The organism is Nitrosomonas aestuarii (genome assembly GCF_003046585.1).
Classification (GTDB): Bacteria; Pseudomonadota; Gammaproteobacteria; order Burkholderiales; family Nitrosomonadaceae; genus Nitrosomonas; species Nitrosomonas aestuarii.
The window spans coordinates 1-115,343 of record NZ_QAAE01000010.1 but is presented as its reverse complement, the minus strand read 5'-3'; the positions used below and the strand labels follow the sequence as shown (position 1 = coordinate 115,343).

Sequence of the window (115,343 nt, the reverse complement as noted above, 5' to 3'; positions counted from 1 at the left end):
TATCTGGGTATTGCATTCAGTTTTGGGATTCCAATGGCATTCGCTGCACAGACTGATTCATTACCATCGATTGTCTGGATACTGATGCTGGCCAATCTGTTCTGGGTTATTGCATATGACACAGCGTATGCCATCGTCGACAAACCGGATGATCTGAAAATCGGTATCAAGACATCCGCTATTACATTCGGACGCTTTGATGTGACGGGCGTCATGGTATGCCATGTGCTTTTCATCGCATTTATGCTTTATATCGGACAGCTGCAGGCGATGGGCATGGTTTACTATGTTGGACTGATAGCGGCTGTCGGTCTTATGGGGTATCAATATATCTTGATCCGGAACCGTGACCGGACGCTTTGTTTCAAGGCATTTTTGCATAACAATTGGGTAGGCTTGGTGGTGTTTGCCGGTATTGCGCTCGATTTCCTGTTGCAACAGAACTAGGAAACAGATTGATGAAATATAAGGATCTGCGGGATTTTATTGCACAGTTGGAAACGTTGGGAGAACTCAAACGTATCCAAACGGAAATTGATCCGGCGCTGGAAATGACTGAAATATGTGATCGTATCCTGAAGGCCGAAGGTCCGGCAGTTCTGTTTGAAAATCCGAAAGGCCACAACATACCGGTGCTCGGTAATTTGTTCGGCACGCCCAAACGTGTCGCTATGGGCATGGGGCAGGAGTCGGTGGAAGCGTTGCGCGAAGTCGGCAAACTGCTGGCCTATCTGAAAGAACCCGATCCGCCGAAAGGCCTGAAAGACGCCTGGGATAAACTGCCGGTATTGAAACAGGTTTTGAATATGGCGCCGAAGGTATTGAGCAGCGCGCCATGCCAGGAAATCGTCTGGGAAGGTGATGATATCGATCTGGGAAAAATACCGATTCAAACCTGTTGGCCCGGTGATGTTGCGCCATTGATAACCTGGGGTTTGACTGTTACCCGTGGCCCCAATAAAACACGTCAAAACCTGGGTATTTACCGTCAGCAGGTGATAGCGTCTAACAAAGTCATCATGCGCTGGCTCGCACATCGTGGCGGGGCGCTGGATTTCCGGGAATTTTGCCTGGCCAATCCCGGCAAGCCCTACCCGATAGCCGTTGCCCTTGGTGCAGATCCCGCCACGATTCTGGGTGCAGTGACGCCGGTACCGGATACCTTGAGCGAATATCAGTTTGCCGGGTTATTGCGCGGCTCCAAAACGGAAGTTGTCAAATGCATCGGCAACGATCTGCAGGTTCCCGCGAGTGCTGAAATGGTGCTGGAGGGCGCGATTTATCCCGATGAAACCGCACTTGAAGGTCCCTACGGCGATCATACTGGCTACTACAACGAACAGGAGACTTTCCCGGTCTTTACCATCGAGCGCATCACCATGCGCCGTAATCCCATTTATCATTCCACGTATACTGGCAAGCCGCCTGATGAGCCGGCCATTCTGGGCGTGGCATTAAATGAAGTATTCGTGCCACTGCTGCAAAAACAATTTCCGGAAATCACCGATTTTTATCTGCCACCAGAAGGCTGTTCCTACCGTATGGCGGTTGTGAGCATGAAGAAACAATATGCCGGGCACAGCAAACGCGTCATGTTCGGCATCTGGAGCTTTCTGCGCCAGTTTATGTACACCAAATTCATCATCGTTACCGACGATGACGTCAATATCCGCGATTGGAAAGAAGTCATCTGGGCCATCACTACCCGCGTCGACCCCGCGCGCGATACGCTCATTGTTGAAAATACGCCAATCGACTACCTCGACTTCGCCAGTCCGGTATCCGGCCTCGGCGGCAAAATGGGACTTGATGCAACCAATAAATGGCCGGGAGAAACGAACCGGGAGTGGGGAACACCGATTGCGATGGATGAAGTTATTAAGCAGAAGGTTGATGCGATTTGGGACGAGCTGGGGCTGCTATAAAACTATCAAGTGACACTTGTTCTGTTTAGGTCAATTCTCAAAATAAACGGCTTCGAAAAATGATAGAATGTCGGCCACTGATCGTCAGGCTGGTTTGCTTGTTGCATAACTTGATTTGTATGGTTCACGCGCATTTGACATTTTTGTGCCTGAAACACGATTAAGTCGCATAGTCGATTTTTCGATTCAGAACAGGCGGCATGATGCTGCATTCATTTTTAAACAGAGATAATCCTGTATTATGGTTGTGCGTTTTTGGCACAACCGCTGAATGCAGGTCTTTGCCGATTTTTGTGGTTTTTATGATCGCAATGATAACCAGGTATTTCTTCCGACGATCCCGTCAGCGACAAGATTGTTTTTTTTCTGAAACATCAATACGGCAAGCTCTGTGGCTGGACCAAAATCATTATCGATTGAAATGTCGAAGCCTTCAGCTATCAGTAGTTCCTGTAATTCTCTGACTGCATCACCAAAAGACCCGCGGCGAAGTACTATGGAATTGCCGCCTTCATTGAGCGCTACTCTGATGCCTTCAATGTTAGCAAGCGCAGTTTTAGCCTTTTGAAGATACTGGCGTCGGTCATCTAAGCCGTTGAGGCCTCCATTGACAAGTTTGGTAGCCTTTATCAAATCATCCCGATCAGCTGCGGCGTTTATTTTTCGAGTATTCCAATATTCACACGCGATCTTCAGAGAAGTAACAGGTTCTGCCGCAAGCACCGGGTCATCTTCTAGAGGCAAATCAAGTATTTCACCAATTTTTCGATAATTGGTGCGTCCGGTGAGCTGGATCAGACCGCGGCCTTTATAACGTTTGCCATCTCCAGCGTGAATATTGCCAAGATCTTCGCGTCCTTCATAAGCTGCCCCGGAAGCAAACTCTTCGGTAGTGCGGAAACCGGCACATTCATGCGTGACCTGAGCCATAAAGTGAGCAATGCGCTTTTTTGTATTGATATCGTAGCTATCAAGTGTAGGAGAAAAAACAGCAGATATCTCACCCACAATGCGTGATTGTGCTTCAGCTTTAGCGCCTGAAAAACGCGGGGCAACAGCCAAAATAAAATCACTGTTTACAGGTATCATTTTTCACTCTCCTTTTCGAGAAACACTGGCATCAAAAACAATCGGAATATGCTGCGGCTAACGTTTCAAATCTCCGGCAATGTTTACGCTATCCGCGTGATTTTACTTGTTAGCTGCTTCAAATGGTGTACATGAATAAGACCCTTATCAATTTCACCGCACTCACATTCAAAATCCATACGACAAAATGAGCATTCAAAATCATGTACTTTCAGGCAGTCTTTACGTGCTTGTTGGATTGCGCCCATAGATATTAACTGAGATCGTGCCTGGTAGCCACCTTCGATGTATTGTTTGGGTTCGGCAACTTCTTCTGGAAACACTTCATGCCGCGAGTCTGCTTCTTCATAATGGTATAACCAGTATTCCAGCTACCCTTTTGCTATTCCCGTGGAACGTTGCATATACGATTAATATCGTTCTTCGTCTACGCATTCCCAACTGTAAAATTATAAATTCGCACCTGGTCTCCTGATGCAGCTTACGCCTTGCCTAACGGTGCTTGCTGGCTGAAAGGGTTGGCGGCAGCAAAGCAAAGCAGCTTGCAAGCGTGCGTTGTTGCAAAGTGTTATGTATTTACTTTAGAGCCCCATCCAGGCTGCAATCGACACTGCAATGCTGATAAATACTCCGGAAAAGGCCAAAATCAATTCACCATAGGGCTTCGTCGGATGAGCGCCTGAGATAAGCACGGAGGCGGCGTGGTTCTTGGGGTTATAGAATACCCTCACACTTGAACTCTGAGGATGAGCCTTCGCGAAGTCGACCGTTTCGGGATAATGTAAGTGATAAAACGCAACTTCGCTCCCTGAATATCGGATGCCTTCGATATCGTATTCATAGGCCACTCTCAGATTCTCAGCATCAATCATCTCGCCATCAATGTTACGCGTTCCCCATAAATGAACATCGACCAGCACACCTTCAGTTGTGGGCCAGTGGTTACTCGCATCGGCGCTTCGATAACTTACCAAGGCGTGTCTTGCCATATAGGCACAAAACAAAGCAAACGCGAAAGTCAGCAAAAAAAGGGGAGTGATCATCTTCGATTACACTGATGCACAGCGCCTTGCTCAGCAGCGTGCAAGCCGGAGCGGACTTTTGTGAAATAATGAAGCGCAGCGGAATGACACAAAAGGCCGTGGAGGTTTGCACGTCTGCTGGAGCAACTTGTTATAGCTTAAACTGCACATGTAAACGAAAACACCAATTTGCAGCCTAGAGCAATTATTGCCTTATTAATAAACTCAGGGATATCAACTATTCGGCTATCATACTCAGACAGAACAGAGATAAATATATCTGTTTCACTTTGCCGTACTGAATTGAGTTTCACAAACTCTACCAAAGCTGGAATGACTGCTTCTGAAAGTTCAATACTGGCCGTGACTTTCTGAGTTTTAAAGTGACGACAAAAATCTACTTCTTTGCAAACCGACTTCAATTGCTCAGCCTGCGACTCAGACAAAGACAGGAATCTAAAGTGGCAGCTTAATTCTACATCACTTTCCAATCGGCTCAGTCCTCCTTTAAGCTATAACGCCGCAAGAAGGGGCAATGTGAAGCGCAGCGTAACAATTGTCCCGCTTGCTTGCTTTGTTAGGAGCTTGATGCACTACGGCGTGCTGTACGACGGGCACTGGCTATTTCAACTCGTTTAGGTTCTGTATATATTCGTTCAAGCAGAATATAGGTAAAATCCAATATGTCTGCTGAGTCTTCTTCGCTGAGTGACCCCTCGTGAGCACCATCATTTCCATCGTCTTTTATGCAAGTAGATAATTCTCTAAGTGCCTCAGGAAGGATTTTTTGATCAAACAACCAAGGTAACCTTAGCCCAAGATTCCTTCGGATATGGCGGTTTAAACCGTCTACCTCACCCTCCGGCAACATAGAACGTGTAGCTAGATCAATACACAATCTAAACATAGTTGCAGCTGCATTATGACAACCTATAGCCATACAAGCAGCTCCTTCCGTGAAAGCGGATTTTATATTTTCTGGTAAGTGATCTGGGGGCTGCTCACCCGCACTATCTTTTAAACTGATATGCCCTTTAACTTTAAATACTTGGTTAACAGCTACGTTCAGATCAGTTAATTTATGATTTCTTAGCCAGTCTTCATATTCAATTTCGTCCTGTGCAAGAACGAATATTGTTGAATGAAGACATTGCCTACAAATACAAAAAGCCTCATACCATCGCTGCCACCTATGTTCATTGTGAGTATGAAGCTCAGCAATAAGATCAAAAGTCATTTTACTTGCTCTACATCGCGGGCAATCCGCAACGAGTTCAGCCATATTTTTTCTCCATACTTTATACTCCTAACGCCCCTGATCTGGCGCGAAAGTATGTTGGCGTGGCTTTTGCAATATTTGCAAAAGGCATGACGACATACTTTTGTCGCTCAGGATCGGTTTGTTAGAAGTCGCTCTGCGCATTACTGCCGCTCCATGTTTACAGCGCCATTTTTCGCTGGATCAAATGCATCTGGCCAAATGGTTGAATTATCAAATGTAGCGCGTATGTCAGCATCATCTAGTACCGCATTAGTCAGAATGGCACCCTCTAAGCGAGCTTTGTGAAAATCCGCACCCTTTAAGTTAGCGCCGGAGAAGTCTACGCCCCTAAGGTCTGATTCTAAGAAAACTGAATTTTCCAAATTTGAATTACTAAAGATAGTAGCCCGCATATCACATCCTTGGAATCTAGCTTTTATCAAGGTTCCATTTGAAAAGTCACAGCCCCGCATCTGTTTGTAGCCGAAAGTAGCGCCAGTTAAGTCTTCTCCTGGCATAGAAAGCCCGTTCAATTCCTTTGCGTCTACCATTCCCGCTTTCAGAGCTGCGGCAGTAACTGGAGGTGACGCTGGCGGCTCTAGTAGAGATTTTTGTCGTCTTACTGCGTCAGCTAGCTTTCTCTCTGCGTTAGCGATCTCTGCAGCATTTCGTGCATTCTGTATTTCGGCTTCAGCATCTGCGACAGCCCTATTTGTCTCATCGACTATACCTCCAACTCTATCCAGCTCGCCCTCAGCCCATTTCTGCAATCTAGAGCCGGCTTTGTCTGGTGTTGAAAGGAATCTGAGAAGTTGATGGCGAATCGCCAAAGGTACACTTGGATCAAGCGCTCGGTCCAAATAATGGCTGGTAATTTCATGACTCTGCTTTATCTGTGATGAACTTATAGTGTGTCTTTGCTTCAACCACTCAAGGATGATCTTTGCCAAATTCGTAATGGCCACGGTTCCCGGAACAGCCAACGCAATATATGCGGCGATAATTTGAATTGTTTCAGGTTGCATATAGATCTCGATAAGTGGCTTCTAACACAATGTATACGACATTTTGTCCAATAATCTACTTTCAGATGTCGCATAATCATGGGAATTGTGAATTAATAATCTGCATTTCCACAATAATTAAAAATAAATAAGACATTCTGAACAAGTAAATACGACAGCACCGTTCACTAAAAAATGCTTGATCAAGTTCGAGAGAAAATAAAATTCAGGTACTACAGTTTGAGCATGGGAAAAACTTATCTTACATGAATTAAACACTATATTATTTTGCATGGCAAGCGCCCTCCGGCTGAAATGGGACGCGACTGAGTGAAAAGTTTTTTATCTTATTTGGCTAATGACCGGCATGTGGCAAATAAGCGCCAATCACCATTAAAGCTTTTTCACTATCATGTGTAATACACCGCGTCATGACTGCCGACATTAACCAGAATGACTGCCTTGTCGGATAGAATCATTTCGAAGGTAATGCGATAATTGAGATTGATTGATATTGAGTGCAAATTGGCCAATTTGTTTTTTTGCCGGTGTATTCTCAATGATGGATGGTATGGATTGTAAGCCAGTATTTGCAGTGCTTTTCGATAAGGCTCTTTGAGTTCGGAGTGAGATTTTGCAAACTTCCTGGCGCGCTTTTATAGCTATCGGTGAAGATAAGTGTGTACTCACTTTGAAAACATTTCATCAACATGCTGATCAACATTGTCCTTGCTGAATCGGTCTGATGCCATATCCTGCCGTGCTTCGTACAACGCTGTCTCAAGTTCCAGTTCACGCAAATAATGATAATGTTCAATCTTCATCTCCACGAAACGTTCTTTGCCACTTACTTTAATGATGTCTTCAGTTATATCCGCAGATTTTCTTCAAGACATGCAATGCCTTTAGTTTTTAGATCATTAGCTGTTATCATGATTAATAGCACGATTAAGAATATTGTTAACTATGCGGGGTAATGATTTTCTCTGTCAATAACTATACATGCATTCCCCAGACGAAGGCTGCCATACTGGTTCAAATCCTGAAGATACATTACTTGATTTGCCTCAATTACCAGCCTCCCTTCACAAATAGGGGTAGATCCGCTTGCATTATTGTACGTATTGTTTGACGCCATCTACCCAGCTATAAGCAAAGCAAATATTAAACCCTGTTCGTATTTGTTCTTTGGCTACGATATCTGCTTTAAGAACACGATTTCATGATCGTCGCCCTCGTTTTTGGCCAGTTCAATTCTATTGATAATTTCGACAATCCTGCTGTCCGGCGCCAAGCCATCGGCCATGTCGTCTTCATTGTTTTCAACACTAACTTCCTTGTTCATCACAAAACCCTCCGCAATGATTACCCGACGTAGCGATTGTCATGTCCTGAGAAATCACCGCAAGATCAAACCGCTGGTCAGGAAAATATTATTGGAAATATCAATCCCGAGTAACGCAACTGCAAAAGCGCGGTTACTGCAGTACAAGCGTCACAAACAATGTTTCCGATGCGTCGTTGTGTGTGATTCAAGAATCGAGAATGCACGCGCCTGACATACCTGTTGCTAAAAATACGCTCCCGAACTGCAAAACCGGGATTGGGACAAGTTTTGTGCTGATTTTCCAGTCTTGCCCACAGTTAAATTATTCTTAAGTATCGGTGAATCGCATCGCTGATTATCGGATGTTGTCTGTATACTGTTAATCAAGCAATTTTTATTCCAGGTATAACTTACTTTTATATATCAGTAAATTAATAAATTCGGACAATAGAGCATGCATCGAATTGTAATCTTTACCGACAGCTTGCGGCCAACCTGGCAGTTTTGGAAAATGAATGAAAGTGAAGAATCGCGTTAATTTAGAAATTGATTCGGCTGGATTCAAAAGTTTCAGGGTGGATTACGCGTCTTAGGTGACAACGCACAGACAAGTTCTCATCATCATGCAACTGACACAGTTATTACTTTTTTAGTCAATGCCGGAAATTGGCAATATTTTTTGAATGATGCTTATAGATACAATGCGGGCCTTGTCCTGTGCGTATCCTGGGGTCGCACAGGGAATTTAATCGCTGTCGCAGTTGGCCATCTCTTGAAATAGATCCGACTATCCGGTGCGGCAGGGTAAGTGTAACTATAAATTTATCAATTCTGGAGATGCATTACACAATCATGTACTAATACACTTGATTACGAGGGGTGACGGTAACGATGCAGAATTGTCCGTTACCAGCATTTCAGCTACAACAACTTTACTTCAAACGTCCAGCAATTATTTTGAATGTCCATTCAAGTTCGCAGTACAATGCAGTCGGGGTTTTTAATGTCAAACTGATGCAATGCAGCAATCAATCCGCTGCAGCTAATTCCTGCCGAATGCTTTGAAGTTTTGGATCATTCGGCAAGACCGATTCAGCCCTTTGTAAATAGAGCCGGGTTGTGTCGAGATTGCCTCTACTTTTTGTGCTCTCAATAAACTGGATGTACCGGTCAACTATTCTTTGAAGACCGGCAAGTGCTTGCGTATTGTCCGGTTCGATAGCGAGTACTATTTGATAGTGTTTGTACGCGTTGTCGCTCGACGGGGTGGTAAGCCGTTCATGTTTGATGGCATTTTCAGCAGCGTTTAAATGTTTGTTGATCAGATTCTTATCGACTGCTGCTTCTGGAATATTCGATTCTTCGGGTTGGGAAAATGATTTGTCAACCACTGACAGCTGTTGGCTGGTCTCGGATTTTGGTGCGATTGTAATTGTGTCCACAATCTCAGGTTGGGCAACCGACAGGCTTGCAGCAGCAGTCGGGCTTTCTGTTATCAGATCATTTTCCAGTTGCTCGAGTTGTTCTTCATTACCGGATATCTCAACGGGATCAACTTCCTGATCTGGTTGCGCAACGGTTAAAGCACTGGATTGATCTGTTGTTGTTTCAGATGCACTGACAGGCTCGTTATCAAATAAATCTGAAGTACTTTCACTCAGCCATAATCCAACAGCTATCAATGCGACTAGTCCAGTAATGGTACCTGCCCATATGTATTTTTGGGTACCCGGATGGTCACTGGCGGTATCTTGAGGTTTCGGTGCGGAAGCGGTTGGGGTGACTCGATCATCGGTCTGTTCTGATTTCAGCAAGGCAAGAATCTCAGCTGTCGATTGCGGTCGGTCAGCGTATTGCAGCTGCAGCATCCATTCCAGAGTTTGTGCCAATTCCGAACTGAATGAAGCGCCTGGAAGCTCGGAGATCGGAACGAGCGGATCAGGTTCGCCCTTGCTGAGAGCCATTTTTCGGGTTTGCGCAGCTGCCGGTTTGTGATGTGTCATGCAATAATACATCGTTGCACCCAATGCGTAGAAATCTGTTGCAGGTCCTGGTGTATCAGCATGCTCATATTGTTCCGCAGGCGCATAGCCGATAGCCAATTCATCTGCAACTCTGGCGGTGCGTGCAGCAATAGTCAATCGTGCGCCGGCAAAATCGACCAGTATAGGTTCGCCTTCTTTGCTCAACCAGATCGTTTCCGGCTGGATGCCACAATGCACAATTTGATGATCATGTATTAACTGCAGGGCATTTAGAATCGATGTCAGAATGAACTTTATTTCTGTTTCGGAAAATGAAGTCGATGATTGTACAAGCCTGGAGAGTGGTACGCCTTCACGGCAAGGCTTAATCAGATAAGCAGTTCCATTAAACTGCAGGATGTTTTCAGCAGTAACGGCATTGGGATGTTCGATTTGGACGAGCGCCTCGGCCTGATTCAAAAACACCTCCAGTCCATGTTTAAAACTTTCTTTTTCGACCACAGATTTTTCTGTGACACCAAGTCCATCGTCTGTCCGAACGGCTAACTCGTGAGGAAAATATTCCTGGATTTCAACATGTTCCTTGAGATGGTGATTCCAGGCGCGATAGGTGATATCAAATGTACCGATTTTCGTGGCATTTTTGATCTCGTAAACGCCGATTTGAGTATCTTGCGGCAGAATTTGATTATGTATGTGTGTCATTGGTGCATATCTCTTTTTCTAATCGCGATTAACCCACGGATATCTATTATGTATAACTTTTATATTTTACGCCGAACGCCAGAAACAGGCGCGATACTGATTTGACCAGAATTTTCCGAGGGTATGATTTTCTGAGTCGTCATCGACATCAGTAATAATAACTCAATCTTCGGTATAATGAATACCGGTAATAATATAATGTATTGGTCCGGCCGGACGCTGCACACTCACTTCGTCATCGAGACTTTTCTTCATCAGAGCCCGTGCCACTGGTGAATCCATGCTGATCCAGTTTTTTTCGACATTGAATTCATCTGGGCCGACAATGCGATAAGCCACGCTATTACCTTCTTCATCTTCCAGTTCGACCCAGGCGCCAAAAAATACCTGTTGCTGATTTGTTGGCGGCTTATCGACTATGATTAACACATCAAGACGTTTCTGGAGGTAACGAATGCGCCGGTCTATTTCACGTAACTGTTTCTTTCGGTAGATGTATTCTGCGTTTTCAGAACGATCGCCCTCTGCTGCAGCTGCCGACAATGCTGCAGTCACTTCACGACGGGTTGTCCACAAACCTTTAAGCTCATCGTTCAGTGCCTTATAACCCGGCTTGCTTATATATGGTGAGCTTTTCGGTTGTGGGGGGCGATAGCGCGTCATGCTGATTATTGTTTTCAGTGAATAAAAGGGAATTTGATGTTGATGGATAGTTTGTGAGCCATTGATCCCCGGTAATATGGGTGATTCAGGTAATGCTACTCAATGGACACCTGATTGTTTTAAATTGAGTTGTTATTTTTTAGTGCCGCTACCACCCAAAAGAAAAATGAAGAACCTGATGACCTTATATAATTGTTATCAATTTTCAATTGAAATCATACCTCATCTGGCTGGTAGTTGAAAAACTATCTGCATTGCCGCCGTGGCGTTAACATAGACTCATAATGTGCCTTGATTATGCATAGCTTTGTTTTCGTCTGTTTTTGCCTGGCATTGTTTGCCTCAGAAACAATTTTTAACGACCTACTGGTACAGCTTTCATACTGATTGAATGATTTTCGGCGTGTCGACAATCATGGTGGGCTTGTACGCCAGAGAACTCGACTATGCGTCGACCATGATTAATATCTGAGATTAGAAGTCGTCAGTTTTGGAAAAAGATTGCGCCAGTCTAATCATGAAGAACATAAGGTTGTGTATCTATGATGGTTAACCTGGCAATGTTCTTTTGTCTTTGAGTATGGTGCGGCTGACAACAAAGCCAGCGCAGTTTAGAAAGATGCTGTTTAGATTATGACATATCGGTATCCGCAATCTGTAATGCGCCGGATGGACAGCTGGCCACCGTTTGACGAATTTCAGCTTCACTGGCTCCTTTTGGATCAATAACGAGCTGTTCATTGACGATTTTGAACACAGCAGGGAGGTTGTTAACGCAGTTTCCTGCGTGAATGCATACTTTGGCGTCGTAGGCTATTTTCATGATGACTTTATTTCTCCAGGAATTTGATGTTTGAATTGAATGATCCATATAACAATGGCCTATTCGTCTATGCTGATGCCGGAGCCGCCCATTTCCCTGGGCACATCCTTCATTTTCGGTAATCCGTCATTAATGCGAAGCACTGTCTCTTGATAGTGTACATGTACGCCAGGATGATAGGGAAATTCGGGTATTGTCGCTGCATAAACATCGGTAAGCCCCATGCCTGGATGTTCGGTGAAGATATGACCACCGCAGGTTTTGCACCATTTTCGGTAGCTATTGGTTGTTTTGTTGTAAGTACCTATATTATTCGTGCCTTGTGTAACTTTTACTGCTTCTGGTTTCCACAAGGTGAAAGCATTGACAGGACCGGCTGACCAGCGTCGACATGATTCGCAATGACAATAACCCATCCCGGCAGGTTCACCTTTGACAGTGAACTGGACCTCGCCACAAAAACAACTGCCAGTGTAAGTTTCTTCGTTAGCCATAATGCAGCTCCTTCTATAAATTGAATGACATTGCACTTCGTATATTTAGTAAACATTATAATATGACCAGTCGTATTATAATGTCAAGAAAATTGAATTGAAAATAGAGTGATAACTGGATCAGGATGGTGTTTTTAGCAGGCCGTTGAGAAGGATTTCTGAGGTATGCGGTACAAGGAAAAACAAGCGAGAAAACGGATTTATTTGTAATAAATGAGTGTTCTGGACTTTTTTTACGCTGAAACGGGAACAGGATACTTTTTTAACAGCCTGCTAGACGATGATTGACACGGAAGAACGCAAGTAAAAAAGAGTGCTGCATGTCTCAAAGAAGATTAAGGCGATAATAGGAGATAAATCAAATCGTTTCGGATTTGATGAAACCGGAACGGGTCAAAGTATTGATCCAATCCAACGTTTGGAACCATGCTGAATAAAAAATTTTTATAATTAATGGCACAACTCCGGTTCAGATTCATCTCTGAGATGCAGCTGTTATGACATTGTTCGGCAGGTGATCTGATGATCCCTTCAATTGCACAGCATTTTTATATGCTGCGTAACACAACGTCCCAATGCTTTAAGCGCATAACCGCCTTCGAGGACAGAAACGATCCGTCCTTGTGCGTATTTTTCTGCCAGTAATTTGATTTGTTGTGTGATCCAGACATAATCCGCATCATCAAGTATCAGCTGTGCCATTTCATCCTCCCGATGGGCATCAAAACCGGCCGAGATAAAAATGATTTCGGGTCTAAATGCGCCGACTGCGGGCAGCCATCGGTCGAGTACAGTCTGTCGAAAAATATTGCCGCCGGAACCGGCTGCAAGCGGTACATTGATGCAATTGCGATGATGGCTTTCTACACCGCAATTGGGATAAAACGGATGCTGAAAGGTTGAGCACAGCAATACATGTTCATCACTTCCAAAGATTTCCTCGGTACCGTTTCCGTGGTGCACATCAAAATCCAGGATGGCCGCTCGTTGCAGACCATACTGTTCGAGTGCATGGGCGACGCCAACTGCGATATTGTTAAAGATGCAAAATCCCATGGCTCGTGCGGATTCCGCATGATGACCAGGTGGACGCACGGCGCAGAAAGCATTGGCAGCCTGTTGTGTCATTACCAGATCGACAGCCAGTACAACCGCGCCCGCCGCTCTTAGTGCGGCGCTCAGGGTATACGGATTCATAGTGGTGTCCGGGTCGAGATAATGCAAGCCTGATTGTGGGGAGGCATTTTGTATTTCGGTGATATAACCGGGTGCATGCACGCGTGCCAGTTGTTCAGCGGTGGCCAGCGGCGCATCGTGATATTGCAGTTGCGCAAGCAAGCCTGTTGCTTCCAGTTGTTCTGCGATTATCGACAGCCGTTGTGGAGATTCAGGATGATAAGAACCCATGTCATGTTTAAGACAATCAACATGCGTAATATAGGCCGTGGCATCTGCAATGGCTGTTGCCGTTTTAGTAGTCATGAGTTATTGAGTCGATTATCATCCTGGATATCATACTTGTTTTTGTGAATGCTTCAAATGATTACAAAACTTTAGGTAACCTGATAAATTAATTTGTACCTGAAGCCTGTTTCAGATAGAATCAGCGATCTTCAGGTGAATCAATTCTCTTTAGGCGCGTAGCTCAGTTGGTTAGAGCACCACCTTGACATGGTGGGGGTCGTTGGTTCGAATCCAGTCGCGCCTACCATTTCCTTTCTTTTCTTCTGAAAAAAAGTTCCGTTCATTTTCGACAATTATTTTGTTACCCATATGTTTTGACCTTTGCTAATATTTGCGCTTTTGTAAACGATATTCTGCCAATGATGTATTTCGCAGGGTGTCAGGTGGAATGTGCGCATATCGAATGATTCCCGGAGATGACGGCATGACAAAACCAAGTAATCCTTACCATATTCTCGATACCGGTTTTAATTTCTGGTCATCAAAAATTCTTTTGACTGCAGTTGAGCTTGGGGTTTTTACAAAGCTGGGTGATAAAGTTTTAACAGGCGTGACGCTTGGCCGGGAACTGGGGCTTCATCCGCGCGGTATCTGGGATTTCCTGGATTCTTTGGTTGCACTCGGTTTTCTGAATCGAACGGGTAATGGCGTATCTGCACTTTATTCAAATACAGAAGAAACGCGTGTCTATCTGGATAAAAATAAGAGTACTTATATTGGCGGTATTCTTGAAATGACCAATGATCGTTTATATCGATTCTGGAATGATCTTGGCGAAGCGCTGAAAACAGGTAAGCCTCAAAGTGAAATTAAGCACAGCCAAAAGCCCATGCTTGAGGTGCTTTATGAAGATATGCCGCGTTTGGAACAGTTTATGGGCGCCATGCGTGGTATTTCATTGGGGAATTTCAAGGTATTTGTGCAGAAATTCGATTTCAGCGGTTACAATACACTTTGCGATGTCGGCGGTGCAACGGGCCTTTTATCGAGCCTCGTAGTCAAGCATCATACGCATATGAAATGTACAACATTTGATTTGCCGGCCATTGAGCCCATCGCCAAAATGTGGCTGGAAGAGGAGAGATTGTCTGATTGTGTACAGGTAGTTTCAGGTGATTTTTTAGTTGACCCACTCCCTAAGGCGGACATCATTACCATGGGGATGATTCTGCAAGACTGGAATCTGGAAAAGAAGAAACATCTGATACGACTGGCTTATGAAGCGCTGCCGAAAAATGGTGTTTTTGTCGCGATTGAAAATCTGATTGATGATGAGCGGCGTACAAATGCCTTTGGTTTGATGATGTCGTTACAAATGCTTATTGAATTTGGCGATGCTTTTGATTTTACGGGTGCTGATTTCTGGAAATGGTGCCAGGAGGCCGGTTTTAGGCGCTATGAGGTTATGCATCTGACAGGTCCGTGCAGTGCTGCGATTGCATACAAATAAGGGAATTCTTAGTTGATTTAAAGTCATGTTGAAACATCTGCCCAACTTGCTGACACTTTTGCGTCTGATTCTGGCTTTTGTTTTTCCTTTTGCTTCTGAACAATATCGACTGGTCATATTAATGGTGGCTTTGGCGACCGAATACCTCGATGGTGCATTCAGCCGCTGGTTTAATCTGCATACATCACTCGGAGCGTTGTTGGACCCTGTCGCCGATAAATGCTTTGTGCTTTCGGTAGCTGTGGTGATGTTTCTGGAAACTGATATCAGCTGGTGGCAGTTTTTATTATTTGGTGCGCGCGATATTGCAGTATTCTGTGGCGCATTGTTTGTGGCCTGGGAAAAAAACTGGCGGGCTTTCTTTAATGTAGTTCCCAGAATACTTGGCAAGGTTGCAACGGCATTTCAGTTTCTGTTGTTTTTGAGTTTTGTAGGTTTGAATATGATACCGCAATGGCTGTTGGTATCGGCTATTCTGATCAGTATTTTGTCCGCAGTTGATTACACTTATCTTTTTTTTAAAAATAATTTTTACCGCGAAATGAAAGATGCCTGAACTGTAACAGGCCAGTGTATTGTAATGACCTGTACTTTGAGTTTTGTCTTGTAAGTACCCTATTTTTCAGTTGGTTATAATTGAATCAATTTTTTAAACCCGTTAACAGAATTGTATTGCTGGGAGCAAGCAATCTGACGATGTCGCTACGTCTCATTATTCAACTATTGCAGCGGCATTGCGGCAGCCCCAGCGAGGTGTTGGTCGCGGCAGGGCATGGGCGTTCATATGGACAGAATAGCCAAGTGCTGGTGCGAGAATTACCCGGAATTGTACGCAGCGGTTTGTGGCGGCAGTTTTATTCAGAAGAGTCACAACGGCTATTACAACCAAATTATGCTTTTTTGACTGATATCGGTAATGATATTCTTTATGGGTTTTCATCTGCGCAAATCCTGCACTGGGTGGCATGGTGTATCCATCGGTTGCATGGCCGGTCTGCGCGAATTGTTATGACGAATCTGCCGATGGCCTCGATTGCATCGTTGTCCGAGCGGCGTTTTAAGTTGCTTCGAAATTTGTTTTATCCCAGTTGCCGGCTTTCCAGAAATGAAGTGGTGGATCGAGCGTGGGCGGTACATCAGGGCTTGAATGAACTGACGAAACGTTATCCATTGACAGTGCATGAACCGGATCCTCAGTGGATGAGCATGGATAGTATTCATGTTTCGTTCTGGAAGCGTTATGCTTATTATGAACAATTGTTCACGTGCTTTGCAAACACCGATAGTTTTAGCAGGAATCATGTTGTACCGGTTTCCAAAGACGACGATTTAAAACCATTATTGCTGCCCTGGCGGCGACGTCCTCAGTTTGCAGTACGCAAGGTGCTCGGAAAAATAAAACATGTTTCGCAGCCAAGCGGGTATTTTGACGACCAAACTTCTGTCTCTTTATATTGAACAAAGATGGTTGTTACTCATTAATGGCAATGCAATTTCTACCGGCGTTTTTTGCCTTGTATAATGCCTTATCGGCTGCTGCAATCAGTGTGTTACCAATCTCATTAAGTGTTCTGTTTTCATCTGCAAATTTCTGAGAATCCGCAATACCAATGGAGACGGTTACCTGCAGCATATGTTTGTCAAATTTGTAACGGTGTTTTTGGATACTTACACGAATACGTTCTGCAATTTCGACTGCTGTCCGGTGGTCGGTGTCAGGCAGTAGAATCGCAAATTCTTCGCCGCCATAACGTCCTACGATATCACTTAAACGCAGTTCATTGCGGATGATGCCGGCAACCTGTTTCAAGACCATGTCACCGCTGGCGTGTCCGTAGGTATCGTTAAAGTGCTTGAAATTATCCACATCGATAAACAGACAACTGATGGGTATCTGTAAACGTTTGCATCGTGAAATTTCTTCGGACAAGCGTTGATCAAAGAATCGTCGGTTATTAATGCCCGTCAGTGCATCATTCAAGCTATTGTGTTTTAATCTGTCCCGTGAAATGGTCATGTTGATAGAAATAGAAATAACCGCACTTAAATGTTGTAAGAAGTCAGTTGCAGACTGCTCTGAAAAGCGTTCTGGTGTTGAATCTCCCAAAATAAGCGTACCCAGGATTTGGTTGTCGTGGGTGAGCGGTAACAATGCGATACTGTAGACTGTGGAAGCGGGTTGTTTGAACAGGTCAGCATGTAGTGCCGCATTGTATGGGCCGAGTTGCGGTGACAGATCGTTCTGGAATAATTGTAAAAGTTTCTGATTATTTGTGTGAAAAAATAAATTTGAAAAATTATTCTGGTAATTGAATTTGTAATTGTGCAGTTGCTGTTGGATTTCATGATGCGGATCCAGCAGAATAAGTGCGACTTGCTCCAGTTCGAACTGGGTTTTACATTCGTTAAGCAGTACTTTTAGAAGTTCCGCAAAAGATTCGCACCGCATTAAACACAGTTCTATTTGCTGGAAGCGAGACAGGATATTTTCGTTTTGCCAAGCATGCTGCATCAACCTGTTGTAATGGTTATTCAGATTTCTATGCTTTTGTTGTGCTTTTGATTTTTTTCTTTTCATTAAATTTGATTGCAGATTAATCAAAAGTCAGTGACCGGTAGTGGACGGTTTATGAGTTTTACGTGGTAACCAATTATGATGTTAAATTTATTTTACCATTGCTAACAATAGTATAGTGCGTTGAATGTTAAATTCTAAAACACGCCTGTACTTTATGTTTCATATTTATATGGTTATATGCAGATTTTGATGAAAAAAACAACACTTAGATTCAGAATCAGATAATTATTGATGGCAGATTGCCTGAGAGTATGTAAGATATACACTAATTAGAATTGAAAGTTGATAGAGGCAATTCGTACGTGCGATTGAAATTACAGTTGTAATTTACTCGATAACCGAATTATGCAGGAGGCGAGATTGGATAACGCTCAATTTATTGTGCGGAAGGTGGCAGTACTAGGTGCGGGTGTAATGGGTGCTCAGATTGCAGCTCATTTGGTGAATGCTAACATTGAAACCTTGTTGTTTGAGTTGCCGGCAGAGGCCGGAGACACAAATGCCAATGTCGCCAAGGCGATAGAAAAACTGAAAAAACTCGAACCGGCGCCCATGTCGGTAAAGGACAAGGCTGCTTTCATTCAACCAGCCAATTATGATCAACACCTCGAGAAGCTTAGGGAGTGTGATGTAGTCATTGAGGCAATTGCCGAACGTATGGACTGGAAGCAAGCATTATATGAAAAAGTGGCGCCCCATCTTGGTGAGCAGACAATTTTTGCGAGCAATACTTCCGGGCTTTCCATTAATACACTGGCACAGGCTTTTCCTGAAGCATTACGCCATCGTTTTTGTGGCGTTCATTTTTTCAATCCGCCGCGTTACATGCATTTAGTTGAATTGATACCCTGTAAACAAAGCGATGCGATAATGCTGGATCATCTGGAAACCTTTCTGGTGACTTATCTCGGGAAAGGAGTGATTCGGGCAAAAGATACGCCGAATTTTATAGCCAATCGTATAGGCGTTTTTTCACTATTGGCGACCATGCATCACGGCAGGTCTTTTGGTCTTGGGTTTGATGAAGTGGACGCATTGACAGGCACCTTGATCGGTCGACCCAAAAGTGCGACTTTCAGAACTGCCGATATTGTCGGTCTGGATACGCTGGCGCATGTTATCAACACCATGCGAGATACCTTATCTGACGATGCCTGGCATCCATATTTTCAGGTGCCTGACTGGTTGCAGGGTTTGATTGATGACGGTGCGCTTGGACAGAAAACAAAACGCGGCGTCTATCAAAAGACTGGCAAGGAGATTCAAGTATTGGATCTTGTCACGAGTACGTATTGTGCTTCAAAAGGCGAGGTGAATGAAGATCTCAAGCATCAGCTTAAATATAGTAGTCCGAGAGATAAGATTGCAGCCCTGCGTAACAATCAGCACCCACAGGCACAATTCTTATGGTCTATCCACCGTGATTTGTTTCACTATTGTGCCGTTCAACTCGAAGCCGTCGCTGACAACGCGCGTGATGTCGACTTGGCGATAAGATGGGGTTTCGGTTGGAAACAGGGACCCTTCGAAATTTGGCAGAATGCAGACTGGAAACAGATTGCATCCTGGATTAACGAAGATATCGCATCAGATAAATGCATGAGTGATACGCCTTTGCCGTCTTGGGTCATGGAAATTGGCGAACGGGAAGCTGCGGCAGTGCATACACCGCATGGTTCCTATGCACCAGCAGCTAAAAAATTTCATCAGCGCTCTGCTTTGCCTGTTTACCAACGACAGTTGTATCCTGATCACCTGGTTGGCGAGAAAGCAAGTTATGGGGAAACCATATTTGAAACCGATGCTGTGAGAATGTGGCACACCGGAGATAAGATTGCAATTCTCAGTTTTAAAACCAAAATGCATACCATAGGTAAAGATGTGCTGAACGGGGTTCAGGAAGCACTTCAAGAGGCTGAGAAAAACTGGCAAGCAATGGTTATTTGGCAGACCGAGCCACCGTTTTCAGCAGGTGCAAATTTAAAACAGGCAACAGAGCGGCCCAAGCTGTCGCAAACAGCAACCAGCCCACCCCCCTCGCCATCAGCTTTTGAAAAGTTTTTTAAACAGTTCAAAAAATCTGCACAGGCGACAGTGCTTAAAGCTGCCAGAGAACTGGATATGGCTGATGCGCTGATGGCTAAAAAGCTGGCTGAGGTGGAGAAAATGATTTGCCAATTCCAGCAAACTTCTCAGGCGTTACGTTACTCCATGATTCCAACTGTAGCGGCTGTAGATAATTTGGCATTAGGTGGTGGTTGTGAGTTTGTCATGCACTGCGACCGCGCAGTTGCAACCATGGAAACCTATATCGGCCTGGTTGAAGCCGGAGTCGGCCTGCTGCCGGCAGGAGGTGGCTGTAAAGAGTTTGCACTCAGAGCTGCACAGAATGCAGTGGAAGGAGATCCATTTCCACAATTGAAAAAATATTACCAGACGGTGGCCATGGCGGAGCTGGCGAAAAGCGCGGACCAGGCTAAAACGCTGGGTTTCCTGCGTCCGGCTGATACAGTTGTTATGAATCGTTTTGAGCTGTTGCATATCGCCAAATTGCAAGCGTTGGCGCTTGCTGAAGGTGGTTATCGTCCGCCCTTGCGGTCACATGCGATTCCAGTAGCTGGCAATACCGGAATTGCAACGATTCAAAGCCAGCTGGTTAACATGCGTGAGGGCGCGTTTATTTCCGAACATGATAATCTGATTGGTGAAAAAATTGCATATGTCATGTGTGGCGGAGATCTTACGCCAGGCAGCTTGGTTGACGAAGAATGGTTTCTCGAACTCGAACGTGCTGCATTTATGGCGTTGCTGGCGACTGAAAAGACGCAGGCGCGTATTGAGCATACATTGAAAACGGGAAAGCCGCTCAGAAATTAATCGGTGTTATCTGACGCAGATATCAAGCAGGGCACTGCAGTGCTCATTACCAAGGAGAGAGATTGATGGCCAAGCAAATACAAGACGCCTATATAGTTGCAGCTGCGCGTACACCGGTCGGCAAAGCGCCGCGAGGCATGTTCAAACATGTTCGTCCTGACGACATGTTGGTGCATGTGATCAAGACAGTCATGAAACAATGTGTGGACTTGGATCCGGTTGCAATTGACGACGTGATTGTCGGCTGTGCCATGCCCGAAGCTGAACAGGGGATTAACGTTGCGCGAGTGTCCTTGTTACTCGCAGGTCTGCCGAATAGTGTGCCGGGAATGACGATTAATCGTTTTTGCGCATCGGGCTTGCAGTCAGTGGCGGTTGCGGCTGACCGTATTCGTTTGGGTGAAGCGGATGTGATGATAGCAGGTGGAACTGAAAGTATGAGTATGGTGCCTATGATGGGTAATAAGGTGGCGATGAATCCAGTTATGTTCCAACATGATGAAAATGTTGCCATTGCTTATGGGATGGGGATGACTGCCGAGAAAGTGGCTGAACAGTGGAAAGTGACGCGTGAAGCGCAAGATGAATTTGCCTTAACGAGCCATCGGCGTGCTTTAAAAGCTATCGAGAATGCTGAATTTACGCAGGAAATTACACCCTATACCGTGAATGAAAAGTATCCGGACCTGATGACACACCAAGTACGCGAAGAAATTTTGGTAAAAGATACCGATGAGGGGCCGCGTGCAAACAGCAGTCTGGATGCGCTGGCGAAATTGCGACCTGTTTTTGCTGCGCATGGTTCGGTAACAGCGGGTAACAGCTCACAAATGTCCGATGGTGCCGGTGCCGTGGTTTTGATGAGTGAGTCTGCTATGAAGCGCTTTAATCTTTCACCACTGGGTCGTTTTATCGGCTTTTCTGTTGTCGGTGTACCGCCCGAAATCATGGGTGTTGGACCAGTCAAGGCGATTCCTAAAGTGCTGGCGCAAACGGGTATCAAACAGGATGATCTTGACTGGATTGAGTTAAATGAAGCATTTGCAGCACAGAGTCTCGCCGTAATAAATGAATTGAATCTCGACCGGGAGATCGTTAATCCACTTGGCGGCGCAATTGCGCTGGGCCATCCATTGGGTGCGACAGGCTCTATACGTGTGGCAACATTGATACATGGTTTACGTCGTCATAAAAAGAAATACGGCATGGTGACCATGTGTATAGGTAGTGGTATGGGTGCCGCGGGTGTATTTGAAGCACTATAGTACATGTAAAAGTTTGGGGTATTTGAAAATAGCTTGTCAACTTTGACAGTCAAGAAGTGTTTTTGGTATCAGAAACTGTCGTTCAGGATGTCCCGGTGATATTTCAGGTGATCATCTATAAACGTGCTGATAAAATAATAGCTGTGATCATAGCCTGGGTGATAGCGTAGCGTCAGCTTTTGTCCGGCTTTATGACAGGCATTTTCTAATTGATCGGGGCGTAACTGTTCAGACAGGAATGGGTCATTAAGGCCTTGATCGATCAACATATCTGAGATGTGATGGCCGTCTTTGATCAAGGCGGTCGCGTCATGATTGCGCCAATAATCCTGGTTTTTACCCAAAAAATGCGTAAATGCTTTTTGTCCCCACGGGCACTGAATAGGAGCGGAAACAGGTGCAAAAGCAGAAACGGAGCGAAACTTCTCGGTATGGCGTAATCCCAGTGTCAGTGCACCATGACCTCCCATCGAATGTCCTGATATGCCAATTCGATGTTTATCCGCAGGAAATTGGTTGACAATGATTTCATATAGTTCTTGCGTGATATAGCTTTCCATCAAATAATGATTTGACCAGGGGGGGGCTGTTGCGTCGAGATAGAAACCGGCGCCTGAACCAAAATCCCAGTTGTCTGATTCGCCTGGAATGCCGGTTTCGCGAGGGCTGGTATCCATGGTAACCAGCATCAATCCATAATCAGCAGCATAACGTTGTGCGCCGGCTTTGATCATAAATGTTTCTTCAGTGCAGGTTAAGCCGGCCAGAAAGAAAAGTACAGGTACTGAGTGTTGTTGTGCTTGGGGTGGTTGGTATACGGAAAACCGCATGGGCAGCCCAATAACCGATGAGTCGTGCTGATAAAAACCTTGTATGCCGCTGAAACAGCTATGTTGGTTACGTATTTCCAGGAGTTCTGTCATCAGTAAACAACCACCGAACGGATGGATTCGCCTGCTTTCATCAACTGGAAGCCTGTATTGATATCTTCAAGCTTAAGGGTATGCGTAATTAATGAATCAATGTTGATTTTACCTTCCATATACCAGTCGACAATTTTAGGAACATCGGTACGGCCACGTGCGCCGCCAAAAGCGGAGCCTTCCCATTTGCGACCGGTAACCAGTTGAAACGGACGCGTGCTGATTTCCGCGCCGGCTTCAGCAACACCAATAATGATGCTGCGTCCCCACCCTTTATGGGTGCATTCCAATGCTTGTCGCATGATTTGCGTTTTGCCGATACATTCAAAACTATAGTCGGCGCCGCCATCGGTGAGTTGAATGATTGCATCTACAATGTCAGGAACGTCGTTAGAGTTCAGAAAGTGCGTCATGCCAAATTCGCGTGCCAGGGCTTCACGCTTCGGATTGATGTCAATGCCGATAATTTTGTCAGCACCAACCATTCTGGCGCCTTGTATCACATTCAGGCCAATACCACCTAAACCAAAAACAGCAACATTGCTGCCAGCTTGAACTTTCGCGGAGAATAATACGGCTCCAATACCTGTTGTAACGCCACAACCGATGTAGCAAACTTTGTCAAAAGGAGCGTCCGGTCTTATTTTGGCTAATGCAATTTCAGGGACTACTGTAAAATTTGAAAAAGTTGATGTGCCCATATAATGAAACAATGGTTTGCCATCTATAGTGAATCGTGAGGTTGAGTCGGGCATCAGGCCGCGGCCTTGCGTGCTGCGAATTGCCTGGCAAAGATTGGTTTTTTGCGACAAGCAATATTTGCATTCCCGGCATTCCGGTGTGTAAAGCGGAATCACATGATCACCTGCTTGCAGAGACTTAACGTTCTTGCCGGCTTCAACCACGATACCGGCACCTTCATGTCCCAGAATAGCAGGAAACAGGCCTTCTGGGTCGGCCCCGGAAAGTGTGTAGTAATCGGTATGACAAATGCCCGTCGCTTTGATTTCGACGAGCACTTCACCAGCTTTGGGGCCATCCAAATCTACATTTTCTATTGTAAGAGGTTGTCCAGCCTGCCAGGCAATTGCTGCGCGCGTTTTCATCTGATTTTTCCTTCTTTTTTAGGATACTTGATTGTATTTTGCTGTGTAAAATTTTACCGATTTTGCCGAATGACGGTTAAAACTCACAGACTATTTGTTGTGCTTAGGTTTACGATTGATTACATAAGCTATCGGTTCTCAAAATTCAGTATATTTGAAATGGGATCATATAAAACACGTGAATACGTACTCAGTTGAAAAAATTATATGGCAGTATTTAACGTTATTAATGCATTACCGGTGAAGAACAAACTGTTTTTCGTTAGTACCGTAGTCCAATTGTTACAATAGTTTATACTGTTATTATAATTTATGTTATTCACTGCGTTGATAAAAATCATTTAATACACAATTTTGTTCGGTAGATTTTTTTGAATTGCTGAAGGTTATTTTTATGGCAGATAGTTTTTGTTGGTTTTAAATTTAATAATAAGTGTAATTACCGGTTTTTTCATGCTTATAAAGCTTAGTTCCTGTATTACTATCTGATATTATTTCATAATAAAGCAGTAATAGATTGATTTGACTTTATCTGGCAAATGTATATGAGGAAACTTCTGTGAAAACATTTTTTTTGAGCATAGATGGTATGAAACAACTAATTATTTTATGTTCAGTTCTTTTGCTCCTAAGTGGCTGTAAGACATACCCTCTACTGAGCGATACTGAGGATGGTGTTGTCTCCCGTGATTATTTAATTGGGCCCGGCGATAATATCGATATTATCGTTTGGCGTAATCCAGAAATATCTATGGCTGTGCCTGTAAGACCGGATGGGAAGATTACTACACCGTTAGTAGAAGACTTGCCCGCAAGTGGAAAAACTTCCACACAACTTGCGCGTGATATCGAAGAAACTCTATCTAAGTACATTCAGGAACCGGTGGTCACGGTTGTGGTAACTCAATTTGTAGGGCCTTACAGCGAACAGATTCGGGTAATAGGAGAAGCGGCAGAACCACAGGCGCTAGCTTATCGGGAAAATATGACGTTGATGGATGTGATGATTGCCGTAGGGGGTATTACTGATTTTGCGGCAGGTAACCGGGCAAGAATCATTCGTGCCGTTGATGGTGAACAGAAACAATTCAGTGTGCGTTTAAATGATTTGATCAGAGACGGTGATATTTCAGCAAATGTTCCCATGCTCCAAGGAGATGTATTAGTAATACCTGAAAGTTTTTTTTAATTTTGATCACTTTGAGAAAATTCCAGAGGACTTTAATAAGATATAGATGTGGTGTTGAAAGAACGGTGTTTGCACAGAAGCTTATATTTTAAGTATCAAACAAGACATGGCACGTACTTTGATCAAAGTGTTTTAAAAGTGCCAGGGTATATAAATGTTTGTCAGAAAGTGATTAAAATTAATAGAGAGTATTCTGAATGGATGAGCTAATTACTCAATTATATGTTTATGTTAAAGGTATCTGGAAGTATCGCTTGATAGCTGTGATTGTCGCTTGGGTGGTGGCAATCGCAGGTTGGGTAGTGGTGCTCAAGTTACCTGATGACTACGAAGCCTCGGCAAGAATCTATGTGGATACTCAGAGCATCATAAGACCACTTATGGAAGGAATGACGGTTTCTCCCAATGTGCAACAAAAGATATCCATTATGGGTCGCACGATCATCAGTCGCCCAAACGTTGAAAGAATCGTACGAATGGTTGATCTGGATTTGCAGATTGCGAATGAAACAGAAAAAGAGCGCCTGGTAACCAAACTTATGAAGGAAATCAAACTGGGTGCTACGGCAACTGGAGATAATATTTTTACGATTACTTATAGTAATGATAACCCAGTTTTGGCCAGAGATGTTGTGCAGTCATTATTAACAATTTTTGTTGAAGAAGGACTTGATGGAAAAAAAGATGATTCTTCATCAGCATTGCGGTTCATTGATCAGCAGATTGCTGCTTATGAAGAAAAATTAATAGCGGCAGAAAATGCTTTGACGGAATACAAGCAAAGAAATATTGGGCTTTTGCCAGGACAGCGGGGTGATTATTATACGCAATTGTTAAAAGCAGACGAGGATATGAAACAGGCCCAACTAGCGCTTAGAGAAGCTGAAAAAGGTCGTGATGCAATTAGAAGGCAAATTAGTGGTGACGAACCTGTCTTCGTGTTAGAACCATTTGCTTTAGATGAAGAATCAATAGTAAATCCGGAGATTGATGCACGAATTGGTAATCTGAATGAAAAATTGGATAACTTGCGATTAAATTATACTGAATTGCATCCAGATATTGTGTCTACCAAAAGACTCATAGCACAACTCGAAGAACAAAAAAAAGAAGAAGCAAAGCGAAACTATTCTGGCAATAAAGATATCGGTAGAAACTATAGCCCTATGCTGCAGCAGTTGAATGTTGCATTGGCAGATGCAGAGGCTTTGGTAGCTTCCATGGCGGCGCGCGTCGAAGAATATACTGCCCGCTATGAGAGATTAAAATCAATGAGCACCGCAATACCACAAGTTGAAGCAGAATTTACCCAGCTTAATCGTGACTACGATGTTAATAAGGCAAACTATGAAAGACTACTGGAACGTCGTGTTTCGGCAAGAATGTCTGGTGAATTGACGTCGGCGTCGGGTTTGTTGTCATTCAGGATTATTGATCCGCCACAGGTTCCCGAGATTCCTGCTGGGCCCAATCATCGCATGTTCTTTTCATTTGTATTTTTGGCCGCTTTACTGGCAGGTATCGCGGTAGCTTTTGTGATCAGCCAAATCAGACCTGCGTTCTATAGCCAGAATAACTTACGTGAAGTTACTGGAATTCCTGTGTTAGGTTCAGTGCCAATGATATGGACAGACCAGCAGAAAGCTAAACGAAAGCAAAGATTGTTTATATTCAGTTTTTCTATTTTGCTTTTGGGACTAATGTACACGATGTTACTTTTGTATTTCAGAAAAATTGACAGAATAGTTGATATGCTGCCTTTTTATAATCTGGGTTAGCTTAATAGATTATGTGCGAAACTTTCCTGACTGAATCACAAGGATCAACATGAGTATTATTGAAAAAGCAATTGGTAAACTTGAGAAAGGCGTTAGTAACAAGTTCGAAAAGGCTGCTGAACAAGTTGAACAAAAGGATGATGTGAAATCAAAGTCGGTTTCGATGCCAGTAAATGAAGCTCTGCGTGATAGCGAGACTGATTTAATTGATCGCCATGTACAAGAAACTGCTAAAACAAATTTTATCAATATAGATCTTGACAGACTGCACCGCTTGGGAATCGTCACCCCAGATAAGGGTAAAACACAAATTGCAGAACAATTCAGAATTATTAAAAGGCCTCTGTTAACAAAAGCCTTTACAAAAAAAAATAATAATCTGATTATGATTTCCAGTGCACTTGCAGGTGAAGGAAAAAGTTTTTGCTCGGTTAATTTGGCGATGAGTATTGCATCCGAGATGGATCATCGGGTTTTGCTGATTGATGCTGATGTTGCGAGGCCTTCCATGCCAAATTTATTAGGCTTTACAAATAAAAAAGGTTTGATGGAGTTACTGCTAGGTGAATCAAATGACGTTGCCGATGTAATGATAAAAACTAACGTGGAAAAACTGAGCTTGATTACAGTTGGGACATCACATTCGCACGCAACCGAATTGTTGGCTAGTCAGACTATGGCCATGCTCCTTGAAGAACTTGCACAGCGTTATAACGATAGAATCGTGATTTTTGATGCGCCGCCTATTTTGTTGACGAGTGAGGCACGCGTTCTGGCTGAACGTGTGGGACAAATTGTGCTGGTTGTTGAAGCAGAACGGACAACACAGCAAGCCGTTAATCATGTCCTTGACCAATTTAACTCCAAGTCTAATATTAACCTAATCTACAATAAAGTCAGAAGTTTCTCAAGCAGCGAGTATTATGGGTATTATTACTCATGAGTTTTTGTACTAAGCAATCTATCTATTATCTTTTTTTTTATTTTAGCGTTGTATTTTCTTATTTCCTGGCGCATTCAGCATACGTTGATGCATCTGAACTAAATTTCAGGCCAACGCTAACTGTCAGCGAGACTTATACAGATAATGTTAGATTGGGTGGCGGGATAATTGGCGGAGGAGGTGGAGTTGGTTTTGGTGGTTCCGGGGTTAGCGGGAGTGACTTGATTACCCAAATCAATCCAGGCTTACAGCTAACTGGCACGGGCCGTCGTTATGAAGTAAATGCAAATTACATCATGAACAATTTGATTTTTGCCCGGAATACTGAGTTGACGCGCATTAGGCATAGGCTCAATGCCACGGGAACTGCAGAAGTACTGAGAGATTTGTTTTTTGTAGATGGAAATGCAAGTATTTTGCAACAGAATATCAGTCCACTGGGGCCGCAGACAACAGACAATGTCTTTGTGACGGGTAATCGCGCAAATATTCAAGTTTATAGTGTAAGCCCTTATATTCGATATCGATTTCAGGATATAGCAACAACAGAACTGCGATATACCAAAGGTATCTTAAAATCCGGCGCAAATGGGTTTTTTAATAGCAACAGAGACAGTTTTATGGCCAGTTTGAATAGCGGGAGTTCGTTTGCAAAACTTGGATGGGGTTTGAATTACAGTAATCAAATTGTTCATATAGAGCGACGACTCAATACAACAATGAGTCGAGTCAACAGAACGATTGAGATGGAGCGGTATATTGCAAACGTTATTTACAGAGTAACGCCGCGTTTTGGATTGACTGCAACCGGGGGTTATGAAAGAAACAGTTTTGTTTCGATCAGGGGTAAGCCAAGTAGTCCGACATGGACGGTTGGCTTTGTTTGGGCGCCCAATCAGCGGACGGATTTAAATTTCAGTGCCGGGCAACGGTTTTTTGGTGATACATATTCGGCTAACGCTAACTATAGAACACGTTTGACAACATGGCAATTGCTATATGTTGAGGATATTACAACATTGAATCAACAGGCTGGTCAATTTGGTGCAGTGGGTGCGTTCGATTTTAATGCGTTTGGGTCACAAAATTTATTGGGACTAAACAATTTTTTAACAAATCGCGTTTTTTTGCAAAGACGCTTTAATGCATCTGTGGGCTTAAATGGTTCAAAAAATGATTTGACGCTCAATTTATTTCGATTGTCACGAAAACCTTATTCTGCTGAAGAACTGGATACTGATTTGCTGGGTTTTCCGTTGTTTTTTAATGATACGAAACAAACAGGCGGTAATGTTGCGTGGCGTTATAGATTCTCGCCGAGAACAAATGTTAATTTGAATTTTAGTTTTGTAAGGTTCGATTTTTCGTCCGTCAATAGAACGAATGACAATTTAGTTTTTGCTGCGAATGTTACAAAAAATTTTACATCTGATTTAATAGGCATGTTGCAATATCAACGTATCGATCGTATCTCTAATATACAGTTTGGAAATCAGAATGTTGATCTCTCTGCCAATGCTGTTACAGTTTCCTTAACCAAGAATTTTTAATGGAATTGAACGAATGTATGAATCGTTTTACGGTTTTAATGCCAAACCGTTTCAAATAAAACCGGACCCGAGTTTCTTTTATGGAAGTAAGGGCCATAAGAGGGCTATGGCCTATCTGGAGTATGGACTTTCACAAGGAGAAGGATTCATAGTTCTGACAGGAGAAGTTGGTGCAGGTAAAACAACGTTGATGCGTAATCTTTTTCGTAGACTGGAGTCAGAAAAGATAATAGCAATTCAGATTGTTAGCACACATATAGATTCAAAAGATATCTTGAAACTGGTGGCTGCTGCATTTGGTCTGAAATATGCTGATGTAAGCAAAGCTGTTTTGCTGCTCAATCTTGAACAGTTTCTTCGTCAATGCGATCAACAGGGAAAGCGTGTATTGCTGGTTGTCGATGAGGCGCAAAATCTGTCTTCTGAAACGCTTGAAGAATTACGAATGCTATCTAACTTTCAAACTGACGAAGCATCGTTATTACAAACATTTTTACTCGGTCAACCAGAATTCAAACGAACATTGTTGCATCAAAATATGCAACAGTTAAGACAAAGAGTAATTGCAACTTATCATCTGGGGCCTCTGGATGAACAGGAAACAAAAGCCTATATTGAACATCGATTAACAACAGCTGGATGGAAAAATGATCCTGTAATTGATGAGGATGCCTATCGTTTGATATATAAGTATACAGGTGGAATTCCGCGAAAAATCAATTTGTTGTGTGACAGGATGTTGATGATGGGGTGTCTGGAAGAGTTACATCACTTTGGCAAAAAAGACGTCAATGAAGTTATTGATGATTTTGAACAGGAATTTGATGCTAATCAACTCGTCTCAGATTACAAATCGGAACATTCCTCTGTCGACTCGTTGCAAGTAAGTTCTGAAAAAATTGATTTGGAGAAAATGGAAAGTCGGTTAATCAGAATGGAAAAATCCGTGCTTTTTGTTTTGGATCTGCTAAAGCAGAATATATCCTTTGGTAGTGTTAAAGATCATCATCTTAAAAGAGATAAATCATGAATCAAGTAAGTAATGCTATGACGATTGATGTAGAGGATTATTTTCAGGTTTCGGCTTTCGAAAAGCATATTCCTCGGGAATCGTGGGACCGCATTCCATGCAGAATAGAAAGCAGCATGGACAGAATACTGAACTTACTGGATGAGAAACAAATTAAAGCGACGTTTTTTACCTTAGGATGGATTGCAGAGCGCTACCCGAAAATGATCAGGCGCATGGTTGACAATGGCCATGAATTGGCAAGCCATGGTTGGGGGCATGCGCGTGTTACAGACCTTACTCAGTCGGAATTTAAGGAGGATATTAGTCGCTGTAAAATGCTTTTAGAAGATATCAGCGGTCAGGTTGTACAAGGCTATCGCGCACCGAGTTTTTCAATCAACAACAATAATTTATGGGCTTTGGATCGCTTGGCTGAAGCTGGGTATCTATATAGTTCAAGCATTTATCCAGTACAACATGATCATTATGGCATGCCCGATGCACCAAGGTTCGCAAATTATCCAAGAGGTGAAGATGGAATACTAGAATTGCCCGTAACGACAGTGCGTTTATGGGGACGGAATTTGCCCGCGGGTGGGGGCGGCTATTTTCGTTTTTGGCCATATTCGGTTTCTAAATGGTTTATCAATAGATTAAATACTGTTGAATCTCGTGCTGCAATTTTTTATTTTCACCCTTGGGAAATTGATGATAAACAACCACGTCAAATTGGCATTGGTTATAAAACCCGTTTCCGGCATTATCTTAATTTGCATCGTATGGAAGAAAGACTCAGAACGCTTACACATGACTTTAAATGGGATAGGATGGACAAAATTTTTCTTGTAGATAAGGGTCGTCGTTGAAAATGAATGCGTTAAATAAAATATCTCATTCTGATGATCCTGCGATGCAAGTGTCCATCCATGAAATGCAAGCGAAAGACAAGGTGCGCTGGGATCGGTTTGTCGAGATATGTCCTGAAGCAACATTTTTCCATCGAGCTGGGTGGAAAAATGTTATTGAGCAGGCATTTAATCATCAAACCCGGTTTTTGTATGCAGAAAGCAATGGAGAAATTCAAGGCGTTTTGCCTTTAGCAGAGATCAACAGTTTTCTTTTCGGGCATTCTCTCAGTTCTTTGCCATTTTGTGTTTATGGTGGTATAGCAGCAAATAGCGATATTGTACGAAAAGAGCTTGAATGGGCAGCGAAGGAGCTGGCACTTCAGAAAAAGGTTGATTATCTGGAGTATCGTAATATCCGTCCTGTGCATCCTGATTGGCCGCGCAAAGATCTCCATGTTACCTTTCGCAAGGCAATCGACCCAGATGTCGAGAAGAATTTGTTGGCAATACCGCGTAAACAACGTGCAATGGTGCGCAAAGGCCTTAAATACGAGCTTGGAGCTGTGGTTGACGAAGATGTTGAGCGTTTCTTTTACGCTTATTCGCGTAGTGTACATCGACTAGGTACCCCTGTTTTTGCAAAAAAATATTTTCAGTTGCTTAAGGAAATATTTGCTGAGGACTGTGAACTTCTGACAATTACTAAAGATGGTAAAACAATCAGCAGTGTGATGAGTTTTTATTTTCGGGATGAGGTATTGCCTTATTATGGGGGGGGGACAGATGATGCGAGAAAACTGGCTGCTAACGATTTTATGTACTGGGAACTTATGAGGCGTAGCTGTGAAAGGGGTTATAAGACGTTTGACTTTGGTCGTAGTAAGCGTGACTCTGGATCATATAGCTTCAAAAAAAACTGGGGATTTGAAGCACAGCCGCTACATTATGAATATCAATTTATTAAATCTTCGCAAGTGCCAAGCCATAATCCCTCTAATCCTAAATATAAGATTTTTATTCAGGCTTGGCAGAAATTGCCGTTATCAATGGCTAATCTGATTGGCCCATATATTGTTAAAAACCTGGGTTAAGTTTTATTTTTTGTTAAATGTATTTTTAAAAAAAATAGCAGTTTTCTAAACTGTTGAAACTGAAATTGGGAGAACCAAAATCCGTTAGACAAACTGTTTATTTTTTAGAAGGCAAAAACCCCGCATGAATACTTTGAGTTCTACTGAAAATTTAAATCGGAACCCCATCAGTCTGGCTGCTCTAATGACGATTTTGGCTGTTGCCGGAATTATGATATTTTATCATATGACGGCTTGGTCTATGGTTGCAACTTGGTATCGGTCGGAGACTTATGCGCATGGTTTTCTTATACTGCCGTTTGTTATTTATCTGATCTGGACCAAAAGAAAGAGTATTGTTGCGCTCGATCAACAACCAAGTCCAACAGCGCTTATTGGTTTGTGTGTATTGGGTTTCCTCTGGTTGATATCAGAGCTGGCTAGTGTTCAGGTGTTGGCCCAATATGCTCTTGTTGCTATGTTGCCGGCTGTTGTGGCGGTTATTATGGGCTACAGGGTCATGTTTGCTATGGCTTTTCCTTTGGTTTATCTTTTTTTTGCGGTTCCGTTTGGTGATGTTCTAATACCGCCGCTGATTAATTTCACAGCTGATTTTACGGTTAACGCACTACAATTGAGTGGTATACCTGTTTATAGGGAGGGCACATTTTTTTCACTTCCAACTGGAAACTGGTCTGTAGTAGAAGCCTGCAGCGGATTACGTTATTTAATTGCATCAGTTACCCTAGGGACACTGTATGCGTATTTGACATATCGGAGTTTAAGCAGGCGACTGATATTTATTGCTTTTTCAATTGTTGTGCCCATTTTGGCCAATGGTGTTCGTGCCTATTTAATCGTAATGACCGGGCATTTAAGCGATATGCAGTTAGCTGTCGGTGTAGACCATCTCATTTATGGATGGGTTTTTTTTGGTTTTGTTATGCTGCTGTTATTCTGGGTAGGATCATTATGGCGCGAGGACAGCAGTGAAATAATCAATAATGATTACTCTGAAAAACAATTGACAAAAACCCGAAACAACTCTGTTTCCAATAAGAAAACGATTTTAATTACTTGTGCGACATTAATTATTACATCAATTTGGCCCATTTATGCGACCTATCTGGAAGAGGATGAGGATTATGTGCAACAAGAATTCAGTTTTTACCTTCCAGATAATAAATGGCATATTGCCAGTAATTCGGTATCAGACTGGAAGCCAATTTATATTGGTGAACCAGGGAGATTTGAACAGCACTATGTCAATAATGAAAACGAGATGATTAGCTTGTATGTAACCTACTACTATAATCAACGACAAGGTAATGAGCTAATTAGTTCTGGCAATGTACTGGTACTGGAAATGGACTCTCCTTGGAGAAAAATATCCGAGGCTAAACGATCAGTTATGATTAATTCTCGTGATGTAACAATTCGTCAGACTCAACTACGTTCTCACTCTCACAACTTGTTGGTCTGGAACTGGTATGTTTTGGGTGGCGATGAGACTATCAATCCGTATATGGCTAAAGCCCTGTTGGCTAGAAATAGATTATTGTCCAGTAATGATATGGGGACAGAGATTATAATTGCCGCACCCTATGAAGTGCAACCGGATGAGGCAATCCCTGTACTTCAACAGTTTCTTACCGATATGTTGCCTGCGATTTTAAATGGCTTGGAAGATATCAGCGAACAGTAACGCTGTTTTATACTGAAATTTTGTGTAATTCCATTGATTGCGGGAAACATTTAACTACAACACTAAGTTAGCTTCTGACTTGTAATGATTCAGCTATGAAAAACCCGCCATTAATAGCGCATATTATTCATCGTCTTGATGTCGGTGGACTAGAAAATGGATTAGTAAATCTGATTAACAAGATTCCGCGGGAGCGTTATCGCCACGTTATTATCTGCCTTGAAAATTATACAGATTATAGATATCGAATAATCAGAGAAGATGTCGAAATAATTGCTTTAAATAAACGTGCGGGATATGACATAAAGTTATATTACAAACTTTTTAAAGTGCTTCGTGAACTGAAGCCCGATATAGTGCATACACGAAATCTTGCAGCTTTAGAAGCGCAGTTAATAGCTGTTGCAGCACGAATTAAAGTACGTATACACAGTGAACATGGTCGTGATATTTCAGACCTAAAAGGCGAAAATTATAAATATAATTTGCTACGTAAAATAATTTACCCATTTGTAGACCATTTCATTACTGTTAGTAGAGATTTGGAAGCCTGGTTGGTCAATTTGCTTGGTGTGTCGTCGAATCGTATTAGCCAAATTTATAATGGTGTTGACAACCATCGGTTTTCTCCTGGGGTACCAAAGAATTGTGAACTGAGTCCGAAAGATTTTTTTACAGAAAATACATTTGTAATCGGAAGTGTAGGGAGATTAGAAGCAGTAAAGGATTACCCGAATCTGGTGCGTTCTTTTTTACTTATTCTCGAAAAAATGCCGGATGCTCGTAAATATTTACGACTGATAATTGTTGGTAACGGGAGTGCCCGTGACGAATGTGTAAGTTTAGTGCAGAAAGCTTATGCAGAAGATATTGTCTGGTTCCCGGGTGAGCGTTCTGACATTCCGGAGTTTATGCGTATGATGAATGTGTTTGTGTTGCCTTCTCTGGGCGAAGGTATCTCAAATACTATTCTCGAGGCCATGTCCAGTGGGCTACCTGTTGTAGCAACACGTGTTGGTGGAAATGTTGAGCTAGTCGAAGAGGCACGAACCGGTATGTTAATCGCACCCAACAATACAACAGACCTGATGGAAGCTATTCTGACATATTATAATAATCCTCAATTGTTGGAGGCGCATGGTAAGTCGGCACGACAAAAAATTAACGCTGAATTTAGCATGGTAACTATGATCAATAATTATCTTGGTGTTTATGATCGCGTTATGCGTTTGGTAAAAGTGAAATGAACTGTTAAGAACAATTTTGCTTGGGAGTTGAAGCTCGAATTCGAGGACTTAAATGAGGCTGCCGGTGCGTCTGTAATGTTACTTATACTGCATGCAGATGCGTTCTATAAATTAGATTGACTCTGTCTGCCCTTACTGAACCTGACTGCTTGAAGGTGTAAGTTCATTAGTTCATTTTAGTCTGACTTGACCTCAACGGATGAACTTGTTGTACCATCAGGCCATTTTCTAAACGGAAAGGGACGCTGTTCATTATTAAACGATAGGAATTGAACAATCTGGTATATATAAACACTCAAACTTTGCGAAAATTTGAGTATTTGTTCGTTTGGTTTTTCAGTGAGTAAGATAGCAGCGAGCTGGAAGAACATAATGCCAATGATGAGAAATTTTGAAATGCTGTAGATCACAAGAAAAAATAGCATAAAAAGTCCACGAATCAAAATTTCATTTCTTTGTAAAGATTGCTTAAGTTCTTTTCTCATCAGATTCCTTCAAAAAACCATATTCAAATTTGTGTTCTTCTCTTTCTGTCCTAACGTAATCGACAAAATCTGTAACGAGCAATAATGACAGATTATCGCCTAAACATAAGTGCCACCACCTTAATAGAGTGTTAACAAAGCTCGGATAAATAGTATTCCTGTTGTATTGATGTGTGCTTGTTTATATTAGAATCGGGATTAATCCTGGTTTCATTGGATTTAGTGTGGTTTTGGACGCAAAAATGCAAAGCTATTTAATGAAGCCAAGAAAACGTCTATCAATATCATGAATAAAGGCGTCGAAAAATGTAAAAAACTCGGTTTTACCGAAAAAGAAGGAATGTATGTCAGGATGACTCACATTGTCGTGATGAAAATTCTAAAAAGCAAGACCGGGGAGATAAAAAACACTAATCTGTGCATTAAATAAGTACAAAATCATACTCTTACAGATTTCCAGTATTTGGCCTTCCAGTATACGTTATCCAGATGCGATATTGTAACGCCTTTTTTTTGAGAAACATGTAGAAATTTGTTTTTTTCTATATAAATCCCAACATGTTTTGATGTTGGACCGGTCCGAAAAAAAACAAGGTCACCTGCCTTTAATTCATGTCTGTGAATTTCTTTCCCTAATCTTGATTGTTGACGTGTTGTTCTTGGCAGTTGCATGCCAAGTTTAGATTTGTAGGTTAAATGAACAAATCCCGAGCAATCAATGCCTGATTTACTCAGGCCACCCAATTGATAACGCACACCTTCCCATTTTTTATGTTGATAATACAATTTGTGGATGATAGCTTTATTGGCGGGATATTTTTCTAGCTGTTTAGATTGAGCTTGATAATTACTCGCTTTTTTATCGGGTAGAGAACCACATCCGACGATTAGTATCGAACACAGGATACATATCAAAAAAACATATATTTTTTTTGCATACTGCATAATCTATGTTAAATCTATTGATAATTAGCTGAATCATACCAAATCAATCGAGAAAATCAACCAATTGATATTCTTAATAGATTTAAGGGTGCTTCGATATTAATGGTAATCCCCCCGATAAATAACCGAAGTCAAAAGTAGAATTTTCTTGTAATTTATAGACAGGAAAATTATCCGCATAATTAAATTCCACCATTCATGCTGTCATTTCGTGTTTTTTTATGACAGGAAATTGTTTTTTAAAGCTATTATTTAACCGTAAACGCCAGTACTACTTTCTGTTTGTCGTCAAATGGGTTTAATCTATCTGAAACACATGCTGCTGCAAATATTTTAAACACGAACAGCCTGTACGCCTATGCTGGTAGCTTTTGATAACACTTTTCTTGCCATATCCTGCAGTGGAATAATTTCATCCACACCACCCGCCATCACGGCTTCCTTCGGCATGCCATAAACAACACAAGTGGCTTCATCCTGTGCAAAATTATAAGCGCCGGCCTTGTGCATTTCTAACATCCCTTGAGCGCCATCTTTACCCATGCCAGTCATAATCACGCCTATGGAATTTTTTCCGGCAATTTTTGCTGCTGAACGAAAAAGAACATCGACCGATGGCCTGTGTCGATTCACAGGTTCTCCTCGACTTAACTCAGTCATATAATTGGCACCGCTTCTCTTAAGAAGAAGATGAGAATGTCCGGGTGCGATAAAAGCATGCCCAGGCAATACACGTTCATCGCCTTGTGCTTCGGCAACACTGATTCTACATAACTTGTCAAGCCGATCTGCAAATGATTTGGTAAATGTTTCAGGCATATGTTGGGCGATAAGAATACCCGGGCAATCGGGTGGCAATTGTATGAGAAAATCTTTTAATGCTTCAGTACCACCTGTCGATGCACCAACAATGATCAATTTTTCGGTTGAGCTAATTCGCTTAGGCAGTATTGGGGATGCTTCATTTCTTGTTACGGTATTTGGCTGCGTGACGAAACTATGGCGTGTGATTCGAGCCTGTTTAGCTATTCGAAGCTTATTTGCTATTTGATCGGTGTATGCCTGCAGACCGGATACAATATCAATTTTAGGTTTTGCTACAAAGTCAACTGCGCCTAATTCAAGCGCACGAAAGGTTACATCGGAGCTTCTCTCGGTTAAAGTGGAAATCATTAATACAGGCATTGGCCTTAAACGCATTAACTTTTCCAGAAAATCAAGGCCATCCATTTTTGGCATTTCAACATCCAGCGTTAATACGTCAGGATTCAGTTCGCGTATCATTTCTCTGGCGATCAGGGGATCCGGTGCTGCGCCAATGACTTCCATATCCGCTTGACTGTTGATAATCTCTGTTAACATTTTGCGTACAAGCGCTGAATCATCTACTACCAAAACTCGAATTTTGTGCATATCTAGCTCCGCACCATAGAAGGTTGAATACAAAGTTAAGAAAAAAGCTCCACTTCACCCCCTTTACTAGTGGAATTGTTCAGCTGTTTGCTATAGTCTTTTTCGCGCTCTGTAATTGTATTATTACGAACGCTCTTCAATTTCTTGACTAAAACCTTATTTGATTTTGGGAAGAAATAAACTTTTCGGGGATAGATATCTACCAGATCTTGTGCAGTTACGGGAATTTTCTCGGTTTCTAGGAAATTTAGAACAAAATCAGCATTGCGTTGGCCTACATTTGCCATGGTAAGCCCGCTTATGACATTACCGCCACCAAAGACTTTGGCTTCCAGATTTGTGCGTAGTGCGCCGAGCCTTAATAACCGATTGATCAGAATCTCCATTGCATAGGTTCCATATCGCGCAGAAGGATTTAGAGGCAGATCTGAACTTGAACCATTTTCAGGTAACATGAAATGATTCATGCCACCCAGGCCGCTCTGCCTGTCACGGATACATGCAGCAACACACGAACCAAGTACCGTGACCAAAAGTATGTCTTTTTTTGTTACATAATATTCGCCAGGTAAGAGTTTAACCGCTTGAGTATTAAAATATTTATCAAAATATAAGTTGGTTGCCGTATGATCATCAAAGATTTCAGCCATGCATACTCCGGATTCCGTTATTTTTTAACCAGTTCGTAAACTGTTTTTTCACGTAGTTTAATTAAATCAGCTGCATGCTGGAAACTTTCAGAGTGCCCTGCAAATAACAATCCATCTTGGGAAAGTAACGGCACAAACTTTTTCAAAATTTTGTACTGTGTATTTTTGTCAAAATAAATCATTACGTTGCGACAAAAAATCGCATCAAACGGCCCTCGAATTGGCCATGTATCATCTAATAAATTCAATTGCCGGAAAGTAATCAAATCACGTAACTCCGGCCTAACTTTTGCAGTGCCTGTATTTGTACCTTTGCCTTTTAGAAAAAATTTTTTAAGCTTATCTTTGGGCAACTTTTCTAATCGTTCTAGCGGGTAGATGCCTGACTCAGCTTTTGATAACACATTGGTATCTAGGTCTGTTGCAAGTATGTGCACGGGTGGTGAAAACGTTTTGAAAACTTGTACCATGGTCATAGCCATTGAATAAGGCTCTTCACCTGTTGATGAGGCGCTGCACCAGAGGTGAATTTTATTTTGATTTTTGCGATTTTTTACATGCTGCTCAAGAATAGGAAAGTGATGCTGTTCCCGAAAAAATGAAGTCAGGTTGGTTGTTAATGCATTGGTAAATCCTTCCCATTCTGAGGAATTTACACGTTCCAGAAAATTCAGATATTCTTTGAAAGTATTGCATCCATTGATACGAAGGCGCCGGCAAAGCCGACTGTACACCATATTATATTTACTGGATGACAGTGTTATACCCGCCCGCTTATATATCAGATTCTTTATGCGTTCAAAATCAAGCAATGTGAATTCGTATTCATGCTCAGCATTCCTTTGATCTTTTGCACTGCCAACCAGTATCTTGTTCATAAAACACTCAATTTATTGATACATGCTGTCATTGATATAAGTCAGAATTCAATTCTTCATCTAGGTTGATGGTGATAAAAAGACACGTTGTGTTTGTAAATTGCTTCATGTTTTTCTTTAATTCAGTATTAAGATCATAATGAGAAATTAAAGATTCGTTATTTAAATCGATAATTATTATAATAATAACAATTTGTTATGTGATTCATGTGGCATGAGTACTTATTGCGAAAAACTGTTATCCGGTTTATGTAGCAACGAAATTATGAGTGAAATCAACCAATCACTTGCGCGAGCATAATATTTAAGTGACATTATTTAGTATTTTATTGTTGTTAAGATATTCTATGCTTGTATGTTGTAACCAATTCTACGGTATTGTATTCAGCAGAAAGCAAAGCGAAAGGGCTTCTGTCGAATTCTCAGGAGTTCATCCACTGTTTACAATCTTTTTATTCTCCGAATTCTGTTGGTCCAATATGACAAAAATTGATGCAGAATTTTTCTTTTTGGAGGGTGCTGGCTGAGCTATTGCCGTATTGAGATTGTGAGCAGTTTTTCCAACTTTGAAAATTGAAATTGCGCTGGTTACTTCATGAGCCTGATCTTCCACAAATTCGGCAGAGGCAACAGTCTTTTCAACAACCGTTACATTTCGTTGCATCTCTCCATCCATTTGTGTGACTGCCTGATTGATTAGTTTGATACCTAAGCACTGTTGTCGCGAAGTAGCAGTGATATCAGACATAATCTCAGTAACGTTATTAATCGAAGGCACTATTACTTTTAGATGTTTCCTCAAGTGATGACGCTTGATCTTCTGTGCGTTGAGATAAATTTTGATTGCCTGAAGCAACTTTGCTGGCCGTTTGACGCACCGTTTCATCACAGTTTCACACTTCCAGAATAGTGGCATTCAAATTGATGCTCATTTTGTTGTATGCTTGGAATAGTCCACTAAGTTCATCACTATACATTGTAGAGAGTTGGGCATTTAAATCGCCTGAAGCTAGAAAATTCGTCAGATTAATGGCTTCCTGCAAAGGTTTCAGTACATGCTTGAGTGATGCTATAGATCCTGAAGCTTATTACTAACCCCGCGCCAATGGTTGCTACCGATATGAAATTATTTAGCCACGGAGCAACTATAGACGGAATACAGTTCCACCAACCAGCAAGAGCAACGCTGAATAACAGGAGCATCGGTAAAAAGAGTGCTTTTGCAATATGTTTGCCGATAGTCATCCGAAGCAGCGTTTGAATCTTCCTCATAAAATCCGTGAGAACGATGTCGCCATTATTGCGTCGATTTTTAATTAAATCAGTCCAGGACTTTCTGTCCTTAAGTGTTTTCCATAAATATGTGAAAGTTTCGGGTCGCCTTTCAGGACGATGCTCAATATTGTGTGCTTTACCCAATAATTCATCATTGGTGACTCCACTCACCTCAATAGATTGTTGATTGACATAAGTGATAGCCTTCTTAGCATCAGTCGTAGACAATATTAATTTGTCGTTGATAAGACTATATTCAATATTGCTGACAGGTGGCTTGGCTTTCATAACCTTTATTTTTACAAATTTTCTGAAAATTATGGAAAGTAAAATTTAAACAGGACGATTTCAGATTAATGCAGAATGAATGGAAGTTCTCACCCGTAGCTCTGAGGAATATATGCGCATTTTTTATATCATCCTCAAAGCTACGGGTAATTACTTGTTAGTTCCTATTGTCTTCTTAGAACTCTTCCCAAGAATCTTCGCCGCCCCCCGATGCTGCTCTGCGAGGCCTGGGCGAACCTGAGATAAGTTGAGTATCTTTGTCTTTGCTAATTACAATGTTAGTTGGTTTTCCACGATTTGGTAATTTGGTTACAGTTGCCTGGCGGTTATTTCTTCTGACAGGTGCAGACTCCATACCACCGCTCAGTTTAAATAAAGATACGGCCTGGAGCAGGTTCTGTGCCTGTTCCTGCATGGATTCTGCCGCGGCAGCCGCTTCTTCAACCAATGCGGCATTTTGTTGCGTTACTTCATCCATTTGCGTCACAGCCTGATTTACCTCTTCAATACCTGAACTTTGCTCTTGTGATGCTGCAGAAATTTCAGCCATGATATCTGTCACGCGCTTGACCGCATTAACAATTTCATTCATTGTGGCACCTGCCTCATCGACAAGCTTGGTACCATCTTCAACTTTGCTGACAGAGTCGCTGATTAATTCTTTGATTTCCTTGGCAGCTGCAGCAGAGCGTTGTGCCAATGTACGTACTTCGGTAGCCACAACAGCAAAGCCCCGACCTTGTTCGCCTGCACGAGCTGCTTCAACAGCTGCGTTTAATGCCAGAATATTTGTCTGAAATGCAATGCCGTCAATAACACTGATGATATCAACGATTTTCTTGGAGCTGTCATTGATTGCACTCATGGTTTGTACAACTTGTCCAACCACAGCACCACCTTTTACCGCAACTTCGGATGCGCCCGAAGCCAGTTGATTGGCCTGGCGTGCATTGTCAGCATTCTGCCTGACAGTAGAAGTCAATTCTTCCATGGAAGAGGCCGTTTCCTCCAAGCTAGATGCCTGTTCTTCAGTACGCTGACTCAGATCCGAATTGCCAGATGCAATTTCACTTGATGCAGTGAAGATAGAATCTGTGCCTGTACGTACTTTTCCTACCAGCTCTACTAAATTATCGTTCATTTGTTTCAGTGCATGCATTAAACGGCCTGTCTCATTGTTTGAGCTCACTTCAATGCGACTGGTCAAATCACCCGATGCAACTGCATTGGCAACTGAAACTGCTTCATTGATTGATCCGACAATTGTGCGGATCAGCATTATGCCGATCACAACTGCCAGAATGACGCCCATTACAATCGACACGCTGGATATCATGAAAATGTTGTTAAAGTTATCTTGCGCCTGTGCATATTCCTGTGCAGCTACGCGTCCTTGTAACGTTATCAAATCGAATATGGTTTCATGCACAGCGTCAAACTTCGGTGCGGCATCTCCGTTGGCGTTTTCGATGGCTGCATCAAAATTACCCGCCATTGCATGCATCATAGTCCGGTCGCGTGATTCTTTATACACTTCCCATTGTCGAGTAAAAGTATTGGCAAATTTTTCCTCTTCAGCAGTCAATGTTGTAACAATGTATTTTTTCCATACATTGTCGATTTCCGCATCACGTTCCATTGTCATTTGAGTGCGTTCTTTGGCCGCAGCGTCACTTCTCAAATTAGCGGCCACCACTGCATTGAGACGGGTTCGCTGCATTCGATCGAGTACGGTGGCCAAATCCACCGCTGGAACTGTCCGATCCTCATAGACTGTCTTTAGTCCTTGATTTGACTGATCTATACCATACAGACCTATGCCGCCAATACTGACCAGCAGTAATGACAGTGTGCCTATCATCATTATCAAGCGTGACTTTATTGTCATATTGTCAAACATCCAACTTCTCCTTTAATCTATCTAATCAATGATAATAAGAAATGCTAATTCAACGTTTGATCAACCAATCCCATGTCTTCACTTGTCATCAACTTTTCGATATCGACCAGAATTAGCATGCGTTCATCCGCTGTGCCCAGACCCATGATGTATTTAGTATCTATGACTGAACCAAAATCAGGTGTGGCTCGCACCTGATCTATGTCAAGATTGATTACATCTGAAACACCGTCAACTACAATTCCCATAACGCGTCCAGAAACATTCAGAATAATCACAACTGTAAATTGATCGTATTCAGCCACTCCAAGTTTGAATTTAATGCGCATATCAATAATCGGAACAATAATACCCCGAAGATTTACGACACCTTTGATGAATTCGGGCGAGTTAGCAATTTGTGTAATTGCATCATAGCCCCGAATTTCCTGAACTTTAAGTATGTCAATTCCATATTCTTCATTTCCCAAGCGAAAAGTCAGGAATTCATTCAGTACTTGGTTTGCAGCTGAGCTTACTGAATCGATTGATGTTACAGTTTGTTGTAGCGACATGCTGTATCTTCCTCCTTTAATTTTTTCCATAGTAAATTTGATCTTAATATTTCGAATTATAATGAGTCTTTATGTGATGCCATTACCAAGCCGGTAGTATCGAGAATGAGCGCTACTTTTCCATCTCCCATAATTGTGGCTCCCGAAACGCCCATTACTCTTCGGTAGTTGTTTTCTAAGCTCTTGATCACTACCTGATGCTGTCCAATCAGTGCATCAACAAACATTGCGGCCTTGTGTCCTTCTGCGTCCAGAATGATAAGAATGCCGTCTTCGATTCTTGTGGCATTGGGCTTGATATTAAAGATTTCGTGTAAGGCAATAACCGGCAAATAGTCTCCACGTACGTGTACTACGCGGCCGACACCGTTCACTGTTTTGATGTCTGTATTCTTGATTTGCAGTGATTCGGTGATATAGGTTAGCGGCACAATAAACATCTGATCACCGACAGCGACAGATAATCCGTCTAGAATTGCGAGTGTGAGCGGCAAGCGGATTGTAATACGGGTTCCAACACCTTGTACCGAGTCAATTTCAATACGCCCACCCATATCCTTAATGTTACGTTTCACAACATCCATGCCGACTCCACGCCCTGAAACATCTGTCACTTTTTCGGCTGTTGAGAAACCGGGTTCAAAGATGAGCATCCAGACTTCTTGATCAGACATTCCCTCGTGAATCGATATGCCTCGCTCTGTTGCTTTTGCCATAATTTTTTCACGGTTTAAGCCAGCACCATCATCTCCGACTTCAATCACGATACTGCCGCCTTGATGAAATGCCCGTAATGTGATGGTTCCTTTTGCCACCTTACCAGTTGCGATTCTTTTTTCAGGTAGCTCAATACCGTGATCAAGGCTGTTTCTAACCAGGTGTGTCAATGGATCTGCTATTTTTTCAATTAGACCTTTGTCCAGTTCAGTGCCTTCGCCGACTGTTTTTAACTCAACTTTTTTATCGAGTTTGGATGCCAAATCGTGCACTACTCTTGGGTAACGGCTAAAGACAAAGCTGATTGGCAACATACGTATCGACATTACCGCTTCTTGCAGGTTACGTGTATTACGTTCTAACTGATTCATTCCATTATTAAGTTTTTCATAAATTACCGGATCAACTTCAGAAGCGGTCTGTGCAAGCATCGCCTGGGTAATAACCAGTTCCCCTACAAGATTGATCATTTGATCCACTTTCTCAATACTGACTCGAATGGAAGTTGTTTCAGTTGTCGGCGCATTTGGTTTTGATTGCTTTTGGATCGGTAAAGAATTAATTGTGTCCGTAGGAAAGCTCTTTTCTTCCAAAATGTTTTGTTCAACTGAAGGATCTGAATGTGATTCGGTTTTTACTTTTTTTTCAGTTTCGATGGGTGCGGCAGGCGCGCCAGAGAAAAAACCATAAGGCTCGCAAGCACTGTTTTCTGTTTCCACCGCCGTCTTACTTGGTTTGTCTGAAGTTATTTCGTCTATTTGGATTGAGCTGGAAACGTCAAGTTTTGTGGATGTGTGGGCCTCGGTTTGGGACGCTTTTTCTATCTTTAGTTGAGAGGGGTTTACAACAAAAGCCAATGCTTCCCAAATATTTTCTTCACAGGTATAGGTTGTGAGTCTTAATTTGCAATTCTGCTCTTTATCCGAGACCAGAAGCTTCTCGAACTTTCCAAGGTCACTCAAGTTGGAAAACAGGTTTTCTAGTGATTTCGAATTAATGCCACTACTTGAAAACTCAATATTAAAACTCACTTGTTCAGTTTTTGAGGTAGCAGGCAGGGATTCTACAACAACATTTTTCGCTTCATTAGGCTTGTGATCTGGTTGTTCTGTAGTCGATGACGTTGACTCTTTATCGATATTAAGCGCTTCAGTAGTTTCTTCGGAAAATTGCTTCAATTCATTACTGACCTCTGCCGCCGCAGCTTCATCGGCTGCACCGTCGCCTCTGTGCGCAGCTAACTGTCCTTTGATAATATCGCCTGCCCTAAGAAAGGTGTCGATCATCTCGCTGCGAATTTCAATTTCACCTTTACGTAACTTGTCAAGCAATGACTCCAGCATATGCGTCATCTCCGTCATGTCTGTAAAACCAAATGTGCCTGCACCACCCTTGATAGAATGTGCGGCACGGAAGATAGCATTTAAATCCTCTGGGTCTGGGGAACTAAGATCCAGTCCAAGCAAGCACGCTTCCATTTCTGCAAGTAATTCTGAGGATTCTTCAAAAAATACCTCATAAAATTGCTCAAGCTCTGTACTCATTTTTAAATTTATTTTGTAACCTGGCTAATGATTTCCAGTAGACTTTTGGGATTGAACGGCTTAACCAACCACCCGGTTGCTCCGGCATCTCTGCCTCTGGCTTTCATCTCACTGCAAGACTCAGTTGTTAACATTAGGATTGGTATGGTTTTGTAAGGCGTTAAGCCTCTCAGTTTCTCAAGCAATTTCAGTCCGTCCATGCGAGGCATGTTGATATCGGTTAATACAAGATTAAAAGTTTCACGTTGGGCTTTATCCAGCGCGTCTTGACCGTCAACTGCTTCTGTTACTTCATAGCCTGCACCTTTTAAAGTGAATGAAATCATTTGGCGAATTGAAACCGAATCATCCACAGTCAGAATTGTCTTGCCCATATTTATCTACTTGCTCCTTGTGCTAATTAAATGAATATAGCTTGAAATCTAAAAATTAAAATCTCAATGTAAACGATTAAAATAGCTCTATTTCGCCTTTTTGTACTTCATGCTGCACGACTGGCTTATTTGTTTTTTTTGTTACAGCCAGTTGCACTGCCATAGAAATTTCATTGTTGTTTCCCTGTTTATATTTCTCGCTATCACTTGTGTTTCTAATATAATCAATATGTTGCAAAGTATTTTTTAATGTGTCAATTTGCTTTGTCGTGTGCGCAAGTAGTTGAGAAACTAAATCGCCAAACTGCAAAGCGGTCAGTACAGATTGAAGTTCTTGCTCATTTTTATCGGTAATCACTATTTGCTTATTAAGTAACTCCAGAACCGATTTGTTATTCCTGGATGCCGATAGTTTTTTAATGTCCAGAATTGCTTCATGTTGAGATTTTGATAGTTCATTGATATATTCAAAATTGATCATTAGATGCGTGACTGCGTCGTTTACTAGTCGATCAATCTGATTCAATTCACTTTTGATATTTAAAAAGTATTCATCTACCGCTACGTTATAGATTCTGTTGTTAACGTCAGTCTCAAGCTCGGTACCTGAATGCAAACTCAACTCATCATTTTCGGGCGCTTTGTCTGTCATGTTTTACCAGTAGGTTTTTATCAATCTTCATTGCTTCTGCTAATTAGTTGCCTCGCCAATCCTGTTCACCCAGCCTAATGCTTCAAGTTCCAGGTTGGTTAATTCACCCAGATCTAAGAATCCCAATTCTTTCAATAGCGATCGAATAATGGTTACTTCGCCAGTTTCATTGGCCTCAATCAATTTTAGTTCCTGACCCAGACGACCTTCCCGGCTCAGTAATGCTTGGCTCATATCTTCCGGTATGCCTAATTTATTGATAATTTGTTGCATGTCTATTCCGAGAACTGTATCTAATAAAGACAAAATACCGACCATGAAAGCTCTTTCCTGATGATTTTTGTCGTGCGGGCGTTCAACCGTTGCAATAAGTTCCATCAGCTTTCCACGTGCTGCGGCGGTTTGCAGCAGTGCATTTGCCATACTGTCACTGTTGCTGGAACTTTCGGTTGTATAAAGTAGAAGCTGAATCCAGCGCTGCAATTGTTTGCGTCCCAGCAACATGATTGACTGCTTAATGGAATTGACTTTTTGCGGCAATCCGCAGGCAACAGAATTCACCATGCGCATCAGGTTGTAGCTTAGTCCAGGTTGACGTTTGAACTCTTTATCAATTTCCTCTATATCACTGTCACTCATTACAAGTGTTAACAATTTCAAAAGTGATAACTTGGCGGGATCAGCACGCTTTCCTGAAATTTTTTCAGGTTTTGCGTAGAAATAACCTTGAAACATCTCAAAGCCGAGCTCCATGCATTGATTAGCCAACTCATGAGTTTCCACTTTTTCTGCAAGCAGCAGGACAGGCCAACGTTTAAAATGATTAACAAGGTTAACCAGTTCTTTTTCTGCTAAATTCGAAACATCAATTTTTATAATATTGATAACTGGCAGAATACGTTGAAGGTCTTCATTCAGTGAAACCACACCATCAAGTGCGAATTGATGGCCAGCTTTTTTTAATTCGGTACATTGTGCTATGAGTTCATTATCTAATTGTTTTGAGCTATCTATCTCTAAAACAACATGCTTATTGGGTAACAAGCCTATAACATCACTCATTATGAATTCTTTATTTACATTGATGAATCCGCGTTGTTGACCTAGGACATTTTGTATGCCCAAATTACCATAAGCATTCACAATGACATTTGCTGTGGCAGACAAATCATCCTCAAAATCAGCAGTTTCTGCCGTTTCATTTGTTCTGAAAAGTAATTCAAATGCAACTAGATTTTTATTCCTGTCAAGTATGGGTTGTTTACCAAGAAAAATTTTCTCCATTCAGATCTCCGTCATAGGTCATCGGTTTTTTATGCAAGCAAACATATGCTATTGATTATCGGCCAGGAAATGTGTTTCTTAAGCTGCTCGCTTTGATGCCAATTGAAAAAACAGAACAATAATTTCTGACTGCCAAACTAAAGGAGAGCGCGTGTATTAGCAATTGATAGAATGTGTAATGATTTGTGAAATATGTACTGCCGAAATGAGGATGCATAATTACAAACACTGACTTCCAATGAAAAATATTTTATATGGACAATCATGAAGCCATACTGGCAACACAGGCGATATTAATGGGAATATCATGGGCCAGTGGCATTAATTCATATGCTGTTTTATTGCTGTTGGGTCTAGGAGGAGTGGCGGGTTATTTTAATTTGCCTCCAGAATTTCGGCACTTGAAAGTCCACTGGTGACTGGTGCGGCGGGATAATATATTTCGTTGAATTCTTCGTCGACAAAATACCTGGTGTCGATTCTTTTTGGTATGCTGTTCGCACTTTCATCCGTATACTTGTTCATGTCATGTTGGCTGCAGGTACAATAGGGGTAGTGTTACGCCAGTATTGGTAGTTGCAGCAAGGGTTTCGTGAGGAACTATTGCCGTGACAAGTCACTAGTTATTCCAGCGCAAGATTACTTGCTAACGCTTCATCAAAGCCTGTAACGAATTGGTATGCGTCCATATCTGAGGATATTCTGGTAACAGGTGGCTTATGGTAAGTCCTGAATTATTCATTGCAATCATATTGTTGTGTCGGTATAAGCAAGGCGCTTTTATTCGGAATGGCAATTCGCTAAAATCCGAGGAAACGATTGAAGAGAGTAGTCACTTGGCAGTACCTCAACGATTGCTGCGGTTACAGCAATTTCGGTAAAACAGGATACTCATGGAAACAGAACTTCTTAAACGGAAGAACAAGCTGTTTAAGAGGTGACTAAATATAAATTTGTAAAAAATTAAATTTAATAAAGATTGCCGGTAAATACTTGTGCACCGTCATTTCTCAGTTGACTGAGTATTAAGCTGGCAAGACTGGCTCTCTGATATCTATCTGTGTTTTCTATAATTTGTTTTTGGTATAGATTAAAAAGATGTTTACTAAGAGAACTTTTTTTACTTTTTTCAGCACATTTGTAAGAACTGAAAATTATTCATACAGGTCATTGCAACAAAATTTAAGAAGTATTGATTTTAAGATGATACTTATTTGTGTGATTACCGTTTTCGTGCTTACTTTTGCATACTATTTCGGGGATTACAAATTTGTTGTTTCAATTCTCCGTGATCTGGGTTTTATTGATCAGGCTCAGCAGTTTCAGAGAATCATGACAACCCATTCAGATGCCGGGTTTTATCGACCACTTTACTGGGCGTCTGTGGTGATTTTTTTCTATCTTATTTTGCCGGCAATTTGTATCAAGTGGATATTTAGAGAAAGTTTCTCAGACTACGGCATGTGTTTTAAAGATGCATTTAAGTACTATCGGCTGTATGTTTTGATGCTGGTTGTCATGTTGCCATTAGTTATTTATTTTTCTGCGACAGAAAGTTTCCTGAAAATGTATCCATTTTATAAAGTTGCGCCGGGTGACAGTTTATTTCCAAAATTCTTTATCTGGGAGTTTTTTTATTTTCTGCAGTTTATTGCCTTGGAGTTCCTTTTTCGAGGATTTATTTTGCATGGTACCAAGCATAGATTCGGTTTTTACGCCATTTTCTTCATGATGGTACCCTACTGTATGATTCATTTTGGTAAACCAATGCCGGAAACCGTCGCGGCCATTATTGCAGGTTTGGTTTTGGGTTATATGAGTCTGAAAAGTCGCAATATATGGATGGGCGTATTTGTTCATTGCAGCGTTGCGTTTATGATGGACATTTCCGCCTTATATCGTAAAGGCGCTTTGGGCGGGCACAATGATATGTTGTGATGAATTCTGGACAACGCATAATAAGTTGTTTATTTGAAAAGTATATATGCTTACAGGCTGAATTCAATTCCGTTTTGCATTAAGCCAATGAGATCAATATTATCTGCATTGAAAGAAGTATTTGCTGCAAATAGAGTCAATTCGACAGCTGAAAAGTTGTTACTGTTGAGGAGATTAACATAAGGTTGTTTTTCTTCAGTTGTCGGGTCATTGCCGAATAAATTGCGCCATAGCAGTGTTACAGTCGAATCATGGCTATGCACGCCAGCAGCATCAAGCGCGGCAGAGGTGAGTTGCTCACTGCTTATGCCGTTATCAATGAGAGATAGGCCAATTTTTACAAAATGCTTATCGTTCACTGATGAAGCGCCAAAAACAACACCCAAGAGCTTGGCAATTTGTCCTGAAGAACCATCTAGATCAAGTGCAAGGCCCATGTCATCGAAAGATAAACGTTCAATACTGATCAGCTTATCAAGACCATTATTTCCCGTCAGATGTTGAATGGAGAATTCTTCATCATTCTTTTTTATTGTATAGTCGCTGAGCTTTCCATCAAATAAAGCTTCGTCAATTCCAGCACCCCCCATTATGATATCGTTACCTTCCAGGCCCATAAAAGTATCATTGCCATCATTACCTGATAGAGAGTTGTCATATTGATTGCCAAAAAGAACATCATTATTTTGGCCACCGCTGGCATTCTCAATCACTGTGTCATAAGCAATCCAGATATTGGGGACGATAGCACTGTCTAATCTGCTGGTGGCATGAATAGAATGGCCAATGTATGATCCTTGACTTTCTTCTAATTGGATGAATGCTGCTTGGTTACCCGTGTAACTGATTGAGTCTGTTCCGGCGCTGTCCCATATTGTCTGGTGGTATGTGCTGTCATCCGTATAGTGGTAGATGTCGTTGCCGATATGAAAGGCCTGGTTTGCTCCGTATAGATGTTGGATGGCCTTTATATCCAGCGGCATAGGTGTGGTAGGATAAAAATCAAAAATAGAATTTTGATTTCCCGGTAAGGCAGAATAACTCATGATAGTGGCAGACATAGTATCTTCTGCGATTGAAAAACTTGAGTCTTCAAATGGGTGCTGAAGACCGAGTGCGTGTCCAATTTCATGTAATACGGTCAAAAAAGAAAAATCACCTCTGGTCCATTCATTGACGGCGCTGTTACCTGATTTGTTGATCCAGATGTCGCCACTCCAAACACCGTTAGCAGGCAAATAGGCCCAAGCTTCAGCATTATCAAGTTCTCTGACTTCAGTATAGGCTATTCGAATATCGCCAACAGAATTATCAGACTCATCGATAAAATTGAAATCAATATTTGCGACATTTTCCCATTGCTGCAGTGCGATGAGGAAGTCGGATTGATTGGAAAATGAAAGTGGTGTATAGGAAGCGCTCCACGGTTCCTCTCCAGGGCCGTAGCCTGTAAATGGATCAGCAGACCATCTGGCATCGTTATCAGGAAAACTAAAAGAAATTACTGGATTCTTCCAACGAAACCCCAATATAAGTGAATTGACAGAATTTGAGTCCGACAGGCTGGCAAGGGAAATTTCACTGAAACTGAAGGGCGTGGGCATGATCACAAACCAGAAGGACAAGCTGATGTTTCAATTGCATTTTATTTTTCCATTTTCCCGGGAATTATTCAAATTAACTTGATCTGTCTAATTCTAGACATGTGCTTTTTATTGAAGGTTCATCAGTGTTTTGTGGCGTGCTGTAGCGTCCCGACTCATATGCCCAGTCCAGATTGCCTCTCATCCATGATCGCAGTACCGCAACATATTTGTTTATATCGCGACTGGATGATTCAGGAAATTCGGGTAACTGCTTTTCATGTGCTTGAAATTGTTGAATCTGTGCATCAATCAGTTTTTTGACTAGATTCAGCGATTCTTGCAAGCTAATATTCAACTCATGTTGCATAACCATCACCATATTATGCATGTCGCCATGTGCTTTTTCTTTAGCTAACGAAATAATATCGTTGGACCAGCAAACCACATTGTTGGTAAGATTTGCGAGTTCTGTCAGGCGTGGATGCGCGCGTGCGATACAGGGTATATTAATCTCTTCGGCAATTTCTATTAATTCAATATCAGTATAAAGACCACCGCTAAAAGGGCGCATCAGGATATAAGAGTCTGTATCTGGCCAACGATTATGGAAGCGATTCTGTGATTCCCAGAAAGTCGCTTCAAAATATTCAGACGCACTTTTGGCAAACCGTATCATCCAGGCTTGCGATGAAACCGGGTTAAGTCGATTGTAAATATCATGAAGTGCATGGATTAACGGGATATCTTCAAATTTGAGTTGATGACCGGAAAGAATTTCGAGGCATCGGTTGTGTAACGCTGAAAGCTGATCAGGAAGTTTTCCGAGTCCACTTTCATCACATTGATCATCAATAACAAATAACCAGGTATTCCAGTCAGAAATGATTTCTAGCCGATCCAGAGCTGCATCAGGGTAGGCCCGTGCGGCCAATCGACCAAATTTGGATAATCGCAGCCGCTCATAGGCCCTTTCTTCTGTTACAAGCTTATAATCTTTGACCCATTCAAGTGTATGTTCATGAACTTGATCGGCATAAGGACTTATTTTCTCTGGAAATGGACAGGTAAGGTGTGGGAGGGTTATTTTTTCATTTGTCATAATTAGAACCTCATGTTTTATCGTGATATTAGGTGATGAACAGATGTGTCAACACAGTGTATCAGCCAATAGTATATTGAAATTATTGAAAAAACACAGAATAGGCTTTTTGTTTATGTTATAGAGGTTTCAACGCAGACTCAGGAAAAAACGTTGCGGCAGGTTATTTTCAACTTCCGCACTTTTTTATAACAGGTTATTTATGTCAAAAACGATAAGAAAACATGACGGTAATTAAGTCCCAATTGGCGTCCCCCTCTGAGCCCTGAAATAGTTGAGGGTTGTCTGTTGGCGACAACCAGCCGGTTCCGTGTATTCTGTGATAGTCGGCGGCAACCAGGAAATTACGGGCGAATTCCCACCGTAGACCAAAAGTAATATCTTTTGCAAAAAAATTGTGCTTTGGAAGACCTGTTAGTTGAGCTGATTTTTTTCCGCTTCGATCATGTATATTAGCAAAAAAAGCATCAAATCTTAGCAGTGCAGTCCAGGCAGGCGCGAAACGATATTCTGATTGCACATAAAAACTTTCAGAAGTATTTTTAAAGGCAGCACCATCAGGAGTTAGTGATTCGCTACGTTCCAAGATGACTTGTCCGTATTCTGCGGTGAAGCTCCATTTTTCCAGGTTAAGCTGTGCTGAAGCGAGTGGGTAGAGTGTTTTGATGCTTCCAGAGGAAACTGCGGGCGAGGATGATTTGAAATCACGATCAAGATCAACGATGCTGAAAAGTAAGCGAAAGCGGCCTTCTTTCCATTGATAACCAGCGCGGCCAACAAAAAGAGGCCGACCAGTCATTTTTCCAGGAGCGTTTGCATGGCCTGTTAAAAATTCGGATGCTCCGCCGGTATTATCAAGAGGATTGGCAGTAACGAATTCTGCGTTGAAAGCATGTTCGCCAATAGCATGGCGGCCATAAATCAATCCTCCATCAGATGATATCATGGCTTGACGTAATGCCAGCGCGTCGAAATAGACCGATTGAGGTAATGTGACACCGGGACGAGTCCAGATAACATCACGTGTGTCATTATATAAACCAAAAGGATTTTTTATTCTTCCTAGACGAATGCCGACGGTACTCTTATTGTTCAGTGGTAACTGGTAGTCAAGATTAGCAAAATCCAAGCGGAAATTATCTGTGTCAGAACCGCCTGCATTGCGATAGAGCCCCTGAGCGGCAATGAGTAAATTTGGATATACATGCCCCATGACATTAATACCGATTTCTCTGAAATCAAAGCTGCCGTCTTTTTGGCTGTTGCCGAAAAAATTGTTTCCTGTCGTGTAAGTGTAACCTTGACTTGCAAAACCGTGTGCCCGCCAGTCGCCTACACCAAGATCGAGTGAATAAGCGTCTCGACCAAATAGCAGGCATAAACCCGCTATTATGAATGTCGATAAGCAATTTAATATTGTTATTTTTTGCATTTTTTCACTCCGCGAAATAACCTATGGCACCTGGTGTAAATTGAATTTTGTCGCGCATGTCTTCAATATTATTTACTGTGATAGGTGGCGAGCCAGTACCTGAATACATCATTCGATCCCAGGCAGACCTGAGTTGATAGGGATAAACGCCAAGAATTTCTTTTGAAAACCGTATGTGAAGCGGGTGTTTATCTGGCAGGACAAAAGCGCGAATTGGAGTTCCATCAGACCAATGCGTTTGTCTTGTGAAAAAAATCCTGCGTAATTGCTCTTGGTTTAGTTGTGTATTCTGTGAATAATCACTATTTGTATGGTTATTGACTTTAATTACTATTTCAGATGCAATGGCCGCGTTAGTCAGTAACAGGAATAGTGTGATTTTAATAAAAAAATTTTTTTCAATTGATCTCATACTACATGAATCCGGGTGCCAGAATATGATCGTAATTTTCTCATAGATAAAGTGTTTTTATTTTCATTTTATTTGTCGTCTAATCAAAGAGATATGACCCGCAAGTATCCAGAGTAAAGATTTCAGAAAAGTGTATTCGGCATTTTATTTTAAGTATGTAGCTATTTAGCCATATTAGAATGCAGAATTGTAAAAAATCCATGCGCTGCAGAACTGAGACAAAACATTGTAAATCCGCAGTATGATTCGTTATGTAGCTTCAACACAAGGAAAAGTAAGTAGCAACTCACCAATTGGAACTGGAAATTGTTTGACTGATTGGTCGAGCGTAAGCGTACTCTAAACTACAATAATATGAGTTAGTTCCTTATTTTAGGAGAGATATGGGGTATTTATATCTTGCTATGGCAATAATTGCAGAAGTCATAGCTACAAGTGCACTGAAATCGTCTGAAGAATTCACAAGACTGATTCCAAGTATTGTTGTGGTGTTAGGTTACGGCACTGCGTTTTATTTATTATCACTAGTATTAAAAACAATTCCTGTAGGTATCGCCTATGCAATATGGGCGGGGATGGGAATCGTGTTGGTTGCAATAGTTGCAGCGATAATGTTTAAACAAGTGCCTGATTTGCCGGCAATTGTTGGGATGATGCTAATTGTGTTGGGTGTGATAGTGATCCATGTTTTTTCTAACACCGCCAGTCATTAATTTCGCAAGGTAGGGCGTTATCTTGATTACGTTAATTAATCTAATGGTGTGGCGCTTCATTAATAAGTGGTGGCTTGCAAGTTATCTGATTTGTTGTATTTAGATTTTGTACGGAAAACGTTATCATCCTGGAGCATGAACGTAAAGAATCAAAACATCGCACAAAAATCACCAGAAAGAAATATGCAAGATCAATGCCGCCACCCGGCTAAAAGCAGTATTCAGCTTCTATTGTTAAGGCGTTTTCTGTGGATTTCAACTGTTGCGCTGCTGGCAATCATGAGTGTGCCTTTTTTGAAGTCGGTCTATCAAACAATTACCGGTCATGAATCAACAGCAGGCAGGATTTCCATGCACCCCGATGAGATGTTACTGCCTGAACTTGTATTGATTCCGGCTGGATCTTTTTATATGGGTGAACAAAACGAATCATTTATAAAGAATTTAAGCGCGGACGAAAAAAAATACTTCGGTGTTCCAGGAAAGCATGTTGAGATTGACAGGCCTTTTTACATCAGTAAGTATGAGATCACCAACGCACAATATGATAGCTATGTTAAGGCACAACAATTCAATATTCCGATGGAAAAGAACTCAATCATACTGCCAGACGTTAAACAAGATAAATATGACAACTATCCGGTCGCGGAAGTCAGTTGGCGCAGGGCGATGGCCTACGCAGTCTGGTTGGGTGAGCAGAAGCAGTTCAGCTGCCGTTTGCCAACTGAGGCGGAATGGGAATACGCCGCCCGGGCCGGTCTTAATAACGCCTACCCGTGGGGTGATGAGATTGGCGTCAATAATGCCCATTGTCGTGAATGCGGTAGTCAGTGGGATAAACAGCAAGCGGCACCGGTTGGACAGTTCAAAGCGAATCTTTATGGTTTATATGATACGTCTGGCAATGTTTGGGAATGGACCTGCTCGGCGTGGCGAGATCAATACGAAGGGCAGGAACAACAGTGCGCCCGTATGGAAGAATTCGGTACGCGCGCGGTGCGTGGTGGCTCCTGGGCCTATGATACAAAATACATAAGATCATCCGTGCGCGGTGAATTTGATGCAAGCATCCGGTACAGCGGATTTGGTTTCCGAGTCATGTGTCTGTTTTCTGTCGAGTAGTGCTGTATTTTACAAGACAGATATCAGGGTGCTTAAACTTCGGTAACCGGTAAACAGTCAGAACGGTTTATTCACATCGGACATTGTTGATGAAGCGGATAGGGTGATGGTGTATAGTTGAGTAGTGGCGCTTAAACAAATTTTTTCGATACGAAAGGAGAAAAGACAATGGCAACCATAACTTTCGAGGTCAAAACATACGAAGTAAAAATTGCACGCGAATTAAATGCCTCGGCAGACGGATTGAGTCTTAAATTTCCCGCTTATATCTTGTGTCGGGGCGATAAGTATCATGTCGTGGTTTATATTCTTGATGATGCGAGTCCAGTGCCTGCCAACACATTTATACCGACACGCAACCGGGGGACTATTTTTGTTCCACGATGGCAATTTGAGTGGTTCGTTGATCTGTTACGCAATGAAAAACCAGTTTTTTGCTATTTGAACAGTGACTCACCGAACTGGAATGCGCTATACACCGGACAAGAGCCTGTAGGAGAACATGAGCTGTAATTTCTTATACCTAAAAAAGCATCATTTGTGCACATGAATGCGCTGTGCTTCTGATCCAGGGCATTGAGCTTACAGTTCCGTTTAATATGCAAGGTGCATTATGATCCATGTGCGTATTCAAATTTATGAATCTAACAGGTGTGATTGCGATGACACGATTAGCTGCCTTGTGTAACTGGCAGCATTTATTACGTTTTGCATGGTGTACTTTCCTTACAAATCACAATTTCTATATAAAAAATTAAAAGATGACAACGATATTTATGGTATTGGGATTGGAAATGAGCTTGTTTGACGCTGCAACGGCAACGCATGTGGTTTTTCGACAGCATGTATGATATTCCCCGACTAAAATTTTTGTCCTATAACCACGGTGGATAATTGTTAAAGGAAGAGACTGATGAAAGTAGAAGTAACAGTTGAGTTAGATATTAATTTATCCAAAGCCAGCATTGCGGATATCAAAAAATTGTTGGAAGAAATGATGAATCCTAAAAAATTCGACGCTTTAGAAGCGATTAGCATCAAAGATATCAGCATAGGGAAATAGCATCTGTAATGTAACTGGATGAAAAATATTGGTAGTCTGCATTTTGTAGACGCACTTGTTATCATATTCATAATAGAAAAACATTACAGTTAAGAATATTATCGGCAGTAGTATAGAAGTTTTCTCCTGCGAATCGGTCGCTGGAGAATATATTCAAACTGGGGGATGTAGGGTAATAATAGTTGAGAAGCGGTTTATATCGAATAAATGGTGCTTTTGAGTCTGATTCTAACGCCATCGTGACACATTGTAGATGGTTTTTAACATCGCGCCAGGAGATAATACGTTGATTGAAGTGGCAGGAATTGATCATATTGTGTTGAGAACAACAAGATTACAGGACATGTTGAATTTTTATTGCATGGTGCTGGGTTGTGTGATTGAAAGAGAAACTGCCGTTGAAACAGGATTAACTCAATTGCGTGCGGGAGACGCCTTGATTGATCTGGTCACCGTAGATAGTCGTCTGGGCAGATTAGGTGGCGGGGCGCCGAAAAGAACCGGAAACAATGTCGATCATTTTTGCCTGCAACTCAAGCCCGTTTCGGAAACGGAAATAAAAAAACACTTGAAGATGCATGGTGTCGAGGTAGGAGAGTTTGGTGAACGGTATGGCGCGCAAGGTGTCGGTAGTTCAATCTACATTCTTGACCCAGAAGGCAATACGGTCGAGTTGCGCTCGCAAATATAACTTTTATCACAATTTTTTAAGTGAAAATTTTCTAGAGAGATCCTCGCTGTAAGATAATGCTCGCAACACGCTGCGGAGCGATTTGGAAAGTGGGCGCGAGCACGGAACAGGTTGTGGCTTTTGTTTGAAATCGAAAATACATTGAAAGGTAAACCACGAATTAATTTATTCGCTCAATATGCAGGTGGTGTTTCTTCTAAAACACAGAATTATCAAAATCATATCTGAGCACGTCAATTCGATAATCGCAAACAATAGGTGGAATACGAACCGTCTGCAAGAGTTATTAGTCCGGCATTAACTTTGTTCATCTATACCATTTCAGAAAACGCGGCTTGAATGAGAATAGCAATGACTTTGTGTGACGTGTTCTTCCACAGAAGAAAGCATTAACAGAGTTGATTGAGGGCCCAGTGCTACAGACGAATGAAAACGTCAATTGTCAATCGAGAAAAGTGCTTGGCTAGCGTGCCACAGACGATGTATTCTTTGGCGTACAAAATATTTACATTAAACCTTCCGGTGGTGATGTTGCACTCCGAGGTTGAATCCACGAGAGATATAAAGAAAGGAATACAATCGTTCCCATGATTAACACTTCGGAACTTCCTAATTACAGGATACATTTATCCCAGCTTCTGCACCAAGCTTTCGATAAAGTTATGGCTGCCGAGACCACCGACATTGATTTGCGTATTGAAATGACACGCACTAAACAGGCAAACCATGGCGATTATTCCTGTAATCTTGCCATGCAGTTGGCTAAGCCGCTACGTAAAAATCCACGCGAGATTGCGAATATGTTGATTGAAGCGATTGCATTATCGCCTTATCTGGATAAGATTGAGATCGCCGGAGCGGGATTTATCAATTTTTTTATTAAAAATACAGCTAAACAGGCATATCTTTTTCATGTTCTGCAAAAAGGTGATTCGTTTGGCGCCAGCGATTTCGGCAAAAATGAGAAAATTCAAGTGGAATTCGTGTCAGCCAATCCAACAGGTCCGCTGCATGTCGGACACGGCCGCGGTGCGGCGTTTGGCGCAAGTCTTGCCAATGTGCTTTCTGCGGCAGGTTTTTCTGTAACGCGTGAATTTTATGTCAATGATGCAGGCCGACAGATGGATATTCTGGCGCTGTCGACCTGGCTACGGTATTTGGCGTTAAACGATATACACGTTCCTTTTCCAGAAAATGCCTACCAAGGTGAATATGTAAAGATTATGGCGCAGCTGATCTGTCAGGCACATGCTGATCGCTATGTGCGCCAGCCTGAGAAGCTTCTGGACGGATTACATGAAACAGCGCATGATAAAGCGGTAAATACTGATGAAGATTTGGATCAACTCATCGCTAACGCGAAAAGAATATTAGATCAAGACTATGCTTATATCCATAACTTTGTATTGACTGAGCAGCTCGGTGATTGCCGTAATGATTTGATGGAGTTTGGCGTTGAATTTGATACCTGGTTCTCGGAACAATCACTTTTTGATAATGGACGGGTCGCGCATGCTGTTCAGTTACTCGATGAAAAAAAACATCTCTATCGTCAGGATGGTGCGGTCTGGTTCCGTTCAACCGATTTTGGCGACGAAAAAGATCGGGTGGTGCAAAGAGAAAATGGTCAGTTTACCTACTTTGCTTCGGATATTGCTTATCATCTAAATAAGTTTGAACGTGGTTTTGAAAAGATTATTAATATCTGGGGGGCGGATCATCATGGGTATATTCCGCGTGTAAAAGGTGCATTGCAGGCATTGCAACTGGATCCGGATAAACTAAAAATTGCATTGGTGCAGTTTGCGGTTTTATACCGGAACGGGAAGAAGGCGTCCATGTCAACCCGCTCGGGGGAATTCGTAACGTTACGCGAATTGCGTCATGAAGTTGGCAAAGATGCGGCACGTTTCTTTTATGTGATGCGCAAAAGTGACCAGCACCTCGATTTTGATCTTGATCTCGCAAAGTCTCAAAGTAATGAAAATCCGGTCTATTATATCCAGTATGCGCATGCACGGATTTGTAGTGTATTGGCGCAATGGGATGGGGATATTGCAACATTGGCTGAGGTTGATGCGAGTGTGCTGACAAGCGCATCTGAGTTGGCGTTGTTACAGCGGTTAATTGATTTTCCGGACATGGTCGAAGCGGCCGCGCTAGAGTTTTCTCCGCATTTGATCGCTTTTTACTTGCGAGAACTGGCCAGTGAGTTCCATAGTTACTATAATTCAAGTCATATTCTGGTGCCAGAAATTCCACTTATGCAAGCACGGCTAACGCTGATTGCAGCGATTCGGCATGTACTGAAAAATGGATTGGAATTATTGGGCGTCAGTGCGCCAGAAAAAATGTAGGTCGCTATTTTAGAGGATATGGAATTTTCATGAGCCGCGATTATAAATCCCGTAAGCCCGCAGCATCGAGGGGCGGTAAAGGTGTTTTGATGTTGGGCGTTTTTATTGGTTATACATTAGGTATTGTGAGTGCTATCGGAATATGGTTTTATCTGGAGCAAGCACCAAGCCCTTTTCTATCGGAAGAACAGATTTCCGGATACGATCAGTTGGTTAAGCGTTCTGATAATAACAAGCAGACCGAGGGAGCTGATGCTGCTGCGGAACATGGAAATGTGGCTAAAGTGGAGGAGAAAGCACAGTTTGATTTTTATAAAATTTTATCCAATGCAGATGAGCCGACCATAGATTATGAAACTTCGCAGCATGTTGAAGAATCCGTCAACGTGGAGAAGCCGCGCACAGTTGAAAAGCCCAAACCGAATCCACCGCCGGCTTTATCTTCAATTCAGAGAACAAAGCAGACTGAGCCAGTTCATATAGCAACAGAGACATATTATCTTCAAGTCGGATCGTTTCGCAACAACGCTGATGCGGATAACCTTAAAGCAAAGCTTGCGTTGCTAGGCGTGATTGCTTCAGTGCAATCGGCCGATTTGTCTGAAAAGGGCATCTGGTATCGTGTCAGAGTCGGCCCATTTACGCAAAAGCCCCGGGTGGATCAAGTACATCATACATTGCGGGAAAACGGTATAGAGGCTCAATTTATCAAGACGCGATAAATCTGTCATAGAGAGTTTAAATTTTCTGGATGATTTAATTCAAAATTACTTTATATAAGGCGAGCGCACATATGAGCAAATTAATTGCAATTGTAATCGTTGTTATAGGAACAGGATTGTTTGGTATGACAAGTGCTCATGCTGAAATTGTTGAAGGGAGGGATTATAAAGTACTGGAGAATCAACAACCTGTGCGGAGCGATGATCGTATCGAAGTGATTGAGTTTTTCTGGTATGGCTGCCAATACTGCAACAGCTTGCACCCACATATTAAGGAATGGCTGAAGAATAAGCCGAGTGATGTTGATTTTCGATATGTGCCGGCAATTTTCAGAGATAACTGGATACCGGGCGCTAAAGCGTTTTATACGATAGAAACCCTGGATATCATGGAAACAATACATGACAAAATCTATGATGCAATTCATCAAGACAAAATCAACTTGACGGACGAGTCGGTTTTGTTTGGGTGGGTTGAGAAGCAGGGTGTTGATAAAGAAAAGTTTGTCAATATATACAACTCATTTACAATTCAAAATCAAGTTGCCAGATCGAACCAAATGACACGTCAGTATCAGTTAACAGGAGTGCCTGCGCTTGTGATAGAAGGCAAATATGTCACCAGTGGTCGGCAGGGCGGGACGCCTCAGCTTACAATACGCATACTTGATGAAATTATAGATATGGTTCGAAAATCTAAAGAATGAGGCACTGTCAATTTTTTAATGTATTTAGAAGTGATTGTCATAAGAATCTGATTAAATATAAATTTATTTATGTCAATAGAAAAAATTATTTTTGGTGCCGGTTGTTTTTGGGGTGTAGAATCAACATTCTGTAGAATTGACGGCGTAAGGAATACAACTTGTGGTTATTCAGGAGGTGATGTGGCACACCCTACCTATGAAATGGTGTGTAAAGGTAAAACTGGGCATGCTGAAGTTGTATTGGTTGAATATGACACTTCAGCAGTTTCACTCGATGAATTACTTGATGTGTTCTGGCAGTGCCACGATCCCACAACTAAAGACCGGCAGGGTGTGGATATTGGTACGCAGTATCGTTCTACTATTTATTTTTTTACTCCGGAACAGGAAGCGGCTGCCAAGTTGTCGTGCAGTAGAATACAGCAAAGCGGTCGCTGGCAATCGCCTGTTGTAACTGAAATTCTACCTGTCAATACATTTTATCCTGCAGAAAAATACCATCAGCGCTATTTCGAAAAACGTGGCATTCTTTGATTTATTGTCATTTAAAATGCCGATGTTTCAATCTATCCGTTGTGATTAAAAAAAATTGGCGTATTATTTTATACGCAGATTGAGAATGGGGGCACCTGAAGGTGTGTCATCTGAAGAAATGCGTTTTATCAGAATCTTCAAACTCAAGTATTACTTGAGTCCGAGAATTGTTTAATCTGTATAACACAAAAAAATGGCTATAAAGACCGGTTGCTTGTTTATTATCAGTGCGCCTTCAGGTGCAGGGAAAACCAGTCTGGTTAAAGCGTTACTTAAAAAAGATTCACGTATCAGTTTGTCAATTTCATACACTTCACGTCCGCAGCGTACCGGTGAAACGAACGGATGTGACTATCATTTTGTCGATGAGGAAGCTTTCAGGCGAATGCAGGTTCGCGGGGAATTTATGGAAAGTGCCGAAGTCTATGGTAACTTGTATGGAACCTCGCAAAAATGGATAAATGATACGATTGCATCAGGGCAGGATATCTTGCTTGAAATTGATTGCCAAGGCGCCAAACAGGTGCGCCGTTTTTTTGCACATGCAATCGGTATTTTTATATTGCCACCATCCAATATTGTATTGGAAGAACGTTTGATAGCACGGGATCAGGATACTGCTGAGGTCATCCGAAAAAGGCTTGCCGCTGCACGTGAAGAAGTGAGTCATGTAAATGAGTTTGACTATGTTATTATTAACGATGAGTTAGAAAATGCAGTAAATGATATAGTTAGTATAGTCAATGCAGAACGTTTGAAAAGAGAAAAGCAAATAATAAAATATCAGGCATTGATTGCTCAGCTTACTCGAAATTGTAATTCCAGCAACCCCAACTCGTAACTTCTTTTAATTAATAAATTGAAATAAATAAAATGGCACGCATTACTGTAGATGACTGTTTAGCGAGAATACCGAACCGTTTTGATATGACACTGGTTGCGACCACCCGTGCGAGGCAACTAGCTATGGGCGCTTCGCCGATGATTGAATCAGCGCGGGACAAGCCGACGGTAATTGCATTGCGTGAGCTTTCGCAAGGAAAAGTCGATATGGATATCTTAAATCCTAAGAATTTGTAGTGTAGGAAACAATCGTATGCAAGAATAATCTGCGCATTTGTTGTTTACTGTTTCTCAATAGAGCGTTTATCTCTGGATAATGTCTTTGTAACTTAACGCCATTTATTTGAGTATTTACGTCAATGCCTGAAGCTGAATTTCTGTTTTCTGAAGTTGCTCAATACCTGAGATCGGAAGATGTCACTCAGCTTAAAAATGCGTATTCTTTCGGTCAGGGTGCACATTCCGGTCAGTATCGAAAGTCAGGCGAGCCTTATATATCCCATCCGCTGGCTGTTGCCAGAATTTTGGGTAAACTCCATATGGATGCACCGACGCTGACAGCCGCATTGTTGCATGATGTCGTTGAAGATACGCATATTTCCAAGGAAGAGATCAGCGAAAGATTCGGTGAATCGGTGGCCGAGCTGGTTGACGGTGTTTCAAAGCTTGAGAAAATTAAATTCCAAACGCAGGCAGAGGCGCAAGCTGAGAATTTCCGTAAAATGTTGCTGGCCATGGCGCGTGATGTACGTGTCATTCTGATAAAATTAGCCGACAGACTGCATAATATGCAGACGCTTGATGTCATGCGACCTGAAAAACAACGCAGTATCGCACGCGAAACATTGGAGATTTATGCGCCCATTGCACATCGTCTGGGGCTCAACAATATTTATCAGGAATTACAGGAATTGGGTTTTTGTTATTCCTATCCATTACGCTACCGTGTTCTGGTAAAGGCAACAAAAGCGGCGCGAGGTAATCGGCGTGAAATTGTTGGAAAAATTCAGGACGCGATTATTAATAAATTAAAAGAAGCAGGCTTGGATGCACAAGTCAATGGTCGTGAGAAGCATATCTATAGTATTTACAAAAAAATGGCGGAAAAGCAGTTGTCATTTTCCGAGGTACTTGATATTTATGGCTTTCGTGTAATTGTGAAAGATGCTCCAGCATGCTATGTGGCACTAGGTGCATTGCATAGCCTGTATAGACCTATTCCGGGCAAATTTAAAGATTACATTGCTATACCTAAGGCAAACGGTTATCAGTCGCTGCATAGTACCTTACTAGGGCCTTTTGGTATTCCCATGGAAATGCAGATCCGTACGCGAGAGATGCATCGTATTGCTGAAAATGGAGTGGCTTCTCACTGGCTTTATAAAAGCACTGATGCAAATCTGAATGATCTGCATATGAAGACAAACCAATGGCTGCAAAGCCTGCTGGAAACATTAAGCGATTCCACTGACTCTATGGAATTCCTGGAACACATGAAAATTGATTTGTTTCCGGGTGATGTTTATGTATTTACCCCGCAAGGAAAAATTTTGACGCTACCCAGACGGTCAACCGCGGTAGATTTTGCATATGCCATTCATTCCGATATCGGAAATTGCTGTGTGGCCGCTAAAATCAATGGTGAGAATGCACCGTTGCGCAGTGAACTTAAGAGTGGTGATCGGGTGGAAATTGTGACGGCACCTTATGCTAAACCCAATCCATCTTGGTTAAGTTATGTGGTTACAGGCAGGGCGCGCTCTCATATACGCCGTTTTCTTAAGACTATTCAATATGATGAGTCCGTTGAGTTGGGTGAACGGATGCTGAATCAGGCATTACTGACTTTAAACATTGATCCAGCCATGATTAATGAAGTGCAATGGGAAAAATTGGTGCGAGACAGTGGCGCCGGTTCCAAGAAAGCGCTGCTGGCGGATATGGCTTTGGGAAAGCAATTGCCAGCTGTCATTGCCAAACGATTGATTTCTCCACTTGAGTCGGTCAAAAGTGAACAGGTGTCCAGTGACCCCATTACAATTCTGGGTACTGAGGGTTTAACTGTGCAGTTTGCCAAATGCTGTCATCCCATACCGGGAGATGTTATCGTCGGGTTGATTAAAAAAGAGCATGGGCTTATTATTCATACGCATAATTGTCCAACTATTACACAAAGCCAGAAACACTCCGAGAATTATCTGGATGTTGCTTGGGGCAAAGACATTACAAGAACATTCGAAGTTAAAATAAAAGTTATAGCAGCAAACAAACATGGTGTTCTTGCAAGAATTGCGGCTGCTATTGCTAAAACTGAATCCAATATTGATGACGTTGCTATGGAAAGTGAAAAGGACTATACAGCGATGGGTTTTATTTTTCAGATTAGAAACAGGCATCACTTGGCACAGGTGATGCGAGATTTGCGACGCATTAAAGATGTTGCGAAAATCACGCGTGTTTGAGAATAACTGCTAATATAATGCAGCTCTGTGTTTTGTTTACATTTCGAAATAATCAGTGAAAATATCGGTCATTTCTTGACAGAGATGAATAATAGAACGGAACTGACCGATGAACATGGGGTACTTTGTGCCAACTATTTCTGCTTCAAGAGCAGGTTTATGTAGGCGGAATTGAAACATGTCGTCGTTTTTTTGAATGCAGTGCTGCAGATAATGCGTGGTGGCGCACAATAGCGTTTATTTCCCCAGTCATTGGGAAAGTGGGATTCAGTTTTTAAGCGTTTCTCGCGTTGCTGCATGGCAACGGCCAGATTAATGATCTTTTTACGGCTGTCTTTTGTGATGTAACCGGCTGTGGCAAAGAGTTTGTAGCGGAGCGTTTTGAGCGTATGCTGAATGTCGGGCTTGCCTGATACGGCACCACTTTTCAATACGCCCTGACGAAACAGGCTTATCAAATTGTAAATCAGCATAACCGTCAGCAAAGTCGTTTCAGAGGCTCAAAAATTTTTTAAGATTAAAGCTCTCGCCACCAAACTCATATTTGAGTTCCTTGATGCGATTCTCACCAATCTGCACGGCCACGGTATAAACGCCAAAGTGCTGCGCCGGTAAATCCATATCTGTGACCAGCGTGCTACAGCGGTAACAAGAAAAAGCAGGATCATCGGCAAGTAAGACAGTTGCCTGCCTTTTGCATTCGTGCGTTCATCTGTTATTTGACGAATACCCACCAATCTGTTTCATCAACCATCGCCCTTTGTAATGGCTGGTTGATCTATAGTTTAATCAAATAATGCATGTCACGCTGATCCAGGTCATTCAGACGATTCGTACCACACCATACTGACAGTATGAATTGCAACATCAGTTGAATTGGCGCATAGCTTCGGTTATTACTAACCGGTTGCGGTAATCCACATGCTGACACTGCCGGCTGAAAACCTATCCGGTCAGGCATCCGTTCATCAGCCCCATACCACCTCAGGCAGTGATTTCTTTTGCGAAAATCAAAACCCAAAACCCAAAACCCAAAACCCAAAACCCAAAACCCAAAACCCAAAACCCAAAACCCAAAACCCAAAACCCAAAACCCAAAACCCAAAACCCATATATATCTCCCGGAAGAAAAATATGCATTTCCCAAACAGCGCTAATTTGCCAAAACATCATTATTCTTAACAAGTTATTCTATTGGTTTTCATTAGAAGGCTAAGATAATGGAAAATCTGAGTTGAACACTACAGAAGAGTATTCTCACAGTATGAGAAAATGACCAGAAATTACATCAAGTTTACATGACCTGCTTCAGCATTGATTTGGCTTCCGTAAAGTGTCAGCAGTAGCTAGTCAAAAATCAGAAACTTACCCAGCGTTTTGCAGGATCCTGCCGGTAAAATAGTACAAGCTGTTCATAAACGGCGGTGAAATACTGCTGGATAATCAGTGGAGACTCAAAAAAACCTTCGCTCAATACGGCAAAAAATTCTGCCGGACTCTCGGCTGCATAGAGATCAATAATCGGATCGGGTCGTGTTTCTATCTGACGACAAAAATCTGCATAAGCTTGATTGAATACATCATGCCAAGTATGCGCGCTCATATTGGCATGTAAGGGTGGGCAACCGTTTGCGCCTTCGTGCAGCATATCCAGTTTGTGCGCACATTCATGTATGATGACGTTATGGGCATATTGAGTTTGTGATTGTGTTGCAATCTGTTGCCATGAAAGAATGACTGGACCTGCAAACCAGGCTTCTCCAGAGGCAATGTTGTAGGCATGATGCACTACACCAATTTCATCTGCATACTTATAATCCAGTATAAACTCTTCTGGATATACGATGATTTCAATCCAATCATCATAATAATCCAGGTTAAGGTTCAGAAGCAGAATACAGGCTTGTATAGCTACTGTTGTACGCATTTCATCAGTAATCACCAAATTATGTGCGCCATTGATTACCTTGGCATGCAAGAATAACAAAACAAGCTCATGTAGTCGCTTTAGTTCGTCCGGACTCAAGCCTTTCAGGCAGCGTAGGCTGGTTACTTTTTTCCAGATAGTAGCCGGAATTTCTTCATGTTGAAGTATCCGGTTACGTCGCCAGTGATTTAAACCCCATGACATAGTGATCTAAAGATAAAACTGCCTTGTATGAATATTAATTCTTTACATTATAATAACGTATACAGGGCAAAGAATCATCGTTAATCATTTTAAATGGATAGAATAATAATCGTATTTTTTGATGAACAAAGGTTAAAAATAGAGTGACCAATACAAAAAGAGCGCGGGATATTCAAGTGAGAAGCACCCATCTAGAAGTTGATGATATTATTTCAAAATTAAGAGCTTTACGTGTCGCGTCTCTGGAAAGTCGCAAGCGACATGACAGGCCACCCAAACTGCCATCGCGGAAAATACTTGCAAATGTTGCAGAAGGCTTGAGCGCTGCGTTATTTCCGAATCGTCTGGGATCCTCGGAACTTGCAGACGAAGGTATCGACCATTATGTGGGTCATATCCTCAATGTGACATTGCGCGATTTGATGGTGCAAATTCAGCATGAATTGCACTATAACTCAAACCTGGAAACACTTAGTTGCGAGGATCAGAAAAAATCAATAGTGATTACGCAAGCGTTTGCCAAGCGTTTGCCGGAAATTCGGGTTTTGCTGGATAGTGATATTATTGCTGCCTATGAAGGCGATCCGGCCGCGCGTAATGTTGATGAAGTATTGGTTTGCTATCCGGGTATTATGGCGATTACGCATTATCGGCTGGCGCATGAATTACATAATCTTGGTGTGCCGTTAATTGCGCGTATGATCTCGGAAATTGCACATTCGGTTACAGGTATAGAAATTCACCCAGGTGCTCAAATAGGCGGTAGCTTCTTTATAGATCATGGAACCGGTGTGGTGATCGGTGAGACAACCATTATCGGCCAAAATGTGCGCCTTTATCAGGCAGTGACACTGGGCGCCAAGCGTTTTCCTGTCGATGAGAACGGTGCCCTGGTGAAAGGTAATTTACGCCACCCAATTGTGGAAGATGATGTCGTGATTTATGCGGGGGCAACCATTCTGGGCAGGATCACTATCGGGCGTGGTTCAACGATTGGTGGTAATGTCTGGTTGACGCATAGTGTGCCGCCTGGCAGTAATATATCGCAGGCTCCAACACCTCACAAAAAATCAATGTGATACGCAATTTTGCAGGGCAGATGTAAGTAGTGCTTGCTCTGAAATCCAGCCCGCAACGCTGTGTTGCCAAACGACGGCCTCTGAATAATTAATCTAAGCGAGCAGCTTGCTTCTAGAAATGGATTGAACTTACGGTTTGCTGATGCTGATAATGCGAGCATCACAGTGTTGAGGGTGAATTTTATACATTTTATACTGCCGATTGTGCCAGTGTAGAAACGCTTATAAGCAGGACGGTGTTCTTTGTTGTTTAGTAAACGTTTATGCTTAACTAAGCTGGTGTTGGCTTTTTTTGGTATGTGTATTCAGTTTCACGGCTCTAATGATTTTAAGGTTTAAAAAAATGAATTATTAGAAATGCTATAAAAAGTAGTGCACCCATTAAGCTAAGAATTGCATATATACGAAATTTTTTTGCTAATATTTTCTGACTAAATGTTGATAAAATAAAAGGGTGTTGCTTGTGAATTGTGTTGCTAAGTGTATAAACCGTCGGCATTTTAGATAAATGTTGGCGGCGCTTTTCGGCTTCCTGACTGGCTGCTGCGCGCACTGCCTCCCATTCAAGTATGTCTATTTTCCCGTTTTTGTCTTGGTCAAAGTGATTCAGGACTTGATTGTAATCTTGTTTCCATTCTCGGATTACTTGTCCGGTCATTTGATGATTACTTGGTACATCGCGACCGCCCCCGCTTGTTTTGAAATTGCCGAGCGCATAGATTAGATCGTGTACATAAATAAACTTTTCTATATAACGATAACGTCGGCCACTAATGACGTTGAAAAAATTATTCGTGTTTTTTGTTTGTTTTGGCTTTTCTGTGTTGCCGTACCAGGTGCGCGAATGTTCTGTCAGGATTTCTGCACCTTCCGGGTTAATTACGCAAATTCCAGTGTTGTCTTGTATTAAAAAGGACTTGTTACTTGTTCCTTCTTCAACTGTAGACCAATGGCTGTTTTTTCCAGAACGTTGATAACGCTGTATTTTGTAGGTATACCAGACGCAAGAATTTCCAGAAAGAGGTGCAATCAGTTCCTTATTTTCGCCATATGAGACGGTGCCTTTGATTTCCACATGGCCTTGGGCGGCAGAGCGTATTTTTGAAGTGGGCGTGTCTTCGATCAACCGTGCACGCTTTAGATAACGAAAAGTCAACCAGAAACAGATCAATGCCATCGAAGAGGAGAAAACCAGTAAGAAAAACTGATTTTCACTCTGCAGCAATGAATTTCCATGTGCAAGTATCATTGGAATAATACACTCATATTGATATCTGCTTTGTCAGTTTCTGAAAATTCAAGTAAATCAAATGACTTGAAACCAAAGCTTTTTGCAACTATTACATCGGGAAACTGTTCAATGCGAACATTGTTTAAGTTGGTGGATTCGTTATAAAATTCACGTCGATCTGCAATGTCATGTTCTAAGGCGGTAATACGTGTTTGCAAATGCTGGAATGCATCATTTGCCTTGAGCTCTGGGTAAGATTCCGCAAGTGCAAATAAGTTACCAAGCCCTAAGCGAAGCTGGGTTTCAGCTGCGCCCAGTGCCTTCACGTTAGAATTTTGTTGCGCATTTGCGACAGCAGAACGTGCTTTTATAATTGCTTCCAGCGCATCTTTTTCATAGCCCATGTATTTTTTGCAGGTTTCTACGAGCTTAGGTAATTCGTCGTGACGTTGTTTCAGTAAAACATCTATGTTTGACCAGGCTTTGGAGACATTATGCTTAAGTCTGATGAGATTGTTGTATATAAGTACTAAATAAACAATGAGTAGACATAAAATTACCAAGGCCACTATTGTAGAAATTTCCACTATTTTTTCCTCATAAGAATTAATAAAATATATAGATCACCTGTTGTAACAAATAATGCTACATTTAATGTATCTGACTGAATCGGATTGTTATGGGATAAATTTAAATGATTAATTGACTATCATTATTAAATTACATCGTGTACAAATAAAATTAAGAGAATGCGTATTTTAAATACAAAGAAAAGTGGAAGTTTTCTTGCATTATTTTAAACGTGTTGCTAGCATTTGATTTTTATATGGTTTTATAGAAACGTTATATTGAATTAGTAGTGTTTTGTCTTTTAAGGTGCAGATATTCTGACTAAAGTTTTGATCTAGGGTGTCGATGAAGCATTCAATCAAAATAAATCATAAGGAAGTTAAATTGAAAATCGATAATTCAATACAATCAGTACCAAGTGTTTCAGCCAATGATGGTAAAAAACGTACTGATACATCGCCTGTTGGCGCAGGCCAAGAAAACGCAAGCAATGCCGTTCATATTAGTCCGCGGGCATCGAGCTTGCAATCAATTGATAGCGGCTCGGTAAGTGGTTCAGTTGTTGACATATCGCGTGTACAGGAAATTAAACAAGCAATTAGCGATGGTGCTTTCAAGGTCAATCCTGAGGTTGTTGCCGATCGCTTACTTGAAACTGTTAAAGAGCTAATTAAGTCTAAAGAAGGTCATTCCCAGTGATTAAAATGAAAGCTCATGAGGAGTTCGTTGCCGCCATTAATATTGAAATAAATACAGTTAAAGTATTTGTGAAATTACTTGAGAAAGAAGAAGATGCATTAATTCATGGGCGGATAGACGAACTTGATATGCTTGCCTCTGACAAAGTCCGGCTGGTTGAAAAACTTGAGAATCTGGCTAAACAACGTATTCAGTATCTATCGTTTCTGGGTCTGTCCTCGGATAAAGATGGTATGCAGCTATGGCTGTCAAAGCAGGCGGATGATGGAGTGCAAACAATTTGGGATGAGTTGGTTAGGCTTGCTTTAGTAGCCCAGCAAATCAATAAGACAAATGGAGAGATTATCTCGGCACAGTTACAACATAGCCAACGCGCATACATGGCATTACAAGGAGCGGCTGGAAATATTTCTCTATATGGCCCCAATGGACAGGCTTTTATCTGATATACTTTCTGTCTTAGGTGTTTAGATAAAGGTCAAGGGACAAAAGTGAATTTGTTAATATACTAAATTCTGCAAAATCCAAAATTTCATGGTGTCGATACCGTGATGTTTTAAACCAATCTTTCCTTTCTGTTTTACCATTTCCTTTCATAGCGCTAATAATTCGTAGCTTTAGTTATTTTTTGGTCAATAATGTCGTTGGAGGTTAATTGGCTAATAAAAAATAAGAGCATAAACCGCGCCAAGTAGGCCCTTCTAGTCCTTCAGCTTAGAAGTGAAAGATGTGGCATTCTCCATGATGGTTTTCGTTGCAAGGTGCGATGTGCAGGGAATGCTCGCATAACCTTGCCAATGAAAATCAGTCTTGCCAGTGATGCTAATAAGCTAACTGAGTTCATCATTTCTAAGTTGATGGAGTATAGGATTGCTATATATAAATGTTATGGATCGAATGATTACTCGTTGATTTGGTGGCGACTGTAAAATTCATTTAAGAATATGTTTTTTAATATAAAAATATCTTATTTAATTGCGATTTATTACTGCGTGGGTTTTTAAGATGTTGGTGATTTGGTATAATCTTTAGCTTTTTAACAATTAAGGTTAATTATGAGTAATTATCTTTTTACATCCGAATCAGTATCAGAGGGCCATCCAGATAAAGTGTCCGATCAGATTTCTGATGCGGTTCTTGATGCTATTTTAAGTCAAGATGCAAGTGCAAGAGTTGCATGCGAAACGATGTGTAGCACTGGTCTTATAGTGCTATCCGGAGAAATTACAACAAATGCAACTGTTGATTATAATGTTATTGCACGTGAGACTGTGCGTAATATTGGATATACTAGTTCGGATATAGGATTTGACTCAACAACCTGCGCTGTTTTAACCGCTTTTAACAAACAATCGCCTGATATCGCGCAAGGCGTCAATCGCACAAAGGAAGAAGAGATGGATCAAGGTGCGGGCGACCAAGGATTAATGTTTGGTTATGCATGTGATGAGACGCCACAGCTAATGCCGATGCCCATTTTTTATGCACATCGTTTGGTTGAGCGGCAGGCGGCCTTGCGGAAGAGTGGGAAGCTGGCATGGTTGCGACCAGACGCCAAATCACAGGTGTCAGTTAGATATGAAAATGGAAAGCCTAAGTATATTGAAACAGTTGTAATTTCAACGCAACATGATCCAGAAATTACGCATGAAGCTTTAACGGAATCTGTTGTGGAAGAAATTATCAAGCCAGTTCTTCCTCAGGAAATGTTAAATAACCAAACCCAGTTTCTTGTGAATCCAACCGGGCGCTTTGTCGTGGGTGGGCCAATGGGTGATTGTGGTTTGACGGGCCGTAAAATTATCGTTGATTCCTACGGCGGTATGGCGCGTCATGGTGGTGGCGCTTTTTCTGGCAAAGATCCATCAAAAGTTGATCGTTCAGCGACCTATGCAGGCCGATATGTTGCTAAAAATATTGTGGCGGCTGGCCTTGCGAATCAATGTGAAGTGCAGGTTGCCTATGCGATTGGTGTGGCTAAGCCGGTTTCACTCATGGTTAATACCTTTGGTACAGGAAAGATTTCGGATGATAAGATTATCCAGTTGGTTGATAAACATTTTGACTTGCGTCCGCGTGCAATTATTCATACTTTGAATCTGTTGCGTCCGATTTATGCTAAAACAGCTGCCTATGGTCATTTTGGGCGAGAAGAAGCCGAATTTACTTGGGAAGCAACCGATAAAGCTGAGCTGCTGCGCACAGAGGCCGGTATCTGATTTTGTCAGTTTCGTTTCTAGTGAAAAACTGATCCATTTTTCCCACTATACTGAGGGGCGCTGCAACGGAATTTCCGTGAGGCTCGGTTGAGTGGTGATTGTTACAACGGCGCTCGTTCCATGTTATAGGAGAAAGACTATGAACGCTGTGCTTAATCCAGATGGCAGTAATTTTGCCGATTATAAAGTCGCAGATATTTCTTTGGCTGAGTGGGGTCGCAAGGAGATTGCGATTGCAGAGACTGAGATGCCAGGTTTGATGGCAGTGCGTAAAGAATACGCTGATCAGAAGCCACTAGCAGGCGCACGAATTGCAGGCTCTTTGCATATGACTATTCAAACTGCTGTGCTGATTGAAACACTGGTGGCATTGGGTGCTGAAGTTCGATGGGCATCATGTAATATTTATTCAACTCAGGATCATGCTGCTGCTGCGATCGCAGCTAAAGGGATCCCGGTATTTGCTTACAAAGGTGAATCTTTGGATGATTACTGGGATTATGCACACCAGATTTTTGAATGGACGGTAAGTGGTCATCCTGATGACGCAAATATGATTCTGGATGATGGTGGTGATGCTACGTTGTTGTTAATACTGGGTAGCAAAGCCGAAAAGGATATCTCGGTGATTGCCAGTCCATCCAATGAAGAAGAGCAGGCTTTGTTTGCTTCAATTAAAAAGAAACTGTCCGATGAATCCAATTGGTATTCAAAGAAACTTGCCAGCATTCATGGCGTAACCGAAGAGACTACAACAGGCGTACATCGTTTATATGAAATGCAAAAGAATGGAGAGTTGCCATTCCCGGCATTCAATGTAAATGACTCAGTCACTAAGTCCAAATTTGATAATCTATACGGTTGTCGCGAATCTCTGGTTGATGGTATCAAGCGCGCGACCGATGTGATGATTGCAGGGAAAATTGCGCTGGTATGCGGGTACGGTGATGTCGGTAAAGGGTGTGCGCAGTCATTACGCGGTTTGGGGGCTACCGTTTGGGTCTCAGAAATCGACCCAATCTGTGCATTGCAGGCCGCGATGGAAGGCTATCGAGTGGTAACAATGGATGACGCCTGTGATAAAGCTGACATCTTTGTAACAGCAACGGGTAATCTGAGAGTGATTACTCATGATCATATGTTTAAGATGAAAGATCAATCCATTGTTTGTAATATCGGTCACTTTGATTCCGAGATAGATATTGCCTCAGTGCAAAAATATCAATGGGAAAATATTAAACCGCAAGTTGACCATGTGATTTTCCCAACTGGACGAAGAATTATTGTACTGGCGCAAGGAAGACTGGTTAATCTGGGCTGTGCTACCGGCCATCCTTCATTCGTGATGTCTAATTCATTTACCAATCAGGTGTTGGCGCAGATCGAGCTCTGGCGTAATGGCGACAACTATCATAAAGAAGTTTACGTGTTGCCTAAGCATCTTGATGAAAAAGTTGCCAGACTCCACTTGGATAAAATTGGCGTAAAACTGACTGAATTGACGGATGAGCAGGCATTATACTTGGGGCTTGATAAAAACGGTCCATATAAACCTGAGATGTATCGCTATTAAAGTAACCGTTTGGATATGTTAGATACCTGCAAAAAAGCTTATATTTGTTTTGCAGGTATTATTATTTTTAATCAGTATGTTTATAAGCGAATAACTTATAGCAAGGCTGACCACAAAACCCGGATAACAGTCATCTACCTGTTTTTTCTGCATTCTGCCAGATTTAAAAGTAGCATTACTTGTTCGGGAATCCATAATGCATGGTTCTGACAATCAATCAAGATGGAATCACAAAAAAAGTTTACACCCACTTTCAGTTTTGAACTTTTCCCGCCGCAATCAGAGCAAGGTATCGAGAACCTTCGGCTTACTCGAAAAAAATTGGTGCGGCTAAACCCTAAATATTTTTCAGTTACTTTTGGCGCAGGTGGCTCAACACGTGAACATACGCTTGAAACAGTGCTCGAAATGCAGTCTGAAGGCTATGTAGTTGCGCCGCATATTTCCTGTATTGGTTCTACTAAGCAAAAGATTCATGCAATTTTAGAGAAATATCAGGAAGCAGGCATACAACAGCTTGTCGCCTTGCGTGGAGATATGCCCTCAGGTATGGCACGGGCTGGTGAGTTTCGTTATGCAAGTGAACTGGTTGCATATATTCGAGAGGCTTTTGGGCAAATATTTCATATTGAAGTTGCGGCTTATCCTGAGTACCATCCACAGGCGCGCTCAGCACAGGCAGATCTGGAAAACTTTAAACGTAAAATAGATGCTGGCGCTGATTCAGCTATTACCCAGTATTTTTATAATGCAGATGCCTATTTTCACTTTGTTGATTCATGCGAATCAATGGGTATCTCAGTTCCAATAGTACCCGGAATTATGCCAATTAATAAGTTTTCACAACTGGTAAGATTTTCTGATACCTGCGGAGCAGAAATTCCACGTTGGATCCGCAAGAAACTGGAAGGATTTGGTGATGATAGTGCGTCCATCCATGCATTTGGGCTGGATGTGGTAACAGAAATGTGCGAACGATTGCTCAAGGAAGGTGCGCCTGGTTTACACTTCTATACAATGAACAGAGCTAATTTGACATCCAGAATCTGGAGTCGGTTGGGTATTTAACGATATTCTGTGAGGTATTCCAAGTTTGATTACTTTCGAGTTGATATGAACTTTTTTCAGATTACGCAAGCAGGTATATAATGCTGAAAATATTTAAAGTCATCAAAAATATATAAGGTGTTTTTCAAAATGGAAGAGAAAAAGAATGACCCTGAAGTAAAAACTGAAAAAGTATCTATTCCAGATATATCGCCAGTTGATGCGTGTATAGACCATGGACGTGACATTCTGGCTACCCAGCTAGGCTTTGTGAAAGATAAAAACTACGATTTTGCGCCCGAGTTCAGAGATATGACCACACAGCTATATTTGTTTGGTGTCATGTGGAAACATGCAGAAGAGCTCGATAATGTTGAGAGCGCTCGAGAAACGGCTTTTGAAGCCTTGGACACCATGTTTGTTCGGGATAATATGAAACCCAAAGATGCCGCTAAACGGGTTGAGTTTTTGAAAAAAATGTCCAAAATGGAAGACGGAAGTAATGCACTGGCTGTTGCCATCGGTTATGGTTCCCGGCCTGATGATCATAGTCTGGTGGAAGTTTTTGAGCATTATACCGATGATATTCAGGTTTCTGGTGCTTTCTGGAGACTTTACGACCGCAGCAGAAAAACAATGTTGTATGGCGGACTTTTTGTCGCTTTTGTGGTTATCTGGTTTGTAACGTTATTCATGCCGGGTAACAGTACGTTGGCCATACTTGCCGCGGGGCTGATATCAGCTGCATTATTTGTTATTCCAGTGTTCTTGGTAGGGTTGTTAATTTATCATCTAAAAATCAAGAAGGCCAAACAATCTACTTGAACTGCAAAATAATAAACAACTGGAGAGCATGAGCGCACAGATCATTGACGGTAAACTGCTTGCACATAATGTGCGTGAGGAATGGAGAATTCGCGCATCCAGACTGACAGAGCAGGGAAAAAGACCGGGACTTGCTGTTATTATGGTCGGTGATAATCCGGCTTCAGAGATTTATGTACGCAACAAAGTCAAAGCGTGTAGTGAGATTGGCATACATTCCGAGGTGCACCATTTTTCAAGCAGTACGCAACAGGATGAGGTGTTGGATTGTATTAGAATTCTCAATCAGAATAAGCATGTCCACGGTATTCTGGTGCAACTGCCACTGCCGGAACATTTTGAAAATAATAAAGTCATAACTTCGATTGCGATAGAGAAAGATGTTGATGGCTTTCATTTATATAATGTGGGCGCATTAGTTACCGGGAATACCAATTTTGTCCCATGTACACCTTATGGTGTGATGGTTATGCTGGAAAAGTATCAAATTGCAATTGAGAGTAAGCATGTTGTTGTTGTTGGGCGCAGTAATATTGTTGGCAAGCCGATGGCGATGATGTTACTGGAGCGAAGTGCGACTGTGACAATATGCACATCGAAAACACGAGACTTGACGCAGTTTACCCGTACAGCTGATATTCTGGTGGTGGCTACCGGCAAACCTCTAATGATTACAGCAGAAATGGTTAAACCAGGTGCTACGGTTATTGATGTTGGTATCAATCGGTTACCAAGCGGTAAGCTTTGTGGTGATGTTGAGTTTTCCTCAGTGAAAGAAGTTGCGGGGTATATCACGCCGGTTCCTGGCGGCGTGGGGCCCATGACAATTACCATGTTATTGTGCAATACCATACTGGCTGCTGAACGTGTATAAATAATTGGCATAAATAAAAATATACACGGTTTACAGCGAGGCATGCATACAATTCTGTTTAATATAATGGGATCCGAACATAATGGAATCACAACCTGATATAGACCCGCAAGAGACTCAGGAATGGCTGGATGCACTGGAGTCTGTATTAGTCAATGAGGGCCCTGAGCGCGCCCATTTTTTATTGGAAAGGTTAGTTGAAAAAGCCCGTCGTTCAGGTACTTATCTCCCTTATAGTGCAAATACCGCTTATATTAATACCATTCCGACCGGCAAGGAAGAGCGCTCTCCGGGTGATAACGCCATAGAACACCGCATTCGTTCGTATGTGCGTTGGAATGCCATGGCAATGGTATTGAGAGCCAACAGATCAACCAATGTAGGTGGACATATTGCTAGTTTTGCGTCAGCTGCTACGCTTTATGATATCGGTTACAATCATTTCTGGCATTCTCCCAGTGAGAATAACGGTGGTGATCTGGTTTATGTGCAGGGTCACTCATCACCTGGTATTTATGCATATGCTTTTCTTGCCGGAGAATTGACGGAAGAGCAACTAAACAATTTTCGTCAAGAAGCAGGTGGTAATGGTCTGTCTTCCTATCCACATCCCTGGCTTATGCCTTCATTCTGGCAATTCCCAACTGTATCCATGGGTCTTGGACCTATAATGGCCCTTTATCAGGCCCGTTTTATGAAATATCTGGGAAGCCGCGGTCTGGTAAATACTGAAGGTCGCAAAATATGGGCATTTATGGGCGACGGAGAAATGGATGAACCTGAATCACTGGGTGCTATTACGCTGGCATCGCGCGAGAAACTGGATAATCTGATTTTTGTGGTCAATTGCAATCTGCAGCGTCTTGATGGTCCGGTCAGGGGTAACGGCAAGGTTATTCAAGAGTTGGAAGCGGCGTTCCGGGGAGCGGGTTGGAATGTAATTAAAGTGATATGGGGTTCATATTGGGATCCATTGTTGGCGAAGGATACCAAAGGATTGTTGCAAAAACGTATGATGGAATGCGTTGATGGCGAATATCAGAATTTCAAATCCCGCGATGGTGCTTACGTGCGTAAGCATTTTTTCGGTAAATATCCTGAATTGCTGGAAATGGTTGCCAATATGTCAGACGATGATATCTGGCGTCTGAACAGGGGAGGCCATGATCCGTACAAAGTTTATGCTGCCTACGCCGAGGCGGTGAAGCATAAAGGACAGCCAACGGTTATTCTGGCCAAGACGATTAAAGGTTATGGCATGGGCGAGGCCGGTGAAGCGCAGAATATTACGCATCAGCAGAAGAAAATGGGAACCACCTCGTTAAAGGCGTTTCGTAATCGGTTTGGTCTGGATATACCTGATGACAAGATTGATGATATCCCTTACTTGACCTTTGACAAGGATGCGCCTGAATATGTTTATATGCAGGAACGCCGTGAGGCATTGGGTGGCTTCTATCATCGTCGCAGACGACAGGCTGATCCGTTGCAAATACCACCATTGAAAGCTTTTGAACCCATGATGAAGGCAAGTGGTGAAGGCCGTGAATCTTCAACAACGATGGCTTACGTGCGTATCCTGGGTACATTGGTTAAGGATAAGCAGATTGGTAAACATGTTGTGCCGATTGTTGCCGATGAGTCACGCACTTTTGGCATGGAAGGCATGTTCCGTCAGTTGGGTATTTGGTCATCCGTTGGACAACTTTATACGCCACAAGATGCAGATCAGTTGATGTACTACAAAGAAGACAAACATGGCCAGATTTTGCAGGAAGGCATAAACGAAGCGGGTGCTTTGTCATCATGGATAGCTGCTGCAACGGCATACAGTACGCATGGCATACAAATGATTCCTTTTTTTATTTTTTATTCCATGTTTGGTTTTCAGCGTGTAGGAGATCTGATTTGGGCGGCAGGAGACATGCGGTGCCGTGGTTTTCTGATGGGTGGAACTGCCGGACGTACTACGCTCAATGGTGAAGGATTGCAGCATGAAGATGGTCATAGTCATGTTGTTGCTTCTACTATACCGAATTGTATTTCTTATGATCCGACCTTCGCCTACGAGTTGGCTGTGATCATTCAAGATGGCCTGCGCCGTATGTATCAGGACCAGCAAGATGTTTTTTATTACATCACTGTAATGAACGAAAATTATCCGCATCCGGAAATGCCCAAGGGTGTTGAGCAGCATATTTTGAAAGGCATGTATCTCTACAGTGAGGTTGGTAAGCGCAGTAAAGGTCCTCGCGTGCAATTGCTGGGGTCAGGCACAATCCTGCGTGAAGTGATAGCGGCTGGCGAAATCCTGAAAAAAAACTATGGTGTGAATGCGGATGTCTGGAGTGTCACAAGTTTCACTGAATTAAGACGCGAAGCCCTGCGTGTAAACAGATGGAATATGCTGCATCCTGAAAAAAAGGCGAAGACGTCGCATGTTGAAGACTGTTTGCAACAACGTACTGGTCCTGTGATTGCTGCAACTGACTATATGAAAATTTATGCCGATCAGATCCGTGAATTTGTGCCGGGTTGTTATCGCGTACTGGGTACAGATGGCTTTGGGCGTTCTGATACCCGCAATAAGCTGCGTCAATTCTTTGAAATTGATCGTTACTATATAACCATTGCTGCACTCAAAGCTTTGGCGGATGATGAGAAGATACCTAAAGATAAGGTAACGCAGGCAATTAAACAATTTGGTATCGATCCGGAAAAACCAGATCCGGTCACATTATAATCATTTGATATTTGAATTGTATAATCAAGTTTAAGAGAGATATAACAACTTTGGGTACATTAAAATTGCTTTTCCGTGTTTTTATCATTTAAGGAATGCATGTGGGAGAACTTAAAACAGTATTCATTCCGGATATTGGAGACTTTGAGGATGTGCCTGTTATCGAAGTGTTTATTAAAGCAGGAAGTCAGGTTAATGCGGAAGATCCCTTGATTGCACTGGAATCTGACAAGGCGACGATCGATATCCCGGCGCCGTTTTCAGGTGTGGTCAAAGAAATCAAAGTTAAGTCTGGAGACAAGGTTTCAGAAGGTACAGCCATAGCAATTATGGAACTGACGGAAAAAGCGACGGATGAAGCAGAGGCGGTAGAGGAATCTAAAGATGTTGAACCATCGAACAAACCGGAGAATAGTGAGGAAGTAGTACTAGACAAAGATTCCGAAGAGCAGGCTCAATCTCAATCTCAGTTGCAACCAGCCAAAAATACGACAACAGCTGAGTCCATAGCAGAAGCAGAACAAAAAAAGATTCCACAAACCGATTCGTCAGTTATTGCAGCATGCGATGAAACCGTTTCTTCCAAAGCACACGCGGGTCCGTCAGTACGCCGTTTTGCCCGTGAATTGGGTGTTAACCTGGATCTGATTACAGGAAGCGGCCCCAAGCAACGTATTCTGAAAGAAGATGTTCAGGCGTTTGTGAAAGCCAAATTATCACAAGTACAAATGGACAGCAAAAATACAGGAATGGCTGCAGCACTTGATTTGTTGCCCTGGCCCCAAGTCGATTTTGCAAAGCACGGACCTGTCGAAATAAAGTCTTTGTCACGAATTAAACAAATTGCCGGCGCAAATTTGTATCGCAACTGGATCATGATTCCGCATGTGACGCAATTTGATGAAGCGGATATTACCGACCTGGAGGCATTGCGTAAAGAGTCAAACACAACGGAAAAGAAGGACGCAGTCAAATTAACACTGTTATCATTTTTAATGAAAGCGTTGATTGCATCACTCAAAAAATTTCCAGAATTTAATGCATCGTTGGATAAGAACGCCAACGGAGAAACTAATCTGGTTATCAAACGCTATTATCACATCGGTTTTGCTGTAGACACTGCCAATGGTCTTGTTGTACCCGTTATCCGGGACGTTGATCAGAAAGGTGTCGTAGCAATAGCGCGCGAATTAGGTGAACTGGCAGCTTTCGCGCGCGAAGGCAAACTTAAACCCACTCAAATGCAGGGTGCCAGTTTTACAATATCCAGTTTAGGTGGTGTTGGTGGTACAGCTTTTACGCCGATTATTAATGCGCCTGAGGTTGCCATCCTAGGTGTTTCCAAGGCTGTTTATAAACCGATTTATCGAGAAAACCAATTTGTGCCGCGATTGGTGCTGCCACTTTCATTGTCCTATGATCACCGAGTGATTGATGGTGCAGCTGCAGCACGATTTACTTCACATCTGGCAGAAGTATTGACGGATATGCGGCTGGCACTGTTGTAAAGCACCGTACATGTTAATTTGGATTACGTTATAAATTGATTATGACTGACTACTCTCTGGTCGGTATTTACGGCGGAACATTCGATCCAATTCATTACGGTCATTTGCGCGTGGCTGAAGAGCTTGCTGATACCATTGCGTTCGACCAGTTTTTTTTTGTGCCTGCAGGTGAACCGCGTTTGCGTAAAGCACCGATTGCATCGAAATACCACCGCGCTAGAATGGTGGCACTTTCCATACAGAATAATTCGAGGTTTTCTCTGGATGAGCGCGAAATAAAACGCGCTGGCGTGAGTACTACAGTGGAATCATTGAGGGAATATCATGCGGGGTATAGTGGAAAGGCTGCACTCTGTTTTATCATGGGGGTCGATACTTTTTTAAAGATTCACCGCTGGCATCATTGGCTTGAAATATTTCAGCTATGCCATTTGGTTATTGTGGATCGTCCCGGCAGCATGCGGATGATGGATCGGAGCGATTTTCCGCCAATAATACAAGATGCATGTGCATCGCGCTGGATAACCTGCCCCACTGATCTGGCAAACCAATTCAGTGGTATGATTTATATCGCGCGTACAACGCTGCTGGATATTTCTGCAACACGAATACGTAAGCTTGTTGCGGCTGATAAAAGCACACGCTATTTATTACCCGAAGCTGTTTCAGATTATATTAAAACTCACCACCTGTATTCAGGAGAAAATGGATTCAAATAAACTGGTAAAAATTACGGTTGATGCACTGGAAGAAATCAAAGCATTTGATATTAAAGTCTTGGATGTGGCTAAACTTACGTCAATGTTTGACTATATCGTCATAGCGAGCGCAAGCTCTTCCCGCCAGACAAAAGCGCTTGCCAGTAATGTGCAGGAAAAAGTAAAAAATGCGGGCGGCTGCATATTCAGTCTTGAAGGAGAACAAACAGGTGAATGGTTATTGGTTGATCTTGGTGGGGTCATTGTACATATCATGCAGCCGGAGGCACGTGATTATTACAATTTAGAGGCGCTATGGACAGGATGATCGAAATAAAAACCAATTAACCTCACTTTTTGTAAAGAAGTATTTGCAGTTGTCATGATATAAATCCGGTGATAATCAAGTTTGAGAGTGGATCATGACAAATCAAGGCAGTAAGGAACTAAACGCATGGGTTTATTTTTTGAGCCAGGTCGAAATTCCTGTGCTAAAACAGACTGCTCGTAGATTGTCAGTATTGTGTGAGCAGCCAGAAAATCTAAGTGCCCGCAACATCGCTCAGATTATTAAAAGCGACCCCTTGATGGTTGTCAAACTTATGCGCTATCTGCAACATCGTAAACAACGCGCTCAGGATCATGAAATCATGGAAGTAGAGCAAGTATTGATGATGCTCGGAATAGAAAGCGCTTTGAAGAAAGTGCCTGTCACGCCGCTGGTTGAGGAAGTAATGGGGCGTGAACATATGGGTGCATTGCTATCTTTGTTGAAAGTCACGCATCGTGCCAAGGTGGCTTCAAATTATGCATTTGATTGGGCGGTTCGCTTGCAAGATTTGCATTATGAAGAAGTACGCATTGCCGCATTATTGCATGATATTGCAGAAATACTGATGTGGTGTTTCTCTCCAAAGGAAATGCAATTTATCAAATCGTTACAAATAAAAGACAAAACAATGCGTAGTCATAACGCCCAAGAGCAGGTGCTTGGATTTACACTGCATGCACTGCAGCACGCACTGGCAAAAAAATGGGCGCTACCCGGATTGCTGATTACACTGATGGATGGAGACCTTACCAGTCAGCAGCGTGTTCAAAATGTTTTTCTGGCCGTGAATCTGGCCAGGCATTCTGCAAATGGCTGGGATGATGCGGCACTACCAGATGATTATAAAGAAATTGGAAGTTTATTGCATTTGCAGCCGGAAGATGTGATGAAGATTGTAGGCGCGAATAAACAACCAAGTGCATAATTAGTAATTTCTATACTGCTCGCAACCGTACAGAATGTATCAAACATGCGCTAATCGTCACTCAGGGGCTTGGATTGGGATGGTCAAGATGAATCGTTTCAATTGCATCCAGCACTTCTGCTGATAGCTCCGTTTTTATGCTGTCAATGTTCATTTTGAGTTGCTGCATTGTCGTGGCACCGATAACTGTGCTGGTCAAAAAAGGGCGGCTGTTAACGTAGGCCAGTGCCATTTGCGCTGGATCAAGTTTATACTTGTTTGCCAGCGAAATATATTGTCTGATTGCATTTGTCGCGTGAGAATTGCTGTAACGTGTATAGTGTGGGAATAAATTCAATCGCGATCCTGCTGGTTTTTTGTCCCCGAGATATTTGCCCGAGAGCGTGCCAAAACCCAGTGGGGAATAAGCCAATAACCCGACTTTTTCGCGCCATGAAACTTCTGCCAGCCCGACTTCATAACTGCGATTCAGCAAATTATAGGGATTCTGAATGCTGACGACACGGGGGAGATTGTGTTGTTTGGAAAGCTGCAGGAAACGCATAACGCCCCAGGGTGTTTCATTCGACAGACCGATGAAGCGAATTTTTCCGACTTGTACCTGTTGATCGAGCGCTTGAAGTGTTTCAATAAATGACGTTTGCTGCGTCTCGTCTTCCGGCATAAATCCCAGTTGTCCAAAATAATTGGTTTTACGTTCCGGCCAATGCAGCTGATAAAGATCGATATAATCGGTTTGTAAGCGTTTTAGACTGTCATCCAGTGCTGACTGAATATATTTTCGGTTGAAAGTTGTCTGGCCCTGACGGATATGCGGTATCCAGTCAGCGCCAGGGCCGGCAATTTTACTGGCCAGAATGACCTTGTCGCGCTGACCGCGTGATTTTAACCATTCACCGATAATTATCTCAGTAAGACCATAAGTTTCTGATTTCGGCGGTATCGAATAGAGTTCAGCCGTGTCAAAGAAATTAACGCCTTCATCAAGTGCGTAATCCATCTGCTTGAAAGCTTCCGAGCGGGTATTCTGCTGACCCCAAGTCATGGTGCCCAAACAGATGACGCTGACTTTTGTATGGGTGTTTCCAAGATTTCTATAATGCATCATATCAGTTTATTTCGGGCTATATTAACGATTGCGGGATATGTGTTCGCTATCTGTGGCGACATGATTCAATATCTATGATACCCGTCTGTCACTGGTATGCTTAAATATTTGCAGAAATGATAAAAGAATGTCAAATAGGCTGGACTGGAAAAGTGATTAATTTTCGCGTATTTATCGCATTCTTGGCATGATTTTGTGACCCAGGAAGCCACTTAAAGCGCCACCAAGAATGATCATTCCCATGCCCAGCCACGCAATTGGCGGCAGTATTTCATTCCAGATGAATATGCCCCAGATACCTGCAAACAACACGGTACTATATCCCAGTGAACTGACGATCAGTGTCGTTCCGGTGCGGTAGGCGCGTGTCATCGCCAGTTGTGCCAGCGTTGCAGTGAGGCCGATACCAATTAGCAAATGAAAATTCTGTTGTGTAACCGGATTGAAGGCGGTGAGCAGTAACCAGACACCGGTTATCAATGTGCTGATCAGGGTAAAATAAAAAACGATACGCCATTCTGACTCGCCCAGATTACCCAGTTGTTTTACATTCATGTAAGCAATGGCGGCAAAGAAACCGGATGCCAGTCCCAGCAATGCAGCTATCCAATGCTCGTCATGCAAGGTGGGGCGCAAAAGGAAAATGATGCCGGCAAAACCTAAAGCGATGGCAAAAACCATTGACCAATGCAGTTGTTCTCTGAGAATAAAGGTAGAAAAGATGGCCATAAAAAGTGGCCAGGTATAGTTGAGTGAAATAGCCGTGGCTAACGGTAATTCGGTGATGCAATAAAAAAACATGAGCAGACTGCCGAGTCCTGCCAGACCGCGGCTGCAATGGGTTTTCCAATGATTGGTCCTGAGCGGGAGACGCTGATAGCGCACAAAAATGTAGATTACAGCAACACCTGTTAAGGAGCGGTAAAAAACCAGTTCGATACTTGTAAAATGATCAGTACTGAGCTTGACCAATACGCCCATGCAGGCGAATAAAAAGGCGGCTACCAGCATCCAGAGTGAACGCATTTTAATGCTCAATTTGACATGAGAAACTACAGACGTGGTGCAATTTGGCGTTGCAGGAATTGGTGGAAGTGTACCATGCCCGCTTCCATTGGCATTTGATAGGGGCCGGTTTCATTGATCGATTGCTCGTAGAGTGCACGACGGCCTTCAGTCATGCGCATACAGATTTTTTCATCTTCAACAGCGGTTTCCATATATGCGGCTTGTTCGGCTTCAATAAATTCACGTTCGAAAAGTGCAATTTCTTCCGGATAGTAAAATTCAACAATGTTAATGCAACTTTCAACACCGGTTGGCACAATAGTACTGATAACAAGTGTGTGTGGATACCATTCGAGCATGATATTCGGAAAATAAAGCAACCATACTGCACCATGTGGTGGCAGTTTGCCATCATTCCGCAGTAAAACCTGCTTTTGCCATTTTGCGTACACCGATGTGCCTGAACGTTCCAGATGCCCGTTGTTGACGCCCACTGTCTGTACGCTGTACCAGTCGCCAAATTCCCAGATGAGATCCTCGGTGCAGACAAAATTACCGAGACCGGGGTGGAAAGGATTGACATGATAATCTTCAAGATAAACTTCTATAAACGTTTTCCAGTTACAGTTGTAGTGGTCAAGCCGTATACGATCCAATAGATAGCCGGAGAAGTCGAAGTCTTTCAATACACCCAGGTTGGCCATGTCCTTGGAGACTGATCGCTTTCCGTTAAACAGAAGGCCGTTCCAGTTTTGCACCGGTGTTTTTTCCAAGTGCATGCAGGGATTCTTGTCAAAATGTGGCGCACCCAGTAACTTGCCATCCAGCGCATAAGTCCAGCGATGTAATGGACAGACTATACTTTTTGTGTTGCCCCTGCCTTCGAGGATGCGTGCTTGTCGGTGACGACAGATATTGGAAATCAATTCAATGCCTTGTTCATTGTGTACTAATAATTTGGCATTTTTCATTGATTCGAGCACATAGTAATCACCCACCTGAGGCACCATAATTTCATGGCCTACATAACCCGGACCGTTATCAAACAGCAGTTCTTTTTCAATGTCCAGTATTTTTGGATTCAAGTACCACTCAATCGGTAACTGGACTGATGACTTAGCCAGTTGCGAGATTTCCGCCATATCAGCCATGTTTAACACCTTATTTGCTTATTTTGTATCCGTGCCCAATAGTAATCCAAAAAATATTGATGACGGAAAAAATCAAAAATATGTAATTTTAAAGCTAAATTATCGAGATAAGAAGAACCAAAATAGAGTGGCTTGGCTATAATAGTAGGCGTGGAAGAAAAATTTCATTATCCTTCTAACAGTTAACACACAAAAATATTTTTGCTTGTGTGAGAGCAAAAATATTCAATTGACTAATTTTTTAAATGAAAGAGAGTATTTTGATGAAACTAAATCAAAAAATCAGAAGAAATCCATGGATTTATTTAGCGCCTGTCGCATTGGCCGTGGGCCTTGCATCCTGTGGTGGTGGCGACAGTAGCGGTGGAAGTGGCGCCGATGAGGCTTCAACAGTTAACCGCACGATGCCCACAGGTGCCGCGACAGGTGTCTTGATGAACAGTCCCGTGTCTGGCGTTTCCTATAACGCGTCTTCCGGTAAAAAGGGAATTACCAATGAAGCTGGTCATTTTGACTTTAATTATGGCGATACCGTTGAGTTTAAACTCGGTGGCTTAACACTGGGTAAAGTTAATGGGGCGCCGGTGGTGACCCCTATAGACTTGGCTGAAGGAAATGACAAGAAACTGGCTAATTTGCTCGTCCTATTACAGTCACTTGATGCAGATGGTGATCCGTCAAATGGCATTGTCATAACTGCTGCAGCAGCGTCCGCTGTGGGTAATTCAATCAAGCTCAACAGCGACCCTGAAGTGTTTGCTGCCTCGTCTGAACTACAAAGTATTCTGGATACGGCTGGTATTGAGCATGCGGCAAAAACAGTCGAAGAGGCCAGTGAACATTTTATGGTTTCTGGTGTTACCACGCTCGGGACCCAAATCTGGGTAAATTATAATGACCGCAGCGCGTCTGTTTTACGAGTGGCTGCTGATGGTAGTAACGAATATCTACAAGGGCAGGCATCACCGGACGATTCTTGCGATGAAAACCGTGTTTGTGGCGGCCGCACCATTATTCAGGCAGGTCTGGAACATGGCGTAGCTAAAGCGATTGAGTTCGATACACGTGGTTTCAAGGTCATTGGAGAAACAACCATTGATACCAATCTGAAAGCCGGTCTATCTGATCCGGGTCCAACGCGGCGTATCCGTACAGATGGTCTGGATATGATTAATTCCGACATTGTTACGGTGCAACGAGAGAGGGAACAGAAAAGCGTATTCGGTGAAATGTTTCATATCGCTAAACCGATTGAATTGAGTGATGAGAACGAAGTAGTTGAAAAAGAAATTAAGGAAACCCGTTTCTCGAAAATTGAAAATGATCCTGACGGTATAGTCGGCGCCTGGGCATATGATGCGGATGCAATCAATACCAAGATGCTGGTTTTTTTTGCTAACAATCGCTTTATGTCGATTGATCCAATTGGTGAAGCGTCACGCGAAGATCAGGTCAGATGTGCCAAACCGGGTGTGGAGTTTGCAAACTTTGATTATAACAAAGGTGCCAATCAACTGAAAATATCAAATTTTACCTATAATACGGATGGCTGTATCGGTTTTTCAGGAGGCGACACCAATGCGCCGCATAGTTTTTCCATTAGCTCGGATGGCAATACAGCCAAGCTTGAGAAAAAAGGAGAAGAACCGATTACGGTTTATCGTGTTTCCGGTTAGGTGGGGGTTCAATTAGGTTTATTTGCTTCAAAAATTGCGGGTTCACTGGAAATGGTGCGGTTTCCAGTGGGCTCGGATTAGTCATCCAGCCAACGATTAAAAGGCTGAAATGTTCGCGCCACATTCGTCTCTTCAAAAATGCCTATTCTGCGTGTCGCACTGAATATTCCACTCGACACATTATTTGATTACATTGCCCCTGATGCTTGTGAGGCCGATATTGGCCTGCGAGTATGTGTTCCATTCGGTAAAAAAAAATTGACCGGCGTCATTCTGGAAGTTTGTTCGGACACTGCGGTGCCACCTGAAAAATTAAAATCAGTTATCTGTATTTTCCGGGAAACACCGCCATTGTCAGCTGAATTGCTGGCGTTATTTTCATTTTGTAGTGATTATTATCACCATCCATTAGGAATGGTTGTGATGAACAGCTTGCCTGGAAAATTGCGTAACAATAAACCGGTCAGTTTGAAAGTGCATGTTAATCGCGATCAATTTGTATTGTCTGCGGCAGGCAAGCAAGTGGATACTTCGACCATTCCGGCACGAAATACATTGATGCATCGCTTGCTGGCAACCCTGAAAAGCACGCCATCACTGAACGCTCGGGATGTTAGAAAAATTTCGCCACGTGCTGGCCATATATTGCAAGACTGGGTGCGAAAAGGCTGGGTTGATATTATTCCTGAAACAGATCCCGCGGTAGCAACCCCGGCTATTCCAAAGTTAACGTCCGAGCAATCGACAGCGGTTGGCGCGATTGCTGAGAAACTTGATCGATTCGATACCTGGGTTTTGCATGGTGTGACCGGCAGCGGCAAAACCGAAGTATATTTGCGATTAATAGCGCAAACCTTGTCAAAAGGAAAGCAAGCGCTGGTTTTAATTCCGGAAATAAGCTTAACGCCGCAGTTGGAATCCGTTTTTCGGGAGCGTTTCACAATGACGCGGATTGTCAGTCTGCATAGCGGTTTGAATGATAGCGAGCGATTGTCCGGTTGGTTGCAGGCACAGCAGGGGGAGGCCGGTGTTGTTCTGGGAACGCGGCTTGCGGTATTCACACCGTTGCCAAAGCTGGGGCTGATCATTGTAGATGAGGAGCAGGATAGTTCATTCAAGCAGCAGGATGGTTTGCGTTATTCAGCACGGGACCTGGCTATTTTTCGCGCCAGTCAAGCGCATATTCCTGCTGTGCTGGGATCGGCGACACCGTCGCTTGAAAGTTACTATAATGTCTTGAATGACCGGTATCACTATTTGCGCTTAAAAAACAGGGCCATTAAAAACGCAGTATTGCCGCAGGTGAAATGCATCGATTTGCGCTCTGAGAAACCATTGAATGGCTTATCCATTCCGCTTATCAAAGCAATTGACGTCTGTCTGGCGCATCGGCAACAATGTTTGATTTTTATCAACCGGCGTGGTTATGCGCCTGTTTTATTGTGTAAATCTTGTGGATGGACGGCGGTTTGTCAGCGTTGCACCAGTCGACTGGTCGTTCATTTACAGGATAAAAAGTTGTCCTGTCATCACTGTGGATATCTGGAATCTTTTCCACATGCGTGCCCACAGTGCGGTGATCAGGATATGATGCCATTTGGTCGCGGTACGCAACGGGTGGAAGAATCATTGGCGATGCGGTTTCCGTCGGCACGCATTCTGCGGATTGATCGGGATAGCACACGCCGCAAGAATGCCTGGCAGGCTATTTTGCGATCTGTTCATCAGCATGAAGTGGACATTTTGGTCGGGACACAACTGCTGGCAAAAGGGCATGATTTTCCGAATCTATCTTTAGTCGGTATTCTCGGTTCAGATATTTCTTTGTATAGTACTGATTTCAGAGCGGGAGAGCGTCTTTTTACGCAGCTTATGCAAGTTGCTGGTCGGGCCGGACGTGCGAAAATTTCTGGGTCTGTGTTGATCCAGACCGAATTTCCGAATCACCCGCTCTATCAAGCATTGCAGCGGCATGATTATGACGTGCTGGCCAAAACCATACTGGCGGAAAGAAAAATGGCCGGTTTCCCACCTTATGTTTATCAGGCGCTACTTCGCGCCGAAGCACACAGTCTGAAGAAAGTGCTGGATTTCCTGGATACAGCGCACAAACTGACACAATCACTTACAGGTATTGAAGTTTTTGATCCAGTACCCGCTCATATGGCTCGTTTGAAAGGTATGGAGCGGGCGCATCTGCTTGTACAATCTGGTTCGCGCAAGAAATTGCAGATTTTTTTGGCACAGTGGTATAAGCAATTGAGTGCTTTGACAGCACATAAGGTGCGCTGGTCGCTTGACGTGGATCCTATTGAATTTTAATCAAAGAGTAGAATGGTAAAGCACGTGTATGCTTCATAAAACTATTGATAGAAATCGCATCAATCCTGAATTTATCCATGCCATTGTCTGACATGTCCCGTGTCGATATGAATAAATTCAGATTTTGGATAATAACCAACGCCTCCCGCTTGCATTGACAAGGCAGCTTTATGCAGGTCAGAAAGTGCATGCCCGGGCAGCCGGATATCGATTGCTTTTCCTTGCATATGGAGGCTTCGTTTTGCAACCCCGCTGCTGTTTGCATTTAACTGTGCATTGGTTGCGGGTGAACGATAACCTGAAATAACGTGGAATTCATTTTGGGACGTCATTTTATATTGTACAAGTTGCAGCATATCCAGAAGATTTCGGTCCATTTCATAGGTTTCGCCTGTGCGATGATCGCGCAGAACTTTTTCAATAGCCGTTAAACCTTCCGATAAGTATTGGCCTTGCGCCCAGTAGGTGGTATTGACGCGCTCGCCTGTATGCAGATTTAAAAAAGCCAGCTTTCTTTCATTCATAGTAAATGAACTTGCTTGTGTTTGCGGTAATGCGAGCAATGTACACGCGCCAATACCTGTTTTCAGGAAATGACGGCGATTAATATGGTGTCTGGTATTTATTTTGGATGAAACGCGTTGATTTTGAGAAAAAGTACAAATTGACATTCAATATCCTCCTTAAACAGGTGTACGCACCCTAGCATGATTTTTCTTTGGTAACAACAACTATGATGCAATTACCAGCGTGCAAACTTTAATGCATGTCTGTCTCTCCCATAAGAATCTGGGGAATAATGAATAGTATGTTGACTATCAACCCATGCGGTCAGGTAAACAATATACGTGGGTAGTGGCTCGGGCAAATTGATCTGTACGGTTCTTCCGGTATTGATTTGTTCGTTGATTTTCCCGGCTGAAGTTGAGGTGCGCAAGGCAAATTCAGCCAGCAATAATGGTTTTTCTAACCGAATACATCCCGAGCTGAATGTGCGGATTTCTCTGTTAAAAAGTGCTTTCGAAGGCGTGTCATGCAGATAAATGCTGAAATGATTCGGGAGCATGAATTTAATGGACCCTAGTGCATTTAGTATTCCGGGTTCCTGACGTAATGCATATGGGAAACGGTTTTTGATTGCGCGCCAGTCGATGGTATTTGGATCTATTGGAGCTGAGCTATAATTGTAATCAGGGTAAACTCTGATTTTCTGGCTGTTGAAATAGCCTGGGTCTTGTTGTTGTTTGGGCAATAGATCTTTGCGGGCAATGCTGGCGGGAATATTCCAGTAGGGATTGACGATCATATGTGTGATACGACTATGAAAACTGGGTGTGGACCGGTAATTACGGCCGACAATAATGCGCATATCAAGAATATTCTGATCATTTTCTACAGCAGCAAGTTGGAATCCCGCAATGTTGACAAGAAGATACCTGCCACCCAAATCGCGGGGCAGCCAGCGCAGGCGTTCCATGCTAATACGCAATTGCTGGATTTTTTCTGAAGGTGTTTTGTTGAGTGCATTTAATGTATTTTTGCCGATAATACCGTCTGCATTTAAGCCATGCTGTAACTGAAATGCTTTAATTGCGCGTACCAGATTGATATCGTACCGATTGCTTTTATCGCTTTCTTCTGACGAAACTAAATGATATTCAATTTTGCCGTGTGTTTCGTAGGCCTGAGCAATACGTGTGCGGATAATCGGAATAACCGGATGAGAATCGCCTGGTCGTAGAAGTGATACATTTGGAATTTGTTGCCATGAAATCTGATTATTGACCAGTTCGCGATACTTTGCCAGTGCTTTTTTAAATAATTGATAGCTGGGAATATTGGGCGCAAGACTTTCTAATGACTGCAGTAAATTATTTGAGCTGGCTGTTCTTAATAAGAAATCGACAAAATCGAAATCCGGTTGTGGAATATGCCAGTCTGGATCTATTTCAGAAGCAGTAAATCTTCCGCGGTATAAATCGTGCGCATATTGCAACAGGGCTAAAGTGGTGCGGAATTCCAGTTCATAGCGCGAAAGCGATGAATGTTCTGTAGCTAATAGCAGCAGCTGTTGCAATCGGTAATTATGGCTATCCAGACCTTCGTCATCCGCAGACGCTATAAAAGACAGAATGGTCTCTATGCGAGATTGCTGCGAGGATGAATTGATCCAAGCCGGCTGATAATTACGGGTCACATAAAATTGTTGTAAAGCTGCTAACTGATGCTTTTCAGTATCATCGTTTGTAGCATGCTGGGATAAAAAATTTTCGAGTTCCTGGCTCAGTGTTCGCGAATTAGGTGTGAGTGCAAATGCTGAGGCAGTGAATAGTAAAAAATACAAGCCAGAGAAAAAAGGTAAAAATCGTATAAATTGCTTCATGCCTTGTCGTGATCGAACAGTGACTTTTGGTTATCGGTTATTTAGGTATGTCTTAGTGTATATAACTGTTAATAAGTATCCTGTATTGTAGTTTACGCTGAGAATTAAAACCGACAAAAATCGAATAAACGTGTTTTTCATAACATATTCTTTTCTGTTTCTGAAGAGAGAGGTATATTTTTGGAAGCGTCCTGCATGATGATGCCTCGGATATAAAATATCTGCACCATAATCATGGGAAACAAATGAAGACGATAAAGTATAAGGCACGATAAAAGGAATTCGTGGTTGAGCGGCTGCTTGTTATTTTGATTGAAAACTTTGAATGAAATAAACAGTCCATATGGAAGGGAAGGTATTATAAAAGAAAGATGTGGAATTTTTATGATCTGAATAGGGTTTTTTGTTAGATATAAAATTGAAAATCCACTTTATAAACAGGGGAATATTGCTATAAAAATCATGATTTTCCCTTGTTAGAGGTGTTGCGGCGTGCTAGAATTTCCCTTCAATTTTGTAGTATTTGAGCGTTATCCTCAATCAAGGAAATTTAAGTTGTGGATAATAAAAAAATTCGGCCAAATTAAAGTAATTGTCGTCGATTGTAGTGTGGTTATTTTTTTTACAAGATGAGATTCCGGTACAGCATCTTCGTGCGCTGACTGAGCAAAAAATGATCAGCTTTGTAACGAAAATGGGTGTGCCTGAGTTCAACAAATTAGTAATAATCATGTGGGGGAAAATATGAGAAGTAAATCAGTAACAACCCTGGCGGGAGTAGCCGCTCTTGCTTTGTATTCAAGCATGGCGGTGGGGTCTAAATACAACTTTCCCGAGCCGCAGAGTGTGATTGCGCAAGAAATTTATGATCAGCATATTATGCTTTTGTGGGTTTGTCTGGTTATTTTTGTCGGAGTGTTCGGCGTTATGTTTTATTCTATTTTAAAACATCGTAAATCGTTGGGCCACAAAGCAGCTAATTTTCATCACAGTATGACTGCTGAAGTAATCTGGACAATTATTCCATGCATAATTCTTGTGGTAATGGCATGGCCGGCAACAAAAACTGTCATTGCAATGAAGGACACTTCCAGCCCGGATATGACCATCAAAGCGACAGGCTATCAATGGATGTGGGGGTATGATTACCTGCAGGGTGAGGGTGAAGGCATTAGCTTTTTCAGCAAACTATCCACACCTAGAGACCAGTTGTATAACAAAGCACCTAAAGGTGAGAACTATCTTCTTGAAGTAGATAATCACGTGGTTGTGCCGGTTGGCAAGAAAGTGCGCATGATCCTGACAGCAAATGACGTGATCCACGCATGGTGGGTGCCTGCGCTGGGTGTCAAGCAGGATGCAATTCCTGGATTCATTCGTGATTCGTGGTTTACAGCGGATAAGCCGGGTATATATCGTGGGCAGTGTGCAGAGTTGTGTGGTAAGGATCACGGTTATATGCCGATCGTCGTAGAGGTTCTTGAGGAAGAGGCATATGCACAATGGGTTGCTGAAAAACTGGCTGGGTCAGCTGATGCTGTTAATCTGGCTGCAGCAAAAACTGATATGGTAGCCGAAGTCGACGAGGCAATCGAGGCTGCTGATAATGCAATTTCAGAAAATAATTAAGAGGAGATAAACTTATGGCAGCAGTACATGGTGATGTACATGGTCACGGTCACGATGACCACCATCCAACTGGCATAATGCGGTGGATTACAACTACCAACCACAAAGATATCGGGTCGATGTATCTGTGGTTTAGTTTAACAATGTTTTTTACAGGCGGTTTCTTGGCAATGGGTATTCGGGCTGAGCTGTTTCAGCCGGGTATTCAGATTCTGGAGCCTGAACTTTTTAACGCATTTACTACTCTGCATGGTTTGATTATGGTGTTTGGCGCCATCATGCCGGCATTTGTGGGTTTTGCTAACTGGCAGGTGCCGATGATGATTGGTGCGCCGGATATGGCCTTTGCCCGTATGAATAACTGGAGCTTCTGGTTGTTGCCTGTGGCAGCGTCGCTGTTGATTGCCTCCTTTTTTGTACCGGGTGGTGCAGCAGCAGGTGGTTGGACATTCTACCCGCCGCTGTCTACACAGGGCGGTTTGGGAGTTGATATGATGATTTTTGCAATCCATATTCTGGGGGCCTCTTCAATTATGGGTGCAATCAATATCATTACAACCATTTTGAATATGCGTGCACCGGGCATGACTTTGATGAAAATGCCTTTGTTCGTTTGGACCTGGCTGATTACCGCGTATTTGTTGGTCTTGGTTATGCCTGTTTTGGCAGGTGTAGTAACCATGTTGCTGACAGATCGTCATTTTGGTACAAGCTTCTTTAATGCAGCGGGTGGTGGTGATCCTGTAATGTTCCAGCATATATTCTGGTTCTTTGGGCACCCGGAAGTGTACATCATGATCTTGCCTGCTTTTGGTATTGTGTCTGAAATTATTCCTACATTTGCACGTAAACCACTGTTTGGTTATGCGTCAATGGTTTATGCGACAGCATCAATTGCAATTTTATCTTGTGTAGTATGGGCGCATCACATGTTTACTGCGGGTATGCCAGCGGTAGGTCAGTTATTCTTTATGTATGCAACCATGTTGATCGCAGTGCCAACAGCGGTGAAAGTGTTTAACTGGACTGCAACAATGTGGCGCGGGTCTATGACATTTGAAACGCCGATGCTGTTTGCAATTGGGTTTATTTTTCTGTTTGTGATTGGCGGCTTTAGTGGCGTGATTTGTGCGATTGTGCCAATTGACGTTCAAGTACAGGATACTTACTACGTGATTGCGCATTTCCATTATGTACTGGTGTCTGGCGCTTTGTTTAGTTTGTTTGCGGGTGCATATTACTGGCTTCCAAAATGGACAGGACAGATGTACGACGAGACTCTGGGTAAAGTGCATTTCTGGTTATCCATGATCTTCTTTAACGTGACATTTTTTGTTCAGCATTTTCTTGGCTTAGCTGGAATGCCGCGTAGAATCCCTGATTATGCGTTGCAGTTTGCTGATTTCAATATGATTTCAAGCATCGGTGCATTTGGTTTTGGATTGAGTCAATTGTTGTTCGTCTATATTGTGATTAAATGTATACGTAGCAAAGAACCAGCTCCTGAAAAACCTTGGGATGGTGCAACGACACTGGAATGGACGCATTTACCAACACCAGCGCCATATCATAGTTTTGAAAAGCCTCCAGTCGTTAAATAAAAACAGAATAGATAGAGATACGTATGTCAGATGAAACGGATTTGAAACGTAAGAAACTGAAGACAGCATTGATTTTGTTAATTACGGTTATTGCAATTTATATTGGCGCATTCTTTTTTAATGATGTTTAGCATCAGTAAATATATGGAAAAATTAGGCTGATAATCATTGCAGTATGAGTTTTACAAAGAATCTGTGGATTACGGCTGTAGCAATTTGTTAATGGATAATAAGTAGAATGGCTAACGATAAAAAAACACTAAGCAATCTCACAATGATGAAAAAATTGTTGATTTTTTCAGTTGTTATGTTTGTGTTTGGTTATGCGATGGTGCCATTCTACGAAAAGTTCTGTGAGGTTACAGGTATTAATAATCTGCTGCAGCCAGACAAACTGGCAAAAGACATGGAAGTTGATACAGAGCGCTGGGTGACCATTGAGTTTGACGCAAATACTAGGGGTTTGCCCTGGGATTTTAAACCAATGCAACGCAGCGTGCGTATTCATCCTGGGGAGCCAGTCGAAGTGATGTACGAGATCACAAATAACTCGGAACGTGAAATTAGTGGACAGGCTATACCGAGTTATAGTCCACGTTTTTTAGATCAACATCTACGAAAATTCGAATGTTTTTGTTTTACGAAGCAGGAATTAAAACCAAATGAAGTGAGGCAGATGCCGGTGCAATTTGTAATTGAACCTAGTTTGCCAAAGGAAATTCATACAGTGACAATTTCATATACTTTTTTTGAATTGCCTGCCGGTTCATCATCGATCAGCGAAAAATAGGAATCAGAATGAGCAATCATGAAAAAGCTCCAGAGCCAACTGTTTTTCAGATAGCAAAGGCAGTGATGTCAGCATTCATAGGCATTAGAAAAAAAAGTGATCTTGAAAATGATGCAGCGAATTTAAAACCAGCACATGTAATTATTGGTGGACTTATCGGTGCAATGCTTTTCGTAGTCAGCATTTTGTTACTTGTCAAAATAGTTGTTAAATGAAATTAAAAATTTAAAAGTAGGAGGGTGAGAATGAGTCAGGAATCGGGTCACTATTATGTACCAGCTCCGTCAACATATCCGATTATCGGATCGTCAGCGTTGTTGTTCTTGGGTTTTGGTGCGGCATTGTCGATGAATAGAATTGAGCTTGGCTATGGTATGTTGGCCATTGGCTTTGCAATTTTATTTTATATGTGTTTTCGCTGGTTTGGGACAGTAGCTGCAGAAAGTGAAAGTGGCAAATATGGCATGGATGTTGATAAATCATTCCGCTGGGGGATGACATGGTTCATATTTTCAGAAGTTATGTTTTTTGCAGCATTCTTCGGCGCGCTGTTCTATATGCGCAACTTGTCAATACCTTGGCTGGTGGAAGAAAGCGAGGTTCTGGGCCAAGCGTTTTGGGGTGCTTATGAAGGTGGCTGGCCAACAACAGGTCCCGGTGAATTTGAAGAGTATACCGCAATGGGTCCTTGGGGATTGCCGGCGATCAATACATTGATATTGCTAACTTCAGGTGTAACGATTACGTATGCGCATTGGGCGATTAAAGAAAATCGGCGTGATGCACTTAAAAAATGGATGTTGGCAACAATTGCCCTTGGTGCACTGTTCTTAGGCTTGCAAGCTTATGAGTATGTACATGCTTACCAGGATCTGAATTTGAAATTGGATACAGGTGCATATGGATCAACCTTCTTCATGCTGACAGGCTTCCATGGATTCCATGTGACACTCGGCACAATCATGCTGATCGTAATATATTTCCGTTGCGCAGCAGGACATTTTACTCCGGAAAAACACTTCGGCTTTGAAGGGGTCGCCTGGTATTGGCACTTTGTTGACGTGGTTTGGTTAGGTCTCTTTATTTTCGTGTACTTGCTATAACGAAATAAAGAAAATAGTCTTATAGAGATTCCAGCTTTTGCATTGCAGTAGTCGTTTAACTGAGATTGATTCATGTAAAAGACTGGAATCTTTTTTACAATAGTCATTGTATCCAGAATGAACGATATAACCACAGCAGAAAACAGCGTATTACTATGACTTTGGCAGGTTATCAATTTAGACCGAAGTTATGGGCCGTAGCGATTACAATCTGTATGGTGTGGATCTTTCTGGAGCTGGGTAAATGGCAATTGTCACGCGCTGACGAAAGAAAATCTCGTCATGAGCAGCTTGAACAATTGTCACTAGAGCCCGTGGTGACGGTTCCAGGCAGTTTAATCAGGTTAGAAGATTTTCAATATCGACAAGTCGATGCGAGAGGGAAATATCGATCTGAATATACGATTTTCTTGGATAATAAGACTTATAAAGGTCGCGCCGGTTATCACGTGCTCACGCCGCTGCAAATCGCCAATAGTCAATGGTATGTCATTATTAACAGAGGTTGGGTGCCGGTTGGTTATGATCGCTCCATTCTCCCGGAAATACCGACTGTAGCTGATGAAACGCTTGTTACTGGCACCGTTGTTTCACCTGAATTAAAAATGCTTGAATTATCAGATCATACGGTGTCCGGCGTTGTATGGGATAGTTTTAATTTGGAACGCTATAAAGAAATGACGGGATTCGATTTGCAACCGATAATGATTTTACAAAAAAACAAAGTAGAGGACGGCTTAATTCGCGATTGGGATAGACCTGATTCAGGTGCATCAAAAAATATCGGGTACGCAATTCAGTGGTTCACCTTGGCTATAACAACTATCATTATTTTCCTGGTGTTAAATGTCAAACGAAGAAGTAAATAAAAAATCCAACAGGCGCAAGCTGATAATTATGTTGGTGTTGTTGCTTTCACCGGTTGTGATTTCATATACCCTTTTTTTTATGGGTTATCGTCCCGGTAGCATTAATTATGGCGAACTTTTAGATGTGCAGAAATTATCAGGTTCAGGGGTTACGCAAAAAACTAACATTATTTTCAGGATAAAAGATTTGCACGGTAAATGGATAATGTTGACGGTTGATTCTGGTCAATGTGATGAGTCCTGTCGTTCAAAGCTCTATTATATGCGCCAGATTCGTACAATGCAGAACAAAGAAATGCACCGGATAGAGCGTTTATGGCTGGTAGATGATAATGTGCCAGTTGAAGACGAATTATGGAACGAATACGATGGCACTATTATTGTGAATGCGCGCGATAGTGAGTTGCTTGACCTGATCCCAACCAAAGAAATACAACGTAATCATATCTATTTGATTGATCCACTCGGAAATTTAATGATGCGCTTTCCTGAAAATATTGAACCCAGAAAATTGAGCGATGATATTAAACGACTGTTACATGTGTCCCAACTAGAACACTGATTAAATATTGACAAAACGGATTAAGATACCTAGTAATTAACTGTCTGAATTGAAAGTAATTCATAAAAGAAATGTAGGAGGTGATTAGAATGGCAACGAGTTTAGTATGGCATGAAACAGCATCACGTATAAACCAGTTTTATCGATTAACAAAACCAAGAGTAGTCTCGTTGATCGTGTTTACAGCGGTGATTGGAATGTTTTTGTCGGTGCCGGGTGCGGTACCCATTGATGTACTGTTTTTTGGCACTTTAGGTATTGCGCTGGTTGCGGGTGCGGCAGCTGCACTCAATTGTCTGGTTGAACAGAAATTGGACGCCGTCATGGCCAGAACGAAAGGCCGCCCGTTACCACAAGGTAAAGTGAACGTACCTGAAACCACGTTATTTTTACTGCTTATCGGCGGCTTTGGTTTGTTTATTCTTTATGAATGGATTAATCCACTGACGATGTGGCTGACCTTAGGTACTTTTGTAGGTTATGCAATTATCTATACTGTCATATTAAAACCACTGACGCCACAAAACATAGTAATAGGCGGTGCTTCTGGAGCGATGCCGCCAGTATTGGGCTGGACTGCTGTGACAGGTGAGATTACTGCAGATGCACTACTGTTATTTTTGATTATTTTTGCCTGGACACCGCCTCATTTCTGGGCATTGGCGCTATATCGTAAAAAAGAATACGCTTCCATTGGAATGCCCATGCTTCCCGTGACGCATGGTGATCAGTTTACAAAGTTACATGTACTGCTGTATACAGTTATTCTGTGTATCATTACGATATTTCCTTATCTGACGCAAATGAGCGGTCTTATATATATAGCGAGTGCAGCTGTATTGAACGCAGTATTTATGTATTACGCAGTCGAGATATATCGTAATTACAGTGACCAGTTGGCACGAAAGGCATTTCGCTACTCGATTTTATATCTTGCATTGCTATTTGTGGCATTATTGGTTGATCATTATTATTATTTTTGACCTATTGATTTTCAGAACTTTGTAAGTGAATAATTAAAAAAGCCCGGTAGAGAAATCATAATGCCGGGCTTTCGCTTGTCGAATGGAATATCTTCTGAGTGACATCTACTTAACCGGGACGCTATGAATGGCGGGTCAAGGCTCTGGCGGTAATGTGCTTGCGGCAATTTGCAGTTTCCTCATACCTGGCTTGGGTCAATTGGTACAGGGGAGAGCGTTACCTGCCTTGTTATTTTTTCTCGTTGTGAGTACAAATTATTTTTTTGCTGTGTTGATTATACCGGCGGTCATCGGAGGCGTAATTCACCTATGGTCGGTTCTGGATGCTGCAAGGTTTAGAGAACTTGGTTAATTGTACAAACTAGTTAAACGATTAATTCGATTCTTGTATAGTTTCTTGTATCAATTGAAATAACGACCGATAGCTTTTAGGTGGTTTGTCACTAACTTTCTCCTTAAACGTATTCCTTGTCAGTGAACGGATCTGCTTGATATCAGCAGTTGGATATTGCTTGATAAACTCTGTTAATGCGTTTGCATCATTTAAGAGCCGTTCACGCCAGCGCTCTATCTGATGCAATTGAACCTTCTGAGCGAAGGGAATCTGTTGCCAGGTGTTAAGCTTTTCCTGAATCGGCAATATGTCAATTTTTCGCATTAATTTTCCGATATATTGCATCTGACGTTGACGTGCGCCAAATTTATTGATCCGACGCGCCTCAAAAATTGCTTCGAGTAACATTTCCTGTAAATTTAATTCTTCAAGCTGCCTGTCATTAAGCTCAACCAGTTGTTCGCCCATTTTTTGTAACTTATGCATCGCTTGCTTACGCTGCGTTTTGCTTGGCTTATTGGCGTTATCGTTGTCTTCAAATTTTTTATCGGGGTTATTTTGCACGGCCATTTGGGTTAGGTAGAATTGATAAGAATGATCATAACGTTTCGGTTGGGATTTAACCAGTTAATAATGAAAGCGTCTGCAGCAAAAATTTAACCATAACGGCTTTTTCCACTTTTGCGTAGATTACGATTTTAAGTAACCATACGATGTGCTATTCATAAGCTGTTATCATAGCGCTTTTTTATGTATTGTAATTTAACACGCTATGCGCATCTTGCAAGGCGGTTTTCTGACAAAGTTAATGATTTTATGAATAAGTTATCGACAACGAACACATATACCCGTTTTTCATATCCTTTTTCCAGACTCCAGGAAATCGCACGCGACATCCTGGAACAAGCCAGACGAAGCGGTGCCAATGCGTGCGAAACGCATGTGTCCGATGGTTTTGGACAGACTGTGACTGTGCGCAAAAGCGAAGTGGAAACAATAGAATATAATCGTGATAAAGGGCTTTCAGTAACCGTTTACATTGGCCACAAGCGCGGAAATGCCAGTACATCCGATTTTTCACCTCAGGCGATTAGTGATACGGTTTCTGCTGCGTTGTCGATTGCACGCCATACAGCTGAAGATGAATGTTCAGGATTAGCAGATGCGACGCTTCTGGCGCAGACTTTCCAGGATCTGGATTTGTATCATCCCTGGGATTTGTCTGTGGAGGAAGCGATAGCACTTGCACGCGACTGCGAGCAAACTGCATTTGCTGTAGATAAACGTATTACCAATTCTGAAGGTGCCAGTATATCGGTTGATGAATCGCAATTTGTGTATGCCAATAGCCTGGGTTTTCTTGGAGGATATCCGTATTCGCGACACAGTGCCAGTTGTGTGGCGATCGCAGAGCAGGGCGATTCGAAACAAAGAGATTATTGGTACAGCGTTGCACGTGATACCCGTGATCTTGAATCAATTGGCCAAATAGGCCGAAAAGCCGGGGAGCGAACCGTTGCCCGGCTGGGTGCGCGCAAAATAGCAACCTGTGACGTGCCGGTATTATTTGAAGCGCCTGTGGCATCAAGCGTGATTGGACATTTTGCCTCTGCAGTCAGTGGTAGTAGTCTTTATCGTAAATCTTCTTTTTTATCGAATAGCATTGGTCAGCAGGTTTTTGCAGATAATATCAATATACGTGAATTGCCACATTTACCAAAAGGCCTGGCCAGCGGTTTCTTTGATGACGAAGGTGTGGCGACTGTTGAACGTGATGTTGTTTCAAACGGCATAGTGAACGGTTACTTTCTGAGTAGTTATTCTGCACGTAAACTTGGCATGCAAACGACAGGAAATGCCGGTGGTGCTCATAATCTGATTATCGACGACGGGAAGCCGATGGCTTTTGCAGCCATGCTTAGAAAAATGAACAAAGGGTTGTTGGTTACTGAATTGATGGGTCATGGGGTGAATTCGGTTACAGGTGATTATTCACGCGGTGCATCCGGTTACTGGGTAGAAAATGGTGAGATCTGTTACCCCGTTGAAGAAATTACAATCGCGGGGAATCTGAAAGAAATGTTCCGCGGTATTTCAGCGATCGGTGACGATGTTGTTGTCCGCGGCTCCAAACAAAGTGGTTCCATCTTGATAGATCATATGACAATTGCGGGCGGCTAAATTTGCGCTGACTATGGAAGCCTTGCGCAAATTCGAGTGTGCAGTAGGCCGATTGTCCGGCGCTTTTGGCTGGCTGGCGGGTTGGTTGTGCATTTTGATGGTCGCTGTCGTTTTTATAGATGTCATTGCACGTTATCTGTTTGACTCCGGGTCAATCGCAATGCAGGAAATGGAATGGCATTTGTTCGCTGCCGTTTTTCTGTTAGGCGCGGCATATACCATGCGTGAAAACGCGAATGTACGGGTCGATGTCTGGTACGAAAAAATGTCGACCCGCAACAAAGCTGTGATTGATGTCTTTGGTACAGTATTTTTTGTGATACCCATGTGTACATTGATTTTGTACAGTTCGTTCGATTTTGTTGCCTATTCGTATGAAGTTCAGGAAGTATCAAACGATCCGGGCGGACTGTCTTATCGTTTTGTATTCAAAGCGTTGCTTCCACTCGGTTATTTTCTTGTATTAATTCAGTCATGTGCTTTTGTTTCCCGTAATATCCGTTTGCTGGCGGGTGATACAGCGATGCCGGCCAAGAGTAACAAGTCGTATCAAGAAAAATTATGATCGCACTGATCATGTTCATCGTCTGTCTGCTGATGCTGACATTGGGTTATCCCGTTGCATTTACATTTGGTGGTGTGGCGGTATTGTTCGGGTTATATACACAAGGACTTGATCTTTTTCTGTTGGTAGCATACCGCCTGCATGCAATTATGACCAATGTCACCCTGATGGCGGTACCGCTTTTTATTTTCATGGGACTGATCCTCGAAAAATCGGGTATTGCAGAAAGAATGCTTGAGTCCATGGGATTATTGTTCGGACATGTGCGGGGTGGTCTGGCTGTTTCCACAGTTGTGGTTGGTATGTTGCTGGCGGCATCGACCGGTGTAGTAGGCGCTTCGGTTGTTACCATGGGTTTGATTGCCTTGCCGGTGATGCTGAAATACAGCTATGACAAAAAGTTGGCCAGCGGTGTGATCTGCGCTTCGGGTACGCTTGGGCAGATTATTCCGCCTTCCATCGTGCTTATCATTCTTGGCGATGTCTTGCAACAGCCTGTAGGTGATTTTTACCGTGCTGCACTGCTGCCCGGTCTGTTGCTGGTCGTGTTGTATATCATTGTATGTCTGGTTGCTGCCTATTTAAAGAAAGATTTCGCACCCCCGATACCACGCAGCTCCGCTTTGAGCACCGTTCATTATTGGCAGGTATTTAAAGCGATCGTACCTGCACTGGCACTGATTATGGTAGTACTGGGCACTGTTATTGCCGGTGTTGCTACACCGACAGAATCAGCAGCCATGGGAGCAGTGGGGGCGATTATTCTGGCGCTGCCAGGTGGCCGCTTCCGGTTCTCCATGCTGCACCAGGTCGCGATGGAAACGACTAAAATCAGCGCAATGGTGTTTACCATTCTGGCGGGCGCTACGTTCTTTTCGATGGTATTTACCTATACCGGCGGCGATGAGGCCGTTGAGGAAATCATGCAATATATTCCTGGTGGTCAATGGGGGTTTGTTATATTAATGATGCTCGTCATTTTTTTGCTTGGCTTCTTTATCGATTTTGTCGAAATCGCCTATATTTTTGTACCCATGATTGCGCCTGTACTGCTAAAACTGGACATTGATCCACTTTGGTTTGGCATCCTTATCGCCTTAAATTTGCAGGCGTCATTTTTGACGCCTCCTTTCGGGTTTTCACTGTTCTATCTGCGAGGAGTAGCACCCGCATCGGTCAGTACCCTGGAGATCTATCGTGGTGTTATTCCTTTTATTTTTCTGCAGCTGATTGCATTGGCGATTGTGATGGTGTTTCCAGGAATTGTCCGTGTGTTTTGATGCATGCACTATAGCTGTTTTTAGCAAACAAATCTCTTAAATAGAAGGCATAAACTTTGCTTAAATGAGCAATGGTGTTTGCTTGTACTCGGTTAGACTGCCACATATTATGAATACAGTTCAGGCAATAAGCATACTGAATTACACTGGGTGTATTGGTTCGTTCTGGGTGTAGGGTGTAAGGAATCACTTCGCGATACAGGATCATGGGTATACAGGGTCAAATATGAAGGACGTCTTTCTTGGCAGGCTGCCAATACTTGACAGCAAGCAGAATATAGCGGCATTTGAATTGTTGTTTCGTGATAACCAACAAAATGAAGTCAGTGTCACGGATAATCGGGCAGCCTCGGCAAGTGTCATTATTGATACCTACGGACAGCTGGGTATTGAAAATGTCATGGGGAGGCGGCGCGGTTTTATAAAAGTGGACGCCAAATTTTTATTAAGTGATGCGGTTTTTCTACTTCCAAAAAATCATATAGTTTTTGAAATACTCAGAAGTGTTGAAATTAATGATGAGATTATTCAGCGCTGTTCAGAGTTAAGCCGTAAAGGCTATCAGATCGCACTTTCCAGTGTAGTTCGTATAGATAAGCAGTTTGAGCGTCTGTTGCCATTGGTCAATGTCGTTAAAATAAATGTCAACGCGTTAAATGAAAAGGAATTAACCTGTCTGATTAATAATTTAAAACGATGGCCGGTTTTACTGCTCGCTGAGAAAGTTGAAAACCGTAAAACTGCAAAAAAGTGCATAGCCCTGGGCTTCAATATGTTGCAGGGTTTTTATTTTGCAAAACCGGAGATTATTTCCGGCAAGCGGATCGACCCTTCCAAATTGTCATTGCTGAAATTACTTCTGCTCATTGTCAAAGATGGCGATGTTACTGAAATTGAGAATGAATTCAAATATCAGCCTGGCTTAAGCTATAATCTGCTGCGCATGGTCAATTCTGCGGCCACAGGTATGCCCAAAACGATTAATTCAATTAAACGGGCCATCATGATACTGGGCCGGAAACAGCTACAGAGGTGGGTGCAGATATTGCTGTATACCGCCAAACAAAAGGATGGCAGTTCGTCCGATGCATTAGTTCAGACAGCCTCAGTTCGTGGCAAATTGTTAGAACTTATTGCAATTGCAGATCGCCCTCATGATAAAAATCATCACGACCGCGCCTTTATGGTGGGTGTTTTATCGTTACTTGATGCCCTGCTGGACATGGAAATGTCCGAACTTGTGGAAACGCTCAGTATACAAAAGGATATGGGTGATGCGTTATTGTCACGACGTGGATATCTAGGTCGTCAACTGGCATTAATTGAGGCGCATGAGCAAGGTGAATTTGAAACAGTGCTAACGGCGCTGACAGAGCTGGGTTTTATCAGCATGAGTGAATTTACCGTAATGGAGCTCGAGGCCCTGGCCTGGGCAAACCGTATCAGCGAAATGGTAAATTCGCCGGATTAATTGAATCATGGTTGAAGAGAGGTTATGCTTCCGGGATTTCCAAGTCCTCAAGCGCTTTTAATTCATTATTGGTAAAGCCTGCTTTTTGCCTGGCTTCAAAATGAAAAGGACCGGATATTTTTCCCGTAAAATACTGGTTCAGCAAACTGCGGAATGTCTGTTCAGAGTTCAGACCGCGTTGATTGCAAAAATATTTAAACCAGTGTGAACCTATTTTTACATGGCCGATTTCGTCTTGCATAATAATTTCCAGTAGAGCAACTGTTTTGTCTTCACCTGCGTTGCGTAAGCGTTTTATAATGCCGGGTGTTACATCCAGCCCTCTGGCTTCCAGGACACGTGGGACAAGCGCCATGCGTACCATCGGATCAAAAGCGGTTTTCCTGGTCATCTCCCATAAACCGTTGTGAGCGGGAAAGTCGCCGTAGTCATGCCCGAGTTCATTGAGGCGTTCGCGCAGTAATTGAAAATGGTAGGCTTCTTCGTGGGCTACGTGCAACCAGTCGCCGTAAAATTGCTTTGGTAGACCACGGAAACGATATACAGCATCCCAGGCAAGATGAATGGCGTTGAACTCGATATGTGTCACCGCATGAATCAGTGCGGCCAGCCCTGCTTTTGTCCCCAAGCGCCGCTTGGGGACATCTCCGGGCATCACCAGAACAGGCTTGTCTGGGCGTCCTGGTTCGCTGATCGGTTCAGGTTTGCACGTTGGTTCAAGCGATAATAATCCTTGTTGCCAGGCCTGTGAAGCTTCTTGTGTCAAATATAGCTTTTCTTCGATCTTACGGGATTTCAAACAGCGTTCGGCTGCTTCAAACAGGGAATTCATAACGACCTACAAATACAGATATGTCAAAAAAATGTATTGTCGCGTGTTTTTCAGGTAAAAGCCATTAGCGATAATCCATGCGCCTTCTCAATTGGCGGGTATGCATATATCAATCTGGTGAATTTTGCAACAGATACGCGATAATACCACTTGAAATCTACCGCTTCCCAATCAAGATGCATGGTGTCCATCAGGCGCTCGAATCCGGTTAATATTGCAATGGGCAGTTGCTTGGCGCATTCGATTTTACGGTTGCGTGTTTTCCGGTAGTCGACGGTATCGGCGTTAATAAAGAATCCAAAATAGCTTCTGTCCAGTCGATAGATACGCAGATAGATTCTGTGGAGTTCTGGCTGGATAATTGCCGGACTGGCTGCAGTGCCCGCGGGGAACGCGATTTGGTCCCGAAGCGTTTGGACAAGCTCATAATATCGCCGCCGGGGACGGGTTTGGTGATCATTTTAACTTCCACGCTAAGCGCATCGATAAGATAGCAATCATTGGTAACCTGAGTGGTCGGCACCTGAAGACCGGCGGATTTGGCAAAATGCAGTACTTCCAGTTTATTGGTGTGCCGGCCGATTTAATTGCGATTCAGTGTGCACATTTGCGGGGAAGTGGCCAGCCAGTCGTTAAGCATAGTAAACCAGGACAGGGAACGGTAATTGGTATCGGTGTCACCGGTGCGAAACTCATGCCGGTCATCAAATAAAGTGGCCCGTCCGTGTATCGCATGCCCAGCCTGTCATGTAAGTTTTTCCAGCATGTGCTATTGTAGAATACTCCATGAATTGTGTCAGGTTGTGTAATTAAAATGAAAATGAAATCTGCTCAGAACAATATATTTGTGTTTGGTGCAGATCAATTTAATTTAGCCCAAATGCAGGCACTGGATTCTGCAGCGAATTACCGTTTTCATGAGCTTTTCAGTTTTCGTCAGGTAAAGTCAGGTCTCGAATTTCCCGTCAAGGCTTTATATGAAGGCGCGCTTGAGCAATTGAAACGGTTTCCCGGTTCTGTAGACGCCATTGTAGGATACTGGGATTTTCCGGTCAGTATCATGTTGCCATTGTTGCGAAAACCCTATGGCCTGGCGTCGCCCAGTTATGAAGCGGTGCTTAAGTGCGAGCATAAATACTGGTGCCGTCTGGAGCAAAAAAAAATCGTGCCGGAATATATCCCCGATTTTTGTGCGGTCAACCCTTTTGCAGATGAGCCTGGCCAGTCGATTACAGTTGCTTATCCTTTCTGGATAAAACCGGTCAAAGCAGCTTCCTCGCATTTGGGCTTCAAGGTGCGTAATGATGCCGAGCTTAAACAGGCGATCCAGACCATTCGCAGAAAGATTTTCCGTTTTGCCAATCCATTCAACTATATGCTGCAATTTGCCCGGTTGCCGGATGAAGTGGCAAACGTGGATGGGAATTATTGCATAGTTGAGAGCATTATATCCCGGGGGCGGCAATGCACACTTGAGGGCTATGTTTATCAGGGTGAGGTTACTGTTTACGGTGTTGTTGATTCAATCCGCGAGGGTCAGCACCGTTGCAGTTTTGCGCGATATCAATACCCGTCGATGATTCCACAGCGTATTCAGCAGGAAATGACCGCGGTTACCCGACATTTTCTCGAGTATATCGATTTTGATAATGGGCCTTTCAATATCGAATATTATTGGGAGCACCATCAGCATGCGGAGGACAAAATCTGGTTGTTGGAGATTAATACGCGCATTTCCAAGTCACACTGCCCGCTGTTTCGTGATGTGGACGGCGCTACGCATCAAAAAGTCATGCTGGAACTCGCACTGGGACAGAAACCTGATTTTCCATACCGTCAGGGCAACTATAAAGTAGCCGCTAAATTCATGTGGCGGATTTACAAAGACGCTTATGTTAGACATGTGCCGACAGCGAACGATTTGTCAGTCCTCAAACGGCAGTTTCCAGAGGCAGATATTCAACTGCATATACACAGCGGTATGTATTTGTCGGAACTCAAGGATCAGGACAGTTACAGTTATGAAATCGCGGTCATCTTTCTGGGGGGTAACACTCAGAAAGAATTACTTCAGAAATACCGTGATGTACAACAGGCAATGCGTATCGAACTTGAGCCCGTCGATCGGCAGATATCCAATTAAGGTATTCATATGAAAATCGTTAGCGATTTTCCGCACAGGATTCGGCATATCGAGCATCTTTGGATTGCGATGCCCGATGGTATAAGGTTAGCCGCGCGTATCTGGATGCCTGAAAGTGCCGAAGCCAGTCCTGTTCCGGCCATACTCGAATATATTCCTTACCGTAAACGCGATGGCGTGCGTTTGCGCGATGAAACAATGCACCCGTACTTTGCTGGTCATGGTTATGCCTGTATACGTGTGGATATACGTGGCAGCGGTGATTCAGAAGGCGTATTGTGTGACGAGTATCTGCAGCAGGAACTCAATGATGGCGTCGCGGTAATTAAGTGGCTGGTACAGCAATCATGGTGCAATGGTAATGTAGGTATGATAGGCATTTCCTGGGGTGGTTTTAATGGACTGCAGATTGCAGCAATGCAGCCACCGGCGCTTAAAGCAGTTGTCAGCGTGTGTTCCACGGATGATCGTTATGCGGATGATGTACATTATATGGGCGGATGCCTGCTCGGAGACAATCTTTCCTGGGCTTCGACCATGTTTGCTTATAACTCACTGCCGCCAGACCCGGCTATCGTCGGGGGCAAGTGGCGCGATATGTGGTTTGAACGGTTACAGGGCAGTGGCCTCTGGCTGGAAATCTGGCTGCAGCATCAGCATCGCGGTGAATACTGGCGGCATGGTTCTATTTGTGAGGATTATTCCAGAGTGAATATCCCTGTGATGGCGGTCAGTGGCTGGGCTGATGGTTATTCCAATGCCGTATTTCGCTTGCTGGCAAATTTATCGGGCCCCCGTTTAGGATTGATTGGACCCTGGAGTCATAAATATCCGCACTTGGGCGTGCCCGGACCGGCAATCGGTTTTTTGCAGGAATGTCTTCGCTGGTGGGATAAATGGCTCAAGAACCAGGAAACGGACATCATGGGTGAACCCATGCTGCGCGCATGGATGCTCGACAGCATGCCGCCGTCGACATTTTATCATCAACGCTATGGCCGCTGGATAAGTGAGTCATGCTGGCCTTCTCCCAATATCATGCCGCGTATATACAAACTGGATGAATACCGCCTGGTCGATGAAGATAATAATGTGGCAGCGCATGCTCTGACACTGCAATCACCGCTGAGTAACGGTTTATTCGCTGGTAAATGGTGCTCGTACAGTGCAACGCCGGATTTGCCACATGATCAACGAGAAGAAGATGGTGGTGCATTGTTGTTTACCACCACACCATTGCTGGAAACACTTGAAATACTGGGTGCGCCGGTGCTTGAACTGGAGCTGTCGGCGAACCGGCCAGTGGCGATGATCGCTGTTCGCTTATCCGATATGCGCCCGGACAACAAAGTAACTCGTATCACTTATGGTATGCTGAATTTAACTCATCGTGACAGTCATGCCGATCCGTCATCCTTGCAACCAGACAAGGTGTATCCGGTTCGTGTGCAGTTAAATGATGTGGCGCAGAGTCTGCCAAAAGGACACCGTATTCGTATCGCAATTTCTTCATCCTATTTCCCTTTAGCCTGGCCGCCGCCACAGTCTGCACAATTGAAAATCCATATTGGCAGTAGCCGTTTGATACTGCCGGTACGCACGCCAAGAGAAGAATGTATCAATTTCCCTGATGCCGAAGCATCCGTCAGTAGCCAGCAGCGGCAGATCAAGGAAGGGCATCATAACTGGCGTGTTATCCGGGAGCTGGATCAGGATATCTCAACGCTCGAAGTAATTAATGATAACGGGCTGTATCAACTTGAAGATATTGATCTGAAGGTGCAGCGTAAAACCGAAGAATGGTATTCCTACCAGGGTGATGACTTTAGCTCAGCGAAGGGTGAAACGCTGTGGACGAGAAGTTTTGAACGTGGAGACTGGCAGGTTAAAACAATTACACGTACGGTGTTGCGCTGTGATGAAAATTATTTTTACCTGGATGCCGAACTCGATGCTTATGAAGCAGGCAAACGGGTTTTTTCAAAAAACTGGAATCGCCGTATAAGGCGGAAGCTTGTTTGATGGATGCGCTTTAGAAGATACCCGGTAAGCGCATCAGCATATATTTGCCAAATCTGAAACGTTCCTTTAAATTATCGCCAAATCAATTCAACAGGTCATGCAAATGTCGAATCTACCGCAACAAAAACATATTTATCAGAACCACCATATGGACAGTACACGCTGGGATTATTTTGTACCGCGCGATGATGATATAGTCATTGCCACGTCGTATAAGGCGGGGACGACATGGACGCAGGCAATCGTTGCGCATCTGCTCTTTCCAGATGGCTGTTTCCCCGCAGCGCCCTTTGAAATGTCACCGTGGCTCGACATGCGCATTATGCCGCTCGAAATTGTGTTGAACAAATTAAAAGCGCAGCAGCATCGCCGTTTTATCAAAACACACCTGCCGCTGGATGGCCTGTCTTATAACGCAAACATCAAATATCTCTATATCGCCCGCGATCCGCGCGATGTGTTTATGTCTTTATGGAATCATTACACCAAGATGAAGGACGAGACGCGCATGCTGATGAATATACTGTCCGGCCGGGAAGGTGATGAACTGCCGCCCCCACCGGATGATATTCATGATTTCTGGCGCGGCTGGATAACACGTGGCGCATTTGCATGGGAACATGACGGCTGGCCGTACTGGTCGCATCTGTCAAACGTGCGATCCTGGTGGGATTTTCGTCATTTGCCCAATATCGAACTGTTTAACTATGGCGATATGCTCACAGATACCGAAGGGGAGATTCGGCGCATGGCGGCGTTTCTTGAGATAGAGATACCCGAAAATGCCTGGAGCGGCATTGTCAAAGCAGTTTCGTTTGCTGAAATGAAAAATCAGGGTGAACTGTATGCACCCGGAGGCGGAGAATTATGGAAGGGCGGCGCAAAAACTTTTCTGCACAAAGGGACCAATGGGCGCTGGCGTGATGTGCTCTCTAATGATGAGCTGGCGCAATACGATGCTGCTTGTGATCGTGTATTGAACAAGGAATGCCGTGCGTGGCTTGAGAATGGCGTCCTTTAACAGGTCGTTGAAAAAGGTTTTCGAGATGGCCGATGCGAGGTAATAGCAGGCGGGAAACGAAGCTTATTTATAGTAAATGAGCATTTTGAACCTGTTTATAATGTAACAGCAGCATCGCAACGACAAACTGGATAGATCATCGATAATGCAAAAAACAACAACCAGTGACGCGGCACTGCATGTTTCACTGCCAGAAGAGCAGCCCGTATTGCGTATGGTGCCGACATCATCAGATACGAATTATGCCGGCGATATTTTCGGTGGCTGGATCATGTCGCAGGTCGATATCGCAGGCAGTATTCCGGCCATCCGACGCGCACGCGGCCGGGCTGTCACCGTGGCCGTGAACTCGTTCGTATTCAAACAACCGGTGCTGGTGGGCGATCTTGTCAGTTTCTATGCAGACATTGTCGGGGTAGGACGAACATCGATTACTGTAGATGTGGCGGTATACGCCCAGCGCGGTGCGCGGGAAGGCGGCGAGGAAATATGTATTAAAGTGACCGAAGCGGTATTGACTTATGTTGCCATCGACAACGACCGGCGACCAAGGGAAGTGCCGAAGGCATGAACAGAGGCTTTTGCACGGCAAGCAGCATGGTTGTACTGCAATAATGCTATAATACCGTTTTCAATCAGTTGGTTATAGGAATGGGCATGAGTTTCTCAGACTGCTATGTCACGCACCGCACCCGCAAAGGCAACTTTTGATTTAAATTCCGGTGAATGATTTCTACGTTTCTTGCTCATTTTCTGTACTCCTTTTATTTATAAAAATAATCATACAGAAAATAACTCCTTAACTTACCCCCTCCCGGTGTCCAAATAACCGGGGCCACTTCACAATGGCCTGGTGTCAGTGATAGAAACTATCGCTGCCAATGCGCATGATAGTAAACCGATGTTGGCATTGCTTGATAAAGCTGCGATCAAAGCAGGTTCGCGGCTGCATGGTGACAAGGCCTATTGTAGTCAGAAGCACCATGAAGCTTTAAAGACGCGTGGGATCAAAAACGGCATCCAGCATAAAGCGGTGAAGAACAAACCGCTGACCCGGCGACAATTACAACGTAATCGCCTCATTACCAAATCCCGGTATGTCGTGGAGCGTACTTTTGGCAGTCAGGCACGTTGGTTCGGCAGCAAAATACTACGTTATCAGGGGCTGGATAAAGCACATGCCTGGCATGTGCTGCTTGCTGTGGCATATAAGCTGAAAAGGTTACCTAAGCGCTATATACAAAGTTTAACGGTACAGGAGAAATGCGCCTTTTAAATAGGAAACAGCGATAATAAGCCAATGATCATGTCACTCTACGGGTCTGAATGGTTCAAGGTGAGTCAAATTGCATAAAAATAGCTGTAGCTAAAATATGGAATTCTGAAACCCTGGTTTTGTAAAGATCTCTAAGTGTCGAAATTGTTTACACTAAGGATGGTTATTGAAATTACTATAATTTTCGTATTTTTTTAGCAACACCCAATCCTCATAAATACTTCAACCGTATGTTTATTAGACTATTATTTATTTATCATGAGGCGGATCACACACAGCCATTTGTCTTTTGTCATCAAATAATACAAAAAATATTTGTTCTGGTCATCAAAAAACTGTAAAGAATACCTTACACTTACTATAGGAATCCCTCTATATTTACACAAATTGTGTCTTATAAACTACTAGCCCTATCAATCAATTATCCCATCATTTTTTACTCACCAATAATACCATTATAATACAGCATGTTATGCCAGGTCATTTGTCAATATAAAGTATTGGCATTATATGTGCTTTTGATTAATTGAAGAGCAAATTGGTTCCTTTTTCCTTGTGGGCAGGTTGAAGGCTTGCTCTGAACAGCTATTTATTAAAATGTTTTTACCTAAAAGAAACAAAAACTTTGGAGTATTAC

110 protein-coding genes, 1 tRNA gene, 1 pseudogene and 1 riboswitch (1 of these 113 running past the window's edge) are annotated in these 115,343 nt (G+C 42.7%); of the genes and pseudogenes, 66 read left to right on the top strand and 46 right to left on the bottom strand.

Annotated elements, in window-relative coordinates; genetic code table 11:
• A protein-coding gene (gene ubiA, locus C8R11_RS10170) for a 4-hydroxybenzoate octaprenyltransferase (protein ID WP_280523892.1) crosses the window boundary here: on the top strand, window positions 1-447 show its 3' portion. Its footprint begins 441 nt before the window's first position; the window shows 447 of its 888 coding nt (coding positions 442-888); its start codon lies off the left edge, out of view; it ends in the stop codon at window positions 445-447.
• Window positions 448-458: 11 nt separating this feature from the next.
• On the top strand, window positions 459-1,925 hold the full coding sequence (ubiD, locus tag C8R11_RS10165) for a 4-hydroxy-3-polyprenylbenzoate decarboxylase (RefSeq protein ID WP_107795594.1): 1,467 nt from the start codon (window positions 459-461) through the stop codon (window positions 1,923-1,925).
• Window positions 1,926-2,225: 300 nt separating this feature from the next.
• Here ubiD and C8R11_RS10155 read toward each other — a convergent pair whose 3' ends face one another.
• From C8R11_RS10155 to C8R11_RS10095, 12 genes are all read right to left on the bottom strand, one after another.
• Window positions 2,226-3,014 carry a peptidoglycan-binding protein gene (locus tag C8R11_RS10155; protein ID WP_107795592.1) on the bottom strand — a complete coding sequence of 263 codons (789 nt, stop codon included), beginning with the start codon at window positions 3,012-3,014 and terminating at the stop codon, window positions 2,226-2,228.
• Window positions 3,015-3,595: 581 nt separating this feature from the next.
• Complete coding sequence (locus C8R11_RS10145) at window positions 3,596-4,057, bottom strand: DUF3592 domain-containing protein (protein WP_107795590.1); 462 nt, start codon at window positions 4,055-4,057, stop codon at window positions 3,596-3,598.
• Window positions 4,058-4,194: 137 nt separating this feature from the next.
• A complete protein-coding gene (locus C8R11_RS10140) occupies window positions 4,195-4,527 on the bottom strand; it encodes a hypothetical protein (RefSeq protein ID WP_107795589.1) in 333 nt (110 codons plus the stop codon).
• 86 nt (window positions 4,528-4,613) lie between these two features.
• Complete coding sequence (locus tag C8R11_RS10135) at window positions 4,614-5,318, bottom strand: DUF4145 domain-containing protein (RefSeq protein WP_107795588.1); 705 nt, start codon at window positions 5,316-5,318, stop codon at window positions 4,614-4,616.
• Window positions 5,319-5,458: 140 nt separating this feature from the next.
• A complete protein-coding gene (locus C8R11_RS10130) occupies window positions 5,459-6,322 on the bottom strand; it encodes a pentapeptide repeat-containing protein (RefSeq protein ID WP_107795587.1) in 864 nt (287 codons plus the stop codon).
• Window positions 6,323-6,987: 665 nt separating this feature from the next.
• The gene (locus tag C8R11_RS16745; RefSeq protein ID WP_244907627.1) at window positions 6,988-7,125 is read right to left on the bottom strand and encodes a hypothetical protein; all 138 of its coding nucleotides are present in this window, start codon (window positions 7,123-7,125) and stop codon (window positions 6,988-6,990) included.
• Window positions 7,126-7,493: 368 nt separating this feature from the next.
• Complete coding sequence (locus tag C8R11_RS16200; RefSeq protein ID WP_181258231.1) at window positions 7,494-7,646, bottom strand: hypothetical protein; 153 nt, start codon at window positions 7,644-7,646, stop codon at window positions 7,494-7,496.
• Window positions 7,647-8,656: 1,010 nt separating this feature from the next.
• Window positions 8,657-10,318: a serine/threonine protein kinase gene (locus C8R11_RS10115; protein ID WP_107795586.1), complete on the bottom strand. Its 1,662-nt coding sequence runs from the start codon at window positions 10,316-10,318 to the stop codon at window positions 8,657-8,659.
• A 162-nt stretch (window positions 10,319-10,480) separates the two neighbouring features.
• Window positions 10,481-10,981 carry a transcription elongation factor GreB gene (greB, locus tag C8R11_RS10110; protein ID WP_107795585.1) on the bottom strand — a complete coding sequence of 167 codons (501 nt, stop codon included), beginning with the start codon at window positions 10,979-10,981 and terminating at the stop codon, window positions 10,481-10,483.
• A 631-nt stretch (window positions 10,982-11,612) separates the two neighbouring features.
• Window positions 11,613-11,852 carry a (4Fe-4S)-binding protein gene (locus tag C8R11_RS10105; protein ID WP_244907626.1) on the bottom strand — a complete coding sequence of 80 codons (240 nt, stop codon included), beginning with the start codon at window positions 11,850-11,852 and terminating at the stop codon, window positions 11,613-11,615.
• 11 nt (window positions 11,853-11,863) lie between these two features.
• Window positions 11,864-12,298, bottom strand: coding sequence for a GFA family protein (locus C8R11_RS10100; RefSeq protein ID WP_107795584.1), 435 nt, complete (start codon window positions 12,296-12,298; stop codon window positions 11,864-11,866).
• Window positions 12,299-12,829: 531 nt separating this feature from the next.
• Window positions 12,830-13,780 (bottom strand): histone deacetylase family protein, encoded by a 951-nt coding sequence (locus C8R11_RS10095; RefSeq protein WP_107795583.1) that lies wholly within the window; start codon window positions 13,778-13,780, stop codon window positions 12,830-12,832.
• 152 nt (window positions 13,781-13,932) lie between these two features.
• Between C8R11_RS10095 and C8R11_RS10090 the strand changes: the two genes are divergently transcribed.
• From C8R11_RS10090 to C8R11_RS10075, 4 genes are all read left to right on the top strand, one after another.
• Window positions 13,933-14,009 (top strand) — tRNA-Val (locus C8R11_RS10090).
• Window positions 14,010-14,186: 177 nt separating this feature from the next.
• Window positions 14,187-15,212, top strand: coding sequence for a methyltransferase (locus tag C8R11_RS10085; protein ID WP_090698815.1), 1,026 nt, complete (start codon window positions 14,187-14,189; stop codon window positions 15,210-15,212).
• 25 nt (window positions 15,213-15,237) lie between these two features.
• The gene (locus tag C8R11_RS10080) at window positions 15,238-15,768 is read left to right on the top strand and encodes a CDP-alcohol phosphatidyltransferase family protein (RefSeq protein ID WP_090698813.1); all 531 of its coding nucleotides are present in this window, start codon (window positions 15,238-15,240) and stop codon (window positions 15,766-15,768) included.
• A gap of 80 nt (window positions 15,769-15,848) precedes the next feature.
• Window positions 15,849-16,670 (top strand): hypothetical protein, encoded by an 822-nt coding sequence (locus C8R11_RS10075; protein ID WP_107795582.1) that lies wholly within the window; start codon window positions 15,849-15,851, stop codon window positions 16,668-16,670.
• 13 nt (window positions 16,671-16,683) lie between these two features.
• Here the strand turns inward: C8R11_RS10075 and C8R11_RS10070 are convergent, their stop codons facing one another.
• Window positions 16,684-17,790 carry a DUF484 family protein gene (locus C8R11_RS10070; RefSeq protein WP_107795581.1) on the bottom strand — a complete coding sequence of 369 codons (1,107 nt, stop codon included), beginning with the start codon at window positions 17,788-17,790 and terminating at the stop codon, window positions 16,684-16,686.
• Window positions 17,791-18,204: 414 nt separating this feature from the next.
• On the opposite strand from C8R11_RS10070, the gene C8R11_RS10065 reads away from it, so the two are divergent.
• The gene (locus C8R11_RS10065; RefSeq protein WP_425320585.1) at window positions 18,205-20,667 is read left to right on the top strand and encodes a 3-hydroxyacyl-CoA dehydrogenase/enoyl-CoA hydratase family protein; all 2,463 of its coding nucleotides are present in this window, start codon (window positions 18,205-18,207) and stop codon (window positions 20,665-20,667) included.
• Between the two features lie 65 nt (window positions 20,668-20,732).
• Window positions 20,733-21,932, top strand: a complete 1,200-nt coding sequence (locus C8R11_RS10060) for an acetyl-CoA C-acyltransferase (protein ID WP_107795580.1) — start codon at window positions 20,733-20,735, stop codon at window positions 21,930-21,932.
• Window positions 21,933-22,000: 68 nt separating this feature from the next.
• Here C8R11_RS10060 and fghA read toward each other — a convergent pair whose 3' ends face one another.
• Together fghA and C8R11_RS10050 are read right to left on the bottom strand one after the other, a co-directional pair.
• Window positions 22,001-22,855 (bottom strand): S-formylglutathione hydrolase, encoded by an 855-nt coding sequence (gene fghA, locus C8R11_RS10055; protein WP_107795579.1) that lies wholly within the window; start codon window positions 22,853-22,855, stop codon window positions 22,001-22,003.
• Window positions 22,855-23,961, bottom strand: coding sequence for an S-(hydroxymethyl)glutathione dehydrogenase/class III alcohol dehydrogenase (locus C8R11_RS10050; protein WP_107795578.1), 1,107 nt, complete (start codon window positions 23,959-23,961; stop codon window positions 22,855-22,857). Before C8R11_RS10050 ends, fghA begins: the two co-directional genes overlap by 1 nt.
• A gap of 589 nt (window positions 23,962-24,550) precedes the next feature.
• Between C8R11_RS10050 and C8R11_RS10045 the strand changes: the two genes are divergently transcribed.
• The 9 genes from C8R11_RS10045 (at window position 24,551) to C8R11_RS10005 (ending at window position 35,303) form a co-directional block, all read left to right on the top strand.
• Complete coding sequence (locus C8R11_RS10045) at window positions 24,551-25,150, top strand: XrtA/PEP-CTERM system exopolysaccharide export protein (protein WP_090701724.1); 600 nt, start codon at window positions 24,551-24,553, stop codon at window positions 25,148-25,150.
• A 197-nt stretch (window positions 25,151-25,347) separates the two neighbouring features.
• Window positions 25,348-26,928, top strand: coding sequence for an XrtA system polysaccharide chain length determinant (locus tag C8R11_RS10040; protein ID WP_090701647.1), 1,581 nt, complete (start codon window positions 25,348-25,350; stop codon window positions 26,926-26,928).
• Between the two features lie 49 nt (window positions 26,929-26,977).
• Window positions 26,978-27,871, top strand: coding sequence for an XrtA-associated tyrosine autokinase (locus C8R11_RS10035; RefSeq protein ID WP_107795577.1), 894 nt, complete (start codon window positions 26,978-26,980; stop codon window positions 27,869-27,871).
• The gene (locus tag C8R11_RS10030) at window positions 27,868-29,421 is read left to right on the top strand and encodes a TIGR03016 family PEP-CTERM system-associated outer membrane protein (RefSeq protein WP_090701651.1); all 1,554 of its coding nucleotides are present in this window, start codon (window positions 27,868-27,870) and stop codon (window positions 29,419-29,421) included. Before C8R11_RS10035 ends, C8R11_RS10030 begins: the two co-directional genes overlap by 4 nt.
• A 13-nt stretch (window positions 29,422-29,434) precedes the next feature.
• On the top strand, window positions 29,435-30,451 hold the full coding sequence (locus tag C8R11_RS10025) for an XrtA/PEP-CTERM system-associated ATPase (protein WP_107795576.1): 1,017 nt from the start codon (window positions 29,435-29,437) through the stop codon (window positions 30,449-30,451).
• The gene (locus C8R11_RS10020) at window positions 30,448-31,299 is read left to right on the top strand and encodes an XrtA system polysaccharide deacetylase (RefSeq protein WP_107795575.1); all 852 of its coding nucleotides are present in this window, start codon (window positions 30,448-30,450) and stop codon (window positions 31,297-31,299) included. Before C8R11_RS10025 ends, C8R11_RS10020 begins: the two co-directional genes overlap by 4 nt.
• A 65-nt stretch (window positions 31,300-31,364) precedes the next feature.
• Entirely contained in the window at window positions 31,365-32,372 is a 1,008-nt protein-coding gene (locus C8R11_RS10015) for a FemAB family XrtA/PEP-CTERM system-associated protein (RefSeq protein WP_244531932.1), read from the top strand.
• A gap of 124 nt (window positions 32,373-32,496) precedes the next feature.
• Window positions 32,497-34,056 (top strand): exosortase A, encoded by a 1,560-nt coding sequence (xrtA, locus tag C8R11_RS10010; RefSeq protein WP_107795574.1) that lies wholly within the window; start codon window positions 32,497-32,499, stop codon window positions 34,054-34,056.
• A 95-nt stretch (window positions 34,057-34,151) separates the two neighbouring features.
• The gene (locus C8R11_RS10005; protein WP_107795573.1) at window positions 34,152-35,303 is read left to right on the top strand and encodes a TIGR03088 family PEP-CTERM/XrtA system glycosyltransferase; all 1,152 of its coding nucleotides are present in this window, start codon (window positions 34,152-34,154) and stop codon (window positions 35,301-35,303) included.
• Window positions 35,304-35,479: 176 nt separating this feature from the next.
• Here C8R11_RS10005 and C8R11_RS10000 read toward each other — a convergent pair whose 3' ends face one another.
• The 14 genes from C8R11_RS10000 to C8R11_RS09940 form a co-directional block, all read right to left on the bottom strand.
• A complete protein-coding gene (locus C8R11_RS10000; protein WP_107795572.1) occupies window positions 35,480-35,788 on the bottom strand; it encodes a DUF4389 domain-containing protein in 309 nt (102 codons plus the stop codon).
• A 438-nt stretch (window positions 35,789-36,226) separates the two neighbouring features.
• Window positions 36,227-36,733, bottom strand: a complete 507-nt coding sequence (locus C8R11_RS09995) for an NlpC/P60 family protein (RefSeq protein ID WP_107795571.1) — start codon at window positions 36,731-36,733, stop codon at window positions 36,227-36,229.
• 333 nt (window positions 36,734-37,066) lie between these two features.
• Window positions 37,067-38,146 carry a protein-glutamate methylesterase/protein-glutamine glutaminase gene (locus tag C8R11_RS09990; RefSeq protein WP_107795570.1) on the bottom strand — a complete coding sequence of 360 codons (1,080 nt, stop codon included), beginning with the start codon at window positions 38,144-38,146 and terminating at the stop codon, window positions 37,067-37,069.
• 35 nt (window positions 38,147-38,181) lie between these two features.
• The gene (cheD, locus tag C8R11_RS09985; RefSeq protein ID WP_090701668.1) at window positions 38,182-38,796 is read right to left on the bottom strand and encodes a chemoreceptor glutamine deamidase CheD; all 615 of its coding nucleotides are present in this window, start codon (window positions 38,794-38,796) and stop codon (window positions 38,182-38,184) included.
• 17 nt (window positions 38,797-38,813) lie between these two features.
• On the bottom strand, window positions 38,814-39,674 hold the full coding sequence (locus C8R11_RS09980) for a CheR family methyltransferase (protein WP_107795569.1): 861 nt from the start codon (window positions 39,672-39,674) through the stop codon (window positions 38,814-38,816).
• Between the two features lie 430 nt (window positions 39,675-40,104).
• Window positions 40,105-40,422: a hypothetical protein gene (locus C8R11_RS09975; protein WP_181258229.1), complete on the bottom strand. Its 318-nt coding sequence runs from the start codon at window positions 40,420-40,422 to the stop codon at window positions 40,105-40,107.
• Window positions 40,423-40,567: 145 nt separating this feature from the next.
• Window positions 40,568-40,717 carry a hypothetical protein gene (locus C8R11_RS17170; RefSeq protein WP_425320583.1) on the bottom strand — a complete coding sequence of 50 codons (150 nt, stop codon included), beginning with the start codon at window positions 40,715-40,717 and terminating at the stop codon, window positions 40,568-40,570.
• Window positions 40,701-41,237, bottom strand: coding sequence for a PAS domain S-box protein (locus C8R11_RS09970; protein ID WP_107795567.1), 537 nt, complete (start codon window positions 41,235-41,237; stop codon window positions 40,701-40,703). Before C8R11_RS09970 ends, C8R11_RS17170 begins: the two co-directional genes overlap by 17 nt.
• Before the next feature lie 175 nt (window positions 41,238-41,412).
• Window positions 41,413-43,137, bottom strand: a complete 1,725-nt coding sequence (locus tag C8R11_RS09965) for a methyl-accepting chemotaxis protein (RefSeq protein WP_107795566.1) — start codon at window positions 43,135-43,137, stop codon at window positions 41,413-41,415.
• 44 nt (window positions 43,138-43,181) lie between these two features.
• Complete coding sequence (locus C8R11_RS09960) at window positions 43,182-43,691, bottom strand: chemotaxis protein CheW (protein WP_107795565.1); 510 nt, start codon at window positions 43,689-43,691, stop codon at window positions 43,182-43,184.
• Window positions 43,692-43,747: 56 nt separating this feature from the next.
• On the bottom strand, window positions 43,748-45,952 hold the full coding sequence (locus C8R11_RS09955; RefSeq protein ID WP_107795564.1) for a chemotaxis protein CheW: 2,205 nt from the start codon (window positions 45,950-45,952) through the stop codon (window positions 43,748-43,750).
• Between the two features lie 8 nt (window positions 45,953-45,960).
• On the bottom strand, window positions 45,961-46,326 hold the full coding sequence (locus C8R11_RS09950) for a response regulator (RefSeq protein ID WP_107795563.1): 366 nt from the start codon (window positions 46,324-46,326) through the stop codon (window positions 45,961-45,963).
• A gap of 76 nt (window positions 46,327-46,402) precedes the next feature.
• On the bottom strand, window positions 46,403-46,978 hold the full coding sequence (locus tag C8R11_RS09945; protein ID WP_107795562.1) for a hypothetical protein: 576 nt from the start codon (window positions 46,976-46,978) through the stop codon (window positions 46,403-46,405).
• A gap of 39 nt (window positions 46,979-47,017) precedes the next feature.
• Window positions 47,018-48,262: an EAL and HDOD domain-containing protein gene (locus C8R11_RS09940; RefSeq protein WP_107795561.1), complete on the bottom strand. Its 1,245-nt coding sequence runs from the start codon at window positions 48,260-48,262 to the stop codon at window positions 47,018-47,020.
• 254 nt (window positions 48,263-48,516) lie between these two features.
• On the opposite strand from C8R11_RS09940, the gene C8R11_RS17165 reads away from it, so the two are divergent.
• The 3 genes from C8R11_RS17165 to C8R11_RS09925 all read left to right on the top strand — a co-directional run bounded on the left by C8R11_RS17165 (window position 48,517) and on the right by C8R11_RS09925 (window position 50,200).
• A complete protein-coding gene (locus tag C8R11_RS17165) occupies window positions 48,517-48,681 on the top strand; it encodes a DUF4126 family protein (RefSeq protein WP_107795560.1) in 165 nt (54 codons plus the stop codon).
• A gap of 13 nt (window positions 48,682-48,694) precedes the next feature.
• Window positions 48,695-48,838, top strand: coding sequence for a DUF4126 domain-containing protein (locus C8R11_RS17160; protein ID WP_107795614.1), 144 nt, complete (start codon window positions 48,695-48,697; stop codon window positions 48,836-48,838).
• Window positions 48,839-49,594: 756 nt separating this feature from the next.
• On the top strand, window positions 49,595-50,200 hold the full coding sequence (locus C8R11_RS09925; protein ID WP_181258228.1) for a CPBP family intramembrane glutamic endopeptidase: 606 nt from the start codon (window positions 49,595-49,597) through the stop codon (window positions 50,198-50,200).
• Between the two features lie 50 nt (window positions 50,201-50,250).
• On the opposite strand, the gene C8R11_RS09920 is transcribed toward C8R11_RS09925, so the two are convergent.
• The 4 genes from C8R11_RS09920 to C8R11_RS16735 form a co-directional block, all read right to left on the bottom strand.
• Window positions 50,251-51,804 carry a M10 family metallopeptidase gene (locus C8R11_RS09920; RefSeq protein WP_107795558.1) on the bottom strand — a complete coding sequence of 518 codons (1,554 nt, stop codon included), beginning with the start codon at window positions 51,802-51,804 and terminating at the stop codon, window positions 50,251-50,253.
• A 73-nt stretch (window positions 51,805-51,877) separates the two neighbouring features.
• A complete protein-coding gene (locus tag C8R11_RS09915) occupies window positions 51,878-52,885 on the bottom strand; it encodes a terpene synthase family protein (protein WP_181258227.1) in 1,008 nt (335 codons plus the stop codon).
• A gap of 205 nt (window positions 52,886-53,090) precedes the next feature.
• Window positions 53,091-54,317, bottom strand: a complete 1,227-nt coding sequence (locus C8R11_RS09910) for a porin family protein (protein WP_107795557.1) — start codon at window positions 54,315-54,317, stop codon at window positions 53,091-53,093.
• 4 nt (window positions 54,318-54,321) lie between these two features.
• Window positions 54,322-54,729, bottom strand: coding sequence for a hypothetical protein (locus C8R11_RS16735; protein WP_107795556.1), 408 nt, complete (start codon window positions 54,727-54,729; stop codon window positions 54,322-54,324).
• Window positions 54,730-55,112: 383 nt separating this feature from the next.
• Between C8R11_RS16735 and C8R11_RS09900 the strand changes: the two genes are divergently transcribed.
• From C8R11_RS09900 to C8R11_RS09850, 12 genes are all read left to right on the top strand, one after another.
• A complete protein-coding gene (locus C8R11_RS09900) occupies window positions 55,113-55,442 on the top strand; it encodes a DMT family transporter (RefSeq protein ID WP_090701700.1) in 330 nt (109 codons plus the stop codon).
• A 135-nt stretch (window positions 55,443-55,577) separates the two neighbouring features.
• Window positions 55,578-56,564: a formylglycine-generating enzyme family protein gene (locus C8R11_RS09895; RefSeq protein WP_107795555.1), complete on the top strand. Its 987-nt coding sequence runs from the start codon at window positions 55,578-55,580 to the stop codon at window positions 56,562-56,564.
• Window positions 56,565-56,732: 168 nt separating this feature from the next.
• Window positions 56,733-57,077, top strand: a complete 345-nt coding sequence (locus C8R11_RS09890) for a hypothetical protein (RefSeq protein ID WP_107795554.1) — start codon at window positions 56,733-56,735, stop codon at window positions 57,075-57,077.
• 400 nt (window positions 57,078-57,477) lie between these two features.
• Window positions 57,478-57,627, top strand: coding sequence for a hypothetical protein (locus C8R11_RS16195; RefSeq protein WP_170841691.1), 150 nt, complete (start codon window positions 57,478-57,480; stop codon window positions 57,625-57,627).
• A gap of 253 nt (window positions 57,628-57,880) precedes the next feature.
• Window positions 57,881-58,318, top strand: coding sequence for a VOC family protein (locus tag C8R11_RS09885; protein WP_219908578.1), 438 nt, complete (start codon window positions 57,881-57,883; stop codon window positions 58,316-58,318).
• 587 nt (window positions 58,319-58,905) lie between these two features.
• The gene (gene argS / locus C8R11_RS09880; protein ID WP_107795553.1) at window positions 58,906-60,675 is read left to right on the top strand and encodes an arginine--tRNA ligase; all 1,770 of its coding nucleotides are present in this window, start codon (window positions 58,906-58,908) and stop codon (window positions 60,673-60,675) included.
• A gap of 29 nt (window positions 60,676-60,704) precedes the next feature.
• Entirely contained in the window at window positions 60,705-61,397 is a 693-nt protein-coding gene (locus C8R11_RS09875) for an SPOR domain-containing protein (protein WP_244907624.1), read from the top strand.
• Window positions 61,398-61,468: 71 nt separating this feature from the next.
• Window positions 61,469-62,104 carry a thiol:disulfide interchange protein DsbA/DsbL gene (locus C8R11_RS09870; RefSeq protein ID WP_107795552.1) on the top strand — a complete coding sequence of 212 codons (636 nt, stop codon included), beginning with the start codon at window positions 61,469-61,471 and terminating at the stop codon, window positions 62,102-62,104.
• Window positions 62,105-62,173: 69 nt separating this feature from the next.
• Window positions 62,174-62,638 (top strand): peptide-methionine (S)-S-oxide reductase MsrA, encoded by a 465-nt coding sequence (msrA, locus tag C8R11_RS09865; protein ID WP_181258226.1) that lies wholly within the window; start codon window positions 62,174-62,176, stop codon window positions 62,636-62,638.
• A 193-nt stretch (window positions 62,639-62,831) separates the two neighbouring features.
• Entirely contained in the window at window positions 62,832-63,479 is a 648-nt protein-coding gene (gene gmk, locus C8R11_RS09860; RefSeq protein WP_107795551.1) for a guanylate kinase, read from the top strand.
• Between the two features lie 32 nt (window positions 63,480-63,511).
• Entirely contained in the window at window positions 63,512-63,718 is a 207-nt protein-coding gene (gene rpoZ / locus C8R11_RS09855) for a DNA-directed RNA polymerase subunit omega (RefSeq protein WP_090701714.1), read from the top strand.
• Window positions 63,719-63,840: 122 nt separating this feature from the next.
• Window positions 63,841-65,943, top strand: coding sequence for a RelA/SpoT family protein (locus C8R11_RS09850; protein ID WP_107795550.1), 2,103 nt, complete (start codon window positions 63,841-63,843; stop codon window positions 65,941-65,943).
• A 134-nt stretch (window positions 65,944-66,077) separates the two neighbouring features.
• Here the strand turns inward: C8R11_RS09850 and C8R11_RS09845 are convergent, their stop codons facing one another.
• From C8R11_RS09845 to C8R11_RS09835, 4 genes are all read right to left on the bottom strand, one after another.
• A complete protein-coding gene (locus tag C8R11_RS09845) occupies window positions 66,078-66,416 on the bottom strand; it encodes a hypothetical protein (RefSeq protein ID WP_107795549.1) in 339 nt (112 codons plus the stop codon).
• Window positions 66,417-66,435: 19 nt separating this feature from the next.
• Window positions 66,436-66,564: a hypothetical protein gene (locus C8R11_RS17000; protein WP_280523891.1), complete on the bottom strand. Its 129-nt coding sequence runs from the start codon at window positions 66,562-66,564 to the stop codon at window positions 66,436-66,438.
• 363 nt (window positions 66,565-66,927) lie between these two features.
• Window positions 66,928-67,116 carry a hypothetical protein gene (locus tag C8R11_RS09840; RefSeq protein WP_181258225.1) on the bottom strand — a complete coding sequence of 63 codons (189 nt, stop codon included), beginning with the start codon at window positions 67,114-67,116 and terminating at the stop codon, window positions 66,928-66,930.
• Between the two features lie 184 nt (window positions 67,117-67,300).
• Window positions 67,301-68,074, bottom strand: a complete 774-nt coding sequence (locus C8R11_RS09835; RefSeq protein ID WP_107795548.1) for a M90 family metallopeptidase — start codon at window positions 68,072-68,074, stop codon at window positions 67,301-67,303.
• Window positions 68,075-68,217: 143 nt separating this feature from the next.
• Between C8R11_RS09835 and epsC the strand changes: the two genes are divergently transcribed.
• Window positions 68,218-69,153 (top strand): serine O-acetyltransferase EpsC, encoded by a 936-nt coding sequence (gene epsC, locus C8R11_RS09830; RefSeq protein ID WP_107795547.1) that lies wholly within the window; start codon window positions 68,218-68,220, stop codon window positions 69,151-69,153.
• A gap of 328 nt (window positions 69,154-69,481) precedes the next feature.
• On the opposite strand, the gene C8R11_RS09825 is transcribed toward epsC, so the two are convergent.
• Together C8R11_RS09825 and C8R11_RS09820 are read right to left on the bottom strand one after the other, a co-directional pair.
• Complete coding sequence (locus C8R11_RS09825) at window positions 69,482-70,228, bottom strand: GIDE domain-containing protein (RefSeq protein ID WP_181258224.1); 747 nt, start codon at window positions 70,226-70,228, stop codon at window positions 69,482-69,484.
• A 170-nt stretch (window positions 70,229-70,398) separates the two neighbouring features.
• Window positions 70,399-70,971 carry a LemA family protein gene (locus tag C8R11_RS09820; protein ID WP_107795545.1) on the bottom strand — a complete coding sequence of 191 codons (573 nt, stop codon included), beginning with the start codon at window positions 70,969-70,971 and terminating at the stop codon, window positions 70,399-70,401.
• Window positions 70,972-71,299: 328 nt separating this feature from the next.
• Between C8R11_RS09820 and flgM the strand changes: the two genes are divergently transcribed.
• The 12 genes from flgM (at window position 71,300) to C8R11_RS09760 (ending at window position 84,396) form a co-directional block, all read left to right on the top strand.
• Window positions 71,300-71,653, top strand: a complete 354-nt coding sequence (gene flgM, locus C8R11_RS09815) for a flagellar biosynthesis anti-sigma factor FlgM (protein ID WP_107795544.1) — start codon at window positions 71,300-71,302, stop codon at window positions 71,651-71,653.
• A 5-nt stretch (window positions 71,654-71,658) separates the two neighbouring features.
• Window positions 71,659-72,099, top strand: a complete 441-nt coding sequence (locus tag C8R11_RS09810; RefSeq protein WP_107795543.1) for a flagella synthesis protein FlgN — start codon at window positions 71,659-71,661, stop codon at window positions 72,097-72,099.
• A gap of 609 nt (window positions 72,100-72,708) precedes the next feature.
• Window positions 72,709-73,872, top strand: coding sequence for a methionine adenosyltransferase (gene metK, locus C8R11_RS09805; RefSeq protein WP_107795542.1), 1,164 nt, complete (start codon window positions 72,709-72,711; stop codon window positions 73,870-73,872).
• A gap of 46 nt (window positions 73,873-73,918) precedes the next feature.
• Window positions 73,919-73,994: riboswitch (S-adenosyl-L-homocysteine riboswitch) on the top strand.
• A 17-nt stretch (window positions 73,995-74,011) separates the two neighbouring features.
• The gene (ahcY, locus tag C8R11_RS09800; RefSeq protein WP_090701805.1) at window positions 74,012-75,445 is read left to right on the top strand and encodes an adenosylhomocysteinase; all 1,434 of its coding nucleotides are present in this window, start codon (window positions 74,012-74,014) and stop codon (window positions 75,443-75,445) included.
• A gap of 222 nt (window positions 75,446-75,667) precedes the next feature.
• The gene (metF, locus tag C8R11_RS09795) at window positions 75,668-76,513 is read left to right on the top strand and encodes a methylenetetrahydrofolate reductase [NAD(P)H] (protein ID WP_107795541.1); all 846 of its coding nucleotides are present in this window, start codon (window positions 75,668-75,670) and stop codon (window positions 76,511-76,513) included.
• 129 nt (window positions 76,514-76,642) lie between these two features.
• The gene (locus C8R11_RS09790; protein WP_107795540.1) at window positions 76,643-77,317 is read left to right on the top strand and encodes a hypothetical protein; all 675 of its coding nucleotides are present in this window, start codon (window positions 76,643-76,645) and stop codon (window positions 77,315-77,317) included.
• A 28-nt stretch (window positions 77,318-77,345) separates the two neighbouring features.
• Window positions 77,346-78,191, top strand: a complete 846-nt coding sequence (folD, locus tag C8R11_RS09785) for a bifunctional methylenetetrahydrofolate dehydrogenase/methenyltetrahydrofolate cyclohydrolase FolD (RefSeq protein ID WP_107795539.1) — start codon at window positions 77,346-77,348, stop codon at window positions 78,189-78,191.
• Window positions 78,192-78,273: 82 nt separating this feature from the next.
• The gene (gene aceE / locus C8R11_RS09780) at window positions 78,274-80,934 is read left to right on the top strand and encodes a pyruvate dehydrogenase (acetyl-transferring), homodimeric type (RefSeq protein ID WP_107795538.1); all 2,661 of its coding nucleotides are present in this window, start codon (window positions 78,274-78,276) and stop codon (window positions 80,932-80,934) included.
• Between the two features lie 101 nt (window positions 80,935-81,035).
• Complete coding sequence (locus C8R11_RS09775; protein WP_107795537.1) at window positions 81,036-82,442, top strand: dihydrolipoyllysine-residue acetyltransferase; 1,407 nt, start codon at window positions 81,036-81,038, stop codon at window positions 82,440-82,442.
• 41 nt (window positions 82,443-82,483) lie between these two features.
• Window positions 82,484-83,161 (top strand): nicotinate-nucleotide adenylyltransferase, encoded by a 678-nt coding sequence (gene nadD, locus C8R11_RS09770; RefSeq protein WP_107795536.1) that lies wholly within the window; start codon window positions 82,484-82,486, stop codon window positions 83,159-83,161.
• The gene (rsfS, locus tag C8R11_RS09765) at window positions 83,148-83,468 is read left to right on the top strand and encodes a ribosome silencing factor (protein WP_090701792.1); all 321 of its coding nucleotides are present in this window, start codon (window positions 83,148-83,150) and stop codon (window positions 83,466-83,468) included. Before nadD ends, rsfS begins: the two co-directional genes overlap by 14 nt.
• Before the next feature lie 94 nt (window positions 83,469-83,562).
• Window positions 83,563-84,396: an HDOD domain-containing protein gene (locus C8R11_RS09760; protein WP_107795535.1), complete on the top strand. Its 834-nt coding sequence runs from the start codon at window positions 83,563-83,565 to the stop codon at window positions 84,394-84,396.
• Between the two features lie 61 nt (window positions 84,397-84,457).
• Here C8R11_RS09760 and C8R11_RS09755 read toward each other — a convergent pair whose 3' ends face one another.
• From C8R11_RS09755 to C8R11_RS09745, 3 genes are all read right to left on the bottom strand, one after another.
• A complete protein-coding gene (locus C8R11_RS09755) occupies window positions 84,458-85,504 on the bottom strand; it encodes an NADP(H)-dependent aldo-keto reductase (protein ID WP_425320582.1) in 1,047 nt (348 codons plus the stop codon).
• A gap of 171 nt (window positions 85,505-85,675) precedes the next feature.
• Entirely contained in the window at window positions 85,676-86,530 is an 855-nt protein-coding gene (locus tag C8R11_RS09750) for a DMT family transporter (RefSeq protein ID WP_244907623.1), read from the bottom strand.
• A 26-nt stretch (window positions 86,531-86,556) separates the two neighbouring features.
• Window positions 86,557-87,663 carry an aromatic ring-hydroxylating oxygenase subunit alpha gene (locus tag C8R11_RS09745; protein ID WP_107795533.1) on the bottom strand — a complete coding sequence of 369 codons (1,107 nt, stop codon included), beginning with the start codon at window positions 87,661-87,663 and terminating at the stop codon, window positions 86,557-86,559.
• Window positions 87,664-87,926: 263 nt separating this feature from the next.
• On the opposite strand from C8R11_RS09745, the gene C8R11_RS09740 reads away from it, so the two are divergent.
• Window positions 87,927-89,339 carry an adhesin gene (locus C8R11_RS09740; RefSeq protein WP_107795532.1) on the top strand — a complete coding sequence of 471 codons (1,413 nt, stop codon included), beginning with the start codon at window positions 87,927-87,929 and terminating at the stop codon, window positions 89,337-89,339.
• 138 nt (window positions 89,340-89,477) lie between these two features.
• Window positions 89,478-91,661 carry a primosomal protein N' gene (locus C8R11_RS09735; RefSeq protein WP_107795531.1) on the top strand — a complete coding sequence of 728 codons (2,184 nt, stop codon included), beginning with the start codon at window positions 89,478-89,480 and terminating at the stop codon, window positions 91,659-91,661.
• Window positions 91,662-91,732: 71 nt separating this feature from the next.
• Here the strand turns inward: C8R11_RS09735 and mepK are convergent, their stop codons facing one another.
• The gene (gene mepK, locus C8R11_RS09730; protein ID WP_107795530.1) at window positions 91,733-92,332 is read right to left on the bottom strand and encodes a peptidoglycan L,D-endopeptidase MepK; all 600 of its coding nucleotides are present in this window, start codon (window positions 92,330-92,332) and stop codon (window positions 91,733-91,735) included.
• A 71-nt stretch (window positions 92,333-92,403) separates the two neighbouring features.
• Window positions 92,404-94,044, bottom strand: a complete 1,641-nt coding sequence (locus tag C8R11_RS09725) for a L,D-transpeptidase family protein (RefSeq protein ID WP_107795529.1) — start codon at window positions 94,042-94,044, stop codon at window positions 92,404-92,406.
• An 804-nt stretch (window positions 94,045-94,848) separates the two neighbouring features.
• On the opposite strand from C8R11_RS09725, the pseudogene coxB reads away from it, so the two are divergent.
• From coxB to C8R11_RS09680, 9 genes and pseudogenes are all read left to right on the top strand, one after another.
• Window positions 94,849-95,589 (top strand): annotated as a pseudogene (coxB, locus tag C8R11_RS09720) (cytochrome c oxidase subunit II); the annotation flags it as partial.
• 98 nt (window positions 95,590-95,687) lie between these two features.
• Entirely contained in the window at window positions 95,688-97,274 is a 1,587-nt protein-coding gene (ctaD, locus tag C8R11_RS09715) for a cytochrome c oxidase subunit I (protein WP_107795527.1), read from the top strand.
• Window positions 97,275-97,512: 238 nt separating this feature from the next.
• Complete coding sequence (locus tag C8R11_RS09710; RefSeq protein ID WP_107795526.1) at window positions 97,513-98,064, top strand: cytochrome c oxidase assembly protein; 552 nt, start codon at window positions 97,513-97,515, stop codon at window positions 98,062-98,064.
• A gap of 8 nt (window positions 98,065-98,072) precedes the next feature.
• The gene (locus tag C8R11_RS09705) at window positions 98,073-98,279 is read left to right on the top strand and encodes a DUF2970 domain-containing protein (RefSeq protein WP_107795525.1); all 207 of its coding nucleotides are present in this window, start codon (window positions 98,073-98,075) and stop codon (window positions 98,277-98,279) included.
• A 30-nt stretch (window positions 98,280-98,309) separates the two neighbouring features.
• Window positions 98,310-99,167, top strand: a complete 858-nt coding sequence (locus C8R11_RS09700; protein ID WP_107795524.1) for a cytochrome c oxidase subunit 3 — start codon at window positions 98,310-98,312, stop codon at window positions 99,165-99,167.
• 155 nt (window positions 99,168-99,322) lie between these two features.
• Entirely contained in the window at window positions 99,323-100,036 is a 714-nt protein-coding gene (locus C8R11_RS09695; protein ID WP_107795523.1) for an SURF1 family protein, read from the top strand.
• Entirely contained in the window at window positions 100,014-100,598 is a 585-nt protein-coding gene (locus tag C8R11_RS09690) for an SCO family protein (RefSeq protein ID WP_090701761.1), read from the top strand. The genes C8R11_RS09695 and C8R11_RS09690 overlap by 23 nt, the downstream gene beginning before the upstream one ends.
• Before the next feature lie 89 nt (window positions 100,599-100,687).
• On the top strand, window positions 100,688-101,581 hold the full coding sequence (gene cyoE, locus C8R11_RS09685) for a heme o synthase (protein WP_090701758.1): 894 nt from the start codon (window positions 100,688-100,690) through the stop codon (window positions 101,579-101,581).
• Window positions 101,582-101,708: 127 nt separating this feature from the next.
• Window positions 101,709-101,933, top strand: coding sequence for a DUF6677 family protein (locus C8R11_RS09680; protein ID WP_090701755.1), 225 nt, complete (start codon window positions 101,709-101,711; stop codon window positions 101,931-101,933).
• Between the two features lie 21 nt (window positions 101,934-101,954).
• Here C8R11_RS09680 and yjgA read toward each other — a convergent pair whose 3' ends face one another.
• Window positions 101,955-102,485, bottom strand: a complete 531-nt coding sequence (gene yjgA, locus C8R11_RS09675) for a ribosome biogenesis factor YjgA (RefSeq protein WP_107795522.1) — start codon at window positions 102,483-102,485, stop codon at window positions 101,955-101,957.
• Between the two features lie 246 nt (window positions 102,486-102,731).
• Between yjgA and pmbA the strand changes: the two genes are divergently transcribed.
• The 4 genes from pmbA to C8R11_RS09655 all read left to right on the top strand — a co-directional run bounded on the left by pmbA (window position 102,732) and on the right by C8R11_RS09655 (window position 107,412).
• Entirely contained in the window at window positions 102,732-104,096 is a 1,365-nt protein-coding gene (gene pmbA, locus C8R11_RS09670) for a metalloprotease PmbA (RefSeq protein WP_107795609.1), read from the top strand.
• A gap of 13 nt (window positions 104,097-104,109) precedes the next feature.
• Complete coding sequence (locus tag C8R11_RS09665; RefSeq protein WP_107795521.1) at window positions 104,110-104,661, top strand: TRAP transporter small permease subunit; 552 nt, start codon at window positions 104,110-104,112, stop codon at window positions 104,659-104,661.
• On the top strand, window positions 104,658-105,941 hold the full coding sequence (locus C8R11_RS09660; protein ID WP_107795520.1) for a TRAP transporter large permease: 1,284 nt from the start codon (window positions 104,658-104,660) through the stop codon (window positions 105,939-105,941). The genes C8R11_RS09665 and C8R11_RS09660 overlap by 4 nt, the downstream gene beginning before the upstream one ends.
• A gap of 226 nt (window positions 105,942-106,167) precedes the next feature.
• Entirely contained in the window at window positions 106,168-107,412 is a 1,245-nt protein-coding gene (locus C8R11_RS09655) for an EAL and HDOD domain-containing protein (RefSeq protein ID WP_090701747.1), read from the top strand.
• Window positions 107,413-107,434: 22 nt separating this feature from the next.
• Here C8R11_RS09655 and C8R11_RS09650 read toward each other — a convergent pair whose 3' ends face one another.
• Complete coding sequence (locus tag C8R11_RS09650) at window positions 107,435-108,244, bottom strand: ferritin-like domain-containing protein (protein ID WP_107795519.1); 810 nt, start codon at window positions 108,242-108,244, stop codon at window positions 107,435-107,437.
• A 361-nt stretch (window positions 108,245-108,605) separates the two neighbouring features.
• Here C8R11_RS09650 and C8R11_RS09645 point away from each other — a divergent pair, with 361 nt between their 5' ends.
• From C8R11_RS09645 to C8R11_RS09620, 6 genes are all read left to right on the top strand, one after another.
• Window positions 108,606-108,956, top strand: a complete 351-nt coding sequence (locus tag C8R11_RS09645) for a hypothetical protein (RefSeq protein WP_107795518.1) — start codon at window positions 108,606-108,608, stop codon at window positions 108,954-108,956.
• 102 nt (window positions 108,957-109,058) lie between these two features.
• The gene (locus C8R11_RS09640) at window positions 109,059-110,387 is read left to right on the top strand and encodes an ATP-grasp domain-containing protein (RefSeq protein ID WP_219908577.1); all 1,329 of its coding nucleotides are present in this window, start codon (window positions 109,059-109,061) and stop codon (window positions 110,385-110,387) included.
• 9 nt (window positions 110,388-110,396) lie between these two features.
• The gene (locus tag C8R11_RS09635; protein ID WP_107795517.1) at window positions 110,397-112,409 is read left to right on the top strand and encodes a CocE/NonD family hydrolase; all 2,013 of its coding nucleotides are present in this window, start codon (window positions 110,397-110,399) and stop codon (window positions 112,407-112,409) included.
• 103 nt (window positions 112,410-112,512) lie between these two features.
• Window positions 112,513-113,430, top strand: coding sequence for a sulfotransferase domain-containing protein (locus C8R11_RS09630; protein ID WP_107795607.1), 918 nt, complete (start codon window positions 112,513-112,515; stop codon window positions 113,428-113,430).
• A 145-nt stretch (window positions 113,431-113,575) separates the two neighbouring features.
• On the top strand, window positions 113,576-114,001 hold the full coding sequence (locus C8R11_RS09625) for an acyl-CoA thioesterase (RefSeq protein WP_107795516.1): 426 nt from the start codon (window positions 113,576-113,578) through the stop codon (window positions 113,999-114,001).
• 282 nt (window positions 114,002-114,283) lie between these two features.
• Window positions 114,284-114,706: a transposase gene (locus C8R11_RS09620; RefSeq protein WP_280523890.1), complete on the top strand. Its 423-nt coding sequence runs from the start codon at window positions 114,284-114,286 to the stop codon at window positions 114,704-114,706.
• Window positions 114,707-115,343: the final 637 nt, after the last annotated feature.

What these genes read in the sequence shown, in the direction of transcription:
- C8R11_RS10135 (WP_107795588.1), bottom strand. Translation starts at nt 5,318, where the DNA reads ATGGCTGAACTCGTTGCGGATTGCCCGCGATGTAGAGCAAGTAAAATG.
- C8R11_RS09750 (WP_244907623.1), bottom strand. Translation starts at nt 86,530, where the DNA reads ATGCGTTCACTCTGGATGCTGGTAGCCGCCTTTTTATTCGCCTGCATG.
- C8R11_RS09640 (WP_219908577.1), top strand. Translation starts at nt 109,059, where the DNA reads ATGAAAATGAAATCTGCTCAGAACAATATATTTGTGTTTGGTGCAGAT.
- C8R11_RS09725 (WP_107795529.1), bottom strand. Translation starts at nt 94,044, where the DNA reads ATGAAGCAATTTATACGATTTTTACCTTTTTTCTCTGGCTTGTATTTT.
- ahcY (WP_090701805.1), top strand. Translation starts at nt 74,012, where the DNA reads ATGAACGCTGTGCTTAATCCAGATGGCAGTAATTTTGCCGATTATAAA.
- C8R11_RS09835 (WP_107795548.1), bottom strand. Translation starts at nt 68,074, where the DNA reads ATGTCATGGGGTTTAAATCACTGGCGACGTAACCGGATACTTCAACAT.
- C8R11_RS10085 (WP_090698815.1), top strand. Translation starts at nt 14,187, where the DNA reads ATGACAAAACCAAGTAATCCTTACCATATTCTCGATACCGGTTTTAAT.
- yjgA (WP_107795522.1), bottom strand. Translation starts at nt 102,485, where the DNA reads ATGGCCGTGCAAAATAACCCCGATAAAAAATTTGAAGACAACGATAAC.
- C8R11_RS09690 (WP_090701761.1), top strand. Translation starts at nt 100,014, where the DNA reads ATGTCAAACGAAGAAGTAAATAAAAAATCCAACAGGCGCAAGCTGATA.
- C8R11_RS10015 (WP_244531932.1), top strand. Translation starts at nt 31,365, where the DNA reads ATGCAAGCGAAAGACAAGGTGCGCTGGGATCGGTTTGTCGAGATATGT.
- greB (WP_107795585.1), bottom strand. Translation starts at nt 10,981, where the DNA reads ATGACGCGCTATCGCCCCCCACAACCGAAAAGCTCACCATATATAAGC.
- metK (WP_107795542.1), top strand. Translation starts at nt 72,709, where the DNA reads ATGAGTAATTATCTTTTTACATCCGAATCAGTATCAGAGGGCCATCCA.
- C8R11_RS09680 (WP_090701755.1), top strand. Translation starts at nt 101,709, where the DNA reads ATGGCGGGTCAAGGCTCTGGCGGTAATGTGCTTGCGGCAATTTGCAGT.
- C8R11_RS10115 (WP_107795586.1), bottom strand. Translation starts at nt 10,318, where the DNA reads ATGACACACATACATAATCAAATTCTGCCGCAAGATACTCAAATCGGC.
- C8R11_RS09940 (WP_107795561.1), bottom strand. Translation starts at nt 48,262, where the DNA reads ATGGAGAAAATTTTTCTTGGTAAACAACCCATACTTGACAGGAATAAA.
- C8R11_RS09975 (WP_181258229.1), bottom strand. Translation starts at nt 40,422, where the DNA reads ATGTCTGATATCACTGCTACTTCGCGACAACAGTGCTTAGGTATCAAA.
- metF (WP_107795541.1), top strand. Translation starts at nt 75,668, where the DNA reads ATGGAATCACAAAAAAAGTTTACACCCACTTTCAGTTTTGAACTTTTC.
- nadD (WP_107795536.1), top strand. Translation starts at nt 82,484, where the DNA reads ATGACTGACTACTCTCTGGTCGGTATTTACGGCGGAACATTCGATCCA.
- flgM (WP_107795544.1), top strand. Translation starts at nt 71,300, where the DNA reads ATGAAGCATTCAATCAAAATAAATCATAAGGAAGTTAAATTGAAAATC.
- C8R11_RS09875 (WP_244907624.1), top strand. Translation starts at nt 60,705, where the DNA reads ATGAGCCGCGATTATAAATCCCGTAAGCCCGCAGCATCGAGGGGCGGT.
- C8R11_RS16200 (WP_181258231.1), bottom strand. Translation starts at nt 7,646, where the DNA reads ATGAACAAGGAAGTTAGTGTTGAAAACAATGAAGACGACATGGCCGAT.
- C8R11_RS09910 (WP_107795557.1), bottom strand. Translation starts at nt 54,317, where the DNA reads ATGCAAAAAATAACAATATTAAATTGCTTATCGACATTCATAATAGCG.
- C8R11_RS10105 (WP_244907626.1), bottom strand. Translation starts at nt 11,852, where the DNA reads ATGGATCATTCAATTCAAACATCAAATTCCTGGAGAAATAAAGTCATC.
- C8R11_RS09970 (WP_107795567.1), bottom strand. Translation starts at nt 41,237, where the DNA reads ATGAAAGCCAAGCCACCTGTCAGCAATATTGAATATAGTCTTATCAAC.
- aceE (WP_107795538.1), top strand. Translation starts at nt 78,274, where the DNA reads ATGGAATCACAACCTGATATAGACCCGCAAGAGACTCAGGAATGGCTG.
- C8R11_RS10045 (WP_090701724.1), top strand. Translation starts at nt 24,551, where the DNA reads ATGAAACAACTAATTATTTTATGTTCAGTTCTTTTGCTCCTAAGTGGC.
- rsfS (WP_090701792.1), top strand. Translation starts at nt 83,148, where the DNA reads ATGGATTCAAATAAACTGGTAAAAATTACGGTTGATGCACTGGAAGAA.
- C8R11_RS10005 (WP_107795573.1), top strand. Translation starts at nt 34,152, where the DNA reads ATGAAAAACCCGCCATTAATAGCGCATATTATTCATCGTCTTGATGTC.
- C8R11_RS09660 (WP_107795520.1), top strand. Translation starts at nt 104,658, where the DNA reads ATGATCGCACTGATCATGTTCATCGTCTGTCTGCTGATGCTGACATTG.
- C8R11_RS10145 (WP_107795590.1), bottom strand. Translation starts at nt 4,057, where the DNA reads ATGATCACTCCCCTTTTTTTGCTGACTTTCGCGTTTGCTTTGTTTTGT.
- C8R11_RS09925 (WP_181258228.1), top strand. Translation starts at nt 49,595, where the DNA reads ATGACAACCCATTCAGATGCCGGGTTTTATCGACCACTTTACTGGGCG.
- C8R11_RS09950 (WP_107795563.1), bottom strand. Translation starts at nt 46,326, where the DNA reads ATGGGCAAGACAATTCTGACTGTGGATGATTCGGTTTCAATTCGCCAA.
- C8R11_RS10100 (WP_107795584.1), bottom strand. Translation starts at nt 12,298, where the DNA reads ATGGCTAACGAAGAAACTTACACTGGCAGTTGTTTTTGTGGCGAGGTC.
- C8R11_RS10065 (WP_425320585.1), top strand. Translation starts at nt 18,205, where the DNA reads ATGGGTGCTCAGATTGCAGCTCATTTGGTGAATGCTAACATTGAAACC.
- C8R11_RS10095 (WP_107795583.1), bottom strand. Translation starts at nt 13,780, where the DNA reads ATGACTACTAAAACGGCAACAGCCATTGCAGATGCCACGGCCTATATT.
- C8R11_RS10040 (WP_090701647.1), top strand. Translation starts at nt 25,348, where the DNA reads ATGGATGAGCTAATTACTCAATTATATGTTTATGTTAAAGGTATCTGG.
- C8R11_RS09700 (WP_107795524.1), top strand. Translation starts at nt 98,310, where the DNA reads ATGAGTCAGGAATCGGGTCACTATTATGTACCAGCTCCGTCAACATAT.
- gmk (WP_107795551.1), top strand. Translation starts at nt 62,832, where the DNA reads ATGGCTATAAAGACCGGTTGCTTGTTTATTATCAGTGCGCCTTCAGGT.
- C8R11_RS09845 (WP_107795549.1), bottom strand. Translation starts at nt 66,416, where the DNA reads ATGCTGATTTACAATTTGATAAGCCTGTTTCGTCAGGGCGTATTGAAA.
- C8R11_RS16195 (WP_170841691.1), top strand. Translation starts at nt 57,478, where the DNA reads ATGAAAGTAGAAGTAACAGTTGAGTTAGATATTAATTTATCCAAAGCC.
- C8R11_RS09850 (WP_107795550.1), top strand. Translation starts at nt 63,841, where the DNA reads ATGCCTGAAGCTGAATTTCTGTTTTCTGAAGTTGCTCAATACCTGAGA.
- C8R11_RS17000 (WP_280523891.1), bottom strand. Translation starts at nt 66,564, where the DNA reads ATGGATTTACCGGCGCAGCACTTTGGCGTTTATACCGTGGCCGTGCAG.
- C8R11_RS09840 (WP_181258225.1), bottom strand. Translation starts at nt 67,116, where the DNA reads ATGATGTTTTGGCAAATTAGCGCTGTTTGGGAAATGCATATTTTTCTT.
- C8R11_RS09760 (WP_107795535.1), top strand. Translation starts at nt 83,563, where the DNA reads ATGACAAATCAAGGCAGTAAGGAACTAAACGCATGGGTTTATTTTTTG.
- C8R11_RS09695 (WP_107795523.1), top strand. Translation starts at nt 99,323, where the DNA reads ATGACTTTGGCAGGTTATCAATTTAGACCGAAGTTATGGGCCGTAGCG.
- C8R11_RS09995 (WP_107795571.1), bottom strand. Translation starts at nt 36,733, where the DNA reads ATGCAGTATGCAAAAAAAATATATGTTTTTTTGATATGTATCCTGTGT.
- C8R11_RS09915 (WP_181258227.1), bottom strand. Translation starts at nt 52,885, where the DNA reads ATGACAAATGAAAAAATAACCCTCCCACACCTTACCTGTCCATTTCCA.
- C8R11_RS10130 (WP_107795587.1), bottom strand. Translation starts at nt 6,322, where the DNA reads ATGCAACCTGAAACAATTCAAATTATCGCCGCATATATTGCGTTGGCT.
- pmbA (WP_107795609.1), top strand. Translation starts at nt 102,732, where the DNA reads ATGAATAAGTTATCGACAACGAACACATATACCCGTTTTTCATATCCT.
- xrtA (WP_107795574.1), top strand. Translation starts at nt 32,497, where the DNA reads ATGAATACTTTGAGTTCTACTGAAAATTTAAATCGGAACCCCATCAGT.
- rpoZ (WP_090701714.1), top strand. Translation starts at nt 63,512, where the DNA reads ATGGCACGCATTACTGTAGATGACTGTTTAGCGAGAATACCGAACCGT.
- C8R11_RS09895 (WP_107795555.1), top strand. Translation starts at nt 55,578, where the DNA reads ATGAACGTAAAGAATCAAAACATCGCACAAAAATCACCAGAAAGAAAT.
- C8R11_RS09980 (WP_107795569.1), bottom strand. Translation starts at nt 39,674, where the DNA reads ATGAACAAGATACTGGTTGGCAGTGCAAAAGATCAAAGGAATGCTGAG.
- C8R11_RS09630 (WP_107795607.1), top strand. Translation starts at nt 112,513, where the DNA reads ATGTCGAATCTACCGCAACAAAAACATATTTATCAGAACCACCATATG.
- C8R11_RS10060 (WP_107795580.1), top strand. Translation starts at nt 20,733, where the DNA reads ATGGCCAAGCAAATACAAGACGCCTATATAGTTGCAGCTGCGCGTACA.
- C8R11_RS09945 (WP_107795562.1), bottom strand. Translation starts at nt 46,978, where the DNA reads ATGACAGACAAAGCGCCCGAAAATGATGAGTTGAGTTTGCATTCAGGT.
- C8R11_RS10070 (WP_107795581.1), bottom strand. Translation starts at nt 17,790, where the DNA reads ATGAAAAGAAAAAAATCAAAAGCACAACAAAAGCATAGAAATCTGAAT.
- C8R11_RS17165 (WP_107795560.1), top strand. Translation starts at nt 48,517, where the DNA reads ATGGACAATCATGAAGCCATACTGGCAACACAGGCGATATTAATGGGA.
- C8R11_RS09900 (WP_090701700.1), top strand. Translation starts at nt 55,113, where the DNA reads ATGGGGTATTTATATCTTGCTATGGCAATAATTGCAGAAGTCATAGCT.
- C8R11_RS09885 (WP_219908578.1), top strand. Translation starts at nt 57,881, where the DNA reads ATGGTTTTTAACATCGCGCCAGGAGATAATACGTTGATTGAAGTGGCA.
- cheD (WP_090701668.1), bottom strand. Translation starts at nt 38,796, where the DNA reads ATGGCTGAAATCTTTGATGATCATACGGCAACCAACTTATATTTTGAT.
- C8R11_RS09740 (WP_107795532.1), top strand. Translation starts at nt 87,927, where the DNA reads ATGAAACTAAATCAAAAAATCAGAAGAAATCCATGGATTTATTTAGCG.
- ubiD (WP_107795594.1), top strand. Translation starts at nt 459, where the DNA reads ATGAAATATAAGGATCTGCGGGATTTTATTGCACAGTTGGAAACGTTG.
- C8R11_RS10025 (WP_107795576.1), top strand. Translation starts at nt 29,435, where the DNA reads ATGTATGAATCGTTTTACGGTTTTAATGCCAAACCGTTTCAAATAAAA.
- C8R11_RS09735 (WP_107795531.1), top strand. Translation starts at nt 89,478, where the DNA reads ATGCCTATTCTGCGTGTCGCACTGAATATTCCACTCGACACATTATTT.
- C8R11_RS09635 (WP_107795517.1), top strand. Translation starts at nt 110,397, where the DNA reads ATGAAAATCGTTAGCGATTTTCCGCACAGGATTCGGCATATCGAGCAT.
- folD (WP_107795539.1), top strand. Translation starts at nt 77,346, where the DNA reads ATGAGCGCACAGATCATTGACGGTAAACTGCTTGCACATAATGTGCGT.
- C8R11_RS10155 (WP_107795592.1), bottom strand. Translation starts at nt 3,014, where the DNA reads ATGATACCTGTAAACAGTGATTTTATTTTGGCTGTTGCCCCGCGTTTT.
- C8R11_RS09960 (WP_107795565.1), bottom strand. Translation starts at nt 43,691, where the DNA reads ATGTCGCTACAACAAACTGTAACATCAATCGATTCAGTAAGCTCAGCT.
- C8R11_RS09745 (WP_107795533.1), bottom strand. Translation starts at nt 87,663, where the DNA reads ATGGCTGATATGGCGGAAATCTCGCAACTGGCTAAGTCATCAGTCCAG.
- msrA (WP_181258226.1), top strand. Translation starts at nt 62,174, where the DNA reads ATGTCAATAGAAAAAATTATTTTTGGTGCCGGTTGTTTTTGGGGTGTA.
- C8R11_RS09920 (WP_107795558.1), bottom strand. Translation starts at nt 51,804, where the DNA reads ATGCCCACGCCCTTCAGTTTCAGTGAAATTTCCCTTGCCAGCCTGTCG.
- C8R11_RS09710 (WP_107795526.1), top strand. Translation starts at nt 97,513, where the DNA reads ATGGCTAACGATAAAAAAACACTAAGCAATCTCACAATGATGAAAAAA.
- C8R11_RS09955 (WP_107795564.1), bottom strand. Translation starts at nt 45,952, where the DNA reads ATGAGTACAGAGCTTGAGCAATTTTATGAGGTATTTTTTGAAGAATCC.
- C8R11_RS10080 (WP_090698813.1), top strand. Translation starts at nt 15,238, where the DNA reads ATGTTGAAACATCTGCCCAACTTGCTGACACTTTTGCGTCTGATTCTG.
- C8R11_RS09890 (WP_107795554.1), top strand. Translation starts at nt 56,733, where the DNA reads ATGGCAACCATAACTTTCGAGGTCAAAACATACGAAGTAAAAATTGCA.
- C8R11_RS16745 (WP_244907627.1), bottom strand. Translation starts at nt 7,125, where the DNA reads ATGAAGATTGAACATTATCATTATTTGCGTGAACTGGAACTTGAGACA.
- C8R11_RS09965 (WP_107795566.1), bottom strand. Translation starts at nt 43,137, where the DNA reads ATGTTTGACAATATGACAATAAAGTCACGCTTGATAATGATGATAGGC.
- C8R11_RS09755 (WP_425320582.1), bottom strand. Translation starts at nt 85,504, where the DNA reads ATGATGCATTATAGAAATCTTGGAAACACCCATACAAAAGTCAGCGTC.
- cyoE (WP_090701758.1), top strand. Translation starts at nt 100,688, where the DNA reads ATGGCAACGAGTTTAGTATGGCATGAAACAGCATCACGTATAAACCAG.
- C8R11_RS10035 (WP_107795577.1), top strand. Translation starts at nt 26,978, where the DNA reads ATGAGTATTATTGAAAAAGCAATTGGTAAACTTGAGAAAGGCGTTAGT.
- C8R11_RS09810 (WP_107795543.1), top strand. Translation starts at nt 71,659, where the DNA reads ATGAAAGCTCATGAGGAGTTCGTTGCCGCCATTAATATTGAAATAAAT.
- C8R11_RS10030 (WP_090701651.1), top strand. Translation starts at nt 27,868, where the DNA reads ATGAGTTTTTGTACTAAGCAATCTATCTATTATCTTTTTTTTTATTTT.
- C8R11_RS09650 (WP_107795519.1), bottom strand. Translation starts at nt 108,244, where the DNA reads ATGAATTCCCTGTTTGAAGCAGCCGAACGCTGTTTGAAATCCCGTAAG.
- fghA (WP_107795579.1), bottom strand. Translation starts at nt 22,855, where the DNA reads ATGACAGAACTCCTGGAAATACGTAACCAACATAGCTGTTTCAGCGGC.
- C8R11_RS09870 (WP_107795552.1), top strand. Translation starts at nt 61,469, where the DNA reads ATGAGCAAATTAATTGCAATTGTAATCGTTGTTATAGGAACAGGATTG.
- argS (WP_107795553.1), top strand. Translation starts at nt 58,906, where the DNA reads ATGATTAACACTTCGGAACTTCCTAATTACAGGATACATTTATCCCAG.
- C8R11_RS10050 (WP_107795578.1), bottom strand. Translation starts at nt 23,961, where the DNA reads ATGAAAACGCGCGCAGCAATTGCCTGGCAGGCTGGACAACCTCTTACA.
- C8R11_RS09790 (WP_107795540.1), top strand. Translation starts at nt 76,643, where the DNA reads ATGGAAGAGAAAAAGAATGACCCTGAAGTAAAAACTGAAAAAGTATCT.
- C8R11_RS10000 (WP_107795572.1), bottom strand. Translation starts at nt 35,788, where the DNA reads ATGAGAAAAGAACTTAAGCAATCTTTACAAAGAAATGAAATTTTGATT.
- C8R11_RS09655 (WP_090701747.1), top strand. Translation starts at nt 106,168, where the DNA reads ATGAAGGACGTCTTTCTTGGCAGGCTGCCAATACTTGACAGCAAGCAG.
- mepK (WP_107795530.1), bottom strand. Translation starts at nt 92,332, where the DNA reads ATGTCAATTTGTACTTTTTCTCAAAATCAACGCGTTTCATCCAAAATA.
- C8R11_RS16735 (WP_107795556.1), bottom strand. Translation starts at nt 54,729, where the DNA reads ATGAGATCAATTGAAAAAAATTTTTTTATTAAAATCACACTATTCCTG.
- C8R11_RS10020 (WP_107795575.1), top strand. Translation starts at nt 30,448, where the DNA reads ATGAATCAAGTAAGTAATGCTATGACGATTGATGTAGAGGATTATTTT.
- ctaD (WP_107795527.1), top strand. Translation starts at nt 95,688, where the DNA reads ATGGCAGCAGTACATGGTGATGTACATGGTCACGGTCACGATGACCAC.
- C8R11_RS09705 (WP_107795525.1), top strand. Translation starts at nt 98,073, where the DNA reads ATGAGCAATCATGAAAAAGCTCCAGAGCCAACTGTTTTTCAGATAGCA.
- C8R11_RS09665 (WP_107795521.1), top strand. Translation starts at nt 104,110, where the DNA reads ATGGAAGCCTTGCGCAAATTCGAGTGTGCAGTAGGCCGATTGTCCGGC.
- C8R11_RS09990 (WP_107795570.1), bottom strand. Translation starts at nt 38,146, where the DNA reads ATGCACAAAATTCGAGTTTTGGTAGTAGATGATTCAGCGCTTGTACGC.
- C8R11_RS09625 (WP_107795516.1), top strand. Translation starts at nt 113,576, where the DNA reads ATGCAAAAAACAACAACCAGTGACGCGGCACTGCATGTTTCACTGCCA.